The organism is Burkholderia sp. Bp9012, from assembly GCF_003853825.1.
In the GTDB taxonomy this organism is placed as follows: domain Bacteria; phylum Pseudomonadota; class Gammaproteobacteria; order Burkholderiales; family Burkholderiaceae; genus Burkholderia; species Burkholderia diffusa.
Window position 1 is genome coordinate 109,990 of sequence record NZ_QTQA01000010.1, and the last position, 111,432, is coordinate 221,421.

Consider the following 111,432-nt stretch of genomic DNA (forward strand, 5'->3'; position numbering starts at 1 on the left):
CGACGCGGCATTCGCAGGTCTCAGGTCATGCCTCGCGCAGGGTTCGTATCGCCGTGCTCGCCGGTTCGAATACAGCGCAGATGACGGTGAGCACCGCCGTCCGTCAGTACGTGAAGGTGTCCGATTTCTTCATTTCGATCCATGTCATTCCGCTGCGCAACCCCTCCAGCGCAGCCTCGCGCTCGGTCGCGAATACCCGGTGATGCGGAAAGACATGCTCGCACTTGCAGTCGGGCGAGCGGACCATCACGTGGACCCGGCAGCTATAGCCGCCGCTCGCGACGCCAACCGTTTCGATCGCCACGGTCCAGTCCGCCGCGTTCAATTCACCGGAAATCGTCATGATTACCCCCTTGCTTGCCGTGCGAGCGCATGCCGCTTCGATCATCGGTCGCGCCACGCCGCGAGGCGCGATGACGATATCCGGCCTGCCGCCGGAAGATCCATATCGGACCGGCAACGAGGCCCAGGATCGCGGCCCACAGCAGAAGCACATAGCCGAACAATTGCCAGAATTCACCGACCCGCTGCTGCAGGATCCAGGTGCGGTACGACGCGACGTCGCTCGCGGCATCCGGATACGATGCGCGATAAACGAACAGCGGCAGGCAGACGTCGTATTCGGGAATCGGTGTCATCAGCAGCGATCCAGCCGGCCGCGCGCTCACGCGCCCACACTCCGGCGCGGTCATGCCGGTCAAGACACCGATGCTCACCGGATGGTCGTGGATCGCCCCGAGCCACGTCGTCGCGCTCGACAGCAGCAGGCAGAGACCGATTGCGCCGAGCCACCGGCGCATCGGGGTGCGCAGGCCGGTATGCCGGCCGCGTGTCATGGGATCGCGCGCGGCCGAGGGGCGCATCGCACCGGCATCGAGACCGCCGCTGCGTCATGCCCGGCGCGACGGAAGCTGGAACCGACTGGATCAGCCACGCTGTTTCTCCTCGAAATACGGCTGGCGGGCCGCCACGAGCCGCAACTCGTCGAGCAGCGCCGCGGCCGCGCGCAGCAGATCGTCGAGCGAGACAATGCCGACGAGCTCGCCGTCGTCGCCGACGACCGGCAATCGACGGACGCCGTGCTGGCGCATCCGCTTCGCGAGCAGCCAGATGTCGTCGTCGACGTTCGCGGTCGCGACGGGCGCCGACATGATGTCACCGACGAACAGCGAACCGGCCTCCGCATCGGGGCTGACCACCGTCAGCACGATGTCGCGATCGGTCACCATGCCGACCGGCACGCATCGCCCCTCCTCTTCGCGCACGACGATCAGATCGCCGGCGTGCGCGTCGCGCATCATTTCCGCCGCCTCGACGACGGTTGCGCGTGCCGAACACATGGCGACATCGCGGGTACAGAGCATCGCGGCATTCATGTTCGTTCTCCCGGCCGGGGCAAGGCGGACCATCGATCGATGTCCGCCGCCACCCGAACCATCATGCAACGGTAAGTTGATCGACCACGTCGCGCACGCCCGGCGCCGACCACGCGGCATCGAAGGCAAGCCGCCGTTCGCTCAGCGAGCCGATCTGACCAGTCGACGTCACGATGCGTTCGTGCACTTCGACGCCGATGCGCACCGCATCGATCGACGGATCCCACTCGAGTTCCTGTTCGACGTCCTTCTTCAGCTCGCTGTCGCTTTTCATGGCCATCGACTCCTGTCCGCAATCGATGAAGACAACGGTAATTCCCGCTGCGCCGCGCGGAATTGATACAGGTCAGCGCGCGGCGTGGAGCGCGATCCCAGCCGATGTTTCCGCCGCGATCGCGCGAAATGCAGTCGTGACGTCGACGTTGCGCCCTTGCCTGGTGCGATCGCTTCTGGCGAGTCGCAACACCATTTGGCGCCCGTCGGCCGACAGGCAGGCGGGCGCCTCGGCAAGCGATGCTGCATCCAGTCGAACGAGACCGCGATCGACGAGGCAGCGCAGGTCGACGGGGTCGCCCTGCTGGCGGCGCGGCTCGCTGGCGAGCACCATCAGGATCGCGATTTCGTGCGGACTCAGCAGCCGGTCGCCATCGGCGTCGATCCGGTGATGCTGGTGAGGCGTAGCAGCCGACACGCTCGGTGCCGATGCTTCGGAACGGGAAATGATCTGGCGATTCAACGTGTTCGTAATCAAGGCGGGCATGATGGTGTCCGTATCATGAACGTGAAGACGCAGACGGCACGGCACATGTAGAGGTCGACATGCAAGGACATCAATATTCGCTCCTGCCGGGCAATCGTTCTTGATGCAGGTCATCCGGCAGACGCGAACGATCGAAACGTTCCCCGATTCGTCTGATGCAAGCCCATCGAAACACCGATGCGCACGCCTCGCGGGACAGCCCCGGATTGCTTGCCCGGTCTTCGCGTCGAACTTCCCGTCGCCTGGTGCGGCGTGAAATCCCGCTCTGGCAATACGCGCGCTGCTGAGGCCACCGTCGCCGAACGGTCCTGACTGCTGTGATTGACCGCCATCAACGTTCTCGCGCGACGTCGCTCATAGATTTAAAGGAAACACGCGGAGCAATCCGTTCCGCCAATCCGGACGCCACCCATGCCAAACGAAGCCGAAGCTCGCCGCGCCTTGCTCGTGCACCTGGGCAGCATCCTGCGAACGCTCAGTTGCGTGCTCGAATACGAACCGGATGACAGGACGCTAGATTCGCTGCTGGCCGCGCAGCCGATGCTCGCGGACATTCCACTGCTGAATCAGGTGTTCGCGCACATGACCGTGCGTGAATTCACGCGCGCGGTCCTCCACGCATACTGTCTGTGGCCGCAGTTGTTGCTCGACGAACCGCTCGATCGCGATGCCCTCGCGGAGCCCGTATGCGCGTGGCTGTTCTCCGACAACCCGGGAGGCTGGGCACGGTATGTCGCCTCGCTCGGTGCCGAGATTCCGTGGTTCGGGCAAGGCATGGGGCCGTCATCGTCGTCCGCGAGGCGACCGGCTCGCAAATCGCCGGTCGTGTGATCGACCGTCACGCATCGGGCGACGCGCGCGTCGTCCGCGCCGTCACGTTGCCCGCTACGCGCTCATGTGCCGTTCGCGGTCGGCAAGCCGCCGCGCGACCGCCGCCGTCGTTTCACTGCGCGAGTAGAAGACGACGAGTATGCGTCGAGACGTGTCCATGTTCCACTCCGTGCTTCCGTCCGGGATCCGTACACCAGCTCATGCACCGGCGATCGGGGCGACGCTGATGCAAGTCAACCCGTCGCTGCACGATCCGGCGACAGTAGGCTTGTCCGAATTTCACGCGACTTCCCGCCCATGCGCCATGTGGTATGACCTGATCGAACAGCAACGGCAATGGTTGCGAACGTGGGACACGGCGGCGCGGTTCACATGCGGCCTTTGGCCCGATGCCGCGTCGTCGTACTACACCGACCTGTTCGAACCCCTGCTCGACCTGCAGCCCGACGCGCCACGGTTCGCCATCGAGTCGATCGACGTGGGCGGCCGTCGCATCGACCTCGACGAAACGATCGTCGCGCACACTCCGTTTTGCACGCTGCGCCGCTTCTCGCACGCGGGTGCGCAACGCGTGATCCTGCTCTGCGTGCCGCTGGCCGGCCATGTGGCCGTGATGATGCGGGAGACGGTCGAGACCCTGCTGGCCGACGGCGACGTCTGCATCACCGACTGGATCGATGCGCGCGATGTGCCGCGCGACGCGGGCCGATTCGGCCTCGACGAATACGTGTCGATGCTCGACGGTTTCATCGATACCCTGCTTGCGGACGCGCGCCCGGTGCACGTCGTCGCGGTCTGTCAGGCGACGTTTCCGTCGCTTGGCGCCATTGCGCTGCGCGCACAACGCGGTGCCGCGCTGCCGGCGAGCCTGACGTTGATCGGTGGCCCCCTCGATGCCCGCATCAATCCGAGTGCGCTCGGGATCGCGGCCCGCTCGCATTCGCTCGACTGGTGTCGCGCCACGCTGATCGAGACGGTGCCGCACGGCTTCGCCGGATACGGACGACAGGTATTTCCGGCCTATCTGCAGCGTGCCGAGATCGCGCTCGCCTATCCGCAACACTACGTGGCGCTGGTCGATCGCTATCGACGAGCGGTGTCGAGCGGCGACGCCAACGCACTCGCAACCGCACGCCGCGCGCTGCGGGAATACCTGACGCTCCTCGACATGCCCGCCGAGTACTTCCTCGATACGGTCGACATCGTTTTCCAGCGGGCATGTCTGGCAAACCGGACTTGGCACGTTCACGGCCAGCGGGTCGATCCCGCCGCGCTGCGCTCGATCGCGTTGATGACCGTTGAAGGCAAATGCGATGCCGTCACCGGTGCCGGCCAGACCCATGCCGCGCTGGCCATGTGCAGCGGTCTTGCAGCGAATGCGCGGCAACGCGTCGACATCGACGACTGCGACCACTACGGACTCTTTACCGGCGATCATTGGCTCACCGACGTGCATCCTGTACTGCAGGCGGCATTCGCTCGCTCGGAAGATGGCCGACCGCGCACGGGCATGGCTTGACCCTGCGTTCATTCCGATCCGGGACGGTCGTGTGCGCGCCGCCACGCTCGGGAATCGGTCGGTTCAGCCGAATCCTCCCGCGCGTCGGTTCTGCTGACCTTCCAGGACGTCACGCGGCACAATGCGACCGAGCGGGAATGGCGTGAATCGCGACACGCGCTGCGCGAACTGGCGCGCACATTGCAGCGTACCCGCGAGGCCGAACGAACCCGTCTCGCTTCCGAGCTTCACGAAGTGCTCGCGCAGGATTTGTTCTCGCGATATGGCGTGAAGATTGGACCGGCGTGGACGCCGCGGCAGCCTCCGTTCTTTATCGGATCGCACGAGAAGCGCTCGAGAAGCGCTCGAGTACGCGAGGCTGCGCGTGCCGGTTGCGCGCATTTCCGTGCATTTGCTGAAATCCGGCGGCTTCGTCAGATGAACGACGCGTTCGTCAGCGGCGAACGCTCGTCGGCGCTCTTTTCGATACGCGAGCGGGTCGCGACAATTGGCGGCAACGCCGACTGGATGTGGCTCATTCCGGCGACGCACGCTCACCGGGCGCAGCGCTTTCCGCGACGGCCACGCGCCGCTTGACCGCGATGAAGCTGTCGGGGCTGACGGAAACCGAGTCGATGCCGCACGCCACGAGAAAATCGACGAATGCCGGATGATCGCTCGGCGCCTGGCCGCACAAGCCGACCTTCGCCCCCGCGTTGCGGGCGGACTCGATCACGCGGGCGATCATCCACTTCACGGCTTCGTTCTGTTCGTCGAACAACCCGGCCAATTCCGCCGAGTCGCGGTCTACGCCGAGCGTCAGTTGGGTCAGATCGTTGCTTCCGATCGAGAAGCCGTCGAAGCGCTGCGCAAACTGGCTCGCCAGGATGACGTTCGACGGGATTTCGCACATCACATAGATCTGCAATCCGTCTTCGCCGCGCTTCAGGCCGTTGGCGGCCAGGACCTCGAGCACGCGGTCCGCCTCGTCGAGCGTCCGGCAGAACGGGATCATCACGACCACGTTCCTGAATCCCATGCCGTTTCGCAGCCGCGCGATGGCCCGGCATTCGAGCGCGAATCCGTCACGGTAGCGCGGCGAATAGTAGCGTGACGCGCCGCGAAATCCGAGCATCGGATTTTCTTCCAGCGGTTCGAACTGCGCGCCGCCGACCAGATGCGCGTACTCATTCGTCTTGAAGTCGCTCATGCGGACGATCACCGGCGCGGGATGACAGACCGCCGCGATACGTGCGAGGCCGTGCGCCAGCCGGTCGACGAAATAGTTCGACGGGTCGTCGTACCCCGACGTCAGGGCGGCGATCTCGCGCTTCGCATGCGCGTCCGTCAGCGCGTCGTAGTGGGCCAGCGCCATCGGGTGGACCTTGATATGGTTGCTGATCACGAACTCCATGCGCGCAAGCCCGATTCCATCGGCGGGCAGTCGCCACCACCTGAACGCCGCGGCCGGATTCGCGAGATTCAGCATGACCTGCGTACGGGTGGCCGGCAGGTCGGTCAGGTCGATCGCGTCCACGTGGTATTGCGCGATGCCCTCGTACACGAACCCGGCCTCGCCCTCCGCGCACGATACCGTCACTTCCTGCTGATCGTGCAGCATGCGGGTCGCGTTGCCGGTGCCGACGATGGCCGGCAACCCCAGCTCGCGGCTCACGATCGCGGCATGCGACGTGCGGCCGCCATGATCGGTGACGATCGCCGCGGCGCGGCGCATCACCGGCAGCCAGTCGGGATCGGTCGTGTGCGTCACCAGTACCGCGCCGTCGACGAATCGCCCCATGTCGTGCGGACTTTCGATCACGCACACGCTGCCGGCCGCAATCGCCTCGCCGACACTGACGCCGGTGAGCAGCTTGCGGCCGGTCTGACCAAGTCGGTAGGTCTTGATGGCGCTGGATTCGCGCCGGGACTGCACCGTTTCGGGACGTGCCTGCACGACGAACAGTTCTCCGCTTACGCCGTCCTTTGCCCATTCGATATCCATCGGCTGGCCATAGTGCGCCTCGATGGCGCAGGCCCATTTCGCAAGCGCCAGGATGTCGCTGTCCGCCAGCACGAAGGTGGCACGCTCGGCTTTCGAGGTCGGCACGTTGCGGGTCGGTGCATTCTCGTCGCGCGCATAGATCAGCTTGCATGCCTTGCCGCCGAGCGTCTTGCCGATGACCGGTGTGCACGCCGGATCGCCGAGCAAGGGCTTGAACACCTCGTATTCGTCGGGGTCCACGGTGCCCTGCACGACATTCTCGCCAAGCCCCCATGCCGCGCTGATCAGCACCACCTTGTCGAATCCTGTTTCCGTGTCGAGCGAAAACATCACGCCGGCCGCGCCGAGGTCCGAACGCACCATCCGCTGCACGCCGATCGACAGCGCGACGCGCAAGTGATCGAAGCCCTTTTCTTCGCGGTAGGAGATCGCGCGGTCGGTGAACAGCGACGCATAGCACCGGCGGCACGCCGCGAGCAGCGCATGCTCACCGCGCACGTTCAGATAGGTTTCCTGCTGGCCCGCGAAGCTCGCGTCGGGAAGATCCTCGGCGGTCGCGCTCGAGCGCACGGCGACATCGACGTCGTCTCCGCCGGCCTGCCGGCACAGTTGCCGATACGCGTCCCGGATCGCGTCGGCGATGTCGTCGGGCCAGTCTCCGCGGAGGATCGCCTGCCGGATCGACGCACCGGCCTCGGCGAGCGCCATCTTGCGTGCGCCGAATGCCTCGAGCGTGCTGCCGATGGCTTGCCTCAATCCGTTTGCGTCGATGAATTGCCAGTAAGCGTCCGCTGTCGACGCGAACCCGGGTGGCACGCTCACGCCCTGTGCGGACAGGTTGCCGATCAATTCGCCCAGCGACGCATTCTTGCCGCCGACGCGCGCCACGTCGCCGCGCCGCAGGTCGTCGAACCAGACGACGTGTGCATTCCCGTGATCCATGACGAGCCCTCCGATGGCCGCGGCCGAGCCGCGAGCGACAAGCGCGGGCCGGCATTGGCCGGCGCTGTCGGCCGAACACGTTCATCCTGATCCGACGCTTCGGCGTCTCACGTGACCTGCATCAAGAACGGCGGCCGACGCGCGAACGGCGCTGCCTCGCGCGAGGCTTCATCTCCGTGGCCGGGCGGCATCGACGGTGAAAGCCGCGAATGAGGCCGATCTCACGCCTGCGGGGCGACATGCGTCGGTGTGGATGTCCGGCTCGGGATGATGGATCGCCTCCTGAACAATGGCGTCTCGGATTCCTGGCAGCCGATGTCGCGGCTGACTGAGCGCCCCATTTCACTGAAAGAACTTCGAAAGCCACCCCGGTGCCGCCGCACGATCGAAAACCACGTGCAATTCCGGGCTGAACGAGCCGAATTCGAGCCCATGCTGCGTCGCCAGCAGCGTCAGCGCCTGGCTCGTATAAAACGAAATATGCCCGTTGCGCGGCACGCAGTACCACCATTGCTCGATCCCACGCGCAAGGATCTCCGGCGTGATCAGGGACGTCTGAAACAACAGTGCGCCGGCGGGCCCCCTGTACCGGATGATGTCGGCGAACAGGCTGCGGGGATCCGGATGATGCTCGAAGACTTCGAACGACAGGATCGCATCGAATTGCCCCTGCGGCGCGACGGGATGGCTGAACGGATCGTACGAGGTCACATCCGCGAACCCGCGCGTGGACAACTTCTTTTCCAGCAGCCCGAGCCCCGAGCCGAAATCGAGAATGCGGTTCTCCCGCATCGACGGAAAGCTCGTGCAGATCAGGTCGGCATGCTGCTGCGGACGATGCTCGAGATACTCCGGATCGTGGCGCGCGTAGTCGTCGTTGTACACGTGACGCGCGAAATCATCGTGCGTCCAGTGGTCGAAGGCCGGCGTGCAGGTGAACCCGCATTGCCTGCACGCGTAGTAGTAGATCGGCACGCCGACGAACGGATCGACTTTTTTCCCGGCGATCATGTCCGCGCCGCAACGCGAGAAATCGACCACGCCGCAGATGTCCGCGTCGGCACCGCACACCTTGCAGGCGATCGTCGCCGGATGATTGGTCAGATGTTCGATCATGTTGCAGTCCCCTGGTTGGTTTCAAGTGCACGCGCCACTGCTCGATCACGTCGTCCCGGCGCCAAGGCTCCGTGCGCCGGAACATCAAGGCCGCCGGATACCACCGCGAATCGTCCCGATCCGCGAACCAGCGCCAGCAGCCGTCGAATCGCGACAGGATCCATGCCGACTCGTTCAGCGCACCGGCCGGGAAATTGATCGGCAATGCTTTGCGACTGCACGCGCGCTGTCGAATCGCGTTCAGATCGGGTTTTCGGGCCTGAGCGCTGTGCGGTCGAATCCTTGTCGTTCGCTGATCGCTGCCGCTCAGGCCGCCCGACGCGCGTCGCCGGCGTACCGCGCCGCACCGCGCACGAAGCGCGCAAAACCCGACTTGTACCACGGCGCGATCGTCCCGTGCGGCGCACGATACCCGGTTTCCATCGAACATTTGTTAAATAGCTTGAATAGCCGACAACCGGTCGACAATTTGCCTTAACATCCGGCCACACGATCGACCATGGCCTCCGACAAGGACCGCGGTCGCCCTTTCAGCCGCTCGCAAACGGGTGCGGCTTTCATTCGAACGGACAGACGACCATGCTCCAATCACCGGGAGACTCCTTCGTCGGCGGATCGCTGCTCGGCCTGTGCGTCGAGGTGCCGCTCGCCGTGCTCGTTTCGCTGATGATGCATGGCGTCGACTGGAACGGGCCGCGCATCGCGATGCTCGTCGCGACACCCGTGTTGATCGCATGCACCGTGCTGCTGACCCGTCCGGTGGCATTCAGTACGGTATGGAAGCACAAGCGCTCGCCGTTCGAGCTGGACGACAATGTGCGCGCATCCATCTACGGCCGGCTGACCGGCATCGCGCTCGGCCTGGTGTTCGGCATCATGGTCGCGACGACGTTTTCCTGATGACAGGCGTTCGCGCGTAGCACATCGGCCTCGCGCAGCACGGCACCCCGTTGCATAAGAAGATCCCTCCCCCCGTGACCCGGCTCGCGTCCATCGGACGATTCCATCGATCGATATGACCGCGAGCACCGGTCGCCGCGCGTCGCACGGGCTGTGCGTAAAGTTCTGAGCATTCGCCGTCGGGCGCCGGGATTGCGCCGCGCCACCCGACGCGCCGCAGGTTCGTCCGGTCTTGCCACTGACCGGCGACCACTCCGGCTCGGGACGGACCGGCGAGCCGCCTCTACCGCGCCACTCTGATCGCGCATCCGTCCTGCGATCCGCGGCAGAATTTACAAACGCAGCGTCACCCGGCACCGCCCGCGCATGCCGGGCTCATGCCGCACGGCCCTCGGGCCTGGGCGCGCGCGCGGCACGCGGCTTGCTCGTGTCGGCGCGGATATGGCTGCGGCACGGAATCGCCGGCCGCCAACGGCATTGTCTGGTCGTGAGCGATGAAAACTGCATCTCCCCTGCTGGAATCGGCACCGATGCGGGCCGATCACTTCGTCCAGTTCTACGAGTCCGATGCGCAGCTCGTGTCGGAAGTCGCACTGTTCGCGGCCGATGCGCTGCGCGCGGGCGGCAGCGCGATCGTGATCGCGCGACCCGACTGCCTCGCGGCGGTGCACGAACGCCTGCGCACGCTCAGCGCACCGATCGGCCACGCGGCCCGCGAGCGCATCTTCATGTCGAGCGCGCAAACGCTGCTCGACAGCTTCATGGACGGCGACCTCCCTGACCCCGCGCGCTTTCGCCGCTCGATCGGCACGATCGTCGAAGCGGCGGTCCGCGCCGGCCGACCCGTGCATGTGTTCGGCGAAATGGTCGCGCTGCTGTGCGCGCAGGAGCGGTACGCCGGTGCGCTGCGGCTCGAAGCGCTATGGAACGAGCTGATCGAGCAACATCGCTTCTCGCTTTACTGCGGCTATCCGGGCGACGTGTTTCCAAGCGCCGAGCAATCGGAGACGTTCCGCCATGTGTGCGCGCTGCATCGCCGCATCCTGCCCGACGCATCGCTGCGCAACGACGAAAACGAGCTGCACCTGACGCTGGCGCTGTCGCAGCAGCGCTCGCGCGCGCTGAGCGACGAGATCCGCCGTCGCGAGGACGCCGAGCAGCAACGCAATGGCGTCCTGATGCACGCGCCGTTGCCGATCGCGCTGCTGTCGGGCGCCGCACACCGGATCGTGCTCGCGAATCACCGTTTCTCGGAGCTGTGCGGCCGGACCGACATCGTCGACCAGCGGCTGACGTCGGTGCTACCCGGCGGCGATACGCCGGCGATCGTGCGCGCGCTGGAAACCGCCCGCACGCTGGGCCGCTCGACGACGATCAGCGAGCACCGCGACCGGCCCGAGCCGGACGACGCCCGCGTGTACCGGCTGCACTTCAATCCGCAGCCGCTCGCGGACGGGCTCGGCGTGATCGTCAGCGCGGTCGAGGTGACCGAGCACGTCGCCGCGCGCGAGAAGCTCGTCGCCGCGAATGCCGAGCGCGACCGGCTGCTCGGCGAACTTCGTGACGCGAATCAGGCGAAGGATCAGTTTCTCGCGGTGCTCGGCCATGAGCTGCGTAATCCGCTGACGCCGATCTCGCTCGCGCTGGAGCTGATCCGCCATCGCGACGGCCAGGCGACGCCGAACGAGATCGCGATCATCCAGCGGCAGCTCGATCACATGGTCCGGCTGATCGACGATCTGCTCGACGTGTCGCGCATCACGCGCGGCAAGATCACGCTGAAGAAGGAACCCGTGCAGCTCGCGGACATCGTCGACCGCGCGGTCGAGGTCGCGAGTCCGCTGTTCGAGCAGCGCCGTCACCGCCTGCATGTCGACACCGATCCGGACGCGCGCTGCCACGGCGACTCGGTGCGGCTGTCGCAGGTCGTCGCGAACCTGCTGACCAACGCGGCGAAATACACGCTGCCGGGCGGCGACATCACGGTGCGCGCGGCCCGCGGCGCCGACGGCACCGCGCTCGTCGAGGTAAGCGACAACGGCGCCGGCATTCCGCGCGACCGCCTCGACAGCATCTTCGAGCCGTTCTACCGGCTCGACGGCGACGCGAAGCAGGCGCACGGCGGCCTCGGTATCGGCCTCGCGCTCGTGCGCAGTCTCGTCACCCTGCACGGCGGCACGGTGCGCGCGGACAGCGCCGGACCCGGCTGCGGCAGCACGTTTACGATCTCACTGCCCGAGTACCGGCCGAAAGCCGTGGCAATGGCCGCGCCGCAGCCGCCGCACGGCATCCGCGACATGGCGCCGGGCCGCACCGGCCGGCGCGTGATGCTGGTCGACGACAACGAGGATGCCGCGTCGACACTCGCGCAATGGCTGCGCGAGGCCGGTCACGAAGTCGCCGTCGTGCACGACCCGGTGACCGCGCTGGCCGCGTACCGCGCTTACCGTCCCGACGTCGCGATCCTCGACATCGGGCTGCCGGTGATGGACGGCTATGAACTGCTGAGGCGGCTGAAGGCGATCAACGAAGTCACGCCGTGCATCTTTCTCGCGCTGACCGGCTATGGCCGCAACGCGGATCGCGAACGCTGTCTCTCGACCGGGTTTCTGGAGCATTTCGTGAAACCGGTCGACCCGGCCGCACTTCATCTCGCGATGAGCCCGCCCAACCCGAACGGCGATTCGCACGACGGCGCCGGAGCGGAAGCCGGACGCTGAACGGGGCACGGGGCACGGGGCACGGGGCACGCAACCAACCTACGCTCGGAAAGCGTCGTGCGGCTCAGTTCTCCGCGGAATAACGGATCGACGTCAGGCCAGCCAATTCGGCGATCCGGATCAGTTGAGGCAGCATCGCATCGGCATTGGCCGGTTCGCGCCACGCTACGAACAGTTCCTCTTCGCGCGCCGCACGCGCGGCCGTTTCGCGAAAACCGCGCGTGCGGCACGCGAAGCCAGCGTCGCGCAGCCCGGTCGTCAGACGCTCGCGCGCCGGCGAGCCGAATTCGTACTCGATCGTGATCAGTGCCGTCCTGACGCTCCGCACGCGCTGCTCGACCAGCCGCAGCGGCCACACGACGAGGAGTCCGAGCACGAGCCCGAGCGCGCCGAGCGACAACTGGCCGCCGCCGATGCACAGACCGACCACGGTCACGAACCACAGCGTCGCGGCTGTCGTCACGCCGGATACGAGGCCGTCGCGATGCAGGATCGCGCCGCCGCCGATAAAGCCCATCCCGGTCAGGATGCCGAGCGGCAGGCGCATCAGGTCGAGCACTGAGAACGCGCCCTGCGGCTTGCCGGCCTGCAGCAGCAACGCATTGACCTGAAGCATCGACAGGCACGCGGCAAGGCAAACGAGGATCGTCGTGCGCAGCCCGGCCGTCTTGCCGGATTCGCTGCGATCGAGACCGATCAGCCCGCCCGCGACCAGCGCGAGGGCGATCCTGACGAGGACCGCATCCCACTGAAGTACGACCGGCATCGGCTCCATGCGCGCCTCCCTCCCAATCCGTCATGTGTGACACGTCGCGGTGCGGCCGCGGGCGGCGCTTGCGGGGCGCAAGGTCCGGGCCCGACCTGTTTGTGGAATGACGGACGCGCGCCGCGCGGGCCGTCGACGACGACGTTGGCCCACTGGCCGTGATCGCCGCCGGCGGATAACCGTCGGCGCCATGCGTCCTCGCCGGCCTGGCCGGCTCGACACTTTTTCGTATTCGATTGGATACGAAGGCGGTTTCAACATACAGCTCTACGAGCTTTTGTTCCCGTTCGGGTACGAAACGATGTTCCGAGTCCTTTTACTGGACTTTCGTTCCTGTACGGATACGAAATGATGCCCGGGCCGCCGAGTTGTGCAATACTGTTCCCGATCAGATACGAAGTACGGAGAACGTCATGTCGGAGTCCCAGTCCGTCGACACGATCGGCGCGCTCGCCCACCTCATCCGCGCGGCGCGGCTCCAGCAGGGGTTCACGCGCGACGAACTCGCGAACGCGACCGGGCTGTCGCCGAAATTCATCAGCCAGGTGGAAGCCGGCAAGCCGACCGCGCAAATCGGCAAGGTCATGATGCTGCTCGGCGAGCTGGGCGTGCGCCTGTACGCCGAGTCGTCGGTCGAGATTTCGGAAGCCACCGCGCTGAAGGCCGCGCAACGCCGCAGGAGCAGCCATGGCGGCTAGAACGCTGATCGCCTCCGCCAACGGCGAGCGCATGGGCACGCTGACCGACGACAAAGGCATCTGGTCGTTCGCGTACGACCCGCAATGGCTCGCGTCCCCGACCGCCTACCCGCTGTCGCCGGCGTTCGCGCTGCGCGCCGGCACCTTCACCGATACGTCGACCGATCGCCCGGTCCAGTGGTTCTTCGACAACCTGCTGCCGGAGGAAGGCATGCGCACGTCGCTCGCGCGCGAGGCGAAGGTCGATGCCGCCGACGCGTGGGGCCTGCTCGCGTACTTCGGGCGCGAATCGGCCGGCGCGCTGACGCTGCTGGCCGACGGCGAACAGGAAGCGCCCGGCAGCCTGCAGCCACTGCCGCTCGACGAGCTCGAACGCCGGATCCAGGCAATGCCCGAGCGCGCGCTGACGGCGACCGCACCCAAGCGCATGTCGGCGGCCGGCGCGCAGCAGAAGCTGCTGGTGGTGCTGCGCGGCAACGCATCCGACTACACGCTGTACGAGCCGGTCGGCAGCGAGCCGTCGATGCACCTGCTCAAGCCGGACATGCGCGCGGCCGGCTACCCGCACTCGGCGATCAACGAATTCTTCTGCATGAAGCTCGCGAAGCGGATGGGGCTCGACGTGCCCGACGTGCACTTCCTGCGCGCGCCATCCGCGTGCTACGTGATCGACCGGTTCGACCGCGACGTCGCGTCGGCGCCGGCCGGGCGCGTGCATACGATCGACGCGATGCAGCTGCTCAACTACGACCGCGGCTTCAAGTACCAGCGCGCGAATGCGCAGGAGCTTGCCCGCGCGATCGACCGCACCAGCACGCGCGCGCTGGCACGCCTGTCGGTATTCCGCTGGACCGTGTTCAACGTGGTGGTCGGCAATGCCGACGCGCACCTGAAGAACCTGTCGTTCTTCGTCGACGCGCGCGGTTACCGGCTTGCGCCGTTCTATGACATCGTCAGCACGGTCGTGTATCACACGCCGACGCACCGGCCCGACCATCGTGGCGATCATTGGCCGCACTGCGAACTGACGATGCCGCTCGGCACCGCGACGCGATTTGTCGATATCGATGTGGATGCGCTGATCGCGTTCGGACAGGCAATCGGGCTCAGGGACAAGGCGGCGGAGAGCGAGCTGCGGCGCTTTCTCGAACCGCTCGATCGCCACGTGGCGCAGACGCTCGATGACGTGCGGGCAATCGCGCGCCCGGACGCCGGAGAGACGCGGTTGCTGAATTCGATCGCGGCGATGCCGATCGCCGAGATGGGGCGCGCGCTTCGGCGGACGCGCGATTGAGCAGGGATGCGCGGGCGGCGTCCTGCCCTGCATCATGCTCCGATCTCGTCCGGGACTTCGACGCGCGCGCGTCACGCACCTAAATACCGCAGCGCCGCCCCTTCCGACCGAACATGCCAGGCGGCGAGTTCAACAGCGACATTCATTCGCATCGACGTTGTCGGGATAAGTATTCTTATCACAACGCGTCTATTTTTCATCCAAACTCAACTGTGAACGATTACCGTCGAGCTATTCAATCCACCTGCCGTCGCACCGTACTTGCCGCACATGGCACGACGAAGCGCGAAGGCACGCAAAGACACGGGACAACAACGGCTGGTCAAGCCCTTTGCAAAATGTCCATCGCCCTATCGGCGTCGGCCTGCGAGTCGAGCGCGAGATAAGCAATGAACTGCGAGCCGAGCACGGCAGCGGATACGCCGCGGAGATTGATCCCGCCGTCCGACAGCTGCTGGGTCAGCTCTGCGATGATCCCCGCTTGATCCAGTCCCATCACACGGATGGAGTACAGGCCCGAGGTGGCAATGAATCCCGCCTGCGTGGCTGCACGGATCTCCTTGTCTCCCTGTAGCGGCGCGACAAACACGACCCCCTTGCCTGGTGCTTCCGGCGTGCGTCGGGCGACAACGAATTGCAAATCAGCGCCAGCATCCCGCAACGCGTTCAACACATGCGCAAGACCGCCCGGCTTGTCCTCGATGGTGGCCGCCCAAACGTCGACACGTTCGACGAATAGTTGCATGGCACCTCCAGAAAATCGGACCTCGATGAAGACAATCTATGTCGCGCATGAGCGGCAAGCAAGTCCGTTTACACGAGGGGCGGCATGCAGGTTTTCCTAGGAATCCAATGTTTTCTTCGACTGGGGGCGCAGCCCGAGCATGACCGCCTGCCGATGCCGCCATTGAAGCAGTTCGTCGCGGAACTCATCGGATGATTTCCCGGACGTTACCCGCAATGTTCCGGATTGAAAGGTTCTCGCGGCGAGCCAGAACGGTCGGCCATCCGGCAGTTCGTCGATCACGGTAATAGGCAACTGATACGTTCGATGCAGATACGACAGGAAGGCGAGACCATAGCCGCGGCGTCTCATCGACGCGAGAATTTCCAGTCGATGGACGAATACCCGATCGATTCGAGGTGCCAGACTGTACATCGCCGTGCCGACGGTACCGCCGGACGCCTCCAGGATCGCGACTTCCCAGCCCGAATACGGAGCCCCGTCAATGCCGAGATCGATCGGCCTGGATTGAAAACGAACCACGGGAAGCCGGCGAAATTTGCGCCGAGCAAAAAGGGATCGCAGGAAGGAAAGCACGCTCAGCCCTTTGTCATGTCCGCAGCGATACGTTTCTTCATCTTCGTGCGCGACAGCAATCCGCAGTCGCGTACTTCCGCGTTGGCGCCTTTCATATCAGACGCAACCGCCCACAACATGAACGATGTTTGAATCAACGCGACCGTGCGATTCCTGAGCGACGTCGATAAGAACTACTTCCGATTTTTCAGGAATGTCTGCCCGGCTGCCGTAATCGAAACGCTTCCGCGACCGTTCGTCGGATAGCGCACGAATCCAGCGCCGATGAGCTCTCGGGTAATGGACCAGCCAAGCGCGGGCGTGTCGCGACCATAACGAATATCGGCAAGGCGCTCGAGCGCCCAGATCGCGGATGTCGAAAGAGTCGGAACCGTCGAAGTTTCCTTATCGCTCATGGCGTCTCCAAAGATTTGATCATGGTCAAGGGTGATGTATGTCTGGAACTCGAATGGCAAGGCACGCCCTCAGGCGTGCCCGTCGCAACTGACGCCGACCTCGATGCGTACTGAGACATGCCACGACCGCCACAGTCCAGTGAGACGAGGTGCTCGGTTTCCGCGACGAACGTCTTGCGGCGCCCCCGACCGAGGAAGCCGCACGCATGAAGGGAGATCGACAAGTGGCACGCAAAATAGACGACGGTTTCCATGTTCTTCGCGCGTGCCGTGCGACAGGCCCTGGTATTCAGTGGGACGGGGCGACCTGGCAGGCCATCAGAAACGCATGCAACTCGATTTCCCATGCCGCGTCGCGCACGTCCGTTTCGAAACCGGCGAGACGCTTCATCTCGCTGCTCAGATACACGGCATTGAGCAATCGAGGAGGCACGCCCAGCGCAAAACAGCAGCCATCTGCATCGAGAAGCAGACTCGGGTGGTGCCGGAACCGCGCACTGGCCACTGAGATCGGATCCATCACGTGCCGAGCCGATTCCCTGGGATAAACGAAGGCCAGATGGATACCGGCGGCCGCGAGCCGTTCAGCCGCCTCATGGAAGCGGTGGACCATCTGGAAGCCTCGCTCGCCACCACGTCCGACGCCCACAACGATAAGCCCCCGGCTTCCCGCGACCTCCGACAGGAATACGGACCGCCGATCGGGCAGCAGTAGCATCCCATCCAGATCGAACATGTCGACTACCTCCGCGAATCCGCCCCCAACTCCGGCGATCGGCGGCAAGATTCGATTATAAGACAGCAATAAGCAAATGTGTATGGCATTATAATGCAGTGTGCATTTTTTACGCTGAGCGAGCCGACGGCACGATGGCAACCTCGGTGATGAAAGTGAACGCCCGTTTTCCCCTGACGGCCCGAATCTGCCAAATGAAAGTCGCAATGAACCCTGCCGCGGCCTGCCCGCAGCGCGCGATGCAGGACACAGACCCGGACGGCGCGCTAACCCTGTGCGTGGACTACGGTCACGAATGGGCGGCCGGCGCCGGCACCGGCACCGAATCCACTGACGAATCGGTCGAGCTGGCGGTCAAGGACATGAACGCCATCGTGCCGTCGGACGGCGATTCGGTCGTGCTGATCAAGGACTTGCGCGTGCAGGGTTCGTCGATCACGCTGGAGATGGGTATTGAGGACAAGGGCATCCGTCTCGTCGGCGGAGATCGCGAAGTCGATTGCAAGACCGACATGGGCGGCTTCATGCTCAACGCGTGCTTTCACAAGAAAATGTGACGTCGTGCGCCCACCGACGGCGAACCCGCTTGTCGTTGCTGTTCGCTGCAGGCGCCCCCCCCCACCTACAACTTGACTACCCGGATCGATCGAGCATGGAGCATGACCGCACATCCTACGATGCGTTCGTCGAATTTCTGTCGACCCCGCTGCATGACGGACGGCCGTACGTTCTGGAGACGCAGCACGCAATCTCGCTGCACTTCGATCACCAGGCTACCCAAAGCTTCATGTCGCTGCGCACGCCCGACAAACTGGCGCTCGGCTATACGCGAACCATGATGGGTTGTCTGCTGCTGCACCCGGCCACCGGACATATGTGCATGATCGGGCTCGGGGGCGGCTCCTTGGCAAAGTACTGCTATCGGCATCTGCCCTGCGTGACCATCGACGCGGTCGAAATCAATCCGGAAGTGATCGCACTACGCGACGTGTTCAGGATTCCGGCAGACGACGCTCGATTCAAGGTGATCTGTGCAGATGGCGCGGAGTACGTGACACGGGAGGATGTCCACACCGACGTGATCCTGCTGGATGCCTTCGTCGCGGACGGCATGCCGAGCCGGTGTGCGGATATCGCGTTCTTTACCGGCTGTCGCGAGCGATTGAGCGATTCCGGAGTGCTCGCGATCAATCTGGCGGACGACGACCCGTCGCTGCCCGCTCACATCGAGCGCCTGGGCTCCGTGTTCGGCCCTTCGTATGCGGTTGTCCGATGCGACGACGACAGCAATTTCGTCGCCTTCGCCTGGAAAGGGTCGCTTCGTTTGCCATCGAGGCAAGTTCTGTTCGAACGCGCGCTCTCGTTCGCGTTTGCCGGCGAACTCAAGCTGTCGTCAACCGCTCGGCGCATGAAAGAGGGAGAACGCCTCGATCCAAAGCGGTTGACCTGGCATGCGCAGGGGCATGCACACTGGGAAATCGACGCCTAGACGGCTTGCGAGCTCAGCCCGCGCTTCGCTTCACCCGCTTGCCGAGCGCGCTCTTCGTCCTGTAGCTCACGCCGTGTTGCTCGAGATACTCGCGGATCAACTGCCGCACGACTTGCGACGGCGTCAGGTCCTGCTCCGCGCAGAGCATGTCGAACGCTTCTTTCTTGGCGGGATCGATCAGGATGGTCAAGCGTGCGGTTTTCGTTTCCATTGCAGGATAGAGTCGGCAAATATGCTAATCGAATTATAATGCACCGGCCCTTGCCTACAGCACCGGAGAACATGCGGCACACGCGTGTTGATCCGGCTCGGCGACCGGCTCACGACCTGCGGTCAAGTCGATAGAGATATTCAAGCACGTCGTCGACAACGGGCACGATCGCCAGCGTGACGAGCGCTGCGGCAAGCGGCACGGTCGACACGTAGCCGACATGCTTGAAGCCGATTGCGCCGGCCAGCCCGCCGACAAAAAACGACGCCAGCATCGTTCCGTGAATCCTGAGCTTCGCGCGGTTTGCGATCACCGCATGCGCGTGCATGTCTGCATTCGAGCGATTCCAGTAAAAGAGTTTGCCGAGCTCGATGCCGAGGTCCGTCACGATGCCCGTCATGTGCGTCGTACGGATTTCCGCCCCCGACAGCTTTGTGATCATCGCGTTTTGCAGCCCCATGATGAAGCACAGCAAGATGACCGTGACCGGCATGAAGAACGCTTCCCACAGCGCGAGATGGCTGCCGAGCAGCCCGAACAGGAGCAGCAGCGCGGCTTCCACCAGCAACGGCAGTACATACTGACTCTGCAGGCCGCGGCGGCGCCCCCAGTTGACGAGCACCGCCGAGCAGCCGGCGCCAACCAGAAACGACACGAGCGAACCAACCCCGGCCAGCACGAGCCGGATGTCGCCAAGCGCCGTCTGATCCGCAATCGCCGACACGATCCCGCTCATGTGGGACGTGTATTGCTTGACCGCGAGGAAACCGCCGGCATTGGTTGCTCCGGCAACAAAGGCAAGCGAAAACCCGAGCTGGCGGTTCGCGGCCGCGCTACGGTGTTTTCCCGTCAGGCCTCGGAAGTACTGCGCAGGCATAGGATCTTCCCTCATTCGCCCGGATCGGGGGGACAACGACGCCCTGGGCGGAACCCGGAGCGCCGCGACAAACCGCCACGCGCGCCCGTTCCATCCGAGGATTCATGAGACTTTAATGATAACGACATTATCATACCTTGTTATCGGGATTGGCCTTTCGGTGTCATAATGCGGGCAGGAATACGTCGCGGGAGATGCGGCCATTCCAACCACGTCGTCCAACCCGAGCGTACTGGAGACATTCCGGATGGCACCCATGCCGGTCGTCCATTTCGTCCTGCTGGCCGTGGCCGCGTGGCTCGCGGTCGGCACGCTGGGGCTCGGGGCGCTGCGTCGCACGCGACTGGTGGCCCACGGCCTCTTTCCGCTCGGCGCGTTGGTCGGACTGCTCGTCGGCGCGGCGGGCCTCGCCGGCATCTTTGCCGAACCGTCTGTGGCTGTGCTGCCGATCGGGCTTCCCGGCCTGCCCTTTCATCTGCGTCTCGATCGCTTGTCCGGCTATTTCCTGTTCGTGCTCGGCCTCGTCAGCACGGGGATCGGCGCCTTTTCAGCCGGCTATTTCCGCAAGGGTGAAGGATCCGCGCCCGGGTTGATCTGCTTCGAATACCACGTCTGCGTCGCAAGCATCGCACTGGTGTTGATCGCAGACGACGCATACGTTTTCATGGTCGCCTGGGAGACGCTGACGCTATCCGCGACGTTTCTCGTGATGACCAACCACCGGATCGGCGAGATCCGCCGGGCGGGATATCTCTATTTTCTGATCTCGCACGTCGGCGCGCTCGCGCTGCTGCTCTGCTTCGGCATTCTGCAGGCGCGCACCGGCGACTACACCTTCGCCAACCTGCGCGCGCAGTCGCTGGATACCTTGTCCGCGTCGTTCGCCTTCCTGTTCGCACTTGTCGGGTTCGGCGCGAAGGCAGGGATCTTCCCGCTGCACGTGTGGCTGCCGGAGGCCCATCCCGCGGCACCGTCGCCGGTTTCGGCGCTCCTCAGCGGATTCGTGCTGAAAGTCGGCCTGTATGGCCTGCTGCGCACCCTGTTCGACCTGTTGCACGTGCAGATCGCATGGTGGGGCGTGCTGCTCCTCGTGCTGGGCATCAGCACCGCGTTGCTGGGGGTGGTGTTCAGCACCATCCAGACCGACATGAAGCGCCTGCTCGCCTATTCGTCGATCGACAACGTCGGCCTGATGATCGTCGCGCTCGGTCTTGCCGTGCTGTTTCGTGCATACGGGATGCCGAGCCTGTCCGCGCTCGCACTGACCGCGATGCTCTACCAGATCGTCGCGCATGCCGCATTCAAGAGCTTGCTGTTCCTGGGTACGGGCGCCGTCCTCCACGCCACCGGCGAGCGCAACCTCGGCAAGCTCGGCGGACTGATTCGCTTCATGCCCTGGACCGCATGGGCGGTGCTCGCGGGTGTCGCGGCAAGCGCGGGCTTGCCGCCGCTCAGCGGTTTCGCGGCCGAATGGCTGTTGCTGCAGAGTTTCCTGTTCGCGCCAGGCTTGCCGGATTCGGTGCTCGCCATGACGGTGCCGATCGCCGCCGCGCTGATCGCCATGTCGGCCGCGCTGGCCGGCTACACGATGGTCAAGTTCTTCGGCATCGTGTTCCTCGGGCAACCGAGAGAAGCGAAGCTGAACCGCGCCCGCGATGCGAACACGTGGGAACGGCTCGCATTCTGCTGGTTCGCGACCGCCAGCGTGCTGCTCGGGCTGATGCCAGCGCAGTTCGTCAAGCTGCTGGATCGCGTCACGCACACGCTGGTCGGCGCCGGCGTCGGCGCGGAAAATCACGGCTGGCTGCTGTTCGCGCCCGTGTCGGCCGCTCGCGCGAGCTACATGCCGGCGGCTTTCATGTTGTTCTTCATCGCATGCTGCGGACTCGCGTGGGTGCTGGTGCGGCGTTTTTATCACGGCCGGCTGCGACGCGCGGCGCCGTGGGGCTGCGGCTTCCCGTTCACGACCGCGCGAATGCAGGATACGGCGGAAGGATTCGGGCAGCCGATCCGCGAAATCTTCGCCCCGCTGCTGCACATCGAACGGCAATTGCCATCGCCATTCGACGCACAGCCGGCCTACCGGGTGTCGGTGACCGATCGCACCTGGTCCGCGCTCTACTTGCGCATCGCGGCACTGACGCAACGCACCGCCGACTTGGTGGGCCGCCTGCAGACGGGCAAGATCGCGGTTTATCTGACATACAGTTTCGTCGTGCTGATCGTGCTTCTGATGCTGGTGAGACGATGGTAACCCTGTCCGGCGTCATCTCGCAGACTCTCGAAATCGTGATAGCGATCGCGGCCGCGCCGTTGCTCACGGGCTGGGTCAACCAATGCCGCGCCTGGCTTCAGAACCGGCGTGCGCCGTCCATCTGGCAACCGTACCGGATGCTCCACAAGCTGTTCAACAAGGAATCGGTCATCGCGCACGGCGCAAGCGCCGTGTTCCGCGGCGCGCCCTATGTCGTCTGGGCCGCCATGACGCTCGCGTGCGCGATCGTGCCAACCCTGTCGACGGAGTTGCCGCTCTCGCCCGCCGCCGATGCAATCGCGCTCGTCGGCCTGTTTGCGCTCGCGCGCGTCACGCTGTCGCTCGCGGCGATGGACGTCGGCACGGCGTTCGGCACGCTCGGCGCGCGCCGCGAAATGCTGATCGGCTTCCTCGCGGAGCCGGCACTGCTGATGGTGCTCCTGTCGGCCTCGCTGATTACGCAGTCGACGCTGCTGACGAGCATCGTCTCGACACTCGGCCGCGGCGAGCTCACGATCTATCCGAGCCTGGCGTTCGCCGGCATCGCGTTCACGCTGGTCGCGCTGGCCGAAAATGCGCGACTGCCGGTCGACAATCCGACCACTCACCTCGAGCTCACGATGATCCACGAGGCGCTGATCCTTGAATATTCGGGACGGCACCTTGCCTTGATGGAGTGGGCGGCAAGCCTCAAGCTGTTCGCGTATTCGTGCATCGGTCTCGCGTTGTTCGTGCCGTGGGGCATCGCGAATGCGGGCGATCCGGTTGCGCTGCTGCTGGCCGTGCCAGTGCTCTTCGTCAAACTGGCGGCAGGCGGCGTCACGCTCGCCGTGGTCGAAACGGCCAACGCGAAGATGCGCATCTTCCGGGTACCGGAATTCCTGGCGACCGCCTTCCTGCTGGCCGTGATCGGCATGCTCGTCCATCTGCTGCTGGGAGCATGAATGCACGCCTACGCGACACAACTGATCAATTTCCTCGCGGCCGTGCTGCTGATGCTGTCGTTCGCGATGCTGAGCCAGCGCAGGATCCTGTCCCTGATCCATCTCTATACGCTGCAGGGTGTCGCGCTCGTGTCGGCGAACCTGATCCTCGGCTTCGTCACGGACGACGTGCACCTCTACGTGTCGGCCGGACTGACGCTCGTGCTGAAGGTCGGCGTGATCCCGTGGTTCCTGTATCGGCTCGTTCGCAGGCTCGACGTCAAGACCGACGTCGAGCCGCTCATCAATATCCCGACCACGCTGCTGATCGGCATCGTGCTCGTCATCATCGCGTTCAATGTCGCGGCGCCGATCAGCCAGCTCGCGACATCGGTCGCACGCGGCACGCTCGGCATTGCGCTCGCATGCGTGCTGCTGTCGTTCATGGCGATGATCACGCGCGCGAAGGCCATTCCTCAGGTGATCGGCTTCCTGTCGATGGAAAACGGGCTGTTCTTCGCGGCGGCTGCCGCGACCAACGGCATGCCGATGATCGTCGAGCTCGGCATCGGGCTCGACGTGCTGATCGGCATCCTGATCCTGGGCATCTTCATGTTCCAGATTCGCGAGCAGTTCGACAGCCTGGACATCCATCACCTCGAGAAACTCAAAGATGAATGACGCCCACGTCGTGCTCGCCGTGCTCGGCCTGCCGCTCGCGGGAGCAGCGTGCCTTGCCTGCGTGCGGCCGAGCCGGGTCGCGCGCCATCTGAACATCGGCTTCAGCTTCCTGACGTTCGCAGCAACGCTGGTGCTTGCCGCGCGCACCGTCGAGCACGGTCCGTCGTTCGCATTCGGGCGCGCGTTTTTCGTCGATCCGTTCAATGTCTATCTCGTGGCCCTCACGGCGTTCGTCGGCTGGACGACATCGCTGTTTTCCCGGCCCTACATGCAGATCGAGGAAACCCGCGGCAGGATGACCGCCGCGCGCATGCGGCTCTATCACAGCATGTATCAGCTCTTCATGTTCGCGATGCTGCTCGCGCTGCTGACCGACAACGTCGGCGTGCTGTGGGTCGCGATGGAAGCCGCAACGCTCGCCACCGTGTTGCTCGTCAGTGTCTACCGCACCGCCGCGAGCCTCGAAGCCGCATGGAAATACTTCATCCTGTGCGGCGTCGGCATCGCCCAGGCGCTGTTCGGCACGATCCTGCTGTATCTTGCCGCGAGCCGGCAACTGACCGACGGCGACGCGCTGCTGTGGACGAGCCTGGCCGCGATCAGGACGCAGCTCGATCCGACGATCATGTCGATCGCCTTCGTGTTTCTGCTGGTCGGCTACGGCACCAAGGTCGGCCTCGTGCCGATGCATAGCTGGCTGCCGGACGCGCACGCCGAAGGTCCGACGCCGATTTCGGCGGTGCTGTCAGGCCTGCTGCTGAATGTCGCGCTGTATGCGGTGCTGCGCTGCAAGGTGCTGGCCGACGGCGCGCTCGGCAACGGCCTGCCGGGGCGGTTGCTGGTCGGGTTCGGGCTCGTGTCGGTCCTGATCGCGTCGTTCTCGCTGTTCCGGCAGAAGGACGTGAAGCGCCTGTTCTCGTACTCGTCGATCGAGCATATGGGCTTGATGACGTTCGCGTTCGGGCTCGGCGGCCCGATCGCGACGTTCGCCGGGTTACTGCACATGACGGTCCATTCCCTCGTCAAGTCGGCGATCTTCTTCGCGGTCGGTCATGCCGCGCAAAAGGCCGGCACGCAGGCGATCGACGGCATTCGCGGGCTGCTTCAGGTCAGCCCGGCGGTCGGCTGGGCATTGATGCTTGGCGCGCTTGCCATTCTCGGGCTACCGCCGTTCGGCGTGTTCGCAAGCGAATTCCTGATCCTGACGACGGCGATGAACGCGCTCCCGTGGACCGCGCCGTTGCTGCTGCTCGGGCTCGCCGTCGCGTTCGCGGCGATCTTCGCGCGCGTGCAGCGGATGGTGTTCGGCGAAACGACGACGGCGACGCCGCTCGAACACCGGCCGGCGCTGCTGCCGGTGTTCGTGCATCTGGGGCTCGGCCTGATGCTGGGTCTGTACGTGCCGCCCTACCTGGCGATGTGGTACCGTCAGGCGGCAACGATGCTGGCAGGATAAGCGATGCGACTCGACTTGATTCAGGCGGACGGCTCGACTCGCCTCGGGCACGAAGCAGGCCAGGTGCCGGCTACCGTGGTTGACGTCAACGAAGCGCGATGGCTCGACATCGCGCATGCCGCGCGGACGGACCGTAGCCGGCTCGTTGCGATGTGGGGCACCGAAACGCCCGAGCGCGTATTTTCAGTCAACGCGGCTTACGAATGCGACGACGGCGTCCTGTGGGTGCGCCTCGCGACAGGGCCGGAACCGCGGGCCGACGGCGACTATCCCGATCTCGCGGGCGTGTTTCCCGCCGCAACGCGCATGCAGCGCGCAATTTTCGACCTGACCGGCCTGCGCGAGCGCAACACGCGCGACACGCGCCCGTGGCTCAATCACGGTAACTGGCCCGGCGACTACTTTCCGCTGCAAAAGCGGGCAACCGGAATCGAGCGATTCGAATCGAACGAAGCGGATTACCCGTTCGTGCAGGTTGTCGGCGAAGGCGTGCACGAGATTGCCGTCGGGCCGATTCACGCCGGCATCATCGAGCCGGGCCATTTCCGGTTTTCGGTCGTCGGAGAGAAGGTGCTGCGGCTCGAGGAGCGGCTCGGCTATGTGCATCGCGGCGTCGAACGGCTGTTCGAACGGACGGCCGCGTCGAACGGCCATCGTGTTGCGGGCCGGGTCGCCGGCGATTCGACCGTTGCGTTCTCGTGGGCCTATTGCATGGCACTCGAGCAGGCGTGCGGCACAGCCGTGCCGGCGCGTGCGCTGGTTCTGCGCGCACTCCTGCTCGAGCGCGAGCGCATTGCCAATCACCTCGGCGACCTCGGCGCACTCGGCAACGACGCCGGATTCGCGTTCGGTCTCGCACAGTTCTCGCGGCTCAAGGAGAACTGGGTACGGACCAACGGCGGAATCTTCGGGCATCGATACCTGATGGATCGAATCGTGCCGGGCGGGCTGGCCGTCGACATTCATCCCGAGGACGCGGCGACCCTCACCGAACAGTGCGAACGCATCGCGCGCGAAGTACACGTGATGCGGAAGATCTACGAGGAGCAGTCCGGGCTGCAAGACCGGTTTCTCGGCACCGGCCGATTGAATGCCGACGTCGTCGCGCATTTCGGCGTGCGCGGCATGGCCGCCCGCGCCAGCGGCCAGACATTCGACGTGCGCGCGAACCTGCGGCCGGCCCCTTACGGCGATCTGGCCGTCAAGGCGGCAAGCGACCCGCGCGGCGACGTCGCCGCGCGGGTCGCCGTGCGGTTTGCCGAAATCGACGAATCGCTGCGTCTGATGGGCGAACTGCTGGCGAATCTTCCGGAAGGGCCGATCGCCGTCGGCGTCACGCCCGCGGCGGCGCCATCCAGGGGAATCGGCTGGGTGGAGGGCTGGCGCGGCGACGTATTCGTCGCGCTCGAGATGGCATCAGGCGATGCCATCGCGCGATGCCATTGCCACGATCCGTCATGGCAGAACTGGCCGGCGCTCGAGCACGCGATCATTGGCAACATCGTTCCCGATTTCCCACTGATCAACAAATCGTTCAATCTGAACTACGCGGGGCACGATCTCTGATGTGGCAACTCATCCGTCAGTTCGCGCGCACTGAATTTCCCGACGAGCCCGTGCCGACCGCCGAAGCCACCTGGCGACACGAGGCGCAGCAGATTCGTCAGGACATTCTCGACCTCCTCGGCCGCGCGTTGTGCATCCGGCAGATCGATGCGGGTTCGTGCAACGGCTGCGAACTGGAGATTCACGCACTGAGCAACCCGTACTACAACATCGAAGGGCTCGGGATCAAATTCGTCGCCAGCCCGCGCCATGCGGACCTGCTGCTCGTGACCGGCCCCGTCACACTGAACATGAAGGCAGCCGTGCTTGCCGCGTACGAGGCGACGCCGGCGCCGAAGCTGGTCGTCGCAGCCGGCGAGTGCGCGTGCACGGGCGGCATTTTTGCCGACAGCTACGCCGTGTGCGGCCCCGTTTCGTCGGTCCTGCCCGTCGATGTGACCATTCCTGGATGTCCACCGCCGCCGATCGATCTGCTGCGCGGCATTTTGACAGCTTGCCGATCACGCTGATACTGAAACGGATGCCAGTGGCGATCCTTCCGTCGGCAATACCTCGTTTGCTGCGGCGGCGAGGGCGAATGCCGCGCATCACCGCCCGATCGGCAGCCCCGTCGGCTCGATCCACCCGAGCCGGTATGCGATCAGCAGCGACAGGAACAGCGTGATCGACAGCCCGACCCGCGCCGCGAGCGACCACGCCATCCGCTTGCTGCCGCCCCGGTCGTGATTCATGAAATACAGCGCGAAAACCAGGCTTCCGATAATCATCACGAAAGCCACCGAAACCAGCGCAATCTTCATTGTTGATGTTCCTCCAGGCCGGAATCGGCCTTCAGCAGTTCGGCCAGTCTTTGCCGCTCGGCGGCGACGTCGGCAACACCTGACGCCGGCCAGTCCAGCGCCACACCATTACCCAGCGAATCGCGAACGAGCGTCTGGTAACGCCGGTCGCTGATCCGGCCCTGCTCCATCGCTTCCGAGATTTCATGTCGAAACGGTAGCGGAAAGCTCGCGTATCCGCGCGACAGCGCCGCATATTGCCGCGCGTCGACCTCTTTCGACGACGGCGCGACTGCCCACACCACGACGGCCACGATGGCTACGAAAGGAATCGCCGTGTAGCGGAGAACGAACTTGATCGGGGTCATGAGGCGGATAGCGAAGTGGCTGTGTAGTAAACGCGAAGAGACGACCAGGCAGCGCCGCAGTGACGGTGCACGCTCGCCGCGTGGAAACGGAAGCAGCCGGGTCACCGGCCGTGCGGACGACGAGCCGCTCGGGCAAGCCGGAGCCGACAGCCCCGGTCGATATTGTACTTAAAGCCTAATACAACCAACAGAGCATGATAATCTTGTTATCATGTTTTCGATATGCTTCGAGCAACCCGAAGCTCCCGGGTGTGCCGGTGCACGAACCGTGCATGACACATTTGGCACCGAAAGCGGATCGATTATAATTTGATTAACATATCGACCACCCCTGCCATCCCGATGGAAACGAAAACCGCCCGCCTGACCGTCCTGATCGATCCCGCCAAAAAAGAAGCATTCGAAATGCTCTGCGCGGAGCAGGACCTCACACCGTCGCAAGTCGTGCGTCAGTTGATCCGCGAGTATCTCGACAAACACGGCGTCACGTACAAGACCAAGAGCCCGCTCGGCAAGCGCGTGAAGCAAGGGCTGAAGTAAGCGCAGTCGAACCCGCGGCGCCGTCAGGCGCAAATTTCCCATCGTGGATGTTCGCGCGCGCGCCAGACGAGCCGCGCGGGATCGATGCACTCCCCTTCCTTCATGCGCCGAGCGGTGGACGAGAGCTTGAGCGCGCCCGCCGAGCCGAATCCCAGCGCGCGCTCGAGCAGGATGCGCAGCGACGGCAGCGGGTTGCCGTTCTTCCACGCGAACGCAATGAAGTTGTTGTCGTCGCCGCACGGCACCAGCGCGCACGAATCGTCGAACACCGCACGCAGTTGCTCGAGATGGCGCGGCAACGCGGGATCGTCGTCCATAAAGTTGATCGCGAGCACGCCCGTTTCGCTCAGCCGCGCACGGCACGCGTCGAGAAACACGGTGCCCGTGCAGCGGCCCGGCATGCCATCGGCGACGAACGCGTCGTGCAGGATCACGTCCGCCTGGACGTCCGGCCGCGCGACGTAGTCTGCGCCGTCCGCGCAGACTACCGCGAAGCGCGCGTCGTCTTGCGGAATCCTGAACACGTCGCGCAGCGCGATCACGTCCGGATTGATCTCGACAGCGTCGATCGCCGTGTCGGGCAGGTGCCGATAGCAGTACTTCGCCAGCGATCCACCGCCGAGCCCGATCATGCAGATACGCGCGGGCGCCGGCTGCAGCAGCAGGAAACCCATCATCACGCGCGTATAGCCGAGTTCGAGCCTGACCGGATCCTTCAGCGACATGAAGCTCTGCGTGCCGAAGTGGTCGAAGTGCAGCGACACCGCGTGCTTCGTCTCGAGCACGAACGGACGGCCGTCGTTCAACGGCGCCGCCAGGAACTGCAGGAACGCGTCATAGGAAATTCGATCCTCGCTCATGCTCGACAGGCCCGGTTGATCGGAGAATCGCTCGTACCGCGTGCGGTCATACCTTCTTCAGGTAGCAGGCCTTCAGCATGAAGCCGCCCATGTCGGTCTTGCAATCGACTTCGTGATCGCCGCCGACGAGACGGATGCTCTTGACCTTGGTGCCCATCTTCAGCGTGATCGACGAACCCTTCACGCGCAAGTCCTTGATCAGCACGACCGAATCGCCGTCCGACAGCACGTTGCCATTCGCGTCCTTGACGACGTCGCCCGCCGGTTCGTCGCCCGCATCGGCGCCGGCTCCGGCCGACCATTCATGGCCGCAGTCCGCGCACACGGTCAGCGTGCCATCCGGGTAGGTGTTTTCCATCGCGCATTGCGGGCAGGCGGGGGCGGCGTTCATTGCAGCTTCCATTCGGTGGGAGTTCACGTCAATCGATAAAAAAATGCCGGACACGCAAGCACGTGGCCGGACCGCGCGCCGTACTGTCCCGTCGACAAATCGGCCAGACAGCATGTCGCGCACACGGCATTATAATGCAATACACATAAACACGTTGCTGTATTATAATTGTCAGCTTTCGATCATTCGCCGGACTTGATGGCGGTTTCGCTGAGGATGTCGACATGTTCGAGATGAATGATGCACCGATGCCTGGTGCACAACACCCGGCGCCCCGTCGGGAAACCGCGCTCCGCGCGGTCCCGCCGTGCTGCCGGCCGGCCGTTCCACGCCGTTCCGGCGACTTTCCCCGAGGTTGATCCGCATCGTGGCAACCGTCGTCTACGTTGAAATCGGCCCCGCCTGGAGCCGCAGGCGTGCGATCGCGTCGTGTGACGCGATCGTCGCGGCGGCACACCGCTTCGAAAGCGACATCCTGCTGCTCGCCAACGGGCTCAGCGGCAGCGCGAAGGACGCGACGGCCATCGCGGCGCTACAGATGCATGGCGGCACGTCCGCGCAGGTGCTCGCCACTGGCCCCGACGAGGATGCAGCGCTCCAGGCGCTGTTGCCCCTGCTGCAGGCGGGCTGACGCTGCGTCGCCCGATCCCACGGCCTCGTGCCGTTCACCCTGAATCACTACTCCCCGAGGAAGCGATGAACGACAACGTCACGTCCCACACCCCCAACCTGTCGGCCTCCGCGATCTGGGCGCTCGAGCGTCTCGCCGATGTGCGCTACGGCCGCGACGCGCCGGCCCTCGGCTGGTCGGTCGAGCAGGAACTCGTCGGCGCGGGCTTCGTCAGCCATTCCGCGAACGGCCGATCCGGTGCGTCGATCACCGCGCACGGGCGCAGCTTCCTGAAAAGCCGCAAGTAGAAACCGCCCGGCACGGGCGCGATGCCGCCACGCGGTCGCCAGCCCGTGCCGGAATCATCGGACGACGGCAAGCCGGACGATGCGGCCGCATTCCCCGCCGCAGACGGGGATTTGCGGCCGCGCCGCAGTTTCCGCGGTATCGTACGGGACCCAAGCGCGGCGCACTGCGCCGCCTTCCTTTCCTCATAGAACGCCCGATGACACTCAGCGCCCTGCCGCCCGTCACGTCCCCACCGGTTCTCGATACCCCCCGCCTGATCCTCGAAGGTCACCCGCTCGGCGACTTCGACGCGCTCGCCGCGATGTGGGCCGAGCCGACCGTCGTCGCGCACATCTTCAACGGCAATCCGTCGGCGCCGCGTGACTCGTGGATGCGGCTGCTCGCGTATCGCGGACTGTGGCCGCTGCTCGGCTACGGCTACTGGGCGATTCGCGAGAAGTCGTCGGGCCGCTACGTCGGCGATCTCGGCTTCGCCGACTTCCATCGCGCGATCGAGCCGTCGATTCGCAGCGTGCCGGAAGCCGGCTGGGCGCTCACGAGCTGGGCGCACGGCAAGGGCTATGCGACCGAGGCGCTGTCGCATGCGCTCGGCTGGCTCGATGCGCAGCACCGGTTCGAGCGCAGCGTATGCCTGATTGCACCGACCAACATCGCGTCGATCCGCGTCGCGCAGAAGGCCGGGTATGCAGATCCGGTGCAGATTCGCTTCAACGACGCCGATTCGCTGCTGTTTTCACGCGCGTGCCGGTAAGTGCGATGTCGTGCACCGACCGCTTCGTCGCGGCTAAGGTGCGTGGACCGTCTGCGTCGGCGCCGGCGGTCGGCGAACGCCGTCGGCAACGGGGACGCCGAGCGTGAAAACCGGTGCGTGCATCGTTGACGTGTCCGGAATGACGCGGTACGGGATCCGGCCGCCCCCCCTGCAAGCGCAGTTTCTGCATCAGCGTCGGGCGATACCGCGTTGCCGCATCGCGCGCGTATCCGTATCGCGGGCGGGAGTGCGATTGACCGTTAGTTGCACTTGAGAGATCGCTCGTCCAGGTCTCAACAGCTGGATTGCGGCGTTCATCGCCGGTCATGCCAGCGCGATCCGGATCGTCGTCGAAGGCGCGCGGCCTGCGCCTGGCACGGACGGCCCCGTGCAGCGGATGCCGGCGATGCGCGGCGCGCTGACGAGCAGCGAGATCGCCGCGGTGGTCAGCTATGTGCGCGGCGCGTGGGGAAATCGCGCCACACCGGTGTCAGAACAGGACGTGAGGCGGTTGCGAGCGGCGATCCGGCGGTAGACGGGCCGCACGTCTGCATCCGATGCGGGCGGCAAGCGGTGGGATCGCGTCGTCTCACCAGCAGCGGCAGCGACTACCCCCGCAGCACGGCAACCGCCTTGATTTCGACGATATAACCGGGCGCCCCGCCGAGCATGTGCGCTCCGACCGCGGTCCACGCCGGCCGCGGATGCGCATGGAGATAGCGGTCGCGCACCGCCATGAACAGCGGCAGGTCGCGCATGTCGGTATGAAAGGTCGTCAGGTCGACCACGTCGTCGAGCGATGCGCCGGCCGCCTCGAGCACCAGCCTGAGATTCTCGAACGCCTGCACGATCTGCGCCTCGCGTTCTTCCACCAGTTGCATCGCCGCGTCGCGGCCGATCTGGCCGGATACGTACACGGTATCGCCCGCCTTGATCGCCGGCGCATAACCGATTTTTTCGTACACCGCTTCCATTCCTGCGGGGATGATTGCTTCGCGCTCGCGCATGAGTGTCTCCGTGGCCGGACGTTCCACGTCGGCCGGTTTTTCGATGGTCATCGCGCGCACGCCTGACCGCGGCGCGCGCCTCGCTGAAGCAGCGGGCGAACAGGCAACCCGGCCGCTCAACCCGTATCGCCGCCCGCGACCGGCAGCACCGTGCCGGTGATGTAACTCGCTTCGTCCGACGCGAGGAACAGGATCGGCGCGATCTGTTCATCGAGCGTGCCGTAACGCTTGAAGAACGTCGAATCGGTCACCTGCCGCACCGCTTCGGCCATCCACGCCTGTTCCTGCGCATTGTCGCCGGCCGCATTACGCGGCACGCGGCGCGGCGGCGCCGTGGTACCGCCCGGCGCGGTCGCGACCACGCGGATGCCTTGCTCCGCGTATTCCATCGCGAGCGCCGCCGTCAGCGCATTGACGCCACCTTTCGCGGCCGAATACGGCACGCGGCGAATGCCGCGCGTCGCGTTCGACGACACGTTGACGATCGTGCCGCCGCCCCCGGCCAGCAAGTGCGGCAGCACCGCGCGGCAACTGTAGAGCGTCGGCATCAGCGAGCGGCGGATTTCAGCGTCGATCTGCTCGGGCTCGAACTCGGCGAACGGCCGCATCCGGATCGCGCCGCCGACGCCGTTGATCAGCACGTCGATCCGGCCGAACGTCGCGACCGCGCACGCCATCGCCGCGCGCGCGCCGTCGTAGGTCTCGAGATCCGCGACGAATCCGGCCGTGTTGCCGCCCGGCGCCTCGGCGGCCACCTCCGCCACGAAATCCGCGCGATCGACGAACAGCACGCGGCCGCCCTCGGCCGCCGCGCGCAGCGCGACGCCGCGGCCGATGCCCTGCGCCGCGCCGGTGACGACAACGACCTTTCCAGAGAATCGTTGCATGGTCATGCCGCCTTTGCCGTCACGTTCGGGGTGAACTTCTCGTAGTGGAAGCTGTTGGGCTTCACGCCTGCATCGTCGAAGTACTGGCGCACCGCGTCGACCATCGGCGGCGGCCCGCACAGGTAGACGTCCACGTCGCCGTCGTTCAGCGCATCGGCCGGAATGTGCTGCGTGACCCAGCCCTTGCGCGGATGGCTCGACGCCGCATCGGCAACGACGGTCGAGAAGCTGAAGTTCGGCAGCTTCGCGGCATACGCTTCGATCGCGTCGACCAGCACCAGGTCGAGATCGCGCGTCACGCCGTAGATCAGGTGCACCTTCTGCCGCGAGCCGCTGCGCGCGAGCACCTCGAGCATCGACAGGAACGGCGCGAGGCCCGTGCCGCCCGCGAGGAACAGCAGCGGCCGCGCCGCATCGCGCAGGTAGAAGCTGCCGAGCGGCCCGTTCAGTTCGAGCGTGTCGCCGGGTCTGGCCGACTCGAGCCACGTGCTCATCACGCCGCCGGGAATCTTCTTGATCAGGAATCCGACCTTCGTGTCGCCCGGCGCGGACGAGAACGAATACGACCGGTGCTGGCCGCTGCCCGGCACGCCGATGTTCACGTACTGGCCGGGCAGGAACACCGGCGCGGCCGCATCGACGTCGAGTTCGAGCACGATCGCCGCATCGTTGTGCGGCTCGACCTTCGTCACGGTCGCGGCGAACGCGCTGTGGCCGGTCTTGCAGGCGATCGACGAGCTCGGCACCGCGATCACGCAATCGCTTTGCGGCACCATCTGGCACGTCAGGACGAGACCGCCGTCCTTTTCATCCTCGGTGAGCGCGTCGTCGATGTAATCGTCGCCGAGATCGTAGCTGCCGCTCTCCGCGCGGCACTTGCAGGTGCCGCACACGCCGTCGGAACAGTCCATCGGCAGGTTGATCTTCGCGCGGAACGCGGCGTCGAGCACCTTCTCGCCGGCCTTGCAGTCGATGAAGCGGGTGACCCCGTCCTCGAAGTTCAGTGCAATCTTGTAGGTGGACATGACATCGCCTCCCAGTGTTACTTGTCGAATCGATCGGCGTCAGACGTGATACACGTCGAGCACCTGCCGGATGTAGTCGTTCTTCAGCACGATCTTCTTGTTCGAGATCAGCCATGCGTCGCCCGAGCGGCGCAACGTAACGAACATCGTGCCGAAGAAGTGATCGGTCACGCGGTAGCGGTGGTTCAGCGTGTGGAAGTTGTAGCGCACGTCCACCTCGCCGTCGCGCTCGGCCAGCACCTCGACGTTCGTCACGTTGTGGCTGGTGCGCGGCTCGGGCGTCGACGCGCCGCTGCGCTCGGTCTTGATCCGGAACACGCGATCCTCGAGGCCGCCCCGATCCGCGTAATACATCAGCGAGATCTGGCTGTGCGGATCGTCGGTCGGCCGGTCGTCGTCGTCCCACGCGGGCATCCAGTACGTGACGTCTTCCGTGTAGCAGGTCAGCCACTCGTCCCACTCGCGGTCGTCGAGCAGGCGCGCTTCGCGATACAGCGCCGCGCAGATGGTCCGGTAATCGATGTTCATGCTTCCACCTCCCCGCGTTCCTTCTTCAGTGCATCGCGCATCACGTGCACCCAGTGTTCGTGCTGGCACACGAACAGCCCTTCGTCCTCGCTGCGCTCGCCCGAGATGCGCGGGTTCAGCCCCATTCTTTTCGCGTTCTCGTCCGGCCCGTCGATCCATAGCGGCGCGCCGCGCGACAGGTCGTTCCACATCGCCGTGATGCCTGCATAGCCGGCCTGGCATGCACGGAACTCCTCGAGGTCGTCGGCCGTGCCCATTCCGGTCACGTTGAAGAAGTCCTCGTACTGGCGGATGCGCGTCGTGCGGTCGGCTTCGCTCTCGCCCTTCGGCGCGAAACAGAAGATGCTGACTTCGGTCTTGTCGACGCCGAGCGGGCGCACCACGCGGATCTGCGTGCTGAACTGGTCCATCAGGAACACGTTCGGGTACACGCACAGGTTGCGCGTCTGGTTCACGATGAAGTCGGCCTGCACATCACCGACGCGCGCCTTGATCTCGTCGCGGTGCTGGTACACGGGCCGCACTTCGGGGTTCATCGTCTTGGTCCACAACAGGATGTGGCCGTTGTCGAAGCCGTACACGCCCGCGACCGACTTGCTCCAGCTATTCGCGTCGACGGCCTTGGTGCCGTCTTCCTTGCGGCGGCCCATCGTCGCCGCGTAGTTCCAGTGCACGGTGCTCACGTGATAGCCATCGCAGCCGTTCTCCATCTGCATCTTCCAGTTGCCTTCGTAGATGTAGGAGGAGTTGCCGCGCAGCACTTCGAGCCCGTTCGGCGCCTGGTCGACGATCTGGTCGATGATCACGCGCGCCTCGCCGAGATACTCCTCGAGCGGCAGCACGTCGTCGCTCAGGCTGCCGAACAGGAAGCCGCGGTAGTTCTGGAATCGCGCGACCTTCTTCAGGTCGTGCGAGCCGTGCGTGTTGAACTGCACCGGATACTCGGTCGTCTTCTCGTCCTTCACCTTCAGCAGCTTGCCGGTGTTCGAGAAGGTCCAGCCGTGGAACGGGCACGTGAAGCTGCCCTTGTTGCCGTGCTTGCGGCGGCACAGCATCGCGCCCTTGTGCGCGCACGCATTGATCACCGCGTGCAGCTCGCCGGTCTTGTCGCGCGTGATGACGATCGGCTGGCGGCCGATCCACGTCGTGTAGTAATCGTTGTTGTTCGGGATCTGGCTTTCGTGCGCGAGGTACACCCAGTTGCCCTCGAAGATGTGCTTCATCTCGAGCTCATACAGCGCCTCGTTCGTGAAGATGTCGCGGCGGCAGCGGAAGATGCCGGCTTCCTTGTCGTCCTGCACGGCAGTGGCGAGCAGGTGGTCCAGTTCGGTGGTGTGGTCGATCGTGGCGGACATGTTGGTTCCTCCTGTGTGCGTGCCGGGTCCTGCAAGCACGCTCGCATCGGTATCGATTGAATCTCGCGGGGACCCGGCCGGCGGCGGCGCAGGCGCGCCGCCGCGCCGTCGGGCGGTTATGCCGTGGCGGAAGCGCGCAGGCGTTCGACGATCTGGTTGTCCTTGCCCTCGACGCGTGGCGTCAGGACGAAGTTGAACTCGATGTCCTGATATGCGTCGGCCTTCAGCCCGAGCGCGGCGCCGCCGGTCTTGCTGGTGACGGGCGGAATCAGCTCCTCGCGCGTCGCATACGCGAAGTCGTCCCAGATCAGCGGGTCGCCGTCGATGTTGAACTGCGTCGTCAACTTGCGGTGGCCGTCGCTGGTCACGAAGAAGTGCACGTGCGCCGGGCGGTTGCCGTGACGGCCGAGGCGGTCGAGCAGCTGCTGCGTCGCGCCCTGCGGCGGGCAGCCGTAGCCGACCGGCATCAGCGTGCGGAATTCGTACTTGCCGTCCGCGCCCGTCTTCACCGCGCCGCGCAGGTTGAAATCGCTCTGTGCGCCGGTCGGGTCGAAATGCGAGTAGAAGCCGTGCGAGTTCGCGTGCCAGCACTCGACCAGCGCGCCGGCCACCGGCTTGCCGTCGCCCCCCGTGACCGTGCCGTGGATCACCAGCGGGCCCGCGCCTTCATCCGCATCGAGGTCGATCTTCGCGACGCCGTCGCGCACCGGCGCGCCGCCGACGTACAGCGGGCCTTCGATCGTGCGCGGCGTGCCGCCATCGAGTCCGATCGCCTCGTCCTCCGCGTCCATCCGGATATCGAGATACTTCTCGAGGCCGAGGCCGGCCGCGAGCAGCGCCGCCTCGCCGTCCTGGCCGAGCTTGTTCAGGTAGTTCACACCGGCCCACACTTCGTCCGGCGTAATGTCGAGGTCGTCGATCGCCTTGAACAGGTCGCCGAGCAGCCGCAGCACGACCTGCTGCGTGCGCGCGTTGCCGCCATTGGCGCCCGCGTTCGACGCGGCCTTCAGCAGATCCTGCACTTCCTTGGTTTCGAATACTTTGACGCTCATGATGGTGTCTCCACGTGTATTTTGGGGAAAGGTGACCCGGTGCCCGCCGTTGCGGAAGAGGCGGCTCCGTGGTTCAAACGTCGCCGTCGTGTATCGACGACGGGTGGCGACACAACGGCGTCACCGAAATCTTCATGTACGGGAACAGCGGCAGGCCAGTCAGGATCTCGTGCAGCTCGGCGTTGCCGGACACGTCGAACACACTGTAGTTCGCGTATTCACCGGCGATGCGCCAGATGTGGCGCCATTTGCCGCTGCGCTGCAGGTCCTGCGAATACGCCTTCTCGCGGGTCTTGATCTCGTCGGCCACGCCGGCCGGCATGTCGGCTGGGAGGTTGACGTCCATGCGTACGTGGAAAAGCATCGTGATGTCCTGGTGCGTGATCGTGTTATCGCGGGTTGTCGCGCGTGATCGCGATTCAGCGTGAGACTTTCGTCAGCCCGTCGCGGGTGAAGCGCGCGACCTTCGCTTCGTCGAGCTCGATGCCGAGGCCCGGGCCGCTCGGCACGGTCAGTTCGAAATCGCTGTAGTCGAGCGGGGTCGTGAGAATCTCTTCGGTAATCAGTAGCGGTCCGAACAGTTCGGTGCCCCACTGCAGGTTCGCGAAGCTCGCGAACAGATGCGCGGACGCGACCGTGCTGAACGCGCCTTCGAGCATCGTGCCGCCGTACAGCTCGATGCCGGCCGCATCCGCGATCGCCGCGACGCGCTGCGCCGCGAAGAGGCCACCGCTCTGCTCGATCTTGATCGCGAACACGTCCGCGCCGTGATGCTTCGCGATCTCGAATGCGCTGTCCGGGCCCTGCAGGATTTCGTCGGCCATCAGCGCGACCGGGAAGCGGCGCATCAGCCGTGCGAGCGCCGCGGCCGACGCGACCGGCTGCTCGACCAGTTCGCAGCCGGCATCGGCGAGCGCCGGAATCGCACGCGCGGCCTGCGTTTCGCTCCACGCCATGTTCACGTCGACGCGCACCGATGCGCGCTCGCCGACCGCCCGCTTGATCTCGGCCACGTGGCGGATGTCCGCGTCGAGCGCCTTCGCGCCGATCTTCAGCTTGAACACGTTGTGGCGGCGCAGGTCGAGCATCCGCTCGGCTTCGGCGATATCGGTCGCCGTGTTGCCCGATGCGAGCGTCCACGCGACCGGCAGGCGATCGCGCCGGCGGCCGCCGAGCAACTCGCTGACCGGCACGCCGAGGCGCTTGCCGTGCGCGTCGAGCAGCGCGGTTTCGAGCGCGCTCTTCGCGAAGTGATTGACCTTCGCGAGCTTGCCGAGGAACGCCATCAGCGCCTGGATGCGCGTCGCATCCTTGCCGATGATCGCCGGCGCGAGGTATGCGTCGATCGCGAGCTTCATCGCTTCCGGGCTTTCCGGGCCATAGGCCATCCCGGCAATCGTCGTGCCTTCGCCTGTGCCCGTCACGCCGTCGCTGCAGGTCACCTTCACCAGCATCAGCGTCTGGCCGTGCATCGTGGCGACCGACAGCTTGTGCGGACGGATCGTCGGCAGGTCGACGAGGCGGGTTTCAATGCGTTCGATGGTGACGGGAGACATGGGGCACGCTGCGTGTGGTGAGTTCATGGAACGGATTTATACGCGGCGGGGAAATGGACCGTCCAATACTTTTGGCCTCGCTTTTTCATACCTGCCAGGTATTGAAATTCGCTTCAGATCGGGAAATATTGCATCGCGCCATACCCGTTTTGTCTGGTTGGCGTGGCTGGAAGGCTTGCTGGGAGAAGCGGGACAGGTTTCAGGGCACCCCGTAGCGAGCAGTGAAATGCGGGCAGGCTGGTGGTTGGCGACGTCGACGGAAATCGAGGTCCGGGCGGGCGGATCAGGGTTTTCCTGATGGGAATGCGGTGTGGCCCGCCGACCGTATTCCGCACGAAGGCACCGCGATGCGGCCACGTCCCCGTGGCCGGATCATTGCGGTGGCGATAGGCGCCTGAAGCGCTTCCACAGTGTCTTCAATGTCTGATGATCGGCAGCCACGCGAGCGACCAGAAAGCCTCGAGCAAAGGCCGCGCCCGGCATGGCATGCGGCATGCAGTGCGATGGCACTGACGGCGGACTACGCCACCGCCGGCCGCTCATGCAGCCGCAACGCGGCCCACGCGATCCCGGCGGAGAAGATCCCGACCACCCCGCCGAACGTGCCGATCCACGGCAGGCCGAAATCCCCGGCGATATGGTTGCCGAGCAGCGCGCCGGCACCGATGCCGACGTTGTACAGCCCGGAAAAGATCGACACCGCGAGATCGGTCGCCTCGGGCGCGAGCTTCAGCACCCAGGCCTGCATCGCGAGCCCGAAGCAGACGATCGCGCCGCCCCACACCAGCGTGTGAACCGACAGCGTGACGATGTTCAGCGCGCTCGGGAACAGGATCAGCAGGCACGCCGACAGCGCGATGATCGACGCGAGCAGGAAATCGGCCGGCCGCTCCGGAAACACGCGGTTGAAACAGACCGCGGCCGGCATGCCGGCGACGCCGAACAGGATCAGCACGTAGGTAATCCGGCTGCTGCTCGCGTGATTGACGCTCTGCACGAACGGCTCGATGTACGTGTACGACGTGAAATGCGCGGACACGACCAGCACGGTGATCGCGTACAGCGATACCAGCGCCGGCTTCCTGAGAAACATGCCGATGCTGGACAGCGATCCGGCGCCCTGGCTCGGCAGCGTCGGCAGCGTCACGCGCAGCATCAGCAGCGCGACGGCCGCCGCGCCGCCGATCACGAGGAACGTCACGCGCCAGCCGAGCGCCTCGCCGATCACGCGCCCGAGCGGAATCCCGGCGACCATCGCGATCGCCGTGCCCATCGCGAGCAGGCTCAACGCACGGCTTTTCCGGTCGCTCGGCGCGAGCCGCACGGCCAGCGGGACGGAAATCGACCAGAACACCGCATGCGCGCACGCGATGCCGAGCCGGCCGATCATCAGCACCGTGAAATTCCACGCGACGCCGGTGACGACATGGCTGCCGATGAACACCAGCAGCCCGCAGCTCAGCAGCTTGCGACGTTCAACATGGCGCGTGAGGAACGTCAGCGGCAGCGACACGACCGCGACGGCCCACGCGTAGATCGTCAGCATCAGGCCGACGTCGGTCGGCTGCATCCGCAGGCTGTCGCCGATCGCGCTCAGCAGCGCGACGGGCACGAATTCGGTGGTGTTGAAGATGAAGGCAGTGAGTGCCAGGGCCAGGACGCCCCACCACGACTGTTCGGAACTGACGGCGTCCGGAGTTGCCATACGGGAATTCGACGAGGGTTGGGGGCGCGGGCAGCCGGCCCGGCGCATCGGCGCGATTGTACCAGCGGCAAACGACACGCCGCTGCCGTCCGCGGCGCCGGGACATGGCGATGACACGGCCGCGCGCCGATAATGCGTCGAAGGACTTTTCGCGGACGATTCGCCCGAACCTCATCGGGCCAGGAGATTCAACATGCGCATTGAAACGTCGTTTCTGTTCGATCTCGACGGCACGCTCGTCGACAGCGTCTACCAGCACGTGCTCGCGTGGAAGGAAGCGCTCGATGCCGAGGGCATCGAGCTGTCGGTGTGGCGCATCCACCGCAAGATCGGGATGAGCGGCGGCCTGTTCCTGAATCAGCTGCTGCGCGAGACGGCCGGTGACATCGACGCCGAGCGCGTCGAACGGCTCGCGCGGCTGCACGCGGCCGCGTACCAGCGGCTGCGCGCGCAGGTCCGGCCGCTGCCGGGCGCGCGCGAGCTGCTGGCCGCGCTGTCGAACGCGGGCATCCGCTGGGCGATCGCGACCAGCGGACGGATGGAAACGGCGGCCATCAACCTCGAGGCGCTGGGCGTCGATCCGGCGAAGAACGTGGTCGTCACGCGCGATCAGGTCAAGTATGCGAAGCCGGATCCCGATCTGTTCCTGACGGCCGCCGCGAAGCTGAACGTGCCGATCGAGCATACGGTGGTGGTCGGCGACAGCATCTGGGACATGCTCGCCGCGAGCCGCTGCCGCGCGCTGGGCGTCGGCTTGCTGTCGGGCGGTTACGGCAGCGACGAGCTGGAACGCGCGGGCGCGCTGCGCGTGTATGACGATCCGGCGGATCTGCTGTGGCACCTCGACGAGATCGCGGCGCGGCCGTGATGCCTGACTCGCCCGCCTGACCCGCGGCGTCCGGCTCTCCGGCGTCACCTTCGTCGGTTTGTCGCCCTGCGTGCAAGCTTCCGGCCGCGCCGGTCGGGTCGGGTCGGGTCGGGTCGGGTCGGGTCGGGTCGGGTCAATCGTCATCGACGCGCTTGTCGACCAGATAACGCCCGCGCTCGACACCCGCGCGCAGCGCCTCGTCCTCGGTTTTCCAATCCGGGCCGGCCGGCTCCGGCACGCTGAGCTCGATGCGCGCGCCGTCGACATACACCTGCACTTCGTCATCCCACGCGCCGCGCGCGTTGCGCCGCGCCCAGACGCGAATCTCGTGGCCGCGATACGGGTCGCGCACCTGTGCGTCCTGTTGATGCTGCATGCTGGCCCCCTCTGCTTATCTGCGATGGCGATGCAAAAAATGCGCGCCGCATGATCGCCGCGCGCGCCGTCGGCCCCGTGAGCACACGCCGTGCCCGCTATCCGGCAGCCCGGCACGCAGCTTGCGCACGCGTCCCACCGCGCTGACAAACCCTGACGGAGCTTGCCCATGCGAACCGACGAACTCGCCGGAACGGCCCTCGACTATTGGTGCGCGCGCGCATTGTGCGCGGACGACGAAGACACGCTGTGCTTCACGGCCGTCGAGCCGCAACTGATCGTGACCGCTGCGTGCGATGCATTGCGGCGTCTCGATGCACATTTCGCGCCGTCGGCGTCGTGGGCCGACGCGGGAGCGGTGCTCGATCGCGTCGGCGACCTGCGGATCGCGCGGCGCGGCGACGGCGTCGAATGCGACGCATGCTTCATCGACGGTCCGTCGACCTGCGCGGCGCGCGCGACCGACCCGCGCACCGCGCTGCTGCGCGCGTTCGTGCGGGCGCGCTTCGGCGACGACGTCGATACCCCGCCGGCGTTCGCGCACCGGATCGAGCGCGGCGCGCCGGTGCGTTACGACCCCGGAGCGCCGCTTCCCGAAGCGGACGACGATCCGGCCGCCGGCGACAGTTCGGACATCCGCTCGATTCCGCGCATGTGACGACGCCGGACGCGCCCCGCTCCGCGCACGATGCAACGACCGTACAGCGTTTATGTAAAAACGACAGAGGTTCAGCACGCGGCATCCCGCACGCACGTTGCCGCGCGGGGCGCAGCGCCGCAGGCACGCGGGTTGCGGCGCACGGCCGTTACCGTTCGCCGCCGCCCGCCCACGCCATTCCATGAACGTCACGCCCCCCTTCGCCCCACATCTCTACTTCTGCGATGCCCGCCTCGTCGGTCCGCTCGACGCGTGGCCAGACACGTTCGCACACATCGCGGGCATGGGCTTCGATCACGTGCTGATCGGTGGCTTCTGGGCCGCCAGCGTCGCGGGTTTTCCGCGTCACGTCGCCGACTTCCATCGGCCGGCAGCGACGTTCGCGACGCGCGCCGGCGCGCTCGAGACGTTCTCGCGGCTCGCGCAGCTTGCGCACGGCCACGGGCTGCGCGTGATGCTCGAAGTCGTGCCCGATCGCATCGCGCGCGACAATCCGCTGCGCGTCGAGCATCCGGACTGGTACGTCGAGCGCTCGCACGACGACGCGCTGATCGATCCGCGCCGAGCCGCGCATGAACTCGACGTCGCGCATGCACAGGTCGGCGAGGATTCGACACACGACGCACTCGCCGCGTGGTGGTGCGGGCATCTCGCTGCGTTCGCGGCCGCCGGCGCGGCCGGCTTCCTGATCGACGCGCCGCATCATCTGCCGGCCGCGTGGTGGCCCGGCTGGCGCGCGGCGCTGCGGCGCGCGCGCCCGGACGTCACGGTGCTGGCCGGCGTACCCGGCCATGCGCGCGACGCGCTCGCACAATTCGAGGCGGCCGGCTTCGACGCGGTGTTCTCGTCGGTACGCTGGTGGGATCTGCGTTCGCCGTGGTTCGCGGACGAACACCGTCTGTTGCGGCGCATCGGCTCGCCGATCGCGTTTCCCGACGCCTACGACGGCCCGCGTCTCGCCGACGACTGGCGCGACGCGCCGGACGAGACGGTCGCCCGGGCGTATCACCGCGCGTTGTGGACCGCGGCGGCGGTCGGCACCGGCTGGCTCTTGCCGATGGGCTTCGAGCGCGGCGTCACGCTGCCGCTGATGGCACGCGATGCGGATGCCACGCGCTATCGCGCCGCGTTCGACGGCGCGCGCTTCGATCTGTCCGGCGCAATCGCCGACGCGAATGCATGGCGCCGCGCGACGCCGCTCGCGGCCCAGCGCGGCGAAATCGCGCAACTGAGCGCGCCCGGCGCAGCCGCGACCGCACTGTTGCGCGGCACGGGCCCGTCGCTCGAGCACGACGACACGGCACTGCTGATCGCGCTGAATCCCGATCTCGATACCGAAGCGCCGGTCGATTCCGCCACGATCCTGCCCGGCGTGCCGGGCGGCTTCACCCATGTCGCGACGCCGGACGGCGCGCGCAAGCACGCGCCGGTCGCGCTGGAAGCGTTCACGCTCGAACCCGGCGGCTATGCGCTGCGCGAAGCCTGGCGCGCGCCGCCAGCGATCCCGCGCGCCGACGCCGCGAGCGAGCGTACCGCGCTGTCCGCCGCGCTCGCGGCCGACCGGATCGCGATCGAACGCGTCGAGCCGGCCGTGGACGGCGGCCGCTTCGCGATCAAGCGCGTGATCGGCGAAACGCTGGTTGTACACGCATCTATTTTCTCGGACGGGCATGCGCATCTCGCGGCAGCGCTGCAATGGCGCGCGGACGACGAGGACGACTGGCGCGAAGTGCCGTTCGTCGCCGAGCCGAACGATCGCTGGCACGCGCGCATCTCGCTCGACCGGCTCGGCCGCCACGCGTTCCGCGTGATCGCATGGCGCGACGACTGGGCATCGCTCGTCACCGACATCGCGAAGAAGCGTGCGGCCGGCCAGGACGTGACGCTGGAGGTGCGCGAAGCGCAACTGCTGCTCGCGACCGCGCTTAAGCTCGCCGACCCGATCGATCCGCGCGCGATCGGGCAGATGGAACGGCTGAGCGCCGACTTCAAGGACGCGTCGCCCGACGAACGCCTCGCGCTGATCGGCGCGCCCGCGCTCGCCGATGCCTTCGCGGCGCTGCGCTACCGGCCGTTCGTCACCCATGACGAAACGGTTTATCCGGTCGACGTCGAGCGCCGCGCCGCGCGCTTCTCGAGCTGGTACGAAATGTTCCCGCGCTCGGCGAGCAACGATGCGCACCGGCACGGCACGTTCGACGACGTGATCGCGCAGTTGCCGCGCATCCGTGACATGGGTTTCGACGTGCTGTATTTCCCGCCGATCCACCCGATCGGCACGACCGCGCGCAAGGGCCGCAACAACACGCTGAAGGCCGGCCCGGACGACGTCGGCAGCCCGTACGCGATCGGCTCGCACGACGGCGGCCACACGGCCGTGCATCCGCAGCTCGGCACGCTCGCGTCGTTCCGGACGCTGGTCGAGGCGGCGCGCGCGCAAGGGCTCGAGATCGCGCTGGACTTCGCGATCCAGTGCTCGCCCGACCATCCGTGGCTCGCCGCGCACCCGGGCTGGTTCGCATGGCGGCCCGACGGCTCGCTGCGCTTCGCGGAAAATCCGCCGAAGCGCTACCAGGACATCGTGAATCCCGACTTCTACGCGCCGGACGCGCTGCCCGACTTGTGGGTCGCGTTGCGCGACGCGGTGCTGTTCTGGGTCGACGCGGGCGTGCGGATTTTCCGCGTCGACAATCCGCACACGAAGCCGCTTCCGTTCTGGGCGTGGATGATCGCCGACGTGCGCGGCAAGCATCCGGACGTCGTGTTCCTGTCGGAGGCGTTCACGCGGCCGGGCATGATGTACCGGCTCGCGAAGGTCGGCTTCTCGCAGTCGTACACGTATTTCACGTGGCGCGAGACGAAGCGCGAGTTCATCGATTACCTGACCGAGCTGACGGCCGGCCCGCCGCGCGAGTTTTTCCGGCCGAACTTCTTCGTGAACACGCCCGACATCAATCCGCGCCACCTGCAGAACGCGCCGCGCTCGCAGTTCGTGATCCGCGCGGCGCTCGCGGCGACGCTCGCCGGCTCGTGGGGCCTGTATTCGGGCTTCGAGATCGGCGAATCGGCGCCGCTGCCCGACAGCGAGGAATACGCGGATGCGGAGAAATACGAGCTGCGCGCGCGCGACTGGAACAAGGCCGCGCACATCGGCGCCGAAGTCGCGCGGCTGAACCGCGCGCGGCGCGAGCATCCGGCGCTGCAAACTCACCTTGGCCTCACGTTCGCCGACGCGGACAACGACCAGGTCCTCGTGTTCGTGAAGGCGACGCCCGCGCACGACAGCGTCGTCGCGGTCGCGATCAGCCTCGACCCGTGGCACCCGCAGGCCGCGAACTTCACGCTCGACGCGTCGCTGTGGCGCGGCTTCGGGCTCGTCGACGGCGAGCCGCTCGACGCGTTCGAACAGGACGCCGCGCATGCCGAAACGTGGCGCGGGCATCGCCAGTACGTGTCGCTCGACCCGCACGTCCGGCCGTATGCGATCTGGCGGCTCGCGCCGTCTCCCGGCGCCGCGCGAGCGGCGGCGCCCGAGCCGGGCGACGCCCGACACCCTTCCGGAGCACACGCATGATGAAACGCGAAGACTCCCTCGACGACGTGCGCCGCGCGCAGTTCCCCTCGCTCGCACCGGCCGGCACGCCGCGCCGGCGCCGGTCGCGGCGCCGCGCGCCCGCGCTCTGCGCGGACGATCCGCTGTGGTACAAGGACGCGATCATCTACCAGGTGCACGTAAAGTCGTTCTACGACTCGAACAACGACGGGATCGGCGACTTCCCCGGCCTGATCATGAAGCTCGACTACATCGCCGAGCTCGGCGTCGACACGATCTGGCTGCTGCCGTTCTACCCGTCGCCGCGCCGCGACGACGGCTACGACATCGCCGATTACCGCGACGTGCATCCCGACTACGGCACGCTCGCCGACGTGCGGCGCTTCATCCGCGAAGCGCACGCGCGCGGGATCCGCGTGATCACCGAACTGGTGATCAACCACACATCGGACCAGCATCCGTGGTTCCAGCGCGCGCGGCGCGCGAAGCCCGGCTCGATACATCGCGACTACTACGTGTGGTCCGATACCGACACGAAATACACCGGCACGCGGATCATCTTCCTCGATACCGAAACGTCGAACTGGACCCACGACCCGATTGCAGGCCAGTACTACTGGCACCGCTTCTACTCGCACCAGCCGGACCTGAACTTCGACAATCCGGCCGTCGTGCGCGAGGTGCTCCAGGTAATGCGCTTCTGGCTCGATCTCGGCATCGACGGGTTGCGGCTCGACGCAGTTCCGTACCTGGTCGAGCGCGAAGGCACCAACAACGAGAACCTGCCGGAGACGCACGCGATCCTGAAACGCATTCGCGCGACGATCGACGCCGAGTATCCGAACCGGATGTTGCTCGCGGAAGCGAACCAGTGGCCGGAAGACGTGCAGGAATATTTCGGCCACGAGGACGAATGCCACATGGCGTTCCACTTCCCGCTGATGCCGCGCATCTACATGTCGATCGCGAGCGAGGACCGCTTCCCGATCGTCGACATCATGCGGCAGACGCCGGCGCTCGCGCCGAGCAACCAGTGGGCCGTGTTCCTGCGCAATCACGACGAGCTGACGCTCGAGATGGTGACCGACTCGGAGCGCGACCTGCTGTGGCAGACCTATGCGTCCGACCGGCGCGCACGGCTCAACCTCGGCATCCGGCGCCGCCTCGCGCCGCTGATGGAGCGCGACCGGCGCCGCATCGAGCTGATCAACTCGCTGCTGCTGTCGATGCCCGGTACGCCGGTCATCTACTACGGCGACGAACTCGGGATGGGCGACAACATCCACCTCGGCGACCGCGACGGCGTGCGCACGCCGATGCAATGGTCGTCGGACCGCAACGGCGGCTTCTCGCGCGCGGACCCGGAACTGCTGGTGCTGCCGCCCGTGATGGGCTCGCTGTACGGCTATGACGCGGTCAATGTCGAGGCGCAGACGCGCGACCCGCATTCGCTGCTGAACTGGATGCGCCGCATCCTGTCGACGCGTCGCGCGACGCAGTCGTTCGGGCGCGGCACGATCCGCTTCCTGCGCCCGGAGAACCGCAAGGTGCTCGCGTACCTGCGCGAACTCGAAGGTCACGAGACAGTGCTGTGCGTCGCGAACCTGTCGCGCTCGTCGCAGGCGGTCGAACTCGATCTCTCCGAATTCGCGGGCCGCGTGCCGATCGAGATGACGTCGGACTCGGCGTTTCCGCCGATCGGGCAGCTCACTTACCTGCTCACCTTTCCGCCGTACGGGTTTCTATGGTTCGTGCTGTCCGAGCACGGTCGCGAGCCGTCGTGGCGGCAGCCGCACGCGGAGCCGCTGCCCGAGTACGTGACGATCGTGATGCGGCGCGGCGACGTGCGGCCCGACGTCGGGCAGCTGCATACGCTCGCGCACGATGCGCTCGCGTCGTGGCTCACGCGGCGGCGCTGGTTCGCGTCGAAGGACCGCAAGATCGGCAATGCGTGGCTGAATGTCGTCACGCCGATACCGGACGAGCCGTTCCAGTACGCGGAGGCCTGGGTGTCCGCGAGCGACGGCGGCGTCGAACGCTACGTCGTGCCGCTGGCTGCCGCATGGGGCGGCGAGACGTCGCATCCGCTGTTCGCCCAGCTCGCGCTCGCGCGCGTGCGGCGCGGCCACACGGTCGGCTACCTGACCGACGCGTTCGCGCTGCCCGCGTTCGCGCGCGGGATGCTGCGCAAGCTGCGCGACGGCGCGACGGTGCCGACGTCCGACGGCGGCCGCCTCGACTTCCTGCCCGAACGTGCGCTTGCCGCGCTCGACCCCGGCGACGACGCCGACGTGCGCTGGCTCGCGGCCGAGCAGAGCAACAGCTCGCTCGTGATCGGCGACGAGATCGTGCTGAAGCTGGTGCGCAAGGTCGCGCACGGCATCCATCCGGAAGCGGAGATGAGCCGCCACCTGACGCGGATCGGCTACGCGAACACCGCGACGCTCGCCGGCGAGGTCGTGCACGTCGATCCGGACGGCTCGCCGCATACGGTCGCGATCCTGCAGCGCTACGTCGACAACCAGGGCGACGCGTGGACGCGATCGTTCGACTTCCTGAAACGCGCGGTCGACGAGCTCGCGCTGCCCGCCGTCGCCGACGGCGAAGCGGCCGAGCCCGACGAGGAACCGGATGCGCTGCTCGGCTACGCGGCGTTCGCGGGCATCGTCGGCACGCGGCTCGGCCAGCTGCACGTCGCGCTGGCGCAGCCGTGCGACGACCCGGCATTCACGCCGGAGCGCGCGACGCCCGAGCACGTCGACGGCTGGTGTTTCGACGCGATCACGTCGTTCAGGCACGCGCTCGACGTACTGGCCACGCGGCTCGATGCGCTCGATCCGGCCATGCGCGCCGCCGCCGACACGCTGCTCGCGTCGCGCGACGCGGCCGTGCAGGCGCTTGGCGAACTGGTGCCGCGCACGCTCGACGCGCAATGCACGCGGATTCACGGCGATTTCCATCTCGGCCAGGTGCTCGACGTGCAGGGCGACGCGCTGCTGATCGACTTCGAGGGCGAGCCCGCGCGTCCGCTCGAGCGGCGCCGCGCGAAGTCGCATCCGCTGCGCGACGTGGCCGGCTTCCTGCGCTCGCTGTCGTACGTGAGCGCGACCGCGCAATTCGCGATCGAGAAGGCGCCGCCGCAGGCGGCCGGCCGCAAGCGTGCGCTGTTCGACCGCTTCGGGCAGGCCGCCGCCGATCGCTTCGTCGAATGCTATCGCGCGGCCGCCGACGAGGCGCCCGAACGCTTCGTCGACCCGCGCTACGCCGATCGCCTGCTCGCGCTGTTCCTGATCGACAAGGCGTCGTACGAGCTGTGCTACGAGGCCGCGAACCGCCCCGACTGGCTCGGCGTGCCGGTCGGCGGGCTCGCCGCACTCGTCGAACGCCTGCTCGACGCGCACGGCACACCCGACAACGGAGGCGCCCAATGACCGAGACGCTGTTCGACCGTCACGATATCGATGCACTGCTCGCCGGCCGCCATCCGGACCCGTTTGCGTGCCTCGGCCCGCACGGGGATGCCGGGCGGATCGTCGTGCGCGCACTGCTGCCCGGCGCGCGGCGCGTGCGCGCGGTGACGCCCGACGGCGACGAGCTCGGCACGCTCGCGTGCGTGAACGACGCCGGCTGTTTCGCGGGGACACTCGCGCACGACGGCCATTACCGGCTCGCGATCGACTGGCCCGACACGCGCCAGGTGACCGACGACGCCTATGCGTTCGGCATGCTGCTCGACGACGCGGCGCTCGCGCGTTTCGCAGCCGGCGACCCGGCCGCCGTGCTCGACTGCCTCGGCGCGACGCCCGCGCGCATCGACGGCGTCGACGGCGTGCGCTTCGCGGTGTGGGCGCCGAACGCGCAGCGCGTGTCGGTAGTCGGCGACTTCAACGTCTGGGACGGCCGTCGGCATCCGATGCGGCTACGGCGGCCGTGGGGCGTGTGGGAGCTGTTCGTGCCGGGCATCGGCGCAGGCGAGCACTACAAGTACGAGCTGCGCGCGAGCGACGGGCGCGTGCTGCCGCACAAGGCCGACCCGTGCGCGCGCGCGACCGAGGCGCCGCCGCGCACCGCGTCCGTCGTCGCCGATACGGCGGCGCTCGACGCGTTCGCGTGGCACGACGACGACTGGCTGCGCGCACGGCCGCACGCGGACCGCCGCTTCCGCATCCCATGGTCGATCTACGAGGTGCATGCGGAGTCATGGCAGCGCGTGCCCGAGGAAATGGACCGCAGCGCGACCTGGGACGAGCTCGCCGAGCGGCTGATCCCATACGTGCGCGGCATGGGCTTCACGCACGTCGAGTTCATGCCGATTTCCGAGTATCCGTTCGGCGGCTCGTGGGGCTACCAGCCGCTCGCGCAGTTCGCGCCGTCCGCGCGCTTCGGGCCGGTCGACGGCTTCGCGCGCTTCGTCGATCGCGCGCATGCGGCCGGCATCGGCGTGATCGTCGACTGGGTGCCCGCGCACTTCCCCAACGACCCGCACGGTCTCGCGCAATTCGACGGCAGCGCGCTGTACGAGCACGCCGACCCGCGCGAAGGCATGCATCCCGACTGGAACACCTGCGTGTTCAACCTCGGGCGCAACGAGGTCGGCGCGTTCCTCGTGGCGTCGGCGCTCGCATGGGCACGGCGCTATCACGTCGACGGGATCCGCGTCGACGCGGTCGCGTCGATGCTGTACCGCGACTATTCGCGCAAGGAAGGCGAGTGGGTGCCGAATGTCCACGGCGGGCGCGAGAATCTCGAATCGGTCGCGTTCCTGCGCACGCTGAACGACACGCTGCACGGTGCGCTCGCGCCGCAGGGCGTCGTCACCTTCGCGGAGGAATCGACGGCGTGGCCGGGCGTCACCGCGTCGACCGGCGACGGCGGGCTCGGCTTCGACTTCAAGTGGAACATGGGCTGGATGCACGACACGCTCGCGTATCTGCGCGAGGATCCGGTCCATCGCCGCTATCACCACGACCGGATGACGTTCGGGCTCGTCTATGCGTTCTCCGAACGCTTCGTGCTGCCGCTGTCGCACGACGAGGTCGTGCACGGCAAGGGCTCGCTCGCCACGAAGATGCCCGGCGACGCGTGGCAGCGGCTCGCGACGCTGCGCGCTTACTTCGGCTTCATGTGGGCGCATCCCGGCAAGAAGCTGCTGTTCATGGGCGGCGAATTCGCGCAATGGGCCGAGTTCGCGCACGACGCGACGCCGCACTGGGATCTGCTCGACGCGCCCGCGCATCGCGGCGTGCAACGGCTCGTGCGCGACCTGAACCGCGTGTACGCGGCCGAGCCGGCGCTGCATGCGCTCGACTGCCACGCGGAAGGCTTCGCGTGGCTGATCAGCGACGATCGCGACAACAGCGTGTTCGCGTTCGCGCGCCGCGACGATGTCGGACGCCTCGTCGTCTCCGTCAGCAACTTCACGCCGGTGCCGCGCGCCGGCTATCGCATCGGGCTGCCCGCGCCCGGCCAGTGGCGCGAGCTGATGAACACCGATGCGGCCGTGTACGGCGGCACCAATGCCGGCAACGACGGCGCCGTGTGGGCGGAAGCCGTGCCCGCGCACGGCGAATCGTGGTCGGCCACGTTGCGCCTGCCGCCGCTCGCGACCGTGTGGCTGAGCCCTGCCTGACACCCGGCGACCTCGACACGGAGACCCGCCCCATGCCGACCGCCCTGCCATCCCGACTCGATCCCGGCCGCGCCTATCCGCTCGGTGCGACCTGGGACGGTCTAGGCACCAACTTCGCGGTGTTTTCCGCGCACGCGCAGCGCATCCAGCTGTGCGTGTTCGACCCGACCGGCCGCAAGGAACTCGCACGGCTCGACCTGCCCGAGTGCACCGACGAGGTGTGGCACGGGTACCTGCCGAACGCGCATCCGGGCACCGTGTACGGCTTTCGCGCGGACGGCCCGTACCAGCCGCAGCATGGCCACCGCTTCAATCCGACCAAGCTGCTGCTCGACCCGTACGCGCGCAAACTGGTCGGTCATTTCCGCTGGTCCGACGCGCTGTTCGGCTATCGCGTGCATTCGAACCGCGCGGACCTGTCGATGGACCGCCGCGATTCGGCGCCCGCGATGCCGAAGGCCGTGGTCGTCGACGAGGCGTTCGACTGGCGCACCGACCAGCGCCCGAACGTGCCGTGGCGCAGCACCGTGATCTACGAGGCCCACGTGCGCGGCGCGTCGATGCGCCGCGCCGGACTGCGCGCGCCGGAACGCGGCACCTTCGCGTCGCTCGCGCATCCGGCGTTCATCGATCATCTGCTGTCGATCGGCGTGACGACCGTCGAGCTGCTGCCCGTGCACGCGTTCCTGCAGCAGCGCGCGCTCGTGAATCGCGGACTGCGCAACTACTGGGGCTACGACACGGCCGCGTTCTTCGCGCCGGAGCCGTCGTATCTGTCGACGCGGCGGCTCGACGAAATGCGTATCGCGATCCGGCAGCTGCACGCGGCCGGCATCGAGGTCGTGCTCGACGTCGTCTACAACCATACTTGCGAAGGCAACGAACTCGGCCCGACGCTGTCGTGGCGCGGCCTCGACAATGCCAGCTACTACCGGCTGCGGCCCGGCGACCCGCGTTACCACGTCGACGAGACCGGCTGCGGCAATACCTTGAACATGTCGCATCCGCGCGTCGTGCAGATGGTGATGGACTCGCTGCGCTACTGGGCCACCGCGTTCAATATCGACGGCTTCCGTTTCGATCTCGGCGTGACGCTCGGCCGCGAGGATCACGGCTTCGAGCCTGGCGCGGGGTTTTTCGACGCGTTGCGGCAGGACCCGGTGCTCGCGCAGCGCAAGCTGATCACCGAGCCGTGGGACCTCGGGCCCGGCGGCTATCAGCTCGGCCGCCACCCGCCCGGTTTCGCCGAATGGAACGACCGCTTTCGCGACATCGTGCGGCGCTTCTGGCGCGGCGACGCAGGGCAACGCCCCGAACTCGCCGCACGCCTCGCGGGCTCGGCCGACCTGTTCAATCATCAACGGCGCCATACGTGGGCATCGGTAAACTTCGTCACCGCGCACGACGGCTTCACGCTCGCCGATCTGGTTTCGTATGCGCACAAGCACAACGAGGCAAACGGCGAGGACAGCCGCGACGGTCGCGACGACAACTGCAGCGCGAACTGGGGCGTCGAAGGCGCGACCGACGACGCGTCGATCTGCGACCTGCGCGCGCGCGTCGCGCGCTCGATGCTCGCGACGCTGTTCACCGCGCTCGGCACGCCGATGATCGTCGCCGGCGACGAATTCGGCCGCACGCAGCACGGCAACAACAACGCGTATTGCCAGGATAACGAACTGTCGTGGCTCGACTGGGACCTTGCACGCAGCGACGAAGGCGTGCAGATGACGCGTTTCGTGTCGCGGCTCGCCGCGCTGCGGCGCATGTATCCGGTGATGTCCGCGCCGCGCTATCCGTCGGGCGACCGCGACGGCGCGCCCGGCATGCATGAGATCGACTGGTTCGACGAGCGCGGCGGCGCGCTGAGCGTGCCCGCGTGGGAGGACGGCGAGCGTCGCGCGCTGACGATGCGACGCGTCGGCACGGGCCGCACCGGACGCACCGAGGCATTGCTCGTGATGCTGAACGCGTCGACGCACCCCATCACGTTCAGGCTCCCCGCGCCGGTGCTCGACTACCGCGTGCTGCTCGACACCGCGACGCCCGACGCCGGGCCGCGTTCGTGGCCGGAGGCCGGCCTCGACGTCGCCGCGCACGCCGCCGTGATCGCCGTCGCGGCCGTGCCGCCCTCCCCGCCCGCGTAAGGAGCCGCCATGACGTCACGTACCGCCCACCCGCCCGTCTCACACGCGTTCGCCTCGTCGTTCGGCGCGGCCTGCATCGACGCAGCGCACACGCGGTTCCGCCTATGGGCACCCGCGAGCCGCACGGCCACCGTCGAACTGCACGGCGAGCAGCGCATCCCGATGCCGGCCGCGGGCGACGGCTGGTTCGAGGTCGTCGCGCCGTATGGCCCCGGCACGCTGTACCGCTACCTGCTCGACGACGGTCTCGCCGTGCCCGATCCCGCGTCGCGCTTCCAGCCCGATGGCGTGCATGGCCCGAGCCAGGTCGTCGATCCGGCCGCGTACCGCTGGCTCAACGATGCGTGGCGCGGCCGGCCGTGGCACGAGACGGTGCTGTATGAACTGCACGTCGGCGCGTGCGGCGGCTATGCGAACGTCGAGCGGCGCCTGCGGGATATCGCCGCGCTCGGCGTGACCGCGATCGAACTGATGCCCGTCAACGCGTTCCCTGGCGCGCGCAATTGGGGGTACGACGGCGTGCTGCCGTTCGCGCCCGACGCGTCGTACGGGCGACCCGAGGAACTGAAGGCACTCGTCGACACCGCCCACGGGCTCGGGTTGCAGGTATTGCTCGACGTCGTGTACAACCACTTCGGCCCCGAAGGCAACCTGCTGCCGCGCTATGCACCAGCATTTTTCCGTGCGGACCGGCAGACCGCATGGGGGCCCGCGATCGACTTCTCGCGTGCGCAGACGAGCGCGTTCTTCATCGACAACGCGCTGTACTGGCTCGACGAATTCCGTTTCGACGGCCTGCGCATCGACGCCGCGCACGCGATCGACGACGACGCGTGGCTGCGCGCGCTCGCGCGCCGCGTGCGCGCGTATGCGGGCGACGCGCGTCACGTGCATCTGGTGCTCGAGAACGAACGCAATGCGGCGAGTCTGCTCGGGCCCGGCGGCTTCGACGCGCAGTGGAACGACGACTTCCACAACAGCGCGCACGTGCTGCTGACCGGCGAGCGGGAAGGCTACTACCGCGCGTACGCCGATGCGCCGCTGCGCCATCTCGCGCGCACGCTCGGCGAAGGGTTCGCGTACCAGGGCGAGCCGTCGCCGCTGCACGGCGGCGCACCGCGCGGCGTGCCGAGCGCGCACCTGCCGCCGACCGCGTTCGTGACGTTCCTGCAGAACCACGACCAGATCGGCAACCGCGCGTTCGGCGAACGCCTGCGCGCGCTCGCGAACGACGACGCCGTGCGCGCGGCCACCGCCCTGATGCTGCTCGCGCCGCAGATTCCGCTGCTGTTCATGGGCGAGGAAGACGGCAGCACGCAGCCGTTCCAGTTCTTCACCGACTATCGCGGCGAACTCGCCGACGCCGTGCGCGAAGGCCGGCGCCGCGAGTTCGCCGCGTTTCCCGCGTTCGCCGATCCCGCGCATCGCGACGCGATTCCCGATCCGAACGACGTCGGCACCTTCGTGCGCTCGTCGCCCGGCCATGCGGGTGAGGACGCGTGGCCCGACGCCGACGCGTGGCGGCGCTTCTATCGCAGCGCGCTGACCGTGCGCGCGGCGCTCGTGACGCCGCACCTGCCGGGCACCCGCGCGCTCGGCGTCGAACTGCTGGCCCGCAACGGCGACGGCGCCGAGGTGGCGCTCGTCGCACGCTGGCGGCTCGGCGACGGCAGCACGCTGATGATCGCGTTCAATCCCGGCTCGCACGACGCGGTGCTGTCGGCGCTACCGGTCGGCAAGATCGTGTTCGAAACGCCGCCGCGCGCGCGCGACCGTCTGGCCGACGAGCGGCTGCCTGCGCGCACCTGCATCGCGTGGCGCGACGGCGCGGTCAACCACGATGCGCTGAGCCACCGCTCGAACGGGCATACGCGGCCATGACGACCGACGTACCGATCGCCGAACTCGCGCGTGCGGCCGGGCTGGAGCCCGACTGGATCGATGCGGGCGGCGTCGCCCGGCGAGTCGACGACGACGCGCTCATCGCGCTCGTCGGTGCGCTCGGCTGGCCGTGCGGCACGCCGATCGAGCGGGTCGACAGCGCGGCCGCGCTCGCCGCCGCGCACGACGCGGCACCGCGCGCCGTGACCGGCGACGCCGGCGTGCCGCTCACGCTGCCACGCGGTGTCGCACCGCCCGGCGCACGCTTCCGGATTTCACTCGAAACGGGCGGACACGTCGACGGGCGCGTGAGCGGCACGGGCGAATACGGCACGCTGCCGCCGCTCGCGCTGCCCGGCTATCACGCGCTCGACATCGGCGAGCAGCGGATCGGGCTTGCGATCGCGCCGCCGCGTACACGGCCGTTCGATGCCTGCGACGACGCGCCGGACGCGCGGCGCCGCTGGGGCATCGCGGCTCAGATTTACAGCCTGCGCCGCACGGGCGACGACGGCGCAGGCGACTACACCGCGCTCGCCGGCCTCGCCACGCGTGCGGCGCGGCACGGCGCGCACGCGGTCGCAATCAGTCCGACGCATGCCGGGTACCCGGCGCTGCCCGAACACGACAGCCCGTATTCACCGTCGTCGCGGCGCTGGCACAACGTCGCGTATCTCGACTGCGATGCGGTGCCGGGCGCCGATATCGTGCGGCGAACGAGCGGCGCGGCGCCGGGCATGCCGAACGCAGGCGACGCGCCGCTGATCGACTGGCCGCACGTGCTGCCGCTGAAGCTGCGCCGGTTGCGCGCGTGTTTCGATGCGTGGCGCGCGAACGGCGAGCCGTCGCGCGACGCGTTCGAGCGGTTCCGCGCGGCGGGCGGCACGGCACTCGACGCGCACGCGCGCTTCGACGCGCTGCAGGCGTTCTGCATCGAACACGGGGTCGGCGCGGACTGGCGGCAATGGCCCGCGCAGTGGCTGACGCCGGCATCAGCCGAGGTCGACGCCTTCGCCCATGCGCATGCCGAGACGATCGCGTTTCATACGTTCCTGCAATGGTGCGCGTCGGACGCGCTCGGCAACGCACAGCGTGCCGCGCGCGATACGGGAATGACGATCGGGCTGATCGCCGATCTCGCGGTGGGCTCCGATCGCGCGGGCAGCGATGCGTGGGCGCACGGCACGACACTGCTGCGCGGCGTGTCGGTCGGCGCGCCGCCCGACCTGTTCAATGCAGACGGCCAGGCATGGGGCGTGACGACGTGGACGCCCGCCGCGCTGCGCGCGAACGGCTTCGCGCCGTTCGTCGAGCTGCTGCGCGCGGCCTTCGCGCATGCGGGCGGGATCCGCATCGATCACGTGCTCGGCTTCGCGCGGATGTGGATCGTGCCGGAGGGCCGGTCGCCGCGCGACGGCGCGTACCTGCGCTATCCGTTCGACGATCTCGTGCGGCTCGTCGCGCTGGAAGCGGCACGGCATCGCGCGGTCGCGATCGGCGAGGATCTCGGCACGGTGCCGGAAGGTTTTCGCGAGCGGCTCGGCGCGCAGGGTATCGCGGGGATGCGCGTGCTGTGGTTCGAACGTGACGCCGGTCGCGCGTTTCGGCCGCCGTCGGCGTGGGATCGCGACGCGATCGCGATGACGTCGACGCATGATCTGCCGACGGTGGCCGGCTGGTGGCGTGGTGTCGATCTCGAATGGCGGCGGGTCGTGGCCGGGGCGGGCCCGGACGCGCAGCATGCCAATACTGATGCGGCCAGGCATGCGGCTGACCGGAGCGACCAGGTGCGGCGAGCCGCGAGTGCACGCAATGCCGGCGACGACATCGGTCGCGCCGCGGCCGCACATGGCTCGGGCCGGGACGAACGGAACAATCCGGTCATGCGTGACGATACGCCGGCCACGGATGACAGCCACGGCGCGCCCTCCGCGCCGAACACACCGTCGCCCGCCCCGGACCTCACGGCCGCCCGGGCCGAACGCGCCACCGACCGCGCGATGCTGTGGCGCGCGTTGCAGCACGCGGGCTGCGCACCGGTGAGCGATCCGGTCCCGCCCGCCGATATGCCGCCGGTCGGCGCCGTCCTCGCGTACGTCGCGCGCAGCCCGTCGCCGCTCGCGATCGTGCCGCTCGAGGATCTGCTCGCACTGGCAGAACAACCGAACCTGCCCGGCCCGCCATGCGGCCACCCGAACTGGCTGCGCCGACTGCCGCGCACGGTCGACGCGCTGTTCGACGCTGAGGTACGCACACGCATCGCGGCGATCGAGCGCGCACGCCATGTACCGGAGGACGACGCATGACCCCGCGCGCGACCCTGAGATTGCAACTGCACGCGGGCTTCACGTTCGAGGACGTGGCCGCGCACGCAGACTATTTCGCGCGGCTCGGCGTGAGCCACCTGTACCTGTCGCCGATCACGACAGCCGAGCCCGGCTCGACGCACGGCTACGATACCGTCGACCATCGCGCGACCCGCGCCGAACTCGGCGGCGAAGCCGGTTTCCGCCGCCTCATCGACGCGCTGCGTGCGCGCGGCCTCGGCGTGATCGTCGATATCGTGCCGAACCACATGGGTGTCGGCGGCGCGTCGAACGGCTGGTGGAACGACGTGCTCGAATGGGGACCGGCGAGCCCGTACGCACACTACTTCGACATCGACTGGCATCCGCCCGATACGGCGCTCGACGGCAAGGTGCTGCTGCCCTGCCTCGGCGCACCCTACGGCGACGCGCTCGCGGCCGGCGACATCATGCTCGGCGCCGATCCTTCAGCCGGATGCTTCTTCCTCGCCTGCCCGGGCAGGAGGTTGCCGGTCGCCGCCGCAACTTATGCAGAAATCCTGCGCATCACCAATCGTGCGGACCTGAACGCACTCGCCGAACGTTTCGCTGCCGCGCCGGTACGCGGCAGCGCGCGCCTCGCGGATGCACACGCGGCGCTGCGCGACTACGCCGCCACCCATGGCCCGCATGCGTTCGACGCGATCCTGCGCGGCGCCGATCCGCGCCGCGCGCGCTCGCGCGCGTGCCTTCACCGGCTGCTCGAACGCCAGCATTACCGCCTCGCATGGTGGCGCACGGCCGCCGACGAACTGAACTGGCGGCGCTTCTTCGACATCGCGACGCTCGCAGCCGTGCGCGTCGAAGACGAAGCGGTGTTCGACGCGGTGCACGCACTGCCGTTGGAACTTCATGCCGCCGGCTTCATCGACGGCCTGCGCGTCGATCACGTCGACGGCCTCGCCGACCCGCGTGCGTACTGCCGGCGCCTGCATGCGCTGCTCGCCGCGCAGCGCGACGAGCGGCCGTATGTCGTCGTCGAGAAGATTCTTGCGGCGGGCGAGACGCTGCGCGAGGACTGGCGCGTCGACGGCACGACCGGTTACGACTTCATGAACGACGTCGCCGCGCTGCTGCACGACCCGGCTGGTGCCGCTCCGCTCGCCGCGCACTGGGCTGCCGTGTCGGGTTCGGCGCGCTCGTTCGCTCAGGAAGCGGTGGCCGGCAAGCGGCGCGTGCTGACACGGCAGCTTGCGGGCGAGCATGAACGCGTCGCGCGAGCGTTGCACCGCGTCGCCCGCGCCGCGCCCGCGACGCGCGACATCAGCCGGATTGCGATCCATCGGGTGCTGGGCGAGCTCGCCGTGCATCTGCCCGTGTACCGGCTCTACCCGACCCTCGGCGACGAGCCGACCGGCGCCGATCGTCGCGTGCTGGCGCACGCGTACGACGCGGCGTGCGCGGCGATCGATCCGTCCGACCGCTACGCACTCGATCGCGTCGCCGGCTGGCTCGGGCTGCCCGGCACGCGCGTGCCGCGCGCGGATGCCGCGGCGCTGCACGCGGCGCGTGTCGCGTTCGCGCAGCTCACCGCGCCGCTCGCCGCGAAGGGTGTCGAGGACACGGCCAACTATCGCTACGGACGGCTGCTGTCGCGCAACGAGGTCGGCGCCGATGCCGGCGAGTTCAGCCTGTCGCGCGGCGCGTTCCATGCACGCAACCGGCGACGCGCGCGCACCGTTCCGCACACGCTCGTCGCGACGGCGACGCATGATCACAAGCGCGGCGAGGATGCGCGCGCGCGGCTTGCGGTGCTGAGCGAAGTGCCGGACCGGTGGCGCGCGGTGTCGCTCGAGTGGTCCGCGTTGAACCAGCCTTGGCGCGGCGGCGCGCATCGCGATCTTGCATGGACGCCGGGGCCTTCCGCGGAGGCGATGCTGTACCAGACGCTGGTCGGCTGCTGGCCGCCGGGGCTCGCGCCCGACGATGCGGCCGGCCTCGCGGCGCTCGCGGAGCGCGTGGTGCGGTGGCAGACGAAGGCGCTGCGCGAGGCGAAACAGCATACGGACTGGCTCGCGCCGAATGCGGACTACGAGCGCGCTTGCGAGGCGTTCGTCCGCGCGATCCTGGCGCCGCACGGCACGGGCGATTTCACGCATCGACTGCATGCGTTCGTCGCGCGGATCGCGCCGGCCGGCGTCGTCAACAGTCTCGCGCAGGCGGCGTTGCGGATGGCGTCGCCGGGCGTGCCCGATCTGTATCAAGGTACCGAGTCATGGGATCACTCGCTCGTCGATCCGGACAACCGGCGCGACGTGCCGTTTGCGAAGCTGGCGGCCGAACGGGTCGACGAACCGGTCGCCGCGTACCTGCGCGACTGGCCCGATGCGCGGGTGAAGCGCGCGCTCGTCGAGCGGATGCTCGCGTTGCGCACGCGCTGGCCAACGACGTTCGCGGACGGCGCGTACGTGCCGCTGCGCGTTCGCGGAAAACTCGGGCGGCACGCGGTGGCGTTCGCGCGCTGCGACGAAGCGGCGACGGTCGTGGTCGCGGTGACGCGGCTCGCGTGCCGGCTGCTCGGCGACGCGCCGGCGCTGCCGCGCGTGGAACCCCGGGCATGGGGCGATACGGCCGTGGTCGTGCCGCAAGGCGCCGGCGAGCGGTGGATCGACTGGCTGAGCGACGGAAGCGAAGTCGCGGCGCCTGACGGCGTGATTCGGCTCGAGCGCTGTCTGGGTGCGTTGCCGGTGGCGGTGCTCGTCGCGGCACGCGTTCGGAATTGAATCGGTCCGGATGGCTGTGGATCGTGCTCGCACATGCTGCCTGTCTCGATCGTGTCTCGCGAGACGACGCACTCGCCGCTTCTTCAGATCGCCCGCTGATTCACCCGCTTCGACAATTCCCCCGCGCTCTCCTTCCGCTCGCTGTACCGGTCGACCAGATACGAACCGATGTCGCGCGTCAGCAGCGTGAATTTCACCAGCTCCTCCATCACGTCGACGACGCGATCGAAATAGGCCGACCGCTTCATTCGCCCTGCTTCGTCGAATTCCATGAACGCCTTGGCCACCGACGACTGGTTCGGGATCGTCAGCATGCGCATCCAGCGCCCGAGCACGCGCATCTGGTTCACCGCGTTGAATGACTGCGAGCCGCCGCTGACCTGCATCACCGCGAGCGTCTTGCCCTGGGTCGGCCGCACGGCGCCGATCGACAGCGGAATCCAGTCGATCTGCGACTTCATGATGCCGGTCATCGCGCCGTGTCGTTCCGGCGAGCACCACACCATCCCTTCGGACCACTGCACCAGTTCGCGCAGCTCGACGACCTTCGGGTGACTCTCCGGCGCATCGTCGGGCAACGGCAGGCCGCTCGGATTGAACACGCGCACCTCGGCGCCCATCGCCGTGAGCAGGCGCCCGGCCTCCTCGACGAGCAGGCGGCTGAACGAACGCTCGCGCAGCGAACCGTACAGCAGCAGGAAACGCGGCGGATGCGTGGACGGCGAAGCCGGCCGCAAGCGGCTTGCGTCCGGCACGCGAAAGAGTTCGGGGTCGAGTTGCGGCAGGTCGGTCAGTCGGTCGGTCATGGATGGATTCCGTGGTTGGCTCAAGCGCGCTCGTACCAGCCCTTCGACCGGTTCACGATGCGCACCACCAGCAGCATGACCGGCACCTCGATCAGCACGCCGACGACGGTCGCGAGCGCCGCGCCGGAGTGAAAACCGAACAGACTGATCGCGGCCGCGACGGCGAGCTCGAAGAAATTGGATGCGCCGATCAGCGCGGACGGGCACGCGACATCGTGCTTCTCGCCCACCGCGCGGTTGAGCCAGTACGCGAGCGCCGCGTTGAAGAACACCTGGATCAGGATCGGCACCGCGAGCAGCGCGATCACCAGCGGCTGCTTCAGGATCGCTTCGCCCTGGAACGCGAACAGCAGCACGAGCGTCGCGAGCAGCGCGGCGATCGACCACGGGCCGATCCTCGCCATCGCGGCATCGAACGCCGCCTGGCCGCGCCGCAGCAGCCGCTTGCGCCAGAGCTGCGCGAGAATCACCGGAATCACGATGTAGAGCAGCACCGACGTGAGCAGTGTCGCCCACGGCACGGTAATCGCGGACATCCCCAGCAGCAGCCCGACCAGCGGCGCGAACGCGATCACCATGATGCTGTCGTTCAGCGCGACCTGCGACAGCGTGAACAGCGGATCGCCGCCCGTGAGCCGACTCCACACGAACACCATCGCCGTGCACGGCGCGGCGGCCAGCAGGATCAGGCCGGCGACGTAGCTGTCGATCTGGTCCGCCGGCAGCATCGGCGCGAACAGCTGGCGGATGAACAGCCAGCCGAGGAAGGCCATCGAGAACGGCTTGACGAGCCAGTTCACGGCGAGCGTGACGCCGATCCCCCTCACGTGCCGTCGCACTTCATGCAGCGCGCCGAAATCGACCTTCACGAGCATCGGGATAATCATCACCCAGATCAGCAGCCCGACCGGCAGGTTCACTTGCGCATACTCGATGCGGCCGATGCGCTGGAACAGGCCGGGCAGCACCTGGCCGAGCGCGATGCCGGCGACGATGCACAGCGCGACCCAGACCGTCAGGTAGCGTTCGAAGAAATTGATCGCCGGCTTCGCGGCGGCGTTGCAAGGCGGGATGGTGTTGGACGTATTCATCGGACAGGATTCGATGCTGGGAAGACGCAAGCGGCACACGGGTTCGAGCGTGCCCCAGTGCGGACGCTCAGTTCCGCGAGATCGCGATCAACGCCGCCTGGAGCTCGGCGTCGCTCAACCGGTCGAGCGGCAACGCCAGCAGTTGCAGCATCCGGTAACCGATCGCCTCGCGCGTCAGCTCGAATGCGAGCCGCTTGCCTGCGTCGCCGCCCTCGGCATTCGACGGATCGGCGTAGCCCCAGTGCACTTTCACCGGGCTGCCGGGCCAGTACGGGCACGCCTCGGCGGCCGCGCTGTCGCATACCGTGATGACGATGCGCATGCGCGGCGCGCCGTCGCCGACGAATTCGTCCCAGCTCTTGCTGCGGTATCCGGTGACATCGATGCCGGCGCGCGTGAGCGCGTCGAGCGCGAACGGATTGAGCCGGCCGCTCGGCGCGCTGCCGGCGCTGTAGGCGCGCACGTCGCGGCCGAGTTTCGCGGCCCAGTGATTGAGCATGCCCTCCGCGAGCACGCTGCGGGCGGAGTTGTGGGTGCAGAGGATCAGGACGTTGGTGGTCATCGGCGGGTATGTGGACGTGTGCCTACGTTTGGTCGGAGCAGGAGGTCGAACAGGCGGAGACCGGCGCGCACGGATTGCCGCCGCAGCAGTTCTCGGTCAGGTAGCCGATCAGCCCGTTCATCGTCGCGAAGTTCGCGCAATAGAACACGAAGCGGCCTTCCTGGCGGCTCGTGACGAGCTGCGCGTGGGCCAGTTCCTTCAGATGAAACGACAGCGACGACGGCGGCACGTCGAGCAGCGTCGCGATTTGCCCGGCAGGCAGGCCCGACGGGCCGGCCTGCACGAGCGCGCGGAATACGGCGAGGCGCGACTCGTGCGCGAGGGCCGACAGGGCGGCGATGGTCTGGTTCGTTTCCATTGTTCGATATTACTCGAAATATGGAAACGAAGGAATCAGTGCGACTTGGCCCCGACTCTTTCCGCGGCGACGATTCGATCCAGCTTGCGCTCGTCGCTTGCTATCGCCGGGAGCGACTGGCGGGCCAGCAACAAGCGCTCAAGGTCACGATCACTCTTCCGGCGGCATCGCGCCGCTGTCATCTTCCCAATGCGGCTCGGCGGTCTTGTGACCGCCGCTCGTCGCCACCGGCCCGTTCCCGCCGCCGCGTTCGGCCTGCCGTGCAGCGTCACCGGCGTTACGTGACGTCGCCGCGCGCACGCGTGCCCGCGTGCGGGTCGGCGCCACGGTCCGCTGTTGATCGCCGCCGCGCTCGTCGGTCGACGCCGCATCGTTCGTCTTTCGCACATTCGAGGCTGCGTTCATGTGTCCACTCCTGAGTCGTCGAAAGCATCCATCGCCCCGATGCAGCAATTTCGATGCCGCGCACCGGGCAAGCGCATTGCTGCCTGCGTTCGTATCGCAATTCTTGCCGGAGATGAGCATGCCGACCGATCCCAGCACGTCGCCCGCCACGCGCCATCGCCTCGGCGAATGGATGACCGAAGAGGAATCGCACATGGCCGCGTACCGCGAAAAAATCGCGAACGACGCACGCGCGCATGCCGGCGAACAGTTGCGCACACCGGCCGTGCAGGAACTCGCGCGGCTGTTCGACGACGACGCCGTGCTGCGCATGAGCCTCACCCGCGCGATCGACGAGGCGCGCGAAGCGGGCCGCACGCTCGGCTACGCATCGATCGACGAACTAATGATGGTGATCGATCACCTGATGACCTACACGCCGCCATTCAGTGAAACGAGCCTGATCGTGTGCCCGCTGAATGCGTTTCTCGACTGGCCGATGTGCATGCCGTCGGGCCACGCGGTGTTTCGCGACGCGGCGGTCAACGCGCATCTGAAGCGGGTGCTGAACGTGTGGTGCGACTTCCTCGGCGGCCCGCATTCGCGCGCGCATCTCGACACGTCGCCGCCCGACGGCTGGTTCTGCGACGAGGCGCGCAAGCGCCTCGGCCTGTCGCAGTTCCAGTATCGCGAGGACCAGCCGCACTGGGGCTTCGACTCGTGGAACGACTTCTTCACGCGACGCTTTCGCGCGGGTGCGCGGCCGGTCGCGGCACCGGACGATGCGCACGTGATCGTCAGCGCATGCGAGGCCGCGCCGTATCAAACCGCATCGAACGTGAAGATCCGCGATAGGTTCTGGATCAAGGGCCAGCCATATTCGCTGCGCGACATCTTCACGCCCGCGCGACTGCCGCTCGCCGAACGGTTCGTCGGCGGCGATCTGTACCAGGCGTATCTGAGCGCGTACAACTATCATCGCTGGCACGCACCGGTACGCGGCACCGTCACGCATGCGTACCGGGTCGACGGCACCTACTACTCGGTCGCCGAAGCGGAGGGCCCGGACCCGGCCGGGCTCAACGACTCGCAGGGATACATGACGGCCGTCGCCGCACGCGCGATCGTCGCGATCGACTGCGACGATCCCGGGATCGGGACCGTCGCGGCCGTGTTCGTCGGAATGGGCGATGTCTCGTCCTGCATCGTCGAAGTCGTGCCGGGGCAGCGCGTCGACAAGGGCGACGAGATCGGCTATTTCCAGTACGGCGGCTCGACCTGCTGCCTGCTGTTCGAGACCGGCGTGATCGACCGCTTCTGGTTCGCGCCGCCGTTCGACGGCGATACCCCGGTCGTGCAGGTCAACGCGCCGGTCGCGATCGCACGCTGAACCGCGCGCCGGCCCCGCGCGCGAGCATCATGCATCGCGTGTCACGCGTCGCGGCCGGCGTCCCGCTGCACGCACCGGACGACCGTCAACCCGTCGGCGGTCAGCGCAGGGCGGCTCGTGCCGGACGCGTCCGGACGCATCACGATCAACTGTCGTTCCACCAGCGCGACGATGTCGTCGCGGTCGGTCTGGATCTGTTCCGGTGCGCGATGCACCAGGAACAGCGCGGCAAATTCATGGGCGGTCAGCATGCTTGTTTCCCCGTTGACGGCTTCGCACGATGCAGCGGCGGCATCGCGGCGACGCACGGCGCGAAACGGGCGCCGGTGACGGGAGAAGCATGCAGGGAGCGTGCCAGATCGTGGGACGCGGCCGCCCCGTTCGCGGCCGGCGCGCGGTGCGATGTGTCACCACGAACCGCGTGACGGCTGCTGCAAAGTTTTCAACGGCGTGTAAGCGAGCACACGCGCGGCCCGCGAGCCGGCCCGCGCCGGCGTCGCGCAGCCGCGCGGATTACGACTTCCTCGAACGGAACAGTCCCGCCCGCGCCGTTTTCCCCGCCGCCTGATCGCGCGCGCGGAAATAGCCGCTGTGCAGTTCCACGCCGCCCTCGCCGTCCGCGAGCACTTCCTCGCACGCGGCCTCGATGCGCGCACGGCCGCGCTCGAACGCGTCGCGCAGGTCGGCCTCGAGGGCGGAGCGCGCGCCGAAATGATCCTCGAGCGCTTCGACCGTGATCGCGCATGTGAGCGGCTTCCCATCGACCTCGACCACGAAGCGCATCTGCAGCGCCGCGCCGTCGAACTCGGGCAGCCCGTCAGTCAGCGTCACGTGATGGATGGAACCGGCGGGCATCGCTCAGGCCCCCCGCGACGCCAGACACTGCACCAGCGCGCCGTTGAATGCGGGCAGGTCGTCGGGCTTGCGGCTCGTGATCAGGTTGCCGTCGCGCACGACCTCCTGGTCCACCCACTTGCCGCCCGCGTTGCGGATGTCGTCCTGCAGGCTCGGCCAGCTCGTCATCGTGCGGCCGTCCACCAGCCCCGACGACACGAGCAGCCAGCCGCCGTGACAGATCGCGGCGATCGGCTTGCCCGCACCGACTGCCGCCGTCACGAATTCGCGCGCCGCCGTCACCATCCGGATCGCATCGCCGTTGACGACACCGCCCGGTAGCACGACCGCGTCGTAGTCGCCTTCGCGCGCATCGTCGAATGTATGGTCGACCTTCACGCGATCGCCCTTGTCGACGTGCCTGAGCCCCTGGATCTCGCCGGGCTTCTGCGAAATCACGTCGACCTGTGCGCCTTCGGCCCTGAGCGCGCGCTGCGGCTCGACGAGCTCGGCTTCCTCGAAGCCGTCGACCGCGAGTATCGCCACCTTGCAATGGTCCAGCTTGCCGATCATGGAGCGCCCTCCTGTTGATGTCGCGGCATCGGTCGTGCCGTGCCTGTCGTGCAGCAATCTGCGTGCCTGCCGCGCGCACGGGGACGCCACTGCACGCACCATCGCGTCCATGGGGCGCGACCCGCAATCCCCGAATGGCCTCACGCGCATGAGCCGCCGCGTGACGCGTAAGGCCCGACGTCACGCCGCGCCGCGCGCGTCTGCAAAGATTTCAAAGGGATGTAACGCGACTGCCCGCGACTGCCGCCCGGCGCCGTCATGCAAGGTCGCGCCAGTGGCGGGTCGCTAACGGCTCGACACGCTCACTGCAGATGACGCGCTGCGTCGAGCATCGCGTCGGTCAGCTCGACCGTCAGCGTCAAATCCTCGGTGACGTCGGGCAGCGTGTCGAGCGTGGCCTGCACGGCATCGTGCAACATCGCGTGCACGCGCATTCGGGCGTCGTCGTCGAGATCGACGTAGCGCTCCATCGTGTCGTAGTCGAGTGCGAGCACGACCGAGTGCCGCGCGGTATCGGGCGGCGCATCGGGCGCCAGGGCCCAGGCCGCATGAAACGTGATCCTGCCGGTCTCGATGTCGACATGCACCGTCGTATCGAGATCGTCCGTATCGACCTCGTCGGTGTCCAGTTCGGTCGGATCGAACGAGGTCCGCTGGTTCGAGTGCATCATGTCCTCCTGCGTGGTGGCGATGTGCCGCCCCGCGGCCGGCGCCCGCCATCGCGTCGCGCCGGTTACGCCGGCGCGCCGCCGTGATCGTCAGTAGCCGCTGGAACCGGCGCCGCCCGTACCGCCCGTACCGCCCGCGCCGCCACCGCCCGCGCCCGTCGCGCCCGCCCCTGCGCTGCCACCGCCGTTGGCGCCGCCGGTGCTGCCGCTACCGCCGGTGCCGGCACCGCTCGGGCCGCCCGGCTTGGTGCGCACATGCGGGCGCGCGTGCGAACGCATGGCGCGTGGCTCCTGCATGCGGGTCGCGGGCGGCGGCGCCGCCGTATTGCCATTCGACATGCTGCCGCCTGCGCTCTGTGCCGACGTGTCTGGCGGCGACAGGATCGGCGCCCCCGTGCCTTCGTCGGAACGCTGCGAATTCTGTGCCCACGCGGCCGGTGCGGCCGCGACGAGTGCGACGGCCGCGCATGCAAGGATCCGGCGCGCAGCGAATTTCGATTCGAATACTGGCTTCATGGAACGTTCTCCCTCGATGGAACCGCTGTCGTGGAATTTCCTGCGTCCCTGGTTCAGCAAGGCACGTGCCGTCAGCGCTGCGCGGCATGCGGCTTGCTGCGCAGGACCATCGATCCCGTACGGAGCCCTGTCATGCCTTCAGCTTCCGCTTCCCGTCCGCACGGCAAACGCGTGACGCGCCGCCCCGGCCGCGCGCGCAGCAACGATCCGCATCATCGCAAGCGCTGGTCCGCCGACGTCATGAAAAAGAGCGATGCGCTGGACATCGAACCCGAGATCTTCAAGTCCGACGACCCGGGCGAGATCGCGGCGTCGCTCAAGCGCTCGGCCGAACACAGCCGCCGCCGCAAGGCGCCGCCGTTCCAGTCGGCGATGTCGATGCTCAACTTCTATGTGAACCGCGCGGGCCGCAACCTGCCGAAAACACGCCGCGCGACGCTCGAACGCGCGAAGCGGAAACTGCGCGAGGCGTTCGGCCGCAAGCCGTGACGCTCCCCCCCAACCGCTCCGTATCGACCTGCTCCGCCTGCACGCATGCATGAAACGCTGTGGTATCTGATCATCGGCGCGGTGCTGATGGCCATGGGTGTCGCGACGTCGGCGCTGCGTCACCTGCCATGCAGCAGCGCGATGATCTATCTCGCGCTCGGCGTCGCGCTCGGCCCGTCCGGCGCCGGACTCCTGCATCTCGACATCGAACGCGACGCGCCGCTGCTGCGCGAGATCGTCGAAGTCGCGCTGCTGGTGTCGCTGTTCGCGATCGGACTGCGGCTGCGCGTGCCGCTGTCCGACAAGTTGTGGCTCGTGCCCTGCCGGCTCGGCCTGCTTGCGATGATCGTCACCGTGCCGCTGCTCGCCGGCTGCGCGGTGGTGACGCTCGGGCTCGGCTGGGGCCCCGCGCTGCTGCTCGCGGCGATCCTCGCGCCGACCGACCCGGTGCTCGCGCACGACGTGCAGGTGCACGATCCCGGCGACCGCGACCTGGTGCGCTTCGCGCTGTCCGGCGAAGGCGGGCTGAACGACGGGATCGCGCTGCCGTTCGCGCTCGCGGGCCTCGCGCTGTGCGGTGCGTCCGACATGCCGCACGCGCGGCCAGCGCTGTCGGCTGCGTTCGCGCTGGCCGCGCTGTGGGGCATCGCAGGCGCGGCCGCGATCGGCGGCGTGCTCGGCGCGTCCACCACCAAGGCGATTGGCTGGCTGCGCACCCGCCATGCGCAGGCGCTCGGATTCGAAGGCTTCTTCGCGCTCGCGCTGATCGTGCTGTCGTTCGGCGTCGCGCAGCTTGCGAATACGTTCGGCTTCATCGCGACGTTCGCCGCGGGCGTCGCGATGCGCCGCGTCGAGCATCGCGCGAGCGGCGGCCGGCGGCCGCGCGAAGTGATCGGCCGGATCGATTCGGAAGACGTGGTCGCGACCGAGAAGCATCCGGAGAAGGTGCACGCGTTCATGACCGAATCGGTGCTGGACTTCACGATCGAGCTCGAACGGATCGCCGAGGCGCTCATCATGACGATGGTCGGCAGCGTGCTCGCGACGCTATCGACGCCGCTCGTAACGTGGGGCGCAATCGGGCTCGCCCTCGTGCTGTTCGTGGCCGTGCGGCCGCTCGCCGTGTTGCTGACGCTGACCGGCTCGCGCGCGACCCACGCGCAACGGCGGTTGATGGCGTGGTTCGGGATACGCGGGATCGGCTCGTTCTATTACCTGCTGTTCGCGCTCGAACACGGGCCGTCCAGCGCGGTGCGCCCGCTCGCGGCGCCGGTGCTGGCCGTCGTGTCGGCGTCGGTGATCGTGCACGGTGTATCCGCGACGCCGCTGATGGCCTGGTATTACCGCCTGCAGCAGCGCCGGCGTTGACCGCGCCGGCGACGTCACGACGCGCCGAGCCGCGCGCGCATCTGCGCGGAGATGCGCTGCCGCGTGTCGTCGTAGCCTTCCCACGGATCGCGCTCGAGCCGGTCGAGCCGTTCGTGCAGCGTGTCGATCGTCCATTGCGCGCCGCCCGTCGTGTCGGGCACCTCGTCCCAACGCAGCGGCACCGACACGCCCATCCCGGGCCGCGCACGCGCCGAATACGCGGCGATCGTGCTCGCGCCGCGGCCATTGCGCAGGTAGTCGATGAAGATCTTGCCGCGACGATGACGCGGGCCCATCGTCGCGGTGAAACGGTCGGGCAACGCACCCGCGATGTGTTGCGCGACCGCGCGCGAGAAATCCTTCACGTCGTCCCATCCGAGGTGTCGCGTGATCGGCACGACCACATGCAGCCCCTTGCCGCCGCTCGTCTTGCAGAACGACGCGAGCCCCAGTTCGTCGAGCAGCCCGCACACGAGTTGCGCGGCCTCGATCATCGCGCTCCACGGCAGCGCGGGATCAGGATCGAGGTCGAACACGATTCGGTCCGGCCGCTCGATGTTCGACGCGTGCGCGTTCCACGTATGCAGTTCGATCGTGCCCATCTGCGCGGCACCAAGCAGCGCGTCGACGCTGTCGAGCGACAGCAGCGGACCGTGCCCTGGATCGAGCCCGGCGTGTTGCGTGACGAACGGGATCTCGCGGCGCTCCGCGTGCTTCTGGAAGAACAGCTCGCCGGCGATGTCGCCTGGCGCGCGCACGAGCGACACGGGTCGCCCCTTCAGGTCCGGCAACAGCCACGGCGCGATCCATTGCCAGTAACGCGCGAGATCGATCTTGCGCGTGCCGCTTCGCGGATCGAGCACGCGGTCGGGATGGGTGATGCGCACGCGGCCGAGCTGATCCGGGCCGGCATCGTTGCCCGCCGTGCGGGTGGATGCCCGTGAACGCGCGTGGTGCTCGCGGCCATTCGCCTCGTGAGCCGCGTGCGTGGTTCGATGTCGATCCATCGCCACCTCCGGTTCCGCATTTTTCGCATGTTTCGGCACTTCGCGGACGATCTGCGCGGCCGGCTTGTCTTCGCGCAGCGCGATGAATGCGGCCTGCCGCACGATGCCGTCGCCGGTCCACTCCGCGAATTCGCATTCGGCGACGAGCGTCGGCTCGATCCAGTGCACGCGCGTGCGCGAGCGTTCGCGCGGCGGCGGATCGAACGGCGCCGTTTCGCGCTCGTGCTTGCGCAGGATCGCGGCAAGCCGATCGAGCATGCGTGCGTCGAAGCCTGTGCCGACCCGGCCGACATAGCGCAGCGGTGTCGGCCCGCGCCGCCGCTTGCCGGCCGGCGCCGGTTCGTGCACGCCGAGCAGCAGCGCGCCGAAGCCGTGGCGGCTGCCCGACGGCTCGGAATAGCCACCGATCACGAACTCCTGCCGGCGTCGGCATTTGAGCTTGATCCACGCAGATGAGCGTCCGGGCCGGTAGCGCGAGTCCGCGCGCTTGCCGATCAGCCCTTCGAGGCCGGTATCGCATGCGCTCGCGATCAGCGACGCGACGTCGTCGCCGAGATCGGGCGAAAAGCGCAGCCGCGCGGGGTCGCTGTCGGCCAGCGGGGGTTCAAGCAGCGCGCGGCGCGCGGTGAGCGGTGCGTCCCGCAAGTCGTAACCGTCAAGATAGGGCAGATCGAATACGAACAGCGTGACCGCGTCCGAGCGCCCTGCGCCGAGGGCGTTCTGCAGCGCCTGGAAATCGGGAAGACCGTGCTCGCCGAGCACGACAGCCTCGCCGTCGAACCATGCGCCGTCGACGTCGAGCGCGGCGAGCGCGTCGCGTTGCGCGCGCAGCTTCGCGGTCCAGTCGCGGCCTTCGCGCGTCATCAGCTTCACATGCCGGCGTGTGCCCTTGCCCGCAATACGCGCAAGGATCCGGTAGCCGTCGAACTTCAGTTCGTAGCGCCAGTCGCCCTGCTCGGGCGGGCCGTCGACCAGCGTCGCGAGTTGCGGCGCGACGCGCTCGGGCAACGGCGCGCGCACTGCGCCTTCGATCCCGGACGGATCGGCCGGCGAACGGCCATGATCGTCGCGTTCGTCATGCCGCGCGCCACGTGCAGCGCGTTTCGCGGCCTTGTCGCCGCGGCCGCGCGGCACACGGCGCGTACGCGTGGCGCCGTCGGGCGAATCCGGCAGCGCCACCGCACCATCATGCACACTTCCCGGCCGCTCGCCGACGACGTCGAATTCGTCCGCGCCGCGCGCGTCGTCGTCGCGCTCCTTGATCAGCAGCCACTGCTCCTGTCGCCCTTGCTGGCGCCCGCTGCGCACGAGCGCCCAGCCGCCGTGCAGCTTCTCGCCGTCGAGCCGGAACGTGAGCTTGCCCGCGCGATAGCCGTCGCGTGCCTGCGCGACGCCGCCGTCGGGCGTCCAGGTGCCCTCGTCCCAAACGACGACCGATCCTGCTCCGTAATGCCCGGCCGGAATCTCGCCTTCGAACGACGCATATTCGAGCGGATGGTCCTCGACATGCACGGCGAGACGCTTCACCGACGGATCCAGGCTCGGCCCCTTCGGCACGGCCCACGACTTCAGCGTGCCGTCGAGTTCGAGCCGGAAGTCGTAGTGCAATCGCCGCGCATGATGCTCCTGGATCACGAAGCGCAGCGGATGGCCGGTGCGCGCACGCCCGCGCGCGGACGGTTTCGCATCCGACTTCGCACGCCGACGCCCGTGCGCGCCTTCAGGTTCCGGCGTCGCGCCGAAGTGGCGTTTGCGGCGATATGGATCGAGCTTGCCGGGCATTGCATCACCTCGCTTTGCGCGGCGTCATGCGGCGTGCTTGCGGCGCGCGGTGGCTTTCTTCACCGCATGCTCGCCGGTCGCGGCACGTTTCGCGGACGGCCGTTTCGCCGCCGCGGTTTTCGTGGCCGCGCCCTTCACCGCGGTTTTCGAAACCGACTTGCGGCGCCCGCCGCCGCGCGACGACGAGGATGCCCTATCGGTATTCGCATCCTCGTCGTCGCCCGCATCGCGCAGATCCGCCGCACGCGCCCCGCCGCCGCCCTTCAGGCTGCGCTTCAGCAGCTCGGTCAGGTCGACCACGTTGGTCGCCGCGCGGCTCGTCTGTGCGGGCCGCTCCTCGATCTCTTCGATCTTGCCCGCGCGCACCTTGCGCTCGACCAGCTCGAGGATGTCGTCGCGGAACGTGTCGTGATACTCGTCGGGCGTCCATTTGCCGGCCATGTCGTCGATCAGCTTCTTCGCCATTCCCAGCTCGCGCGCGGTCACGCCCGCGCCCTTCGCGTCTTCGGCCGGCACCGTCAGTTCGTCGAGGGGCCGCAATTCTTCCTGCCAGCGCAGCGTATCGAGCGCGAGCAGCGGCCCGACCGGAATCAGCGCCCCAAGATGCTGTCGGTCGCGCATCACCACGAGCGCAATGCCGATCTTGCCGCTGTCCTTCAGTGCGTCGCGCAACAGCGCATAAACCTTTTCGCCCTTGCGGTCCGGCACGAGGTAGTACGGCGTGTCGAGATAGAGGAACGACACGGCATCCTCGTCGACGAAGGTCAGGATGTCGACGGTCTGCGTCGATTCGGGGTTCGCCGCGCGGATTTCGTCGTCGGTCAGCACGACGTAGCGCTCCTTCTCGTACTCGTAACCGCGCACGATGTCCTCGCGCGTGACTTCCTTGCCGGTGCGCTTGTTGATCTGCCGGTAGCCGACCGGATCCATCGAGCGCTTGTCGAGCAGCCGGAACGACGGCTTCACGGTGCGTGTCGCGGGAAACAGCTGCACGGGCACATGAACGAGCCCGAAGCTGATCGCGCCTTTCCATATCATCCGCGGGGCCATGCCTGTCCTCCTTGCCGCTTGCACGCGCGCCTTGCGAACCGGCTCCCCTGTGCAACGCTCCGCGCGCTGGCGCGATTTCGCGCCGTCGGGTGGCGGTGGATTGCCGGATCGGGCAGATGCGTCATGCGCGCGCCCTCCTGTCGGTTCGATGAAGGACGGCTGCGTGCGTCACGGCGCGCACGGAGCCGTCACGGGAAACGAGCGAGCCGCCCGGCGCGTGCCGCGACGGCCCGCTCCGGTGTCACGGCGGGCTGCTGCCGCGACGTCAGGGCGCGCGAAGCGCGCGATCCAGCTCCTCGCGCGTCACGTCGAGCGCGACGCTGCATTCGATCTCGGCGTCCTCGACGCGCGGTTTCTGTTCATCCACCGCGCGCCGCGCCATGTCGCACACATGCGTCCGAACGCGCAACCGGTCGGCCGAGTCGAGAGACACGTACCGCGCGAGGACGTCCGGCTCGAAGCGCAGGTCCACCACGCAGCGCCACTGACGCGCGCTCGCGTCGACCGGCACCCGCACCCACGACACCTGGATCGTCAGCCGCCCGGACGCGTCGTCCGCATGCACGACGAGGGTCGACTCCGACGGAAATCCGTTCGCGAGCGCAGCTTCGAGTTCAGCGATGCGCTGCGAACGGTCGGGCGTGACCGTCATCGGCGCACGACGCCCAGCAGCAGCGTGACCAGGAAGATCACGACGAAGATGTAGAACAGGATCTTCGCGATCTCGGCCGCGCCGGCCGCGATGCCGCCGAAGCCGAACACGGCGGCGACGATCGCGATGATGAAGAAGATGATGGCGTATCGAAGCATGAATTCCTCCTGGAGTCCTGACGAATGGCGATCGTCGACGCGTGTCGCCGCCGATCAAGAATCGTGCTTGTGCCTGGGCTTGCCGTGGGCCGGCGTCGAAGCCATTTTTTCGAGTTCCTTCTCGCTCATCGACTTGGCCATCGACTTCGCAGGCGGCTTCAGGTCCTTCATCTTGGTGTCACCGCGCTTGGCCGACAGGGCGGCACCCGCGGCACGCTGCTGTGCCTGGGACTTGGCTGGCATGGCTTTCCTCCTCTCGGTGGTGCGCGCGGGCAGCGCGGTGCGCAGGCCGCGCGCGGTTCGAACGGCATCGTCATGCGGCGTCGCGCCGCCGCAGTTCAGCCGGCGGAATCTTCATCGCCTGGCGATACTTGGTCACCGTCCGACGCGCAAGAAGGATGCCGCGCCCCGCCAGATTCTGGGTGAGCGCGACGTCCGACAGCGGGTCGGAGTGGCGCTCGGCCGCGATCATGTCGCGGATCAGCACCTTCGCGGCCAACGCCGAGCACACGCCCTTGCCGGCTGCCTCCAGCTTGCGCGGGAAGAAATACTTGAACTCGAACGTGCCGTGCGGCGTGGCCATGTACTTGTTGCCCGTCGCGCGCGACACGGTCGATTCGTGCAGGTCGAGCGCCTCGGCGATGTCGCGCAGCACGAGCGGCTTCATCGCGATCTCGCCGTAGCGGAAGAAATCGCGCTGCCGCGCGACGATGCATTCGCCGACGCGCTGGATCGTGTCGAAGCGCTTCTGCACGTTGCGGATCAGCCAGCGCGCTTCCTGCAACTGCTGGCCGAGCGGCGAATCGTGCTCGCCGCTCGACTGCGCGAACAAGGTTGCGTAGCGCTCGTGCAGCCGCGCGCGCGGCAGCACGGCCGGGTTGATCGTCACGACCCATTCGTCGCGCACCTGGCGCACGATCACGTCGGGTATCACGTAGTCGCCGCGCGTGCTGCCGTAGTGGTTGCCGGGACGCGGATCGAGCGTGCGCACCAGCGCGCACGCGGCTTGCATCGTCGCCTGGCTGCAGCCCAGGCGTCGCTGGATTTCCGCCGTCTCGCGCCGCGCGAGCCGTTCGAGATGGTCGCGCGCGATCGCCTTCGCCGCCGCGAGCGCCGGCGTGCCGGCTGGAATCGCGTCGAGCTGCAGCACCAGGCATTCGGACACCGAGCGCGCGGCGATGCCCGGACGGTCCAGCATCTGCACGAGCCGCAGCGCCACCGCGAGATCCTGTTCCGACAGCAGCAGCGCCGGATCGGCCGCGACCAGCAGCTCGGCCAGCTCCTGACGCAGGTAGCCGTCCTCGTCGAGCGCATCGATCACGATGCGCGCAGCCTCGCGGTCGCGCTTGTTCAGCTGATAAAGGCGCAGCGCATCGTGCAGTTGCTGATGCAGCGACGGCTCCGCCGCCATCCACTCGCCGGGCGACAGGTCGCTCGCGTCGTCAGCCTGGCGGCTCGTGCCGCGCGGCGCCGGCGCCGCCGTATACGACACCTCGCCGTCAGGCGGACGCACGTCCTCGCGCTCTGGCGGCGGCTCGGGCGCCGCGGCTTCGGCGGTGGATTCGGGCACGTCGGCGGCGGCTTCGTCGTCGCCCTGGCCATCTTCGAGAAACGGATTCGAGTCGAGCGCCTGCCGCAGTTCCTGCTGGAATTCGAGCGAAGACAACTGCAACAGGCGAAGGGACTGCTGAAGCCTCGGCGTGAGTGCCAGATGCTGTCGCATCTGGAGCGCAAGCGTGACGGACATCGATGCCCTCCTGACGGTGTGCGGAATTGCGTGCAGACGCATTCATGCAGCTTCCATGCCAAGGGGGCGAAGCGCCGTCCGTCGCGGCTCTCGCGGGTTCGCACCCCGCCTGCGGCGGCCCCGGCTGCTGCCTTTTTTACAAGTGCCGGCAAGTTGGAGGCACGGAATTCGCGCCGGGCGGACGCACCGGCTGCGCGCCGGCGCGCCGGTGTATCCGCCCGCAGCCGCCGCACGACGTGCCGCACGTCACGTCAGTACTGCATCGGCGGCGGCGTGCCCGGCATCGTCCGGTCGCCCTGCGCGCCGTTCGGTCCCGGCGGCGGCACGTCGGCCGCCTCACCGCCGGCCGCGCCCGCCGGCATCGTGTTGTACGGCGACGGACGCGTGTCGTAGCGCGTGTTCGCGTCCGGCATCGTCGTGGTCGGCGACGCGCCATGACCGTCCGGCGGCGCCGGCGGAGCGCCGCGCGTGCCGTAAGTGGCCTGCGGTTGCGTGCATGCGCCGAGCGCGCACGCGGCGGCGAACGCACAGGCGCCCACACGCATCGACTGGATCGGCTTCATCGGAATCCTCCGTTGAATCGGTGGCGCCGGGCCGGCCGTGGCGACACGGCTCAGAGCCGGTTGAAATGGAAATCGCCGGCATACGCGGTCGGCGCGCGGCGCGCCATCATCGTGTCGAACTCGGCGGCGACGCGTGCCAGCGCACCACGTTGCCGCTCGATACCGGCCTGCTCGAGCGCCGCGAACGCATCGGCGTCGAAGGTGACGGTCAGCGACGCCGGATGGCCGTCGATGCGAAAGCCGAAACGCAGCGCGCCGGGCGGCTGCTCCTCGACATCGAACGGCATCGCCCGCGCCTCGAAATGGCGGCCGAGCGTCTCGGCCACGTCGCGCAGCATGCCGGGTTTCACGCGGATGCTCATCGTGGCCCCTCCTTGGATCGGGTGAACGCCACCGGCGGCACGCCCGTCGGCGACACGTGGATCGGCGGCTCCCGCGTCGGCGGCTCACGTTCCGGCGGCGGCTGCTCTGGCGGATCGCCTTCCGGATCGTGATACGGCTCGGGCGTGCCGGGCGGCAGGTCGTCCGGCGGGGGCGGTTGTGGGTCCGGCCCGACGTCGGGCACAGGCGGCTCGGGCCGGTGCATCGACTGAGCAGGGTTTCGGGTGGTGTCTCTGTTCATGGGCATTCGATCGTTGCGCTCTCCTCGCGGAACCGGATCGCGGCGCGGCGCGTTCGCCGCTCGATGCGCCAAGGTCCGCAAGCCGCATGCCGGCCTCTGTCGGCGCTTGCCGCGCGTCGACGCGCCAGCGTGCAGGCCGCCGCCCGGCGCGACGTGTCTTCGCTACACCGCGCGCTGCAATTCTTTCAAGACCATCGCGCTACCCGTCGTACGCAGCCATCACGAGCCACAGCTCGTGGTCGTCGTCGCGCACCCGCGCGGCGAGCGCATACGGATCGGTCGGGTCGCACGCGCGCTGCAGCGCGAAACGCGCCGGCTCCGTCGAGCCGAACGTCTCGTCGAGCGGCCTCACGTCGGCCTTGCCTTCGAACATGCGGCGATCGGGCCGGTAGATCAGCGGCTCCTGCTTCCACGTGATGAAGTGGCTTTTCACCGACTCGAACCCTCCGCCACATACGTTGACTTCATAGCGCACGCCTGGCCGCCGTTTCGGAATCGTCATCGTGCCCTCCCGCTTGATGTGCGCATGCGTGCGGCGCGTGGCGCGCCGTGGTGTCGTCGTTGCCGCCGACGCGGCAAGTCGCGTGCCGTCCGGATGCAGCGGGCACGGCCGTTGCGCGAAAACCGCCTCATCGTCACCGACACGGAGCCCTGCCATGAAGGATTCGACCCGTTCCGGCCGCGACGCGCCGGCGCACGAACCGCGTCCCGCCCCGTCGCCGCCGCTCAAGGACCAGGACCACACGAAAACGCGCCACTCGGAGCGGCATATCGACAAGCAGCTCGAGGACACGTTCCCCGCGAGCGATCCGCCCGCGACCGGCGGCATCACGCGCATCGAGCCCGACACGCCGCCGGGCACGCACGATGACGGCCCGTGGCAGGACCCGGCCAGGCGCCGCGACGCATGACCGTCGGCGATTCGACGGACACCCGTGCCGAACGGCACGCCGCTTGCTGAATCGCACGGCCCCGCTTCAAGCCGCCAGGAGGACTCCATGCAACGCGTCAACGAAATCATGTCGCAGGACGTCGTGCACATTGCGCCGACCGACTCGATCCGTCATGCGGCGCAACTGATGGAGCGCTACGACATCGGCGCGCTGCCCGTGTGCGACAACAACCGGCTGATCGGCATGGTCACGGACCGCGACCTCGCGGTGCGCGCGATCTCGGCCGGCAAGCCGCCAGAGACGCGGATCCACGAAGTTGCGTCAGGCCCGATCGAATGGTGCTTCGAGGACGATCCGCTGGACGAGATCCAGCACTACATGGCCGACGCGCAACTGCGCCGCCTGCCCGTCGTCGATCACGACCAGCGCCTCGTCGGCATGCTGTCGCTCGCGGACATCGCGACGCGCACGGCCGGCCCCGCGCGCGACGACGTCGCGAACACGCTCGAAGGCGTGTCGCAACCGAAGCGTACGTGACGGGGCGATCCTCGCCCCGCCCGACAACCCGCGCGACCCGCAGGGCCCATCCCGGGCACGGCCGCGCTCCACGCAACCAGGAGGACAACCATGCAGACTTCCGATCGAGGACAGACGCGCATCATCGGCAAGGGCGCCGCGACGGCGGCCGGCCCAGGCCCCGACGTGATGGCGGCCGACACGCTGGAAGGCGACAAGGTCTACACGACCGATGGCGACGACGTCGGCAAGATCAAGGACATCATGCTCGACGTGCGCTCGGGCCGCGTCGCGTACGCCGTGCTGTCGAGCGGCGGCCTGCTCGGCATCGGCGACAAGCTGCTCGCGATTCCATGGAGCGCACTCACGCTGGACACCGAACGCAAGTGTTTCCTGCTGTCGGTGTCGTCCGAGCGGATCCGCAACGCGCCGGGCTTCGACAAGGATCACTGGCCGGCGATGGCGGACCCGCAATGGGCCACGCCGCTGCACGAGTTCTATGGCAGCACGCCGTACTGGAGCGCGGGCGACGAGCTCGGGCTCACCGATCCGACCGAGGAACTGAATGATCCGCGCACGCGCGGGCGGCATTGACCGTTCGTGATTTGCCGGTGGTTCAGGCGACAGCCCCGCGAATGCGGGGCTTTTTTTGGGGCTTTTTGACGGATCCACGAGGCGTGCCGATCCTTTGAGGCCGGCGTCGTCGGTCGCCGGCCGTGCGCGACTGGCGTAGCGCGCCGCCCGATTGATAACCAAACAACATCAATCCTTCCGAAAATCGCACTTATCGTTTTCTCGTCTTCGGGTGAAGATTGCCGAAACGACAATCGATCGCTCCCCGCGCATTTCCCGCATTTTCTGGAGACACCCTGATGCACCCCTCGCCCAGCCTTCCGACCGGACGTTCGAAGGCCGCCGCGGTATTCCGCGTGACGGCCGGCAACTTCCTCGAGCAGTTCGACTTCTTCCTGTTCGGCTTCTACGCCACCCAGATCTCCGCCGTATTCTTTCCCGCCGCGAGCGAGTTCGCGTCGCTGATGATGACCTTCGCCGTCTTCGGCGCGGGCTTCCTGATGCGGCCGCTGGGCGCGATCGTGCTGGGTGCGTACATCGACGACGTCGGCCGCCGCAAGGGCCTGATCGTCACGCTGGCCATCATGGCAAGCGGCACGATCCTGATCGCGTTCGTGCCGGGCTACGCGACGATCGGCCTGCTCGCGCCCGCGCTCGTGCTGGTCGGGCGCTTGCTGCAGGGCTTTTCGGCAGGCGCCGAGCTCGGCGGCGTGTCGGTCTATCTCGCCGAGATGGCGACGCCTGGCCGCAAGGGCTTCTACACGAGCTGGCAGTCTGCCAGCCAGCAGGTCGCGATCGTCGTCGCGGCAGCCCTCGGCTTCGCGCTCAATCAATGGCTGAGCACGTCGGCCATCGCCGCGTGGGGCTGGCGCGTGCCGTTCTTCGTCGGCTGCATGATCGTGCCGTTCATCTTCATGCTGCGCCGCAACCTCGAGGAAACGCAGGCGTTCAAGGCCCGCAAGCATCGTCCGGGCATGAAGGAAGTGTTCAGTACGCTGGCGCGCAACTGGGGCGTCGTGGTCGCCGGCATGATGCTGGTCGCCATGACCACCACGAGCTTCTATCTCATCACCGTCTACGCGCCGACCTTCGGCAAGACGGTCCTGCACCTGAGCACGGCCGACAGCCTGCTCGTGACGCTGTGCGTCGGCGTGTCGAACTTCGTGTGGCTGCCGATCGGCGGCGCCCTGTCCGATCGCATCGGCCGCCGGCCGCTGCTCGTCGGCATGACGCTGCTCGCGATTGCGACGGCCTATCCCGCGCTGTCCCTGCTCGCGCATGCGCCATCGTTCGTCAACATGCTGCTCGTGCTGCTTTGGCTGTCGTTCATGTACGGGATCTACAACGGTGCGATGGTCGTCGCACTGACGGAAGTGATGCCCGTCGAGGTGCGCGTGGCAGGCTTCTCGCTCGCCTACAGCCTCGCCACGGCCGTGTTCGGCGGCTTTACGCCGGCCATCTCGACGGCACTCATTCACATGACCGGCGACAAGGCCGCCCCCGGTTACTGGATGAGCCTCGCCGCGGTGTGCGCGCTGCTCGCGACGTTCGCCCTGTATCGCCGGCGGACGGTCACGCTGACGCCGGCGCACTGAAACCTCCTCATGCCGAACGACCTGTCCCGACTCCATACGGCCAAGACCACGACCATGAAAAACCTGCTCCTGAAACTCTGCGCCACCGCGCTCGTCGCCACCTCGGCGGTCACGGCGAACGTGCAGGCCGCCGACCTGCACGTGATGAGCTCGGGCGGCTTCACCGCCGCCTACAAACTGCTCGGCCCGCGGTTCGCGTCCCACACGGGCAACACACTCGATACCGCGCTCGGCCCGTCGATGGGCAAATCGCCTGAAGCGATTCCGAACCGGCTCGCGCGCGGCGAGCCGGCCGACGCCGTGATCATGGTCGGCTATGCGCTCGACGATCTGATCCGGCAAGGCAAGGTGATCGCCGGATCGCGCGTCGAGCTGGCCGATTCGCGCATCGGCATGGTCGTGCGCGACGGCGTGGCGAAACCCGACATCAGCACCGCCGAAGGCCTCAAGCAGGTTCTGCTGCATGCGAAGTCGATCGCCTACTCGGACAGCGCGAGCGGCGTCTACATCGAGCGGGAGTTGTTCAGGAAGCTCGGCATCGAGGACCAGGTGAAATCGAAGGCGACCATGGTCCCGCGAATCCCGGTCGCATCCGTGGTCGCGAACGGCGACTACGAGATCGGCTTTCAGCAGGTGAGCGAACTGCTGCCCGTGAAGGGCGCGACCTTCGTCGGGAAGATTCCCGAGTCGCTGCAGTCCGTCACGCGCTTCGCGGCCGGCATCCCCGTCGGCGCGCACCACCCGCAGGAAGCGAAGGCACTTCTCGACTATCTCGCGTCGCCCGACGTGCAGGCGGAAGTGAACTCGACCGGACTGGATTCCGTTTCCGCACATTGAGCACGAACCACGGGAAGGTGCGCGTCAGACCGCCTTCCCGTCGGGCCCGGTGCCGGCATCGGATTCATCCGCGCCATTCGGGTCAGCCGGTTCGGTCGCATTCAGCATCCGCGCGAGCCGCGCACGATCGCACGCCCCTTCCCGCATCGAAACGAAGATCACCGCGCACGCGTTGCTGATCACGCTCGTCAGCGCACGCGCCTCGGACATGAAGCGATCGATGCCGACCAGAAGCGCGACGCCGGCAACCGGCAGGTCGGGCATCACGGCGAGCGTCGCGACGAGCGCGACGAGCCCGCTGCCGGACACACCGGCCGCGCCCTTCGACGTCAGCAGCATGATGGCCAGCATCGCCGCGATCTGCGGCGCGGAAAGCGTCACATCGCACGCCTGGGCGATGAACAATGCCGCGAGCGTCAGATAGATTGCGGTGCCGTCCAGGTTGAACGAGTAGCCAGCCGGCAGCACGAGCCCCACGACGCCCTTGTCACAACCGAGCGACTCCAGCTTGACGATCAGCCGCGGCAATACCGGTTCCGTGGACGACGTCGCGAGGACGATCAGCAACTCCTCGCGGATGTAGCGCAACAGCCGCCACAATGCGAAACCGTGCAACCGCGCGAGCGGCGCGAGCACCAGCGCGACGAACAGTCCGCAGGCCACGTAGAACGACACCATCAACCGTGCGAGCGAGCCGACCGAGCCGATGCCGAAGCGGCCCACCGTGAAGGCCATTGCGCCGAATGCGCCGAGCGGGGCGAGCCGCATGATCATCGCGAGCACGCGAAAGACGATCTGCGCGACGCCGTCGATCAGCGCCAGCACGGGCCGCCCGGCCTGCGGATACGCGTTCAGCGAAAAACCGAACAGCAGCGACAGCAGCAGCACGGGCAGCACCTCGCCCTGCTGGAACGCCCCGAGCATCGTATCCGGGATCACGCTCAGCGCGAACGCGATGAGTCCGCGCGGTTGCGCATGCTGCGCGTATTGCGCCAGAACGCTCGCGTCGAGATGGCGCACGTCGACGTGCATGCCGGCGCCGGGCCGCAGCACGAACGCGGTGACGAGCCCGAATGCGAGCGCGGCGGCGGTCAGCAGGTAGAACAGCACCAGCGCGCGGACGATCGTGCGCCCGATGGCCTTCCCGTTCGTCAGCGACGTGATGCCGGAGACGATCGTGCAGAACACGATCGGCGCGATCATCATCCGCACGAGACCGACGAATGCATCGCTGAGCGGCTTGAGCGACGCGCCTGCCGACGGCCAGAAGTGGCCGACGCTCACGCCGAGCGCCATCGCCAGCAGAACCTGCACGTAGAGCGAATGCAGCGGTCTTCCCAGCCTCACGGTGTGGTCTTCCTCGATGTTCCGGTCGTATTCGTCGCATGCATTACTTCGATGCATCGCTGTGTGGCGCACCGCCGCGTCTGGCGTCGACGATCGCCCGGTGAAACTCCTCCGCGGCCGGCGTCAGCGGGCGTCCACGCCGTTTCACGATGCCCACCCGGCGCTTGACCGCCGGTTCGACGAGGGGCACGCTCGTGAGCAGCGGATGGTCGTGTCCGGGCATCGCCATCGACGGTACCGCGGCGACGCCGAGCCCCGCCTCGACCAGCCCGAGCATGGTCGTCACGTGGCGCGTCTCGCACACGCTCGGCGCACGCGGCGCGACGCTCGTCAATGCCTGATCGAGCAACAAGCGATTGCCGGATGTCTTGTCCACGGACACATACTCGTACTCGTAAAGCTCGTTCCAGGTCACGCGCTTCTTGCGCGCGAGCGGATGATCGCGCCGGCACGCAGCAACGAATCGCTCCTGCAGCAGCAGCTTGAACTCGACCTCGGACTCCTGGCTGCCCATGAAGCTCACACCGAAGTCGGCCTCGCCGCTGATGACGGCACTCAGCACCTCGTTCGCGCTCGCATCGAGCAGCTTGACCCTGATGCGCGGAAAGCGGCGATGATAGCTCGCGATCACGTTCGGCAGAAAGTAGTAGGCCACCGACGGCACGCACGCGATCGTCACGTGACCGAGGCGGCTCGACGAGACGTCGCGGATGCCGAGCAGCGCGACGTCGAGATCGTCCAGCAGTTGCTCGGCGCTCGGCGCGAACACGCGGCCGACCGTCGTCAGCGTGACGCTGCGCGTCGTGCGCTCGAACAGACGCACGCCGAGCGCTTCCTCCAGTTTGTCGATCCGGCGACTCAACGCGGGCTGCGAAATGCTGATCGCCTCGGCGGCCTTCCGGAAGCTTCCCAGCTCCACCACCGCGCGAAACGCCTGCAAGTCGGTCAAATCGAAGTTGATTCCCACGGGCCTGGTCTCCGCATCTCTGATGCCGGGTATTTTGCACGATTCGGACAAGCACACCCAGCCGGGAAATGCCCGGCTGCGACGCGCCAGCCGCGCCGCCGTATCGCATGCGGCGGGCGAATGCGCTCGGCACGACGACGCCCGATGCCGTTTTACATGTGCCGTGTAAGGCGCCCGATCGGCCACGCCTGATCGTCCGCGGCCACTCGCCGGTTCCGGACAGGTGCGGCGTCCGCGGCACGGCCGCGCATCACGGCAGCACGTCGCCGGCGCCCGCATCGTCGTAGGGGTCGAATTGTATCGCGGCGCTCTCCCGTAACCGGATGCAGCCCCCGGCGCCAACTGCACACGCGTTTCAACTGCATGCGGCACGCCGGTTGCTGTACGAAGTGCACAGCGTCGATATGGGAACCGTCAATGCGCGCACTGCCGATATTCCAACCCGGACAGGCCTTCGATCCGCTGGCCGCCCACCGGCGAGCGCGCCGTCGTGCGCACGCCGACGCGAGCCCGGCGCCGACGGGTGCAGAAAGCACCGCATGATGCGCGAAGCGTCCGCAAAGCGCGCGGCGCTCTCGCTCGTCGCCGACGACGATGCACCGGCCACGCTCGACGCCTGCCGCCGCTGCGGGCTGTGGGAACATGCGACGCAGCCAGTGCCCGGTGCGGGGCCGGCTGACGCGCGCATCATGCTGGTCGGCGAGCAGCCGGGCGACCAGGAAGACCGCAGGGGTATCCCGTTCGTCGGCGCGGCAGGCCGCATGCTCGACCGCGCGCTCGATGAAGCCGGGATCGAGCGCACGTCCGTCTATCTGACCAACGCGGTCAAGCACTTCAAATGGGAGCCGCGCGGCAAGCGTCGGCTGCACAAGACGCCCGCGCAGCGAGAGGTCGCCGCGTGCCGCTACTGGCTCGAACGCGAACTCGATGCGATCCGCCCGCGGGTGATTGTCGCGCTCGGCGCGACGGCACTGCGCGCGGTGCTGCAGGACAACGAAGCAACGCTCGAGCGCACGCGCAAGCCGGTTCGCTCACCCGACGGCTGTTTCGTCGTCGCAACCTATCACCCGTCCTACGTGCTGCGCACGCGCGGCGCCGATTCGCGCGAGCACGCATACCGGACGCTCGTGGACGCGCTGCGCACTGCGTCACGCCTCGCGCGCGGCGCAGCAGGGGACGCCGAATGAGCGGCCCGCGCGGCAACGACGCGGCGCGGGAAACCACGACCGCCGCATCCACCGGTCAGCCGTGGTACCGACGGCTGTCGCAGCGACGCGATGCGGCCGGCCAGCCCGGCAGCGGCATCGCATCGAACGTGTTCGGGTGGCTTGCGGGCGTGCTGATGGCGGGATCGGTGATCGTGATGGCCGTGGACATGCTGACCTGATCGGAACGATGTGGTTGCGTCAGCAACCATTCAAGCGGGGAGGACCGGGACGGCAGAGCAACGATATCGGACAGCCGGGCGGCCGCGCAAGCAGCATGGCCCGGTTGCCCGATCGGCATGGTTACATCATCTTGCCGCGCGACTTTTCGGCACGCGCCGCATCGGCCGCCGACTCGACCTTCTTCACTTCCTCCGGCGGCGGGAGCACCGCCTTGAAGCCCATCGATTCGATCCACATCTCGCGCGCCCAGCCGCGAGTGTGATACAGGTGATGGTCCTCGTCGGCCTCGACTTCATCGTGTGCAGCCTTCAGTGCCTTGGCCGCGTCGCCGTCGCGCAACTGGTAGGCCGCATAGCCGATCAGTTCCCAGTTCAGGTGATCCTTGGTTTCGGCCAGCACCACGCATTCGGCCGCGACGACCTGCGCGACCGCCGGCTCGGCCTGCTTCCTCGCCTGCTCGATCACCTGGACGAGCGACTTGCCGGTCGCCTCCACGGCGGCGCGGCCCGGCGACTTCGTATCCGGGTCGAGGCCGAGTGTTTCGAATACCTTGCGCAGCACGTCCTGGTGATGCATCGTTTCGCGGTGGTACTTCTCCCATTCCTTGTGCAGGTCCTCGTCGGTCGCGCACTGGAGCGCGGCCTCGTAGATCTTCGCGCCGCCAAGCTCGGTCTCGTATGCCTGGCAGAGCAGTTCGAGGATGCCTGCATGCTTCGATTGTCGTTGGGCCATGACTGCTTCTCCGAAAGAACGGACCGCCCACGCGGCCCTGGGGTTGAAACGGACGCGCGTTACTGCGCGCCCACCTTGCGCTGGAGCGCCTCCGCCATGCTGAGGTGATGCCTGCGTGTCGGCAGCGTGGATGTCGCGCTCGGCCAACTCGATCGACAGCGAGCGCGTGAACGCGACGATCGCGCCCTTGGTCGCCGAGTAGTCGGGCAGCTTCGGGCTGCCGTGATACGCGGTCACCGACGCGGTATTGACGATGCGCCCGCCCGCCTTCATGTGCGGCAGCGCGGCCTGCGTGCAGAACACCATTCCGTACAGGTTCGTGCGGAACGTGCCTTCGAGCTGTTCCTCGGTCACGTCCTCGATGCCCTGCTGCGGATGCTGTTCGCCAGCGTTGTTGACCAGCACGTCGAGGCGCCCCAACCGCTCGACCGTGCGCGCGACCGCGTCGCGTGCCTGCCGGCGGTCGCCGACGTCGCATGCGATCGCCTCGCAACGCCGCCCCGCCTGCTCGATCAGGCGCTTCGTGTGCGCGGCATCGTCCGATTCGTTCAGGTACACGATCGCGACATCCGCGCCCTCCTTCGCGAAACCGATCGCGACCGCGCGGCCGATCCCGCTGTCGCCGCCCGTCACGAGCGCGACCTTGCCGGCCAGCTTGCCGCTGCCGACGTAATCGGCCGCTTCGTCGCGCGGCTTCGGATGCATCTCCCGCTCGCGGCCCGGCTTTTGCGTCTGCGTCTGGGGCGGCGGTGTCCTGGCGATGGTCATGGGTTCCTCCTTGAACGGGTGTCGCGAATGCATCGCAAGCGGCGTGCCGTGTACCGCGCACCGGCCCGCGCGGCGGCACGCCGCGCTGCAGGCGCAGGCGAAAACGACTCGTTCAGCGCGGGCGGCCCTGCGTGGTGCCGTCCGGCCGGCGCACCGGATCGAAGTCGCGCCACTCGCCGTCGTGCCAGTCGCCTTCGACGCGCTCGATCGATTGCGCGCCGGTCGCACGCAGCACGTCTTCCGCGGCGGCCGCGTTCGTCGCCGTCACGCGTGCGGCCAGAATCACGCCGGTTTCGGTATGTGCAAGCGTGCCTTTGCCTTCGGCCTGCTCGCCGCGCATCCGCCCGAGCGCGCCGCCGAATGCGCCGAGATACGCACCGGCGAGCGCGCCGGCGGCCGGCACGAACCAGTAGTGCACGCCGAGCGCATAGACGATCAGCCCGACGATCGCGCCGATCAGCAGCCCGCGCAGCGCGCCGACCATCGCGCCGCGGCCACCCGGCTTCGCGGCCGTATCGGCATATACGTCGCCGCCGATCGGAAAGCGCGCGTGCTGGCCGCCCGGGTTCAGGAAGAAGATCGACACGTCGTCCGGGCCGAACGCGCGCTCGTAAAGGTGGCGCGCACCACCTTCCGCTTCATGGAACGTCGTGAAGCGTCCTGCGACGATCATCGCCATGTTCGTGCTCCTCGTGACCATAAGCTGCCGCACACGCGACGGCGTGCGCGACGCGACGTGGCGGCGCTCACATCAGCCGCCCGAGCTCCTTCGATACCGATGCCGGCGTGCCATATTCGCGATCGGGTATCTGCCTGAGCATGTCGATTACGCGCGGGTCGGCGTGCGAGCGCTCCGCGCACTGGACGACTTCCGACTTGCTCGCCGGATAGTCCATCCCCTTCACCGCCTTCTGCACGTCGACCGGGCCCGGCGCCTTGCCGTGCCCCGTCTGGTGGCCGCCCTTGTCGTGGTCCTGCTGCGTGCGCTCGCCTTCGTGCGCGCGAGCGTGGCTGTATTCGTGGCCCGTATGTTGTCGGGATGACATGTAAACCTCCTTCGAATGAGAAACCGGGATACGGAAAGGAACGCGGTTACGTCGAGGCACGCCGCGCACGTGCCAGCGCGGCCACCACGAGCGCCGCGGCGCCAAGCGCGACCGCACCCGCGACCTTCGGCTGCTGCACCACCGCGTTGTACGCACAGCCGCGCAGCACGGGCCCTTCCATTCCTTCGCGCTCGTGCAGCGCATGGCGGGACTCGTACAGCGCGTTGTCGTCGCGCGGGCGCGCCGGTCGCACCGTGCGCTGGCCGCGCGAGAACAGCGTGGCGGCGACGCGATCGAACAGGCGCGGCGCGTGATAGGCGCTGGCCGACGTCAGCTTCGCGGCGCCGCCGACGAACAGCGCGCGGCGCGGGTGCGCGGCGGCGAACAGGATCGCGTCGGCGACGAGGTCCGGGTCGTAAATCGGCGGCGGCAGCTTCGCCTCGACGTTCATGTAGTTCTTCGCGTGCATCACGAACATCGTGTCGATCGCGGCCGGTTTGATGAGCGTGACGGACACGGGCAAGTGATCCGACTCGATCTCGAGGCGCAGCGAATCGGTGAAGCCCTTCACCGCGTGCTTCGACGCCGCATACGCGCTTTGCAGCGGCAACGGCGCATCGGACGCCTCGCTGCCCATGTTGATGATCGCGCCGCCGTGGAAATCGCTCTTGCGCCGGAAATGGTCCGACGCGACGAGCGAGCCGTGCACGACGCCCCAGTAGTTGGTGTCGAACAGCCGGCGCTGATCCTCGAGCGGCACGGCCGCCGCCGTGCCGAAGATCGACACGCCCGCGTTGTTGACCCACGTATCGAAGCCGCCATAGGTATCGACCGCTTTCGCGGCCGCGCGTTGCAGGTCCTCGAGAATGCCGACGTCGCCGGCGACCGGCACCGCAAGGCCGCCGTGCTGACGGATTTCCTCGCACAGCGTGTTCAGCGCGGCCTCGTTGCGCGCGAACAGCACCAGCTTCGCCCCGCGCCGTGCCGCCTTGCGCGCGGTGACGAGGCCGATGCCGCTCGTGGCGCCCGTGATCACGATCGTCTGCTCGCCGACCGGTTTGAGCATGCAGTTCATCACTGGACTCCTTCTACGAGGCCGAAGTTATTTCGGGCGGATCGTCAACTGGTTGCGCACGTCCTGCACGCCGTCGATCTGCTTGACGACGCTGACGGCCTGCGTGCGCTGCTGTTCGTCCGGCACGCTGCCGGTCAGCATCACGATGCCGTGGCGCGTCTTCACATGAATGTCGCCGGCCGACAGGCCCCTCGTGCCGACCAGCTCGGCTTTCGCCTTGGTCGTGATGGTCGCGTCGCGGATCTTCGTACCGGTGCTCGAATGCGTCGCCGACGACATGGATGACGATGCCGTGCCGTCGTCGCCTGCGGCGAACACGTTCGGCGCGACGGCGATACAGGCAGTGGCCGCGGCGATCGCGACCGCCATGCCGAGACGCTTCGCGGCACGACGGCGGAATCGCGGAGCGCGGGCTTGCAACGGGAATACCTTCATCGTGACCTCCTGTCGGGTGATGCCGGCATGGCCGGCGGACATCCGGGTGGCGCAAATCGCGTGCCGCGCGCAATACGCGGCGCGCACGCGCGACGCGCTGACCAGACGCCCTTTCATCCAACGCGTTGTAATTTTTTCGGCACGGGGGCGGGGCATGCGCCCAGCAAAGTGGCGGGTATGGTGATTGCCGAAGGGGGACGCAACGGGGCTGGCCGGCGTGGCCCCGATCTCGGGAGCAGCACCATGCAAGGAACCGCGTGGATCGGTGAAGATGCGTCGCCGCTGGGAGTGATTGGCGGCGTGGATGCGGGCGTGCAGAACATCTACGTCGCGAACGTCACGAAGCGCCGAGCGCGGCCTCGACGTCGACGTCTGCACGCGATGCGACAATCCGCACCTGCTGGAAGTCGCGCGGATCGGTCCGCGCATGCGCGTGATCCACGTGCCGGTCGGGCCGCCCGCCGATATCGCGAAGGAACGGCTGCTGCCTTATACGGGCACGCTTGTGGACTACATGACGGCGCGCATGCGGCAGGAGCCCGACCCGGTCGACGTGATGCACGCGAACTGCTTCGCGTCGGGCGAGGCCGTGCTACGCGTGAAGAACCATCTCGGGATTCCGCTCGTCATGACGTTCCATGCGCTCGACCACGTACGCTGGCTGCATCAGAGTGTGACCGACGGTTTCCCCGACGAACGCTTCGCGATCGAGGACACGCTCGCGCGCCGCGCAGACCGGCTGATCGCCGAGTGCCCGCGGGATGGGCTCGACCGGACCACGCCCTACCGCGCCGATGCCGCGCGCATATGGTCCGCATGTTTCCGCGCCTATGGCTCGAACGCGGCATCGCGCCCGCGTTCGCGAGCCTGCCGTGGACCCTGGGCGAGCGGCGCACGTTGCCGCCGCATGTCGAGCGCATGCGCCGCCGCCTCGACGAAGAAACGCGTCGCCGTGCGGGTGCGCGCGCATGAGCATGTCCGGCACGACATCAGGAATCCGGTTTCTCCACTTCGTCTTCCAGTTGCGCGAGCCGGTTGTAGATCGTCTTCAGGCTGACGTCGAGCACCTCCGCCGCCTGCGCCTTCACGCCGCCGCATTGCGCGATCGTGCCGAGGATCAGCTTGCGGTCGACTTCCTCGAGCGGCGTGCCGAACGGTACCGTCACGCGCTCCTCGTCCGAGTCGACCATGTTCGACAGTTCTTCCATGATCGGCGGCGGCAGCGTGTCGATCACGTCCGCGTCGGTGAAGATGCTCGCGCGCTGCACGAAGTTGCGCAGCTCGCGCACGTTGCCGGGCCACGCGTAGGTCTTCAGCGCTTCGCGCGCGGCCGGCGCGAAGCGCAGATTGCGGCCGCTTTCCTCGTTGTAGCGCTGCAGGAACGCGTCGGCGAGCATCGGGATGTCCTCGCCGCGCTCTCTGAGCGACGGCAGCGGGATCGGAAACACGTTGATCCGGTGAAACAGGTCGGGCCGCAACTTGCCGTCCGCCATCGCGGCTTCCGGATCGCGGTTGGTGGCCGCGACGATGCGCACGTCGACGTCGATCTCGCGCGTCGAGCCGAGCCGCGTGAGCCGCCCGGTTTCCAGCACGCGCAGCAGCTTGACCTGCGATTCGACCGGCATCTCGGTGATTTCGTCGAGGAACAGCGTGCCGCCGTCGGCGCGTTCGAAGAAGCCCTTGTGCTGCCGCTCGGCGCCGGTGAAGCTGCCGCGGTCGTGGCCGAACATCTCGCTCTCGACGAGGTTCGCCGCGATCGCGCCGCAGTTCACCGCGAGGAACGGGCCGCGGCGGCGCAGGCTCAAATCGTGAACCGTCTGCGCGGCGAGCTCCTTGCCCGTGCCCGACTCGCCGGTGAGCAGCACCGACGCTTCGGTGCGCGCGACGCGGCCGATCGCATCGTAGACGGCCTGCATCGCGGGCGAACTGCCGAGCATCCGGCCGAAGCGGCCGAGACGCTTCAGCTCGGAGCGCAATTCGGCGATTTCCTCGTGCAGCGCGGTGGTGCGCGGCACGCGCGCGAAGATGCTGTTCAGCCGCTGCATGTTGAGCGGTTTCACCAGATAGTCGGTCGCGCCGCGCCGCAACGCGTCGATCGCGGTTTCGAGACTTGCGTGACCGGTGGTCAGCACCATTTCGCAATGCGCGTGCTTGGGCAAAGCGTCGAACAGATCCATCCCGTTGCCGTCCGGCAGCACGAGGTCGCACAACACGAGATCGGGGGTATGCGTCGAAACGAGCGTGCGCGCTTCTTCGAGCGTCGCGGCCGTGTCGCAGGCGAGTTGCTGCGCCTGGGCGAGCGTCGCGAGCATCATGCGCGTATCGGCATCGTCTTCGACGATCAGGACATAAGGCATCGAAGCTCCTTGTGATGCGGCCCCGGCGCCAAGCATCGGCCGAAACCGCGGCTGGCATGCAATGCGGGGCATGACGCCGGTACTTGGCATGCACGTCCGCACTGCACACGAATGAGCAGACTAGCTGTCCTGCCATGACAATCGAGTGCTTAGCAGTATAGAAGAAGCACGTCGCGCAATCGCCACTCATCGAATAAATCTATCCGGCGGCGGCGGTGGCATTGCCAGATTCAATCCGCCTATTTCGGCATAAAAGGTATGATCTCCACATGAAAAAACGACGCGCGCCGGTCATTTTTTCATCCAGTCTTCGACGGTTTCGGTCAATACTTCCCAACGCGATATCACTCATGTCGAAATCCGACGAGGACGGCACGCGGCTGTTCGGCCGCTCGCGAACGATTCAGAACTTGCTGCTGAAAGTTTCGCGCGTCGCAAGCACACGCGTCAGCGTGCTGGTGGTCGGCGAAAGCGGCGCCGGCAAGGACATCGTCGCGCAGCTCATCCACGACATGAGCCCGCGCCGGCGCGGCCCGTTCGTGCCCGTCAATTGCGGTGCAATTCCGAAAGACATCGCGGAATCCCATTTGTTCGGACATGAGAAAGGCAGCTTCACCGGCGCCGTTGCACAACATGTGGGCATGTTCGAAGCCGCGCGCGGCGGGACGCTGTTTCTCGACGAAATCGCGGAAATGCCGGCGGAATTGCAGGTGAAATTGCTTCGCACGCTCGAGTCGAACACGATCATGCGCGTCGGCGGTCACGAAGCGATTCCGCTCGATGTGCGGATCGTCGCGGCCACGCGTCACGATCCCGTGGAGGCCGTGCGCAGCGGTCGGCTACGCGAGGATCTCTTCTACCGGATCGCGGCGATCGCGCTGCACGTGCCCGCGCTGCGGCAGCGCGAGGACGACGTCGGCGACATCGCGCTGCAGATCGTCGAACGGCTGAACGCGCGGCACCGCACGCGCAAGCGCCTGTCGATGCAGGCGATGAAGGCGCTGCGCGCGTATACGTGGCCCGGCAACGTGCGCGAGCTGCGCAACGCGCTGGAGCGTGCGTTCATCCTCGCGGACGAACAGATCGAACTGCAGTTGCCGCGTCGGAAACAGCCGCGAGAGGAAGTCCGACACAATGCGATGACGCTGCATATCGGCACGACGCTCGCGCATACGCAGCAGCGCTTCATCGTCGCGTCGCTGCGTCATTTCAACGGCGACAAGCCGCGCACCGCGAAGGCGCTCGGCATCAGCCTGAAGACGCTGTACAACCGCCTCGCGCTATTGCCCGAACACGAGCGCAATGCCGCGAGCGGCGCGCCAGCACCGGCGTCAGGCGCGAGTGATGCAAGTGGCGCCGGCGGCGCCGCGAGCGCGGGCGCGCCACCGAGCGCAACGAGCCCGTAAGCGCACCGCCTCGGCGACTGAACCGCTCACGACGCGACGTCGCGCAACGCGCTATCCCATTCACGCACGAACCGCTCGATCCCGAATCGCTCGCACGCATCGCGCTTCGCCGCCGCGCCCCACTCGCGCGCGAGGTCCGGATCGCGGATCAACATGCGCATCGCGTCGATCAATACGGCAGGTCGCGTATCGGCGACCCCGTTGCAGCCACTCTTCACGAGCTGTGCCATCTCCGTCGTTGCGAGCGCAACGATCGGCAGCCCGATCGTCATCGCCTCGATCACCGCGAGCTCGAGGCTCGCGTAGCGGATCGGATTGAAGAAGAAGCGGTAGTGCGACAGGAACTGCGGCAGCGCCGGGTTCGGCACCTCGCCGATGCCGCCGAGCTCGTTCGACCCAATGCCCACCAGATCGAGCGGCACGCTGTGACGCACGACCTCGAACAGGTCAGCACCGAGACACCGCCCGCGCCGCGCGATGTTGTTCACGACCGTCACGCCCTTCGGCAGCGTGCCCCGATACTCCACGCCGTCGGGAATCCGCACGCCATGCTCGATCACGCGCGTCGGCGTGACGCCGTTGTCCCACATCAGCGCGTTGAACGGCGTGACGTGCACCAGCAACACGTTCGGATCCTGCACCGGGTGCAGTGTGTCGGTCGGATGTTCGCGCGGCGGATCGTGTTCGACGAACAGCGCCGGCAACGCACGCTGCGCGTCGCTCAGGAGCCGCAACCGGTCGTGCGCGTAGTGATCGTGATGCTGGTACAGCACGCAGTCGAACTCGGTGTCGCGCACGCACTCGACGCTCACCTCGTGCACGTTGTCGCCCCATGGCAGGTGCCCGGCCCGCCCCGCGTAGCCGGGCGGATGCTGCGGCTTCGTCACGATATGGAAATCGTGCGGCGCCTGCGACAGGTAATACAGATAGTTGCCATGCACGTGCCAGGTGAGCACGCGCAACCGCTTACGTGACATGACGTCTCTCCTCGGCGAGCAGTTCGCACGCCCGTTCCATCACGTCGTCGACACCGATCGCCGTCGCGCACGCGTGCCCGTACGGACACGGGTCGAACGTGCACGGCCGGCGCGAAGGGGCGGCACGCCGACGTCAATATTCCGGTCGACGCCGTGATCCCCGCACCTCGCGCCCGATGCCCGCCGACGGGCGGCGCTGATCGGCCACTCGTCGCCGCACGTCTCTTGCCAGGCGTCCCTATCTGCAACGGGATTGCAGTTTTTGCGCAGCCGATCGTCCTGCTATGGCCCTATACGCCGCCCGTGCCGGGTTCCCCCGGCGCGTCCGGATCGTCGATGCCGCCGGGCTCGCTCAGCCGGTCCGTGCGATCCGGCTCGATGTCGGCGGCTTCCTCCAGCCCCGAATCGCCGTCCGCGGACGCGCGCTCGCCGGTGCCCGCGCGGTCCGTATCGCTGTCGAGGGCCGCGTCTCCGCGCTCCAGCGCGTGCTCGTCGAGCGGCGAATCGACGTCGAACGGATAGCGTCGCGCGCCCGCCGTATCGCTGCCGCTGTCGGACGAGTCGCTCGGCCCCAGCGCGCGGCCATCGCGGCCGCGCCGCGCGTTGTCGTCGTCCGGGCCGGCCGGTTCGTTGTCGGGGTTCAGTGTGCTGCTCATGTCGATGTCCTCGTGTAGCCGCAAAGCGCCGCGGCGGACCGCACAGAGATGCAATCGCCATGCCGCACCGCCGCCACCGGCAGGATTTCGCACCACAGGCGCCGCGCGGCACAGGCCGTGCGTCCCCATTGATCAGGTGAATTGACCTCCCTTATGCTTTCGGGGTGTCAATCCGATTTGAATGGCCGCAGCCAGCCCGGCCGGCTGCGGCGGGGCGGCGTTCCTCCGCCCGCATCCGACTTGCCGTTCCGATGAAGACAGACGACACCATTTCCAATCCGCCCCCGCCGCTCGGACCCAACGATGCGCGCGATCTGCGGCACCGCTTCGCCGAGTTTCGCTTCGAGACCGTCGTCGGCGCGATCACCGACTACGCGGTGTTCATGCTCGACGCGCACGGCAACGTCGCGACGTGGAACACGGGCGCCGAGCGCATCAAGGGCTATCGCACGGCCGATATCGTCGGCCACCATTTCTCGCGCTTCTACCCGCCCGACGCGATCGCGGCCGGGCGGCCCGCATTCGGGCTCCGGGAAGCCGTCGCGCACGGCCACTTCGAGGACGAAGGCTGGCGCGTGCGCAAGGACGGGTCGCTGTTCTGGGCCAGCGTGACGATCACGGCCGTGCGCGACCATGCGGGCCAGCTCGCCGGCTTCATCAAGATCACGCGCGACATGACCGAGCGCAAGCGGCTGGCCGAGCTCGAAGCGTCAACGCACCGGCTCAGCGTGTTCATCGCGATGCTCGCGCACGAGTTGCGCAACCATCTCGCGCCGCTGCGCCATTCGGTCGGCGTGCTGCAGAGCCTGCCCGATCCGGCGCCCGAGCTCGCGCAATGCCGCGACGCCGTGCACCGCCAGGTCGGACACTTGACGCGGCTGGTCGACGACCTGCTCGACGTCGGGCGCATCACCGCCGGCAAGGTCGAACTCGACGACGCACCGGTGACCGTGCGCGACCTCGTCTGCCGCGGCGTGGAAAGTATCCAGCCGAAGCTGGCCGCGCGCGGGCAGCACATTCGCGTCGATCTGCCGGCCGATCCGCTGGTGGTGCGCGGCGACGCCACGCGGCTGGTGCAGGTGCTGCACAACCTGCTCGACAACGCGTCGAAATTCTCACCGCAAGGCGGGCGCATCGACGTCGGCGCGCACGCCGAAGGGCCGATCGTCGCGATCCGCGTAACCGATCACGGCGTCGGCATCGCGCCTGGCTCGCTCGAATCGATCTTCGACCTGTTCGAACAGGAAGCCGTCCCTGGCCGGCGCCCGTCGGACGGCTTCGGGCTCGGCCTCGCGATCTGCCGGTCGTTCGTCGAGTTGCACGGCGGGATGATCGCCGCTGAGAGCAGCGGCCCCGGCCATGGCGCGACGTTCACGGTGCGGCTGCCGCTCGAGCATGCCACGCGCGCGACGCCGGGCGATGCGCCCGCACCGCGCACAACCGAACAACCGGCCCGTGCGCCGCTGCGCATCCTCATCGTCGACGACAACCGCGACTCCGCCGACACGCTCGCCGTGCTGCTGCAGGTCAAGGGCCACGCGCCGCGCGTCGCGTACAACGCGGACGACGCGCTGGCGCTCGCGGGCGACCTCGTTCCGCACCTGATGCTCGTCGACCTGTCGATGCCCGACGTCGATGGCTTCACGCTGCTGCACCAACTGCGCGCGATCGACGCACTGGCCGGCATGACCTGCGTCGCGCTGTCCGGCCATGGGAGCCCGGCCGACTTCGCACGCACCGCGAGCGCGGGCTTCGACGATCACCTCGTCAAGCCCGTCGAGATGGCGGTGCTCGACGCGCTGCTGCAGCGCGTCGCCCGCCAGGTTCGCGACGCGCGCTGATCGCTCAGGTCATCGCGCGGCACATCGCGGCGCAGGTGTCGCATGCCAGCGCGCAGCGGCGGCAGTGGTCCTGCGCGTGCTGCAGGCATTCGGCCGCGCACAGCTCGCACGCATGTGAGCAAAGCGCGCATACCTGAGGCGCGAGCGCGCTGCCGCGCGCCATCGCGCCCGATGCAAGGCGGCACAGCTGCGCGCACTCGATGTCGAGCGCGATGCAGCCTGCCAGGGTGTGCGATTCCGGTTCCGCCAGGCACCCCGCGATACACGCGTCGCACGCATGCGCACACGCGTCGCACGCGGCCATGCAGTTGTCGTAGGGATCGTCGATCTGGTTCATCACAGCCCTCCTCGTTCCGGTTCGCATCGTCATGGCGTCGGCTTCACCTTCATCCAGCCCGGCTCGTGCACGTCGAACGCGCGATACGCGTCGATCACGTTCGGGAACCGCGTCGCGAACACCTCGATGGAGCAGCCGAAGTCGCGGTTTATCTGCCCATGTCCGGTTCGGCCATCTCCGCGCACGTCGCGACGATGCAACGACCGTTGCATACGCAACATCTTGACCGGAGCGTGCACCGCTCAACGCACAGTCGGCAGCCTGCTCACGCGTGCGTCGCGCCTTGCTGCTCGAGCGCCGCTTCCGCGCGCAGGCAGTCGAGATCGCGGCCGATCGTCGCGACCGCGAGCCGCTTGTCGCCGCGCCAGTACGTCACCGAACCGTCGTGCGCGCGCAGATCGCCGTCGATCTCGACGCGGTCCCATTGGTCCGCGTGGCCGACATAGCGTACCGTCAGGTCGTAGTGCTGGCTCCAGAAGAACGGCACCGCGTCGAACGGCTGCTGCCGGCCGAGCATGTTGCGCGCCGCGGCGATTCCCTGTCGCTCCGCGACGACCCAGTGCTCGACGCGAATGCGTTCGCCCGTCAGCGGATCGGGCCAGCGCGCGATGTCACCGGCCGCGTAGATGTCCGGCGCGCTCGTCTTCAGGAAACGGTCGACCGTCACGCCCCGATCGACGAGCAACCCCGCGTCTTGCGCGAGCGCGACGTTCGGATGCACGCCGATGCCGACCAGCACGACGTCCGCCGACAGCACATCGCCGTTCGACAGCGTTACATGATCCTGCGCGATCTGCGTGGGCGTCGCGCCGAGATGGAACGCCACGCCGTGCGACTCGTGCAGCGCGCGGATCGTGTCGCCGAGCGCGTCGCCGAGCACGTGCGCCATCGGCCGTGCATCGGGCGCGACCACCGCTACGTCGAGCCCGCGCGTGCGCAGCGCGGCGGCCGCTTCGAGGCCGATGAAGCTCGCACCGACCACGACGCAGCGACGCGCGGCCTTCAGCTTGCCGATCAGCGCATCGCAATCGGCGCGCGAGCGCAGCACGCACACGTGCGGAAGATCAGCGCCCGGTACGGTCAGGCGGTTCGGCTCGGCGCCGGTGGCGAGCAGCAGCGCGCCGTAGCCGACGCGGCTGCCGTCCGCGAGTTCGACCGCGTGTTGCGCGGGGTCGATCCGCGCGACGCGCGTGCCGCAGCGCACGTCGATGCGCTGGTCGGTATAGAACGACGCCCCGCGCAGTGGCAGCCAGTCGGCTTCGGCCGTGCCGGCCAGATAGTCCTTCGACAGGTTCGGTCGATCGTACGGCGGCTCGCTGTCCGCGCTCAGCAGCGTGATCGCGTGCGGGTAGCCTTCCTGCCGCAGCGTCACGGCCGCCGCGATAGCGGCCGCGCCACCGCCGACGATCACCACCGATTCGGGCAATCCGGCCGCGTTCGACACGGGCGGCGACGCGGCAGGCTGCTCGCCGAGCACGACCGCCCGGCCGTCTCGACGTTCGACGCGCCAGCACGTCAGGCCGTCGAGCGCCGGCGCGCGCAGCCGTTCGCCGGTGCGCAGGCAGAACGCCGCGTGATGCCACGGGCAGCGAATCGTATCGCCGACCAGCAGCCCTTCGGCGAGCGGTGCGCCGTAGTGAGGGCATTGCGCGCCCACGGCAAACAGTGCGTCGGCGCGGCGCACCAGCAGCACCGTGGCGTCGCCGACCTGACCCTCGATCATCGCGCCGTCGGCGATGTCATCGAGCGAAATGCCCCGCGCAAGATCGGGGCGTGAAGACGATGCGTCGCTTCCGGACATGGCGCGGCTCCCGGCTGAGGTAACGATCCCATTATCGGCGTCCTTCCTGAAAAGAGCAGGTACGGACGACCCCGCAGCGCACGCAAACGCGGACCATGGCTCGTATGCGATCCGCGACCGGCATGGAACGTCCGCGACGTTGCGGCGCAACACGCTGGATACGCGTGCGCGGGTGTCCGGCAACCGGAGCAATCCGCATGCCGTGTGCGGCATACGGCCTGGCGAGCGTTCCGAGCGGGCGACCGGCGAACGGCCAATCCGTGCCGGGCACGGCAAGCTTGCCGGCTGTGTCCGTTTCAACGATGACACCGTTACCGATGTGGAATCCTTCGTTCTTCTCCGACAGCGCCGGCCAGGCGCGGCCTTAACGACGCGTGTGCGCGTCCTCCTCGACATCGTCGACTTCCGCCGGAAAACAGTGCTGACCGAAGCTGAGGATCAGTACGCCCACCGCAAGCAGCACGATCCCGAACGTGGTCATCAGCATTCGCTCGGGGCTGTCGGTGGCGCCGCGCAGGATCAGGTCGCGCGCGAGCGACGTCATCGCGATGAACAGCGGAAAGCGCACCGGCAGCCGGCCGAGTCGTAGGTAGCGCACGTCCATCGCGAGCACTTCGAGATACAGGAACATCAGCAGCAGGTCGGTCAGCGACACCTCACCCGCGAGCACGACTTTCCACGCTTCCTGCGCCATCGCGAACGCGGTCGCGAGGCCGATCACGATCAGCCCGGCCAGCTCGGCCGCATGGAGGAAGTGTCCGAAGCGGCGGCGGATGCGCTCGGCGGCCGTATCGGCGGAAACAGTGGACGTATTCAACGCGATGACTCGTGCAATGGCATAGGTTCCGCGATCGACGCTCCGTCGACACGGTCGATGGTTTCGAGCGGCGGAAAGCCCCCGACGGGTAAATCCTGAACGGTTGCGCACGCATCGATCTTGGCGATGGCCTGCGCGACCTCGGACAGCGTTCTTCGGCAGCACGGGTGGAACGCGACGCCAGCATCGGTACACGCCATGGCGTCGCCTGCGCGGTCCGGCAACGACCTGCAGCCGGGATCCCGTTCGAGGCAATCGAGCCGCGCGTTCACCGCCGCGTCGCCGCGCTTCAGGTCGCACGCCGCGCCGGACGCCCCGCCATACGCGACCACCGCGACGAAAACCGGCATCGCTTCCGGCAGGTTCATCATGACGGTCCTCGTCGGTGGGCGGAGCGAACCTAATCTACTGCACGCGCCACACCCGCTCAAGAGCACAGCGCCGCGCGCTTCAGGAGTACAGCCGCGCGCCCGCGACGCGAAAGCGGACTCCGATCAATCCATTCGAATCACAGATTGCCGATACGTGTTCCAAAGACCCGCCGAAGCTGCTAGATTGCAGGCTCGACGACGTTACGCGGTGCGGCGAGGTCATGCGCCGGGCGAACGCGCGGCCATCCTGCCTGCCTCCCCTTGCGCGCCCGGGCGGCAGGCCGCCGCTGCCACGGCCCGTTGCGCGATGCCCGTGCAACGTCCTTCATCCGCATGTCACAAAGAGAACAGTCGCATGACACAGTCCAACCGTGCGTCTTCGCGCGCCGCGGCATTCGCGGCCCGTCCGTCCCGACATGACTGACCGGCAGGCCGCGATGCAAACCCTTCCCCCGCTCTCCCAGGCCGTTCACAGTCCGATCACGCGCAGCGCGATCTTCCTCGTCGCAACCGTCAACCCGGGCGCCGACCGAGCCGACACGATCCGCACGTGGTGCGGCGACATCGCCGCGCTCGTGCGCTCGGTCGGCAAGCGCGTGCCGAGCGGCAACCTGTCCTGCGTGTGCGGCTTCGGCGCCGACGCATGGGATGCGCTGTTCGGCGATCCGCGCCCCGCGTCGCTGCATCCGTTCCGCGAATTCGGCGCCGGCCAGCGTGTCGCAGTCGCGACGCCGGGCGACATCCTGCTGCACATCCGCGCCGAGGCGATGGACCTGTGCTTCGAGCTCGCAACTCAATTGCTCGGCGCGCTGGGCGACGCAGTCACGGTCGTCGACGAGGTGCACGGCTTCCGCAACTTCGACCAGCGCGCGATGATCGGTTTCGTCGACGGCACCGAGAACCCGGAAGGCCGCGAGGCGGTCGACTTCACGGTCATCGGCAACGAGGATCCGGCATTCGCGGGCGGCAGCTACGTGATCGTGCAGAAGTACCTGCACGACATGGCCGGCTGGAACGCGCTCGCGGTCGAGACGCAGGAGCGCATCATCGGGCGCACCAAGCTGTCCGACATCGAGCTCGCGCCGGACGTGAAACCGTCGTGCTCGCACAGCTCGCTGACCACGCTCGACGAAGACGGCAAGGAAGTGAAGATCCTGCGCGACAACATGCCGTTCGGACGCCCCGGCTTCGGCGAATTCGGCACCTATTTCATCGGCTACGCGCGCTCGCCGGCGCCGATCGAGCAGATGCTCGAGAACATGTTCGTCGGCCGCCCGCCCGGCAATTACGACCGGCTGCTCGACTACAGCCGCGCGGTCACCGGCTCGCTGTTTTTCGTGCCGTCGGCCGACCTGCTCGAAGCGCTCGCCGATCGCGCCGCACCGGCCGACGCCACCGCCGCGCGGCCGGCCCCCACCTCGCCCGAGTCGCGTCGTGACGGCTCGCTGAACATCGGATCGCTGAAAGGAGCCAAAGCCCATGAATAACCTGCACCGCGAACTCGCGCCGGTTTCCTCGTCCGCCTGGGAGCAGATCGAGGAGGAAGTGGCACGTACCTTCAAGCGCTCGGTGGCCGGGCGCCGCGTGGTCGACGTCGAGGGCCCGGCCGGCCCTGAGCTGTCGGCCGTCGGCACCGGGCATCTGCGCGAGGTCGCCGCACCGCGCGAGCAGGTGAACGCGCGGCTGCGCGAAGTGCGCACGATCGTCGAGCTGACGGTGCCGTTCGAATTGAGCCGCGATGCGATCGACAGCGTCGAGCGCGGTGCGCGCGACGCCGACTGGCAGCCGGCGAAGGACGCCGCGCAACAACTCGCATTCGCGGAAGACGGCGCAATCTTCGACGGCTATCTCGCCGCGGACATCGTCGGCATCCGCGAAGGCACGTCGAACCGCAAGCTCACGCTGCCGGCCGACGTCAGCGCGTACCCGGACGCGATCAGCGACGCGCTGGAAGCGCTTCGGCTCGCCGGCGTCGACGGCCCGTACTCGGTCGTGCTCGGCTCGGACGCCTACACGGCGCTGAGCGAAGCGCGCGACCAGGGCTACCCGGTCCTCGGCCACATCAAGCGCATCGTCAGCGGCGAGATCATCTGGGCGCCGGCGATCAGCGGCGGCTGCGTGCTGTCCACCCGCGGCGGCGACTATGAACTGCACCTCGGCGAAGACGTGTCGATCGGCTACACGAGCCACACCGACAAGGTTGTTCGCCTGTACCTGCGCGAAACGTTCACGTTCCTGATGCTGACGAGCGAGGCATCGGTGGCCGTGGCGCCGCAGGGCAACGCGGCGACCTGACGTCCCGCCCGCGCGTGATGCCTGCCGGGCATCGCGTGCGCCGCTTCCCGTTCAACACGTGCCGCGCCAGACGCGCCACTGTCGCACCGCGCTTCGCGCGCTTCGCGCGCGTCGCACGCCGCCACCTTTCCGTGTCCCGCACGCGGCACCCGCATGCGCGCTCGTCTGTACTCCTTGCGTCTCCCGAGCACACGCATGTGAGGGTGCAATTCCCGGCCGGGCCGATGCCGAACTGTGTCTTGGAGGCCGTGGGCCGATTCGCTATTTTGATGGATGCGCACTGACACTCGACGGGCCCGGATGCACGGGCGCGCATGACTGGCTCCGTTCGCCGGACGGAGCCGCCTCACGCCGCGACGCGGCGCAACCCGAGCCACCCCGCAGCGGGTCCGGCTCATGGAGATTCACATGACAAATCGACGCGAGGTGCCAGGCATCAGGAAGTACGATGGGCCCGCTGGCGGTTGGGGCGCGCTTCGCGCGACAGCCGAGGCTGTGCGCACGCAGATGGAAACCATCGAAGCGCCGATCGTGCTGATGCGGACCAACCAGCCCGACGGTTTCGACTGCCCCGGCTGTGCATGGCCCGACAAGGAACACAAGTCGACGTTCCAATTCTGCGAGAACGGCGCGAAGGCTGTCACGTGGGAAGCGACGACCAAACGCGTGACCCCCGAGTTCTTCGCGGCGAACACGGTATCGTCGCTGCTGCGGATGTCCGACTACGAGCTGGAGAACATGGGCCGGCTCACGCATCCGCTCGTCTACGATCGCGCGACCGACACGTTCCGCGCGGTCGAATGGGATGACGCATTCGCGCGCATCGGCGAGGTGCTGCGCGCGCTGCCACCCGAGCAAGTCGAGTTCTATACGTCGGGCCGCGCGTCGAACGAAGCCGCGTACCTGTATCAGCTCTTCGCGCGCGAGCTCGGCACCAACAACTTCCCCGACTGCTCGAACATGTGCCACGAGCCGACCAGCGTCGGCCTGCCGCAGTCGATCGGGATCGGCAAGGGCACGGTGTCCCTGGAGGATTTCGACCACTGCGAGCTGATCATCTCGATCGGCCACAACCCCGGCACCAACCACCCGCGGATGATGGGCACGCTGCACGAGTGCTCGCGCCGCAACGTGCCGATCATCGTGTTCAATCCGCTGCGCGAGCGCGCGCTCGAACGCTTCGCGGATCCGCAGGACATGATCGAGATGGCGTCGTTCGGCTCGACGCGCATCGCGTCGACGTACTACCAGGTCGACGCGGGCGGCGACGCGGCCGCGCTGAAAGGCATCATGAAGGCGCTGCTGCAGCTCGAGGCCGAGCGCGGCGACGTGCTCGACCGCGACTTCATCGCGCAGCACACCGACGGCTTCGACGCGTTCTCCACCGACCTGCAGGCGACGTCGTGGGACGACATCGAGCGCGCGAGCGGCCTGAGCCAGGCGCAGCTCGAGCAGGTCGCGCTCGCCTATGCGAAGTCGAACGCGACGATCGTCACGTACGGGATGGGCGTCACGCAGCACAACAAGGGCACCGCGACCGTGCGCCTGATCGCCGACCTGCTGCTGATGCGCGGCAACTTCGGCAAGCCCGGTGCGGGCATATGCCCGCTGCGCGGCCACTCCAACGTGCAGGGCAACCGCACGGTCGGCATCACCGAGAAGCCGTCGGCCGAGTTCCTGCAAAAGATCGAGGACGTGTGCGGCTTCAAGCCGCCCGCGCATCACGGGCACGACGCGGTGCAGACGATGCAGGCGATGATCGACGGCCAGGCCAAGGCGCTGCTGTGCCTCGGCGGCAACTTCGCGGTCGCGCTACCCGACCCCGAGCTGTCGTTCCCCGCGATGGCGAAGCTCGATCTGAGCGTGCATCTCGGCACGAAGCTGAACCGCTCGCATCTGCTGGTGGCAAAGGAAACCTACATCCTGCCCGTGCTCGGCCGCACCGAGCTCGACATGCAGGCGAGCGGCCGACAGTCGATCACCGTCGAGGATTCGATGTCGATGGTCCATGCGTCAGCCGGCAAGCTCAAGCCGGCGTCCGACCAGTTGCGCTCGGAGCCCGCAATCGTCGCGGGGATCGCGCGCGCGACGCTGCCGAACAGCAAGGTCGCGTGGCTCGACCTGATTGCCGACTACGACCGCATCCGCGACCTGATCGACAAGACGGTGCCCGGCTTCGAGGCGTTCAACGAGCGGATCCGCGCGCCGGGCGGCTTCCGCCTGCCGCTGCCGCCCACCGAGCGCGTGTGGCCCACGCCGACCGGCAAGGCGATGTTTTCGGTCTACAAGGGCGTGAAGGAAGACGCCGACGTGCTCGGCGCCGAGCAGGTGCTGCGGCTGATCACGCTGCGCAGCCACGACCAGTACAACACGACGATCTACGGGCTCGACGACCGCTATCGCGGCGTGTTCGGGCGGCGCGACGTGCTGTTCATGAACGCGACCGATCTCGCGAAGTACGGGCTCGAACACGGCGACCTCGTCGACATCGAGACGATCACCGCATCCGGCCGCACGCTGCGCCTCGAGCAGATCACGGCGATCGAGTACGACATCGCGCCGGGGTCGGTCGGCGCGTATTACCCGGAAGCGAACGTGCTCGTGCCGCTCGACTACATCGACAAGGAAAGCGGCACGCCGTCGTACAAGTCGGTGCCGGTGCGGGTCGCGCGTTCCGCTGTCGTGTAATCCGCGGGCGGGCAGGTTCGCGACGTACGGCACGCCACGAACCTGAATCTGCCCGCCGCCGCTCGTCACCCTCTCCCCGGCCGCCGCATTGCATCGGATGCGGCGGCCGCTCTCTTTCATCGCGTCGAACGATCCGCTTATCGCACCGCCGACGACGGCAGTTGCGCACCCGTCTGACGAGGCAGCCCGGTCCTTGATGCAATCGGCCGACGGATACCTTACGATCGTCGGGCAGGAAAAATTGCATCGCTGCGTCTGGACGACGACGGCCCGGGCTGGCAGCGTCTCAACGACTCGACGCTGCCCTTGCGGCCCCTGTCCCGACAATTCTTGACCTTGTCCACACCGCCGAACTGGTAGGATGCCCGTCGCCTGGGTGTGGACGGCAGCCAAACGACGTTCAACCGTCCCTTTTTTATGCCCGCGATCGGCCAGCCCGGCCGTCCGCCCAGACGACACGGTGCCCCAACCGCACCCAGCCCCCGTTGAAGCCCGCAACACCCCGGCGTCGCTCCACGCGACCCGTTGCAGCAACCGTTGGAGTGGCGCACGTTGCGCCTGCAAGCATGAAGAAACTGAAGCAGCACATCCGCACCCTGAACGACATGGACCGCACGCCGCTGGCACGCGCCGGCGCGCTGCTGCTGATGGCCGGCCTGCTGTACCTGCTGTGGCCGTCGGCAGAAACCGCCTATCTCGCGATGGAGTCGGTCCTGCGCTGACGCCACACCCATCCCCGCACTACGCTATACTCGCGCAATGCAAACCAAACCTGCCTCGCTGAACGTGCATCGCTGGTGGCGCGCCTGACCCAGGCGGCCCGTTTCCTTTTGCATGTCCCGAACGTGATGCCGCCAGCCATGGCGGCATTGTCGTTTCTGCGCTCACGTCATGGCTGGTGGCTTCGATAATCCGGAGCCAATCCACACCATGACGCACCCGACCCAACCGACCATCCTCACCGGCGACCGCACGACCGGCCCGCTGCATCTCGGCCATTACATCGGCTCGCTGCGCGCACGCGTGCAGATGCAGCATGAGGCGACGCAGTTCCTGCTGCTCGCCGACACGCAGGCGCTGACCGACAACATGGGCCGCCGCCAGCGCGTCACCGAGAACGTGATCGAGGTCGCGCTCGACTACCTGGCCGTCGGCATCGATCCGGCGATCTCGACGATCGTCGTCCAGTCGCAAGTGCCCGAGCTCGCCGAGCTGTCGCAATACCTGCTCAACCTCGTGACGGTCGCGCGCCTCGAGCGCAATCCGACCATCAAGGAAGAGATCCGCCTGCGCGGCTTCGAGCGCGACATCCCGGCCGGCTTCCTGACCTATCCCGTCAGCCAGGCGGCCGACATCACCGCGTTCAAGGCGACACACGTGCCGGTCGGCGACGACCAGCTGCCGATGATCGAGCAGACCAACGAACTCGTGCGCCGCTTCAACGCGACGGTCGACAAGCCCGTGCTGGTGGAATGCGAGGCCGTGCTGTCGGCGGTCACGCGGCTGCCGGGCATCGACGGCAAGGCGAAGATGAGCAAGTCGCTCGGCAACGCGATCACGCTCGGCTCGACGCCCGACGAGATCGCGCAGGCCGTGAAGGACATGTACACGGACCCGAACCACCTGCGCGTGAGCGATCCCGGCCAGGTCGAAGGCAACGTCGTGTTCACGTTCCTCGACGCGTTCGAGCCCGACGTGCAGAAAGTCGACGAACTGAAGGCGCACTATCGCCGTGGCGGACTCGGCGACAGCGTCGTCAAGCGCGTGCTGAACGAGCGGCTGCAGGCGCTGATCGAGCCGATCCGTGCGCGTCGTCGCGAATTCGAGGCGGACAAGGCGGAGGTGATGGCGATCCTGAAGCGCGGCACGATGCATGCGCGCGAGGTGGCCGGCGCGACGCTGGCCGAGGTGAAGGGCGCGATGGGGCTGACGTACTTCGATTGAGCCACGCGCGGCAAACGCGACCGGGCGGCGAAGCGCGGCGGCATGCCGGTGCGGCGCTCGTCAGCTACCCAACGGCACAACGCCGTGCCGTTGGCAATCAGTTGTCGGCGCGCGCGGTCACGGCCGCTCGTGGGCCGATGGCGCAGCGTGGCATACCGCCTCGATCCGGTTGCCGGCCGGATCGACGACAAAGGCCGCATAGTAGTCGGCGTGATAGTGCGGCCTCAAGCCGGGGTCGCCGTCGGGCCGCCCGCCCGCCGACAGCGCTGCCTCGAAAAATGCATGCACCTGCTCGCGGGAAGCCGCCTTGAAGCACCAGTGTCGCTTGCTCGCCCCGACTTCGGCGGGGTCCAGATAAATCGCCAGGAAGGTCGATGCAGTGTCGGTGGCACTGCAACGTTCGCCGTAACCGAGCGCGGTACCGCGGTCATAAACCCTGGTCGCGCCCAGCGCGGCCATGACACCGTCGTAGAAAGGGCGTGCCTGGTCGATATCCGGAACGCCGATGGACACGTGGTCGAGAAGTTGCATTGTTGGCTCCATTGAACGAGCACGAGTCTACACAAACTTCCTAAGTCCACTCCGCCAATGTCGCGCCGGCGCGATCGTTTCGCCGTCATCAGCGCGCACGCCACCTCACGCCGTCATGACGCCCCGGAAAATGATCGACCGGTTCGAGATCATCGACGAAGATGCACGTCACGTAGATGCGCATGTGAAGTGCTTCCGATCGTGCGTGCCACTGCGCGCGTCGCGGTGCCGCTCATGTGATCTGATACGTCGACGCCGGCACGAACTCCTCCGGCATCGCGCGATCGCCCAGCTCGAGCACCGACCGCTCGATCGTACGCGCCATCGCATCGAGCGCGAGCGCGTTCGGTGCGAGGCCGAACGGCTCCGCAACCTCGTTTGCGATCGCTTCGAGCGCGATCAGCGTGTACGAGATGAATACGCAAATCAGCGGCGTAAAGAATTCCGTCGAATCGACGAGGCCGAACGGCAGCAGCACGCAATAAGCATAGACGGTGCGATGCAGCAGCACGCTGTACGAAAACGGGATCGGTGTCGTCAGGATCCGCTCGCAGCCGCCCACCGCCTTGCCCAACTCGGCCAGTTGCGCATCGAACATCCAGCACGTTGCTTCGCTGCCTGGCGCGCGGCCCAGCGCGCGGACGATTCCGCCGCGCAGGTCATCGAGAATCGCGACGGGCTGGTAGCACTTGTGCGCGAACGTGGCGGCGCGCTCGGCGCCAAGGATGCGCTGCAGGTCCTGCGCCGGATCGGTATGACGCAGCTGATGCTTCAAGGCATACGTGAACGCGATCAGCAGATCGGCGAGCCGGTTGCGCTCCGCGTCGCCGACGCTGTCGGGCAGGTAGCGCCGCAGCTGCGACGTGACGGTGCGCGCCGCGATCAGCAGGTTGCCCCACAAAAGCCGCGCCTCCTTGAAGCGCTCGAAGCTCGCGTTGTTGCGAAACGCGAGGAAGATCGCGAGTGCCAGCCCGAACAGCGTGAACGGAGCGGTGTTCAGCGGAATCTTCTCGCCGAAGATGCGCCCGTTCGTGAAGACCGCCAGCGTGCTGACGATCGCCATGAACACGAGTTGCGGAATGATCGACTGCAGCACGGAGCCGTTCCATACGAACAGCATCCTGAGCCAGTTTTGTCGTGGTCTGACGATCATGGTGTTGTCTCGACTGCCGATGAAATACGCAATGCGAATCACCGTCGCCCGATGTGCAGCGGCCCGCGCGTGGCGGGCCGCTGTCCGGTCGATACCGGGCCGGGTGACGCGATTCACCGCGCTTGCGCGTGATGATACGCCCGCGCACACCCTGCCCCGTCACCGGAGCGCGCCGGTCAGTGATAGCCGGCGTCACCCTCGCGAACCTTGCCGCGGAACACGCGGTACTGCATCGCGTTGTACACGAGGATGACCGGCAGCACGATCACGGTGCCGACGAGCGCGAACAGCTGGCTCGAATGGCTCGACGACGCGTCCCAGATCGTCAGCGACGGCGGCACGATGTTCGGCCAGATGCTGATCACGAGCCCGGTGTAGCCGAGGAACACGAGCGCGAGCGTCAGCAGGAACGGCGTCGCCTCGTGCTCGCGCTTGACCGTGTGGAAGATGCCCCACACGCACGCGACGACGAGGATCGGCACCGGCAGGAACCAGCCGAGGTTGCCGCTGCCGAACCAGCGGTGCGCGACGGCGGGCAGCCCGATCACCGTCCACAGGCTGACCACGGCCATTACGCCGAGCAGCACGCCTGTGAGCGGCTTCATCAGCTGCCGCATCTTGCGCTGCAGCTCACCGTCGACTTTCAGGATCAGCCACCCGCAGCCGAGCGCCGCATAGGTGACGAGCACGCCGATCCCGCAGAACAGGCTGAACGGCGACAGCCAGTCGAACGGCCCGCCCGCGAACTGGTTGTTCTCGATCTTGATGCCCTGCAGCAGCGAACCGAGCACGATCCCCTGGCAGAGCGCCGCGAGCGCGGAGCCGCCGATGAATGCGAGATCCCACATGTGTTGCGTGCGGGTCGCCTTGGCGCGCAGCTCGAACGCCGCGCCGCGGAAGATCAGCCCGACCAGCATCAGCACCAGCGGCAGGTAATTCGCCGGCAGCAGCGTCGAATACACGACCGGGAACGCGCCGTACAGGCCCGCGCCGCCGAGCACGAGAAAGGTCTCGTTGCCGTCCCATACCGGCGCGACGGTATTCAGCATGACTTCGCGTTCGGCCTTCGCGTCGAAGAACGGAAACAGCAGGCCGATGCCGAGGTCGAAGCCGTCGAGCATCACATAGATGAACACGCCGAGGCCGATGATCGCGGCCCACACGACAGGAAGATCGATGTGCATGGCTTACTCCGCTTCGGTGACGTTCAGCGGCGTGGACAGCGCGCTCTTGCGCAGCCCCGGATGCCGGTGCAGCTCGATGTATCCGGCCTCGGCGGCCGGCCCGCGCTTCATCAGTTTCATCATGTAGTAGATACCCGTCCCGAACACCAGGAAATACACGACCACGAAGATCAGCAGCGACACGCCGACCTGCTGCGCGCTGAGCGGCGCGACCGAATCGACGGTGCGCAGCACGCCGTACACGGTCCACGGCTGCCGCCCGACCTCGGTCGTGATCCAGCCGGCCAGCAGCGCGACGATACCCGACGGCCCCATGCCCACCACGAACCACTGGAACCAGCGCGTTTCATACAGGCGCCCGCCCTTTCTCAGCAGCAGCCCGAGCAGCGCGGTCAGCAGCATCAGCATCCCGAGGCCCGCCATGATCCGGAACGTCCAGAACACGATTGGCGAATACGGGCGGTCCTGCGGCGGGAATTCCTTCAGCCCGCGGATTTCGCCATCCCAGCTGTGCGTGAGGATCAGGCTGCCGAGGTGCGGCACCTGGATCGAATAGCGCGTGGTTTCGGCCTGCATGTCGGGCAGCCCGACGAGGTTCAGCGCGGTGCCGCCCTTCTCGGTTTCCCACAGCCCTTCGATCGCCGCGATCTTCGCCGGCTGGTATTCGCGCGTGTTCAACCCGTGCGCATCGCCGGCGACGATCTGGATCGGTGCGAGCAGCAGCAGCATCCACAGCGCCATCGAGAAGCTGCGCTTCACGGGCTCGTCGCGACGCCCCTTCAGCAGGTGCCACGCGCCGCACGCGGCGACGATGAAGCCCGCGACGATGAACGCCGCGATCGTCATGTGCACGAGACGGTACGGGAACGACGGATTGAAGACGACCTTGAACCAGTCGACCGGCACGACGAGACCGTTCTCGATCTTGTAGCCCTGCGGCGTCTGCATGAAGCTGTTCGACGCCAGGATCCAGAACGTGGAGATCAGTGTGCCGACCGCGACCATCAGCGTCGCGAAGAAATGCGCGCGCGGGCTCACGCGCTGCCAGCCGAACAGCATCACGCCGAGAAAGCCGGCTTCGAGGAAGAACGCCGTCAGCACCTCATACGTGAGCAGCGGGCCCGTGATGTTGCCGGCGACGCGCGAGAAGCCCGCCCAGTTCGTGCCGAACTCGTACGCCATCACGACGCCGGAGACGACGCCCATCCCGAAGCCGATCGCGAAGATCTTCGACCAGAACTGGAACATGGATTTGTAGGCGGCATCGCCGGTGACGAGATAGCGCCATTCCAGCACCGCGAGAAAGCTCGCCATGCCGATGCTGATCGCCGGAAACACGATGTGGAACGACACCGTGAACGCGAATTGCAATCGGGCGAGATGGAACGCATCGAAGATTTCCATGACCGTAATGTGCTCGTGGTTGTGAGAACGTCAGCTCGAAGCAGGAAGTCGCGCGACGGCTTCGCGACGGCACGTGCAAGCGTGGACGGATCGCGAGGCACGGCAACGAAGCGTGAATGACGATATCGCGTTTCCGACGATACTCGCAATCGCGCGAACGT

112 protein-coding genes and 6 pseudogenes are annotated in these 111,432 nt (G+C 67.4%); 47 read left to right on the top strand and 71 right to left on the bottom strand.

The genetic code is table 11. The annotated features are described in order from the left end of the window. Positions 1–103: 103 nt before the first annotated feature. The 5 genes from DIE11_RS15715 to DIE11_RS15735 all read right to left on the bottom strand — a co-directional run bounded on the left by DIE11_RS15715 (position 104) and on the right by DIE11_RS15735 (position 2,250). On the bottom strand, positions 104–343 hold the full coding sequence (locus DIE11_RS15715) for a hypothetical protein (RefSeq protein ID WP_124625601.1): 240 nt from the start codon (positions 341–343) through the stop codon (positions 104–106). Then, positions 327–836, bottom strand: a complete 510-nt coding sequence (locus DIE11_RS15720; protein ID WP_260436481.1) for a hypothetical protein — start codon at positions 834–836, stop codon at positions 327–329. The genes DIE11_RS15715 and DIE11_RS15720 overlap by 17 nt, the downstream gene beginning before the upstream one ends. 90 nt (positions 837–926) lie before the next feature. Further along, on the bottom strand, positions 927–1,376 hold the full coding sequence (locus DIE11_RS15725) for a CBS domain-containing protein (protein WP_124625354.1): 450 nt from the start codon (positions 1,374–1,376) through the stop codon (positions 927–929). Positions 1,377–1,437: 61 nt separating this feature from the next. Next, positions 1,438–1,650, bottom strand: coding sequence for a BON domain-containing protein (locus tag DIE11_RS15730; protein ID WP_260437123.1), 213 nt, complete (start codon positions 1,648–1,650; stop codon positions 1,438–1,440). A gap of 72 nt (positions 1,651–1,722) precedes the next feature. Next, positions 1,723–2,250: a hypothetical protein gene (locus DIE11_RS15735; protein ID WP_260437124.1), complete on the bottom strand. Its 528-nt coding sequence runs from the start codon at positions 2,248–2,250 to the stop codon at positions 1,723–1,725. Between the two features lie 297 nt (positions 2,251–2,547). Here DIE11_RS15735 and DIE11_RS15740 point away from each other — a divergent pair, with 297 nt between their 5' ends. Further along, positions 2,548–2,967, top strand: coding sequence for a hypothetical protein (locus DIE11_RS15740; RefSeq protein ID WP_124625357.1), 420 nt, complete (start codon positions 2,548–2,550; stop codon positions 2,965–2,967). 304 nt (positions 2,968–3,271) lie between these two features. After that, a complete protein-coding gene (gene phaZ, locus DIE11_RS15750; RefSeq protein WP_124625606.1) occupies positions 3,272–4,486 on the top strand; it encodes a polyhydroxyalkanoate depolymerase in 1,215 nt (404 codons plus the stop codon). A 63-nt stretch (positions 4,487–4,549) separates the two neighbouring features. Here phaZ and DIE11_RS36340 read toward each other — a convergent pair whose 3' ends face one another. The 3 genes from DIE11_RS36340 to DIE11_RS15765 form a co-directional block, all read right to left on the bottom strand. Beyond that, the gene (locus DIE11_RS36340) at positions 4,550–4,717 is read right to left on the bottom strand and encodes a hypothetical protein (protein WP_185633768.1); all 168 of its coding nucleotides are present in this window, start codon (positions 4,715–4,717) and stop codon (positions 4,550–4,552) included. Between the two features lie 283 nt (positions 4,718–5,000). Continuing rightward, a complete protein-coding gene (gene ppsA, locus DIE11_RS15760) occupies positions 5,001–7,412 on the bottom strand; it encodes a phosphoenolpyruvate synthase (RefSeq protein ID WP_124625360.1) in 2,412 nt (803 codons plus the stop codon). A 342-nt stretch (positions 7,413–7,754) separates the two neighbouring features. Further along, positions 7,755–8,528: a class I SAM-dependent methyltransferase gene (locus DIE11_RS15765; RefSeq protein WP_124625362.1), complete on the bottom strand. Its 774-nt coding sequence runs from the start codon at positions 8,526–8,528 to the stop codon at positions 7,755–7,757. Positions 8,529–9,107: 579 nt separating this feature from the next. On the opposite strand from DIE11_RS15765, the gene DIE11_RS15770 reads away from it, so the two are divergent. Continuing rightward, complete coding sequence (locus DIE11_RS15770) at positions 9,108–9,428, top strand: hypothetical protein (protein ID WP_124625365.1); 321 nt, start codon at positions 9,108–9,110, stop codon at positions 9,426–9,428. A gap of 530 nt (positions 9,429–9,958) precedes the next feature. Then, positions 9,959–12,148, top strand: a complete 2,190-nt coding sequence (locus DIE11_RS15775; RefSeq protein ID WP_124625608.1) for an ATP-binding protein — start codon at positions 9,959–9,961, stop codon at positions 12,146–12,148. Between the two features lie 64 nt (positions 12,149–12,212). Here the strand turns inward: DIE11_RS15775 and DIE11_RS15780 are convergent, their stop codons facing one another. Then, positions 12,213–12,923 (bottom strand): MgtC/SapB family protein, encoded by a 711-nt coding sequence (locus DIE11_RS15780; RefSeq protein WP_124625368.1) that lies wholly within the window; start codon positions 12,921–12,923, stop codon positions 12,213–12,215. Between the two features lie 404 nt (positions 12,924–13,327). On the opposite strand from DIE11_RS15780, the gene DIE11_RS15785 reads away from it, so the two are divergent. Beyond that, complete coding sequence (locus DIE11_RS15785; RefSeq protein ID WP_059602554.1) at positions 13,328–13,612, top strand: helix-turn-helix transcriptional regulator; 285 nt, start codon at positions 13,328–13,330, stop codon at positions 13,610–13,612. After that, entirely contained in the window at positions 13,602–14,906 is a 1,305-nt protein-coding gene (locus tag DIE11_RS15790; RefSeq protein ID WP_124625371.1) for a HipA domain-containing protein, read from the top strand. The genes DIE11_RS15785 and DIE11_RS15790 overlap by 11 nt, the downstream gene beginning before the upstream one ends. 322 nt (positions 14,907–15,228) lie before the next feature. Here the strand turns inward: DIE11_RS15790 and DIE11_RS15795 are convergent, their stop codons facing one another. The 4 genes from DIE11_RS15795 to DIE11_RS15810 form a co-directional block, all read right to left on the bottom strand. Continuing rightward, positions 15,229–15,651 (bottom strand): ACT domain-containing protein, encoded by a 423-nt coding sequence (locus tag DIE11_RS15795; RefSeq protein WP_124625374.1) that lies wholly within the window; start codon positions 15,649–15,651, stop codon positions 15,229–15,231. A 96-nt stretch (positions 15,652–15,747) separates the two neighbouring features. Continuing rightward, entirely contained in the window at positions 15,748–16,227 is a 480-nt protein-coding gene (locus DIE11_RS36890) for a hypothetical protein (RefSeq protein WP_260437125.1), read from the bottom strand. Between the two features lie 173 nt (positions 16,228–16,400). Further along, positions 16,401–16,622, bottom strand: a complete 222-nt coding sequence (locus DIE11_RS15805; RefSeq protein WP_082728952.1) for a hypothetical protein — start codon at positions 16,620–16,622, stop codon at positions 16,401–16,403. A gap of 289 nt (positions 16,623–16,911) precedes the next feature. Next, the gene (locus tag DIE11_RS15810) at positions 16,912–17,358 is read right to left on the bottom strand and encodes a hypothetical protein (RefSeq protein ID WP_059602527.1); all 447 of its coding nucleotides are present in this window, start codon (positions 17,356–17,358) and stop codon (positions 16,912–16,914) included. 206 nt (positions 17,359–17,564) lie between these two features. Here DIE11_RS15810 and DIE11_RS15815 point away from each other — a divergent pair, with 206 nt between their 5' ends. Both DIE11_RS15815 and DIE11_RS15820 read left to right on the top strand, forming a co-directional pair. Next, the gene (locus DIE11_RS15815; RefSeq protein WP_124625612.1) at positions 17,565–17,915 is read left to right on the top strand and encodes an alkylphosphonate utilization protein; all 351 of its coding nucleotides are present in this window, start codon (positions 17,565–17,567) and stop codon (positions 17,913–17,915) included. 95 nt (positions 17,916–18,010) lie between these two features. Continuing rightward, complete coding sequence (locus tag DIE11_RS15820; RefSeq protein ID WP_124625377.1) at positions 18,011–18,847, top strand: spermidine synthase; 837 nt, start codon at positions 18,011–18,013, stop codon at positions 18,845–18,847. Positions 18,848–18,860: 13 nt separating this feature from the next. On the opposite strand, the gene DIE11_RS15825 is transcribed toward DIE11_RS15820, so the two are convergent. Beyond that, positions 18,861–19,058 carry a ribbon-helix-helix protein, CopG family gene (locus DIE11_RS15825; RefSeq protein WP_069228003.1) on the bottom strand — a complete coding sequence of 66 codons (198 nt, stop codon included), beginning with the start codon at positions 19,056–19,058 and terminating at the stop codon, positions 18,861–18,863. 109 nt (positions 19,059–19,167) lie between these two features. Then, complete coding sequence (locus DIE11_RS15830) at positions 19,168–19,935, bottom strand: YoaK family protein (RefSeq protein ID WP_124625614.1); 768 nt, start codon at positions 19,933–19,935, stop codon at positions 19,168–19,170. A 247-nt stretch (positions 19,936–20,182) separates the two neighbouring features. On the opposite strand from DIE11_RS15830, the gene hyfB reads away from it, so the two are divergent. Genes hyfB through DIE11_RS15860 form a run of 6 tightly spaced genes read left to right on the top strand, consistent with a single transcriptional unit; the run spans position 20,183 to position 27,324 of the window. Continuing rightward, entirely contained in the window at positions 20,183–22,189 is a 2,007-nt protein-coding gene (gene hyfB, locus DIE11_RS15835) for a hydrogenase 4 subunit B (protein ID WP_124625380.1), read from the top strand. Beyond that, entirely contained in the window at positions 22,183–23,133 is a 951-nt protein-coding gene (locus DIE11_RS15840; protein ID WP_124625383.1) for a respiratory chain complex I subunit 1 family protein, read from the top strand. The genes hyfB and DIE11_RS15840 overlap by 7 nt, the downstream gene beginning before the upstream one ends. Continuing rightward, complete coding sequence (locus DIE11_RS15845; RefSeq protein WP_059602509.1) at positions 23,134–23,793, top strand: hypothetical protein; 660 nt, start codon at positions 23,134–23,136, stop codon at positions 23,791–23,793. It begins immediately after the preceding gene. Then, entirely contained in the window at positions 23,786–25,249 is a 1,464-nt protein-coding gene (locus DIE11_RS15850; protein ID WP_124625385.1) for a hydrogenase 4 subunit F, read from the top strand. Before DIE11_RS15845 ends, DIE11_RS15850 begins: the two co-directional genes overlap by 8 nt. Positions 25,250–25,252: 3 nt before the next feature. Next, positions 25,253–26,815: an NADH-quinone oxidoreductase subunit C gene (locus DIE11_RS15855; RefSeq protein WP_124625387.1), complete on the top strand. Its 1,563-nt coding sequence runs from the start codon at positions 25,253–25,255 to the stop codon at positions 26,813–26,815. Next, a complete protein-coding gene (locus tag DIE11_RS15860; RefSeq protein ID WP_124625389.1) occupies positions 26,815–27,324 on the top strand; it encodes an NADH-quinone oxidoreductase subunit B family protein in 510 nt (169 codons plus the stop codon). The genes DIE11_RS15855 and DIE11_RS15860 overlap by 1 nt, the downstream gene beginning before the upstream one ends. Positions 27,325–27,402: 78 nt before the next feature. Here DIE11_RS15860 and DIE11_RS15865 read toward each other — a convergent pair whose 3' ends face one another. Together DIE11_RS15865 and DIE11_RS15870 are read right to left on the bottom strand one after the other, a co-directional pair. Then, entirely contained in the window at positions 27,403–27,615 is a 213-nt protein-coding gene (locus tag DIE11_RS15865) for a DUF2909 domain-containing protein (protein ID WP_059511443.1), read from the bottom strand. Continuing rightward, positions 27,612–27,962, bottom strand: a complete 351-nt coding sequence (locus tag DIE11_RS15870) for a hypothetical protein (protein ID WP_059602495.1) — start codon at positions 27,960–27,962, stop codon at positions 27,612–27,614. The genes DIE11_RS15865 and DIE11_RS15870 overlap by 4 nt, the downstream gene beginning before the upstream one ends. Before the next feature lie 342 nt (positions 27,963–28,304). Between DIE11_RS15870 and DIE11_RS15875 the strand changes: the two genes are divergently transcribed. After that, positions 28,305–28,502: a ribbon-helix-helix protein, CopG family gene (locus DIE11_RS15875; protein ID WP_059602491.1), complete on the top strand. Its 198-nt coding sequence runs from the start codon at positions 28,305–28,307 to the stop codon at positions 28,500–28,502. A 23-nt stretch (positions 28,503–28,525) separates the two neighbouring features. Here the strand turns inward: DIE11_RS15875 and DIE11_RS15880 are convergent, their stop codons facing one another. Together DIE11_RS15880 and DIE11_RS15885 are read right to left on the bottom strand one after the other, a co-directional pair. Then, positions 28,526–29,362, bottom strand: coding sequence for a spermidine synthase (locus DIE11_RS15880; protein ID WP_124625391.1), 837 nt, complete (start codon positions 29,360–29,362; stop codon positions 28,526–28,528). A 46-nt stretch (positions 29,363–29,408) separates the two neighbouring features. Further along, entirely contained in the window at positions 29,409–29,753 is a 345-nt protein-coding gene (locus DIE11_RS15885; RefSeq protein ID WP_006752903.1) for a zinc ribbon domain-containing protein YjdM, read from the bottom strand. Positions 29,754–30,120: 367 nt separating this feature from the next. Here DIE11_RS15885 and DIE11_RS15890 point away from each other — a divergent pair, with 367 nt between their 5' ends. The 4 genes and pseudogenes from DIE11_RS15890 to DIE11_RS36895 all read left to right on the top strand — a co-directional run. Further along, on the top strand, positions 30,121–30,384 hold the full coding sequence (locus tag DIE11_RS15890) for an HPr family phosphocarrier protein (RefSeq protein WP_059681058.1): 264 nt from the start codon (positions 30,121–30,123) through the stop codon (positions 30,382–30,384). Positions 30,385–30,449: 65 nt separating this feature from the next. Continuing rightward, complete coding sequence (locus tag DIE11_RS15895) at positions 30,450–30,671, top strand: hypothetical protein (RefSeq protein ID WP_059602484.1); 222 nt, start codon at positions 30,450–30,452, stop codon at positions 30,669–30,671. 197 nt (positions 30,672–30,868) lie between these two features. Next, complete coding sequence (locus tag DIE11_RS15900) at positions 30,869–31,423, top strand: GNAT family N-acetyltransferase (RefSeq protein WP_124625393.1); 555 nt, start codon at positions 30,869–30,871, stop codon at positions 31,421–31,423. 325 nt (positions 31,424–31,748) lie between these two features. Continuing rightward, positions 31,749–31,958: pseudogene (locus DIE11_RS36895) on the top strand (c-type cytochrome); the annotation flags it as partial. Positions 31,959–32,031: 73 nt separating this feature from the next. Here the strand turns inward: DIE11_RS36895 and DIE11_RS15910 are convergent. The 8 genes from DIE11_RS15910 to DIE11_RS15945 all read right to left on the bottom strand — a co-directional run bounded on the left by DIE11_RS15910 (position 32,032) and on the right by DIE11_RS15945 (position 38,833). Continuing rightward, positions 32,032–32,430 carry a RidA family protein gene (locus DIE11_RS15910; RefSeq protein ID WP_059602885.1) on the bottom strand — a complete coding sequence of 133 codons (399 nt, stop codon included), beginning with the start codon at positions 32,428–32,430 and terminating at the stop codon, positions 32,032–32,034. Between the two features lie 116 nt (positions 32,431–32,546). Continuing rightward, positions 32,547–33,323: a benzoate diol dehydrogenase BenD gene (gene benD, locus DIE11_RS15915; RefSeq protein WP_124625395.1), complete on the bottom strand. Its 777-nt coding sequence runs from the start codon at positions 33,321–33,323 to the stop codon at positions 32,547–32,549. Further along, positions 33,320–34,342, bottom strand: a complete 1,023-nt coding sequence (gene benC, locus DIE11_RS15920; protein WP_124625397.1) for a benzoate 1,2-dioxygenase electron transfer component BenC — start codon at positions 34,340–34,342, stop codon at positions 33,320–33,322. Before benC ends, benD begins: the two co-directional genes overlap by 4 nt. Positions 34,343–34,381: 39 nt before the next feature. After that, a complete protein-coding gene (gene benB, locus DIE11_RS15925) occupies positions 34,382–34,870 on the bottom strand; it encodes a benzoate 1,2-dioxygenase small subunit (RefSeq protein ID WP_059602469.1) in 489 nt (162 codons plus the stop codon). Next, positions 34,867–36,225 (bottom strand): Rieske 2Fe-2S domain-containing protein, encoded by a 1,359-nt coding sequence (locus DIE11_RS15930; RefSeq protein WP_124625399.1) that lies wholly within the window; start codon positions 36,223–36,225, stop codon positions 34,867–34,869. Before DIE11_RS15930 ends, benB begins: the two co-directional genes overlap by 4 nt. A gap of 116 nt (positions 36,226–36,341) precedes the next feature. Continuing rightward, positions 36,342–37,277 carry a catechol 1,2-dioxygenase gene (gene catA / locus DIE11_RS15935; RefSeq protein ID WP_059602464.1) on the bottom strand — a complete coding sequence of 312 codons (936 nt, stop codon included), beginning with the start codon at positions 37,275–37,277 and terminating at the stop codon, positions 36,342–36,344. A gap of 73 nt (positions 37,278–37,350) precedes the next feature. Then, positions 37,351–37,641 (bottom strand): muconolactone Delta-isomerase, encoded by a 291-nt coding sequence (catC, locus tag DIE11_RS15940; RefSeq protein WP_059602461.1) that lies wholly within the window; start codon positions 37,639–37,641, stop codon positions 37,351–37,353. Positions 37,642–37,696: 55 nt separating this feature from the next. Continuing rightward, positions 37,697–38,833 carry a muconate/chloromuconate family cycloisomerase gene (locus DIE11_RS15945; protein WP_059602459.1) on the bottom strand — a complete coding sequence of 379 codons (1,137 nt, stop codon included), beginning with the start codon at positions 38,831–38,833 and terminating at the stop codon, positions 37,697–37,699. 25 nt (positions 38,834–38,858) lie between these two features. Here DIE11_RS15945 and DIE11_RS15950 point away from each other — a divergent pair, with 25 nt between their 5' ends. Then, positions 38,859–39,131 carry a hypothetical protein gene (locus DIE11_RS15950; RefSeq protein WP_124625401.1) on the top strand — a complete coding sequence of 91 codons (273 nt, stop codon included), beginning with the start codon at positions 38,859–38,861 and terminating at the stop codon, positions 39,129–39,131. A gap of 222 nt (positions 39,132–39,353) precedes the next feature. Here DIE11_RS15950 and DIE11_RS15955 read toward each other — a convergent pair whose 3' ends face one another. Beyond that, positions 39,354–40,538 (bottom strand): sugar transporter, encoded by a 1,185-nt coding sequence (locus DIE11_RS15955; protein WP_124625403.1) that lies wholly within the window; start codon positions 40,536–40,538, stop codon positions 39,354–39,356. 193 nt (positions 40,539–40,731) lie between these two features. Here DIE11_RS15955 and DIE11_RS15960 point away from each other — a divergent pair, with 193 nt between their 5' ends. After that, positions 40,732–41,406, top strand: a complete 675-nt coding sequence (locus tag DIE11_RS15960; protein WP_044843419.1) for an HAD family hydrolase — start codon at positions 40,732–40,734, stop codon at positions 41,404–41,406. A 133-nt stretch (positions 41,407–41,539) separates the two neighbouring features. On the opposite strand, the gene DIE11_RS15965 is transcribed toward DIE11_RS15960, so the two are convergent. Continuing rightward, entirely contained in the window at positions 41,540–41,782 is a 243-nt protein-coding gene (locus tag DIE11_RS15965) for a DUF6566 family protein (protein ID WP_059602453.1), read from the bottom strand. A gap of 168 nt (positions 41,783–41,950) precedes the next feature. Between DIE11_RS15965 and DIE11_RS15970 the strand changes: the two genes are divergently transcribed. The 8 genes from DIE11_RS15970 to treY all read left to right on the top strand — a co-directional run bounded on the left by DIE11_RS15970 (position 41,951) and on the right by treY (position 60,717). After that, on the top strand, positions 41,951–42,439 hold the full coding sequence (locus tag DIE11_RS15970; RefSeq protein WP_059602449.1) for a phage protein NinX family protein: 489 nt from the start codon (positions 41,951–41,953) through the stop codon (positions 42,437–42,439). 181 nt (positions 42,440–42,620) lie between these two features. After that, positions 42,621–46,013, top strand: coding sequence for an alpha-1,4-glucan--maltose-1-phosphate maltosyltransferase (locus tag DIE11_RS15975; RefSeq protein ID WP_124625405.1), 3,393 nt, complete (start codon positions 42,621–42,623; stop codon positions 46,011–46,013). Then, complete coding sequence (treS, locus tag DIE11_RS15980; RefSeq protein WP_124625616.1) at positions 46,013–49,423, top strand: maltose alpha-D-glucosyltransferase; 3,411 nt, start codon at positions 46,013–46,015, stop codon at positions 49,421–49,423. Before DIE11_RS15975 ends, treS begins: the two co-directional genes overlap by 1 nt. After that, on the top strand, positions 49,420–51,621 hold the full coding sequence (gene glgB, locus DIE11_RS15985) for a 1,4-alpha-glucan branching protein GlgB (RefSeq protein WP_124625407.1): 2,202 nt from the start codon (positions 49,420–49,422) through the stop codon (positions 51,619–51,621). Before treS ends, glgB begins: the two co-directional genes overlap by 4 nt. Before the next feature lie 32 nt (positions 51,622–51,653). Then, positions 51,654–53,768: a glycogen debranching protein GlgX gene (glgX, locus tag DIE11_RS15990; RefSeq protein WP_124625409.1), complete on the top strand. Its 2,115-nt coding sequence runs from the start codon at positions 51,654–51,656 to the stop codon at positions 53,766–53,768. Positions 53,769–53,777: 9 nt separating this feature from the next. Further along, on the top strand, positions 53,778–55,649 hold the full coding sequence (gene treZ, locus DIE11_RS15995) for a malto-oligosyltrehalose trehalohydrolase (protein ID WP_124625411.1): 1,872 nt from the start codon (positions 53,778–53,780) through the stop codon (positions 55,647–55,649). Continuing rightward, positions 55,646–57,955, top strand: coding sequence for a 4-alpha-glucanotransferase (malQ, locus tag DIE11_RS16000; RefSeq protein ID WP_124625413.1), 2,310 nt, complete (start codon positions 55,646–55,648; stop codon positions 57,953–57,955). The genes treZ and malQ overlap by 4 nt, the downstream gene beginning before the upstream one ends. Beyond that, complete coding sequence (gene treY / locus DIE11_RS16005; protein ID WP_124625415.1) at positions 57,952–60,717, top strand: malto-oligosyltrehalose synthase; 2,766 nt, start codon at positions 57,952–57,954, stop codon at positions 60,715–60,717. The genes malQ and treY overlap by 4 nt, the downstream gene beginning before the upstream one ends. Positions 60,718–60,800: 83 nt before the next feature. Here treY and arsH read toward each other — a convergent pair whose 3' ends face one another. The 5 genes from arsH to DIE11_RS16030 form a co-directional block, all read right to left on the bottom strand. Then, the gene (gene arsH, locus DIE11_RS16010; protein ID WP_124625417.1) at positions 60,801–61,523 is read right to left on the bottom strand and encodes an arsenical resistance protein ArsH; all 723 of its coding nucleotides are present in this window, start codon (positions 61,521–61,523) and stop codon (positions 60,801–60,803) included. Between the two features lie 20 nt (positions 61,524–61,543). Continuing rightward, positions 61,544–62,614: an ACR3 family arsenite efflux transporter gene (gene arsB, locus DIE11_RS16015; RefSeq protein ID WP_124625419.1), complete on the bottom strand. Its 1,071-nt coding sequence runs from the start codon at positions 62,612–62,614 to the stop codon at positions 61,544–61,546. A gap of 67 nt (positions 62,615–62,681) precedes the next feature. Continuing rightward, on the bottom strand, positions 62,682–63,176 hold the full coding sequence (locus DIE11_RS16020) for an arsenate reductase ArsC (RefSeq protein WP_059602423.1): 495 nt from the start codon (positions 63,174–63,176) through the stop codon (positions 62,682–62,684). Positions 63,177–63,198: 22 nt separating this feature from the next. Beyond that, complete coding sequence (locus DIE11_RS16025) at positions 63,199–63,534, bottom strand: helix-turn-helix transcriptional regulator (RefSeq protein WP_059602419.1); 336 nt, start codon at positions 63,532–63,534, stop codon at positions 63,199–63,201. Between the two features lie 150 nt (positions 63,535–63,684). Then, positions 63,685–64,059, bottom strand: coding sequence for a hypothetical protein (locus DIE11_RS16030; RefSeq protein WP_226117381.1), 375 nt, complete (start codon positions 64,057–64,059; stop codon positions 63,685–63,687). On the opposite strand from DIE11_RS16030, the gene DIE11_RS16035 reads away from it, so the two are divergent. Then, entirely contained in the window at positions 64,058–65,308 is a 1,251-nt protein-coding gene (locus DIE11_RS16035) for a phosphatidylserine decarboxylase family protein (RefSeq protein WP_124625421.1), read from the top strand. The genes DIE11_RS16030 and DIE11_RS16035 overlap by 2 nt on opposite strands. A 41-nt stretch (positions 65,309–65,349) precedes the next feature. Here the strand turns inward: DIE11_RS16035 and DIE11_RS16040 are convergent, their stop codons facing one another. The 5 genes from DIE11_RS16040 to DIE11_RS16060 form a co-directional block, all read right to left on the bottom strand. Next, positions 65,350–65,559 (bottom strand): hypothetical protein, encoded by a 210-nt coding sequence (locus DIE11_RS16040; protein WP_124625423.1) that lies wholly within the window; start codon positions 65,557–65,559, stop codon positions 65,350–65,352. A gap of 262 nt (positions 65,560–65,821) precedes the next feature. Then, positions 65,822–66,163, bottom strand: a complete 342-nt coding sequence (locus tag DIE11_RS16045) for a DUF1488 domain-containing protein (protein WP_124625425.1) — start codon at positions 66,161–66,163, stop codon at positions 65,822–65,824. Positions 66,164–66,166: 3 nt separating this feature from the next. Then, on the bottom strand, positions 66,167–66,715 hold the full coding sequence (locus DIE11_RS16050) for a type 1 glutamine amidotransferase domain-containing protein (protein ID WP_124625427.1): 549 nt from the start codon (positions 66,713–66,715) through the stop codon (positions 66,167–66,169). 302 nt (positions 66,716–67,017) lie between these two features. Then, positions 67,018–67,383, bottom strand: a complete 366-nt coding sequence (locus DIE11_RS16055) for a DUF3022 domain-containing protein (protein WP_059602873.1) — start codon at positions 67,381–67,383, stop codon at positions 67,018–67,020. Between the two features lie 90 nt (positions 67,384–67,473). Beyond that, on the bottom strand, positions 67,474–67,899 hold the full coding sequence (locus DIE11_RS16060) for a hypothetical protein (RefSeq protein ID WP_124625428.1): 426 nt from the start codon (positions 67,897–67,899) through the stop codon (positions 67,474–67,476). 132 nt (positions 67,900–68,031) lie between these two features. On the opposite strand from DIE11_RS16060, the gene DIE11_RS16065 reads away from it, so the two are divergent. Continuing rightward, on the top strand, positions 68,032–68,388 hold the full coding sequence (locus DIE11_RS16065; RefSeq protein ID WP_059680902.1) for a DUF3175 domain-containing protein: 357 nt from the start codon (positions 68,032–68,034) through the stop codon (positions 68,386–68,388). Positions 68,389–68,433: 45 nt separating this feature from the next. Further along, the gene (locus DIE11_RS16070; protein WP_124625430.1) at positions 68,434–69,756 is read left to right on the top strand and encodes a sodium:proton antiporter; all 1,323 of its coding nucleotides are present in this window, start codon (positions 68,434–68,436) and stop codon (positions 69,754–69,756) included. Between the two features lie 14 nt (positions 69,757–69,770). Here DIE11_RS16070 and ligD read toward each other — a convergent pair whose 3' ends face one another. From ligD to DIE11_RS16120, 10 genes are all read right to left on the bottom strand, one after another. Next, positions 69,771–72,545, bottom strand: a complete 2,775-nt coding sequence (gene ligD, locus DIE11_RS16075; protein ID WP_124625432.1) for a DNA ligase D — start codon at positions 72,543–72,545, stop codon at positions 69,771–69,773. Positions 72,546–72,569: 24 nt separating this feature from the next. Next, the gene (locus DIE11_RS16080) at positions 72,570–73,595 is read right to left on the bottom strand and encodes a Ku protein (RefSeq protein ID WP_124625434.1); all 1,026 of its coding nucleotides are present in this window, start codon (positions 73,593–73,595) and stop codon (positions 72,570–72,572) included. Positions 73,596–73,860: 265 nt separating this feature from the next. Beyond that, positions 73,861–74,247: a DUF3022 domain-containing protein gene (locus tag DIE11_RS16085; RefSeq protein ID WP_124625436.1), complete on the bottom strand. Its 387-nt coding sequence runs from the start codon at positions 74,245–74,247 to the stop codon at positions 73,861–73,863. Further along, positions 74,244–74,405 (bottom strand): DUF1328 family protein, encoded by a 162-nt coding sequence (locus DIE11_RS16090; RefSeq protein WP_027792525.1) that lies wholly within the window; start codon positions 74,403–74,405, stop codon positions 74,244–74,246. The genes DIE11_RS16085 and DIE11_RS16090 overlap by 4 nt, the downstream gene beginning before the upstream one ends. A 54-nt stretch (positions 74,406–74,459) precedes the next feature. Further along, entirely contained in the window at positions 74,460–74,648 is a 189-nt protein-coding gene (locus tag DIE11_RS16095) for a DUF3008 family protein (protein WP_059536983.1), read from the bottom strand. A 70-nt stretch (positions 74,649–74,718) separates the two neighbouring features. Then, a complete protein-coding gene (locus tag DIE11_RS16100) occupies positions 74,719–76,152 on the bottom strand; it encodes an RNA polymerase factor sigma-54 (RefSeq protein WP_124625438.1) in 1,434 nt (477 codons plus the stop codon). Between the two features lie 251 nt (positions 76,153–76,403). Continuing rightward, a complete protein-coding gene (locus DIE11_RS16105; protein ID WP_059602383.1) occupies positions 76,404–76,715 on the bottom strand; it encodes a hypothetical protein in 312 nt (103 codons plus the stop codon). A gap of 50 nt (positions 76,716–76,765) precedes the next feature. After that, positions 76,766–77,077 (bottom strand): hypothetical protein, encoded by a 312-nt coding sequence (locus tag DIE11_RS16110; RefSeq protein ID WP_124625440.1) that lies wholly within the window; start codon positions 77,075–77,077, stop codon positions 76,766–76,768. Then, positions 77,074–77,343, bottom strand: coding sequence for a hypothetical protein (locus tag DIE11_RS16115; protein ID WP_124625441.1), 270 nt, complete (start codon positions 77,341–77,343; stop codon positions 77,074–77,076). The genes DIE11_RS16110 and DIE11_RS16115 overlap by 4 nt, the downstream gene beginning before the upstream one ends. 193 nt (positions 77,344–77,536) lie before the next feature. Further along, positions 77,537–77,839 (bottom strand): hypothetical protein, encoded by a 303-nt coding sequence (locus DIE11_RS16120; protein WP_124625620.1) that lies wholly within the window; start codon positions 77,837–77,839, stop codon positions 77,537–77,539. A gap of 154 nt (positions 77,840–77,993) precedes the next feature. On the opposite strand from DIE11_RS16120, the gene DIE11_RS16125 reads away from it, so the two are divergent. The 5 genes from DIE11_RS16125 (at position 77,994) to DIE11_RS16145 (ending at position 81,751) form a co-directional block, all read left to right on the top strand. Then, on the top strand, positions 77,994–78,248 hold the full coding sequence (locus DIE11_RS16125; protein WP_124625443.1) for a hypothetical protein: 255 nt from the start codon (positions 77,994–77,996) through the stop codon (positions 78,246–78,248). 87 nt (positions 78,249–78,335) lie between these two features. Beyond that, positions 78,336–78,767: a CBS domain-containing protein gene (locus DIE11_RS16130; RefSeq protein WP_059605984.1), complete on the top strand. Its 432-nt coding sequence runs from the start codon at positions 78,336–78,338 to the stop codon at positions 78,765–78,767. Between the two features lie 90 nt (positions 78,768–78,857). Continuing rightward, on the top strand, positions 78,858–79,340 hold the full coding sequence (locus DIE11_RS16135; protein WP_124625445.1) for a PRC-barrel domain-containing protein: 483 nt from the start codon (positions 78,858–78,860) through the stop codon (positions 79,338–79,340). A gap of 278 nt (positions 79,341–79,618) precedes the next feature. Then, on the top strand, positions 79,619–80,914 hold the full coding sequence (locus DIE11_RS16140) for an MFS transporter (RefSeq protein ID WP_124625447.1): 1,296 nt from the start codon (positions 79,619–79,621) through the stop codon (positions 80,912–80,914). A 54-nt stretch (positions 80,915–80,968) separates the two neighbouring features. Continuing rightward, entirely contained in the window at positions 80,969–81,751 is a 783-nt protein-coding gene (locus DIE11_RS16145) for a substrate-binding domain-containing protein (RefSeq protein WP_124625449.1), read from the top strand. 24 nt (positions 81,752–81,775) lie between these two features. Here DIE11_RS16145 and dctA read toward each other — a convergent pair whose 3' ends face one another. Both dctA and DIE11_RS16155 read right to left on the bottom strand, forming a co-directional pair. Further along, on the bottom strand, positions 81,776–83,098 hold the full coding sequence (gene dctA, locus DIE11_RS16150; protein WP_124625451.1) for a C4-dicarboxylate transporter DctA: 1,323 nt from the start codon (positions 83,096–83,098) through the stop codon (positions 81,776–81,778). Positions 83,099–83,141: 43 nt separating this feature from the next. Further along, positions 83,142–84,065 carry a LysR family transcriptional regulator gene (locus DIE11_RS16155; RefSeq protein ID WP_124625453.1) on the bottom strand — a complete coding sequence of 308 codons (924 nt, stop codon included), beginning with the start codon at positions 84,063–84,065 and terminating at the stop codon, positions 83,142–83,144. Between the two features lie 539 nt (positions 84,066–84,604). Here DIE11_RS16155 and DIE11_RS16160 point away from each other — a divergent pair. Further along, a complete protein-coding gene (locus DIE11_RS16160) occupies positions 84,605–85,252 on the top strand; it encodes a UdgX family uracil-DNA binding protein (protein WP_124625455.1) in 648 nt (215 codons plus the stop codon). A gap of 74 nt (positions 85,253–85,326) precedes the next feature. Continuing rightward, positions 85,327–85,452, top strand: a pseudogene (locus DIE11_RS37385) (divalent metal cation transporter); the annotation flags it as partial. A 121-nt stretch (positions 85,453–85,573) separates the two neighbouring features. Here DIE11_RS37385 and DIE11_RS16170 read toward each other — a convergent pair. The 7 genes and pseudogenes from DIE11_RS16170 to DIE11_RS16200 form a co-directional block, all read right to left on the bottom strand. After that, positions 85,574–86,185: a hypothetical protein gene (locus DIE11_RS16170; protein WP_124625622.1), complete on the bottom strand. Its 612-nt coding sequence runs from the start codon at positions 86,183–86,185 to the stop codon at positions 85,574–85,576. A 59-nt stretch (positions 86,186–86,244) separates the two neighbouring features. Next, positions 86,245–86,322, bottom strand: a pseudogene (locus DIE11_RS37390) (DUF4142 domain-containing protein); the annotation flags it as partial. After that, a pseudogene (locus tag DIE11_RS16180) lies at positions 86,288–86,953 on the bottom strand (SDR family NAD(P)-dependent oxidoreductase); the annotation flags it as partial. The pseudogenes DIE11_RS16180 and DIE11_RS37390, both read right to left, overlap by 35 nt. Positions 86,954–87,065: 112 nt before the next feature. Continuing rightward, positions 87,066–87,632, bottom strand: a complete 567-nt coding sequence (locus DIE11_RS16185; RefSeq protein ID WP_059605957.1) for a hypothetical protein — start codon at positions 87,630–87,632, stop codon at positions 87,066–87,068. Between the two features lie 67 nt (positions 87,633–87,699). Next, on the bottom strand, positions 87,700–87,999 hold the full coding sequence (locus tag DIE11_RS16190; protein WP_124625457.1) for a DUF2795 domain-containing protein: 300 nt from the start codon (positions 87,997–87,999) through the stop codon (positions 87,700–87,702). 46 nt (positions 88,000–88,045) lie between these two features. Beyond that, positions 88,046–89,074: an SDR family oxidoreductase gene (locus DIE11_RS16195; protein ID WP_124625459.1), complete on the bottom strand. Its 1,029-nt coding sequence runs from the start codon at positions 89,072–89,074 to the stop codon at positions 88,046–88,048. Between the two features lie 27 nt (positions 89,075–89,101). Further along, a complete protein-coding gene (locus tag DIE11_RS16200; RefSeq protein WP_124625460.1) occupies positions 89,102–89,509 on the bottom strand; it encodes a BON domain-containing protein in 408 nt (135 codons plus the stop codon). Between the two features lie 243 nt (positions 89,510–89,752). Here DIE11_RS16200 and DIE11_RS16205 point away from each other — a divergent pair. After that, positions 89,753–90,317 (top strand): annotated as a pseudogene (locus DIE11_RS16205) (glycosyltransferase); the annotation flags it as partial. A 181-nt stretch (positions 90,318–90,498) separates the two neighbouring features. On the opposite strand, the gene DIE11_RS16210 reads toward DIE11_RS16205, so the two are convergent. Beyond that, entirely contained in the window at positions 90,499–91,866 is a 1,368-nt protein-coding gene (locus tag DIE11_RS16210) for a sigma-54 dependent transcriptional regulator (RefSeq protein ID WP_124625462.1), read from the bottom strand. A 350-nt stretch (positions 91,867–92,216) separates the two neighbouring features. Between DIE11_RS16210 and DIE11_RS16215 the strand changes: the two genes are divergently transcribed. Continuing rightward, positions 92,217–93,272, top strand: a complete 1,056-nt coding sequence (locus tag DIE11_RS16215; protein ID WP_124625464.1) for a sigma-54-dependent Fis family transcriptional regulator — start codon at positions 92,217–92,219, stop codon at positions 93,270–93,272. 26 nt (positions 93,273–93,298) lie between these two features. On the opposite strand, the gene DIE11_RS16220 is transcribed toward DIE11_RS16215, so the two are convergent. From DIE11_RS16220 to DIE11_RS36350, 3 genes and pseudogenes are all read right to left on the bottom strand, one after another. Then, entirely contained in the window at positions 93,299–94,249 is a 951-nt protein-coding gene (locus DIE11_RS16220) for a glycosyltransferase (RefSeq protein WP_124625466.1), read from the bottom strand. After that, positions 94,239–94,367: pseudogene (locus DIE11_RS36910) on the bottom strand (LPS biosynthesis glycosyltransferase); the annotation flags it as partial. The gene DIE11_RS16220 and the pseudogene DIE11_RS36910, both read right to left, overlap by 11 nt. A gap of 172 nt (positions 94,368–94,539) precedes the next feature. Continuing rightward, on the bottom strand, positions 94,540–94,905 hold the full coding sequence (locus tag DIE11_RS36350; RefSeq protein WP_059605940.1) for a hypothetical protein: 366 nt from the start codon (positions 94,903–94,905) through the stop codon (positions 94,540–94,542). Between the two features lie 251 nt (positions 94,906–95,156). Between DIE11_RS36350 and DIE11_RS16235 the strand changes: the two genes are divergently transcribed. After that, positions 95,157–96,746, top strand: a complete 1,590-nt coding sequence (locus DIE11_RS16235; protein ID WP_124625468.1) for an ATP-binding protein — start codon at positions 95,157–95,159, stop codon at positions 96,744–96,746. A 4-nt stretch (positions 96,747–96,750) separates the two neighbouring features. Here DIE11_RS16235 and DIE11_RS16240 read toward each other — a convergent pair whose 3' ends face one another. The 5 genes from DIE11_RS16240 to DIE11_RS16260 all read right to left on the bottom strand — a co-directional run bounded on the left by DIE11_RS16240 (position 96,751) and on the right by DIE11_RS16260 (position 100,072). Next, positions 96,751–97,083: a four-helix bundle copper-binding protein gene (locus DIE11_RS16240; protein ID WP_124625470.1), complete on the bottom strand. Its 333-nt coding sequence runs from the start codon at positions 97,081–97,083 to the stop codon at positions 96,751–96,753. 29 nt (positions 97,084–97,112) lie between these two features. Next, complete coding sequence (locus DIE11_RS16245; RefSeq protein ID WP_124625472.1) at positions 97,113–97,295, bottom strand: hypothetical protein; 183 nt, start codon at positions 97,293–97,295, stop codon at positions 97,113–97,115. A 53-nt stretch (positions 97,296–97,348) separates the two neighbouring features. Then, positions 97,349–98,884, bottom strand: coding sequence for an FAD-dependent oxidoreductase (locus DIE11_RS16250; RefSeq protein WP_124625474.1), 1,536 nt, complete (start codon positions 98,882–98,884; stop codon positions 97,349–97,351). Between the two features lie 364 nt (positions 98,885–99,248). Then, entirely contained in the window at positions 99,249–99,701 is a 453-nt protein-coding gene (locus DIE11_RS16255; protein ID WP_124625476.1) for a phosphate-starvation-inducible protein PsiE, read from the bottom strand. Next, positions 99,698–100,072, bottom strand: a complete 375-nt coding sequence (locus DIE11_RS16260) for a LysR family transcriptional regulator (RefSeq protein WP_124625478.1) — start codon at positions 100,070–100,072, stop codon at positions 99,698–99,700. The genes DIE11_RS16255 and DIE11_RS16260 overlap by 4 nt, the downstream gene beginning before the upstream one ends. Positions 100,073–100,488: 416 nt before the next feature. Between DIE11_RS16260 and DIE11_RS16270 the strand changes: the two genes are divergently transcribed. The 5 genes from DIE11_RS16270 (at position 100,489) to trpS (ending at position 106,999) form a co-directional block, all read left to right on the top strand. Further along, positions 100,489–101,559, top strand: a complete 1,071-nt coding sequence (locus DIE11_RS16270; RefSeq protein WP_124625482.1) for a Dyp-type peroxidase — start codon at positions 100,489–100,491, stop codon at positions 101,557–101,559. Beyond that, on the top strand, positions 101,552–102,367 hold the full coding sequence (locus DIE11_RS16275) for a family 1 encapsulin nanocompartment shell protein (protein ID WP_059605914.1): 816 nt from the start codon (positions 101,552–101,554) through the stop codon (positions 102,365–102,367). Before DIE11_RS16270 ends, DIE11_RS16275 begins: the two co-directional genes overlap by 8 nt. A gap of 408 nt (positions 102,368–102,775) precedes the next feature. Continuing rightward, complete coding sequence (locus DIE11_RS16280) at positions 102,776–105,055, top strand: FdhF/YdeP family oxidoreductase (RefSeq protein ID WP_124625484.1); 2,280 nt, start codon at positions 102,776–102,778, stop codon at positions 105,053–105,055. A 566-nt stretch (positions 105,056–105,621) separates the two neighbouring features. Beyond that, positions 105,622–105,777 carry a hypothetical protein gene (locus DIE11_RS36355; protein ID WP_170296427.1) on the top strand — a complete coding sequence of 52 codons (156 nt, stop codon included), beginning with the start codon at positions 105,622–105,624 and terminating at the stop codon, positions 105,775–105,777. A 208-nt stretch (positions 105,778–105,985) separates the two neighbouring features. Next, positions 105,986–106,999, top strand: coding sequence for a tryptophan--tRNA ligase (gene trpS, locus DIE11_RS16285; protein ID WP_059605907.1), 1,014 nt, complete (start codon positions 105,986–105,988; stop codon positions 106,997–106,999). Between the two features lie 117 nt (positions 107,000–107,116). On the opposite strand, the gene DIE11_RS16290 is transcribed toward trpS, so the two are convergent. The 4 genes from DIE11_RS16290 to DIE11_RS16305 all read right to left on the bottom strand — a co-directional run bounded on the left by DIE11_RS16290 (position 107,117) and on the right by DIE11_RS16305 (position 111,271). Beyond that, the gene (locus DIE11_RS16290; protein WP_124625486.1) at positions 107,117–107,530 is read right to left on the bottom strand and encodes a VOC family protein; all 414 of its coding nucleotides are present in this window, start codon (positions 107,528–107,530) and stop codon (positions 107,117–107,119) included. Between the two features lie 232 nt (positions 107,531–107,762). After that, positions 107,763–108,683: a bestrophin family protein gene (locus DIE11_RS16295; RefSeq protein WP_124625489.1), complete on the bottom strand. Its 921-nt coding sequence runs from the start codon at positions 108,681–108,683 to the stop codon at positions 107,763–107,765. 176 nt (positions 108,684–108,859) lie between these two features. Then, positions 108,860–109,867, bottom strand: coding sequence for a cytochrome d ubiquinol oxidase subunit II (cydB, locus tag DIE11_RS16300; protein WP_124625491.1), 1,008 nt, complete (start codon positions 109,865–109,867; stop codon positions 108,860–108,862). A 3-nt stretch (positions 109,868–109,870) separates the two neighbouring features. Beyond that, on the bottom strand, positions 109,871–111,271 hold the full coding sequence (locus tag DIE11_RS16305) for a cytochrome ubiquinol oxidase subunit I (protein WP_059605895.1): 1,401 nt from the start codon (positions 111,269–111,271) through the stop codon (positions 109,871–109,873). Between the last annotated feature and the right edge of the window lie 161 nt (positions 111,272–111,432).

Coding starts and splice junctions, on each gene's coding strand:
- hyfB (WP_124625380.1), top strand. CDS start 20,183: ATGGCACCCATGCCGGTCGTCCATTTCGTCCTGCTGGCCGTGGCCGCG.
- DIE11_RS15815 (WP_124625612.1), top strand. CDS start 17,565: ATGAACCCTGCCGCGGCCTGCCCGCAGCGCGCGATGCAGGACACAGAC.
- DIE11_RS15865 (WP_059511443.1), bottom strand. CDS start 27,615: ATGAAGATTGCGCTGGTTTCGGTGGCTTTCGTGATGATTATCGGAAGC.
- DIE11_RS15780 (WP_124625368.1), bottom strand. CDS start 12,923: ATGGAGCCGATGCCGGTCGTACTTCAGTGGGATGCGGTCCTCGTCAGG.
- DIE11_RS15740 (WP_124625357.1), top strand. CDS start 2,548: ATGCCAAACGAAGCCGAAGCTCGCCGCGCCTTGCTCGTGCACCTGGGC.
- DIE11_RS15895 (WP_059602484.1), top strand. CDS start 30,450: ATGAACGACAACGTCACGTCCCACACCCCCAACCTGTCGGCCTCCGCG.
- DIE11_RS16215 (WP_124625464.1), top strand. CDS start 92,217: ATGTCGAAATCCGACGAGGACGGCACGCGGCTGTTCGGCCGCTCGCGA.
- DIE11_RS15845 (WP_059602509.1), top strand. CDS start 23,134: ATGCACGCCTACGCGACACAACTGATCAATTTCCTCGCGGCCGTGCTG.
- DIE11_RS15805 (WP_082728952.1), bottom strand. CDS start 16,622: ATGAGCGATAAGGAAACTTCGACGGTTCCGACTCTTTCGACATCCGCG.
- DIE11_RS15975 (WP_124625405.1), top strand. CDS start 42,621: ATGAACGTCACGCCCCCCTTCGCCCCACATCTCTACTTCTGCGATGCC.
- DIE11_RS16185 (WP_059605957.1), bottom strand. CDS start 87,632: ATGGCGATGATCGTCGCAGGACGCTTCACGACGTTCCATGAAGCGGAA.
- DIE11_RS16145 (WP_124625449.1), top strand. CDS start 80,969: ATGAAAAACCTGCTCCTGAAACTCTGCGCCACCGCGCTCGTCGCCACC.
- glgB (WP_124625407.1), top strand. CDS start 49,420: ATGACCGAGACGCTGTTCGACCGTCACGATATCGATGCACTGCTCGCC.
- DIE11_RS16120 (WP_124625620.1), bottom strand. CDS start 77,839: ATGACGATTCCGAAACGGCGGCCAGGCGTGCGCTATGAAGTCAACGTA.
- DIE11_RS16210 (WP_124625462.1), bottom strand. CDS start 91,866: ATGCCTTATGTCCTGATCGTCGAAGACGATGCCGATACGCGCATGATG.
- DIE11_RS16240 (WP_124625470.1), bottom strand. CDS start 97,083: ATGAACCAGATCGACGATCCCTACGACAACTGCATGGCCGCGTGCGAC.
- DIE11_RS15910 (WP_059602885.1), bottom strand. CDS start 32,430: ATGCGCGAGCGCGAAGCAATCATCCCCGCAGGAATGGAAGCGGTGTAC.
- DIE11_RS15830 (WP_124625614.1), bottom strand. CDS start 19,935: ATGCCTGCGCAGTACTTCCGAGGCCTGACGGGAAAACACCGTAGCGCG.
- catA (WP_059602464.1), bottom strand. CDS start 37,277: ATGAGCGTCAAAGTATTCGAAACCAAGGAAGTGCAGGATCTGCTGAAG.
- DIE11_RS15885 (WP_006752903.1), bottom strand. CDS start 29,753: ATGAACGCCGCCCCCGCCTGCCCGCAATGCGCGATGGAAAACACCTAC.
- phaZ (WP_124625606.1), top strand. CDS start 3,272: ATGTGGTATGACCTGATCGAACAGCAACGGCAATGGTTGCGAACGTGG.
- DIE11_RS15785 (WP_059602554.1), top strand. CDS start 13,328: ATGTCGGAGTCCCAGTCCGTCGACACGATCGGCGCGCTCGCCCACCTC.
- benD (WP_124625395.1), bottom strand. CDS start 33,323: ATGACCATGCAACGATTCTCTGGAAAGGTCGTTGTCGTCACCGGCGCG.
- DIE11_RS16135 (WP_124625445.1), top strand. CDS start 78,858: ATGCAGACTTCCGATCGAGGACAGACGCGCATCATCGGCAAGGGCGCC.
- arsB (WP_124625419.1), bottom strand. CDS start 62,614: ATGAATACGTCCAACACCATCCCGCCTTGCAACGCCGCCGCGAAGCCG.
- DIE11_RS15810 (WP_059602527.1), bottom strand. CDS start 17,358: ATGTTCGATCTGGATGGGATGCTACTGCTGCCCGATCGGCGGTCCGTA.
- ppsA (WP_124625360.1), bottom strand. CDS start 7,412: ATGGATCACGGGAATGCACACGTCGTCTGGTTCGACGACCTGCGGCGC.
- DIE11_RS16235 (WP_124625468.1), top strand. CDS start 95,157: ATGAAGACAGACGACACCATTTCCAATCCGCCCCCGCCGCTCGGACCC.
- DIE11_RS15955 (WP_124625403.1), bottom strand. CDS start 40,538: ATGGCAACTCCGGACGCCGTCAGTTCCGAACAGTCGTGGTGGGGCGTC.
- DIE11_RS16245 (WP_124625472.1), bottom strand. CDS start 97,295: ATGCAACGGTCGTTGCATCGTCGCGACGTGCGCGGAGATGGCCGAACC.
- catC (WP_059602461.1), bottom strand. CDS start 37,641: ATGCTTTTCCACGTACGCATGGACGTCAACCTCCCAGCCGACATGCCG.
- DIE11_RS15965 (WP_059602453.1), bottom strand. CDS start 41,782: ATGCAGCATCAACAGGACGCACAGGTGCGCGACCCGTATCGCGGCCAC.
- DIE11_RS15880 (WP_124625391.1), bottom strand. CDS start 29,362: ATGAGCGAGGATCGAATTTCCTATGACGCGTTCCTGCAGTTCCTGGCG.
- DIE11_RS15715 (WP_124625601.1), bottom strand. CDS start 343: ATGACGATTTCCGGTGAATTGAACGCGGCGGACTGGACCGTGGCGATC.
- DIE11_RS15790 (WP_124625371.1), top strand. CDS start 13,602: ATGGCGGCTAGAACGCTGATCGCCTCCGCCAACGGCGAGCGCATGGGC.
- DIE11_RS15945 (WP_059602459.1), bottom strand. CDS start 38,833: ATGTCTCCCGTCACCATCGAACGCATTGAAACCCGCCTCGTCGACCTG.
- DIE11_RS15725 (WP_124625354.1), bottom strand. CDS start 1,376: ATGAATGCCGCGATGCTCTGTACCCGCGATGTCGCCATGTGTTCGGCA.
- treZ (WP_124625411.1), top strand. CDS start 53,778: ATGACGTCACGTACCGCCCACCCGCCCGTCTCACACGCGTTCGCCTCG.
- DIE11_RS15930 (WP_124625399.1), bottom strand. CDS start 36,225: ATGTCCGCCACGATCGACCACACCACCGAACTGGACCACCTGCTCGCC.
- benC (WP_124625397.1), bottom strand. CDS start 34,342: ATGTCCACCTACAAGATTGCACTGAACTTCGAGGACGGGGTCACCCGC.
- arsH (WP_124625417.1), bottom strand. CDS start 61,523: ATGACCGACCGACTGACCGACCTGCCGCAACTCGACCCCGAACTCTTT.
- DIE11_RS16090 (WP_027792525.1), bottom strand. CDS start 74,405: ATGCTTCGATACGCCATCATCTTCTTCATCATCGCGATCGTCGCCGCC.
- DIE11_RS15970 (WP_059602449.1), top strand. CDS start 41,951: ATGCGAACCGACGAACTCGCCGGAACGGCCCTCGACTATTGGTGCGCG.
- DIE11_RS15850 (WP_124625385.1), top strand. CDS start 23,786: ATGAATGACGCCCACGTCGTGCTCGCCGTGCTCGGCCTGCCGCTCGCG.
- DIE11_RS15855 (WP_124625387.1), top strand. CDS start 25,253: ATGCGACTCGACTTGATTCAGGCGGACGGCTCGACTCGCCTCGGGCAC.
- DIE11_RS15795 (WP_124625374.1), bottom strand. CDS start 15,651: ATGCAACTATTCGTCGAACGTGTCGACGTTTGGGCGGCCACCATCGAG.
- ligD (WP_124625432.1), bottom strand. CDS start 72,545: ATGCCCGGCAAGCTCGATCCATATCGCCGCAAACGCCACTTCGGCGCG.
- DIE11_RS16045 (WP_124625425.1), bottom strand. CDS start 66,163: ATGCCCGCCGGTTCCATCCATCACGTGACGCTGACTGACGGGCTGCCC.
- DIE11_RS15775 (WP_124625608.1), top strand. CDS start 9,959: ATGCGGGCCGATCACTTCGTCCAGTTCTACGAGTCCGATGCGCAGCTC.
- DIE11_RS16080 (WP_124625434.1), bottom strand. CDS start 73,595: ATGGCCCCGCGGATGATATGGAAAGGCGCGATCAGCTTCGGGCTCGTT.
- DIE11_RS16140 (WP_124625447.1), top strand. CDS start 79,619: ATGCACCCCTCGCCCAGCCTTCCGACCGGACGTTCGAAGGCCGCCGCG.
- DIE11_RS16195 (WP_124625459.1), bottom strand. CDS start 89,074: ATGAACTGCATGCTCAAACCGGTCGGCGAGCAGACGATCGTGATCACG.
- DIE11_RS15870 (WP_059602495.1), bottom strand. CDS start 27,962: ATGACCCCGATCAAGTTCGTTCTCCGCTACACGGCGATTCCTTTCGTA.
- DIE11_RS16260 (WP_124625478.1), bottom strand. CDS start 100,072: ATGATGAACCTGCCGGAAGCGATGCCGGTTTTCGTCGCGGTGGTCGCG.
- DIE11_RS16190 (WP_124625457.1), bottom strand. CDS start 87,999: ATGTCATCCCGACAACATACGGGCCACGAATACAGCCACGCTCGCGCG.
- DIE11_RS15820 (WP_124625377.1), top strand. CDS start 18,011: ATGGAGCATGACCGCACATCCTACGATGCGTTCGTCGAATTTCTGTCG.
- DIE11_RS16100 (WP_124625438.1), bottom strand. CDS start 76,152: ATGTCCGTCACGCTTGCGCTCCAGATGCGACAGCATCTGGCACTCACG.
- DIE11_RS36355 (WP_170296427.1), top strand. CDS start 105,622: ATGAAGAAACTGAAGCAGCACATCCGCACCCTGAACGACATGGACCGC.
- DIE11_RS15875 (WP_059602491.1), top strand. CDS start 28,305: ATGGAAACGAAAACCGCCCGCCTGACCGTCCTGATCGATCCCGCCAAA.
- DIE11_RS16055 (WP_059602873.1), bottom strand. CDS start 67,383: ATGCACTCGAACCAGCGGACCTCGTTCGATCCGACCGAACTGGACACC.
- DIE11_RS16290 (WP_124625486.1), bottom strand. CDS start 107,530: ATGCAACTTCTCGACCACGTGTCCATCGGCGTTCCGGATATCGACCAG.
- DIE11_RS16095 (WP_059536983.1), bottom strand. CDS start 74,648: ATGCCAGCCAAGTCCCAGGCACAGCAGCGTGCCGCGGGTGCCGCCCTG.
- DIE11_RS16035 (WP_124625421.1), top strand. CDS start 64,058: ATGCCGACCGATCCCAGCACGTCGCCCGCCACGCGCCATCGCCTCGGC.
- DIE11_RS16160 (WP_124625455.1), top strand. CDS start 84,605: ATGATGCGCGAAGCGTCCGCAAAGCGCGCGGCGCTCTCGCTCGTCGCC.
- treS (WP_124625616.1), top strand. CDS start 46,013: ATGAAACGCGAAGACTCCCTCGACGACGTGCGCCGCGCGCAGTTCCCC.
- DIE11_RS15720 (WP_260436481.1), bottom strand. CDS start 836: ATGACACGCGGCCGGCATACCGGCCTGCGCACCCCGATGCGCCGGTGG.
- trpS (WP_059605907.1), top strand. CDS start 105,986: ATGACGCACCCGACCCAACCGACCATCCTCACCGGCGACCGCACGACC.
- DIE11_RS16250 (WP_124625474.1), bottom strand. CDS start 98,884: ATGTCCGGAAGCGACGCATCGTCTTCACGCCCCGATCTTGCGCGGGGC.
- DIE11_RS16025 (WP_059602419.1), bottom strand. CDS start 63,534: ATGGAAACGAACCAGACCATCGCCGCCCTGTCGGCCCTCGCGCACGAG.
- DIE11_RS16105 (WP_059602383.1), bottom strand. CDS start 76,715: ATGAAGCCGATCCAGTCGATGCGTGTGGGCGCCTGTGCGTTCGCCGCC.
- DIE11_RS15840 (WP_124625383.1), top strand. CDS start 22,183: ATGGTAACCCTGTCCGGCGTCATCTCGCAGACTCTCGAAATCGTGATA.
- DIE11_RS16065 (WP_059680902.1), top strand. CDS start 68,032: ATGCCTTCAGCTTCCGCTTCCCGTCCGCACGGCAAACGCGTGACGCGC.
- DIE11_RS16050 (WP_124625427.1), bottom strand. CDS start 66,715: ATGATCGGCAAGCTGGACCATTGCAAGGTGGCGATACTCGCGGTCGAC.
- DIE11_RS16060 (WP_124625428.1), bottom strand. CDS start 67,899: ATGAAGCCAGTATTCGAATCGAAATTCGCTGCGCGCCGGATCCTTGCA.
- benB (WP_059602469.1), bottom strand. CDS start 34,870: ATGAACATCGATTACCGGACCATCTGCGCGGCGCTGTATCGCGAAGCG.
- DIE11_RS15825 (WP_069228003.1), bottom strand. CDS start 19,058: ATGGAAACGAAAACCGCACGCTTGACCATCCTGATCGATCCCGCCAAG.
- DIE11_RS36350 (WP_059605940.1), bottom strand. CDS start 94,905: ATGAGCAGCACACTGAACCCCGACAACGAACCGGCCGGCCCGGACGAC.
- DIE11_RS16270 (WP_124625482.1), top strand. CDS start 100,489: ATGACTGACCGGCAGGCCGCGATGCAAACCCTTCCCCCGCTCTCCCAG.
- DIE11_RS16200 (WP_124625460.1), bottom strand. CDS start 89,509: ATGAAGGTATTCCCGTTGCAAGCCCGCGCTCCGCGATTCCGCCGTCGT.
- DIE11_RS16305 (WP_059605895.1), bottom strand. CDS start 111,271: ATGGAAATCTTCGATGCGTTCCATCTCGCCCGATTGCAATTCGCGTTC.
- DIE11_RS16085 (WP_124625436.1), bottom strand. CDS start 74,247: ATGACGGTCACGCCCGACCGTTCGCAGCGCATCGCTGAACTCGAAGCT.
- DIE11_RS16110 (WP_124625440.1), bottom strand. CDS start 77,077: ATGAGCATCCGCGTGAAACCCGGCATGCTGCGCGACGTGGCCGAGACG.
- DIE11_RS15950 (WP_124625401.1), top strand. CDS start 38,859: ATGGAACGGATTTATACGCGGCGGGGAAATGGACCGTCCAATACTTTT.
- DIE11_RS15960 (WP_044843419.1), top strand. CDS start 40,732: ATGCGCATTGAAACGTCGTTTCTGTTCGATCTCGACGGCACGCTCGTC.
- DIE11_RS16280 (WP_124625484.1), top strand. CDS start 102,776: ATGACAAATCGACGCGAGGTGCCAGGCATCAGGAAGTACGATGGGCCC.
- glgX (WP_124625409.1), top strand. CDS start 51,654: ATGCCGACCGCCCTGCCATCCCGACTCGATCCCGGCCGCGCCTATCCG.
- malQ (WP_124625413.1), top strand. CDS start 55,646: ATGACGACCGACGTACCGATCGCCGAACTCGCGCGTGCGGCCGGGCTG.
- DIE11_RS15770 (WP_124625365.1), top strand. CDS start 9,108: ATGCTCCAATCACCGGGAGACTCCTTCGTCGGCGGATCGCTGCTCGGC.
- DIE11_RS15900 (WP_124625393.1), top strand. CDS start 30,869: ATGACACTCAGCGCCCTGCCGCCCGTCACGTCCCCACCGGTTCTCGAT.
- DIE11_RS15735 (WP_260437124.1), bottom strand. CDS start 2,250: ATGACCTGCATCAAGAACGATTGCCCGGCAGGAGCGAATATTGATGTC.
- cydB (WP_124625491.1), bottom strand. CDS start 109,867: ATGCACATCGATCTTCCTGTCGTGTGGGCCGCGATCATCGGCCTCGGC.
- DIE11_RS16030 (WP_226117381.1), bottom strand. CDS start 64,059: ATGCTCATCTCCGGCAAGAATTGCGATACGAACGCAGGCAGCAATGCG.
- DIE11_RS16170 (WP_124625622.1), bottom strand. CDS start 86,185: ATGGCCCAACGACAATCGAAGCATGCAGGCATCCTCGAACTGCTCTGC.
- DIE11_RS15765 (WP_124625362.1), bottom strand. CDS start 8,528: ATGATCGAACATCTGACCAATCATCCGGCGACGATCGCCTGCAAGGTG.
- treY (WP_124625415.1), top strand. CDS start 57,952: ATGACCCCGCGCGCGACCCTGAGATTGCAACTGCACGCGGGCTTCACG.
- DIE11_RS16040 (WP_124625423.1), bottom strand. CDS start 65,559: ATGCTGACCGCCCATGAATTTGCCGCGCTGTTCCTGGTGCATCGCGCA.
- DIE11_RS16275 (WP_059605914.1), top strand. CDS start 101,552: ATGAATAACCTGCACCGCGAACTCGCGCCGGTTTCCTCGTCCGCCTGG.
- DIE11_RS16125 (WP_124625443.1), top strand. CDS start 77,994: ATGAAGGATTCGACCCGTTCCGGCCGCGACGCGCCGGCGCACGAACCG.
- DIE11_RS15860 (WP_124625389.1), top strand. CDS start 26,815: ATGTGGCAACTCATCCGTCAGTTCGCGCGCACTGAATTTCCCGACGAG.
- DIE11_RS16130 (WP_059605984.1), top strand. CDS start 78,336: ATGCAACGCGTCAACGAAATCATGTCGCAGGACGTCGTGCACATTGCG.
- DIE11_RS16070 (WP_124625430.1), top strand. CDS start 68,434: ATGCATGAAACGCTGTGGTATCTGATCATCGGCGCGGTGCTGATGGCC.
- DIE11_RS16115 (WP_124625441.1), bottom strand. CDS start 77,343: ATGCCCATGAACAGAGACACCACCCGAAACCCTGCTCAGTCGATGCAC.
- DIE11_RS16220 (WP_124625466.1), bottom strand. CDS start 94,249: ATGTCACGTAAGCGGTTGCGCGTGCTCACCTGGCACGTGCATGGCAAC.
- DIE11_RS15730 (WP_260437123.1), bottom strand. CDS start 1,650: ATGAAAAGCGACAGCGAGCTGAAGAAGGACGTCGAACAGGAACTCGAG.
- DIE11_RS16020 (WP_059602423.1), bottom strand. CDS start 63,176: ATGACCACCAACGTCCTGATCCTCTGCACCCACAACTCCGCCCGCAGC.
- DIE11_RS16295 (WP_124625489.1), bottom strand. CDS start 108,683: ATGATCGTCAGACCACGACAAAACTGGCTCAGGATGCTGTTCGTATGG.